This is a genomic window from Alistipes sp. AF48-12 (genome assembly GCF_003477565.1).
In the GTDB taxonomy this organism is placed as follows: Bacteria; Bacteroidota; Bacteroidia; order Bacteroidales; family Rikenellaceae; genus Alistipes_A; species Alistipes_A hominis.
In genome coordinates this window covers 1-115,343 of sequence record NZ_QUDJ01000006.1, presented here as the reverse complement: position 1 = coordinate 115,343, position 115,343 = coordinate 1, and the positions used below count along the sequence as shown (strand labels likewise).

General features: G+C 54.2%; 98 protein-coding genes, 1 tRNA gene, 1 other RNA gene and 6 pseudogenes (1 of these 106 running past the window's edge). 40 read left to right on the top strand and 66 right to left on the bottom strand.

Annotated features, from left to right (window positions below):
* The 5 genes from rsmG to DW082_RS05365 form a co-directional block, all read left to right on the top strand.
* Positions 1-25 carry the end of a 16S rRNA (guanine(527)-N(7))-methyltransferase RsmG gene (rsmG, locus tag DW082_RS05385; protein ID WP_118457717.1) on the top strand. The gene continues 599 nt to the left of window position 1, outside the view, so 25 of the gene's 624 nt are visible here — the last part of the coding sequence; its start codon lies beyond the left edge, outside the window; it ends in the stop codon at positions 23-25.
* Positions 26-185: 160 nt separating this feature from the next.
* Entirely contained in the window at positions 186-341 is a 156-nt protein-coding gene (rpmH, locus tag DW082_RS05380) for a 50S ribosomal protein L34 (protein WP_055202174.1), read from the top strand.
* 76 nt (positions 342-417) lie between these two features.
* Positions 418-1,419, top strand: coding sequence for a CofH family radical SAM protein (locus DW082_RS05375; protein ID WP_259335525.1), 1,002 nt, complete (start codon positions 418-420; stop codon positions 1,417-1,419).
* A gap of 137 nt (positions 1,420-1,556) precedes the next feature.
* Entirely contained in the window at positions 1,557-2,441 is an 885-nt protein-coding gene (locus DW082_RS05370; RefSeq protein ID WP_118457715.1) for a PASTA domain-containing protein, read from the top strand.
* A gap of 14 nt (positions 2,442-2,455) precedes the next feature.
* On the top strand, positions 2,456-3,529 hold the full coding sequence (locus DW082_RS05365) for an RluA family pseudouridine synthase (RefSeq protein ID WP_118457713.1): 1,074 nt from the start codon (positions 2,456-2,458) through the stop codon (positions 3,527-3,529).
* Between the two features lie 60 nt (positions 3,530-3,589).
* Here the strand turns inward: DW082_RS05365 and DW082_RS05360 are convergent, their stop codons facing one another.
* The 6 genes and pseudogenes from DW082_RS05360 to ffs form a co-directional block, all read right to left on the bottom strand.
* Positions 3,590-4,828 (bottom strand): hypothetical protein, encoded by a 1,239-nt coding sequence (locus tag DW082_RS05360; protein ID WP_118457712.1) that lies wholly within the window; start codon positions 4,826-4,828, stop codon positions 3,590-3,592.
* A gap of 14 nt (positions 4,829-4,842) precedes the next feature.
* Positions 4,843-5,310 (bottom strand): DUF4293 domain-containing protein, encoded by a 468-nt coding sequence (locus DW082_RS05355; protein WP_118457710.1) that lies wholly within the window; start codon positions 5,308-5,310, stop codon positions 4,843-4,845.
* Positions 5,307-6,290: a glycosyltransferase family 2 protein gene (locus DW082_RS05350; protein ID WP_055202162.1), complete on the bottom strand. Its 984-nt coding sequence runs from the start codon at positions 6,288-6,290 to the stop codon at positions 5,307-5,309. Before DW082_RS05350 ends, DW082_RS05355 begins: the two co-directional genes overlap by 4 nt.
* Before the next feature lie 13 nt (positions 6,291-6,303).
* Positions 6,304-6,633, bottom strand: a complete 330-nt coding sequence (locus DW082_RS14475) for a DUF4199 domain-containing protein (protein WP_182424098.1) — start codon at positions 6,631-6,633, stop codon at positions 6,304-6,306.
* A gap of 272 nt (positions 6,634-6,905) precedes the next feature.
* A pseudogene (locus DW082_RS05340) lies at positions 6,906-7,507 on the bottom strand (L-threonylcarbamoyladenylate synthase).
* A gap of 37 nt (positions 7,508-7,544) precedes the next feature.
* Positions 7,545-7,643, bottom strand: an RNA gene (gene ffs / locus DW082_RS05335) — signal recognition particle sRNA small type.
* 49 nt (positions 7,644-7,692) lie between these two features.
* Here ffs and mltG point away from each other — a divergent pair.
* A complete protein-coding gene (mltG, locus tag DW082_RS05330) occupies positions 7,693-8,718 on the top strand; it encodes an endolytic transglycosylase MltG (RefSeq protein WP_101571421.1) in 1,026 nt (341 codons plus the stop codon).
* Between the two features lie 33 nt (positions 8,719-8,751).
* Here the strand turns inward: mltG and DW082_RS05325 are convergent, their stop codons facing one another.
* Positions 8,752-9,831 (bottom strand): glycosylase, encoded by a 1,080-nt coding sequence (locus tag DW082_RS05325; protein WP_101571419.1) that lies wholly within the window; start codon positions 9,829-9,831, stop codon positions 8,752-8,754.
* Positions 9,832-10,368: 537 nt separating this feature from the next.
* On the opposite strand from DW082_RS05325, the gene DW082_RS05320 reads away from it, so the two are divergent.
* The 14 genes from DW082_RS05320 (at position 10,369) to DW082_RS05255 (ending at position 24,320) form a co-directional block, all read left to right on the top strand.
* Positions 10,369-10,899 (top strand): UpxY family transcription antiterminator, encoded by a 531-nt coding sequence (locus tag DW082_RS05320; RefSeq protein ID WP_055202152.1) that lies wholly within the window; start codon positions 10,369-10,371, stop codon positions 10,897-10,899.
* Between the two features lie 150 nt (positions 10,900-11,049).
* Positions 11,050-11,670, top strand: coding sequence for a lipopolysaccharide biosynthesis protein (locus tag DW082_RS14275; protein WP_147386972.1), 621 nt, complete (start codon positions 11,050-11,052; stop codon positions 11,668-11,670).
* A 37-nt stretch (positions 11,671-11,707) separates the two neighbouring features.
* The gene (locus DW082_RS05315; protein WP_147386971.1) at positions 11,708-12,589 is read left to right on the top strand and encodes a lipopolysaccharide biosynthesis protein; all 882 of its coding nucleotides are present in this window, start codon (positions 11,708-11,710) and stop codon (positions 12,587-12,589) included.
* Between the two features lie 307 nt (positions 12,590-12,896).
* Positions 12,897-13,334, top strand: a complete 438-nt coding sequence (locus DW082_RS05310; RefSeq protein ID WP_147386970.1) for a hypothetical protein — start codon at positions 12,897-12,899, stop codon at positions 13,332-13,334.
* A gap of 105 nt (positions 13,335-13,439) precedes the next feature.
* On the top strand, positions 13,440-14,144 hold the full coding sequence (locus DW082_RS05305) for a CatB-related O-acetyltransferase (RefSeq protein WP_118457705.1): 705 nt from the start codon (positions 13,440-13,442) through the stop codon (positions 14,142-14,144).
* A 215-nt stretch (positions 14,145-14,359) separates the two neighbouring features.
* Positions 14,360-15,493, top strand: coding sequence for an NAD-dependent epimerase/dehydratase family protein (locus DW082_RS05300; protein ID WP_055202144.1), 1,134 nt, complete (start codon positions 14,360-14,362; stop codon positions 15,491-15,493).
* Positions 15,494-15,501: 8 nt separating this feature from the next.
* Complete coding sequence (locus DW082_RS05295; RefSeq protein WP_055202142.1) at positions 15,502-16,407, top strand: glycosyltransferase family 2 protein; 906 nt, start codon at positions 15,502-15,504, stop codon at positions 16,405-16,407.
* 27 nt (positions 16,408-16,434) lie between these two features.
* A complete protein-coding gene (locus DW082_RS15440; RefSeq protein WP_118457703.1) occupies positions 16,435-17,298 on the top strand; it encodes an EpsG family protein in 864 nt (287 codons plus the stop codon).
* Positions 17,299-17,833: 535 nt separating this feature from the next.
* A complete protein-coding gene (locus DW082_RS05280; RefSeq protein WP_180951513.1) occupies positions 17,834-18,685 on the top strand; it encodes a glycosyltransferase in 852 nt (283 codons plus the stop codon).
* The gene (locus DW082_RS05275; protein ID WP_101571411.1) at positions 18,682-19,782 is read left to right on the top strand and encodes a glycosyltransferase; all 1,101 of its coding nucleotides are present in this window, start codon (positions 18,682-18,684) and stop codon (positions 19,780-19,782) included. Before DW082_RS05280 ends, DW082_RS05275 begins: the two co-directional genes overlap by 4 nt.
* Positions 19,783-19,799: 17 nt before the next feature.
* Positions 19,800-20,828: a dehydrogenase gene (locus tag DW082_RS05270; protein ID WP_118457699.1), complete on the top strand. Its 1,029-nt coding sequence runs from the start codon at positions 19,800-19,802 to the stop codon at positions 20,826-20,828.
* 13 nt (positions 20,829-20,841) lie between these two features.
* Positions 20,842-21,441, top strand: coding sequence for an SIS domain-containing protein (locus DW082_RS05265; RefSeq protein ID WP_101571405.1), 600 nt, complete (start codon positions 20,842-20,844; stop codon positions 21,439-21,441).
* A complete protein-coding gene (locus DW082_RS05260; protein WP_101571641.1) occupies positions 21,441-22,253 on the top strand; it encodes a glycosyltransferase family 2 protein in 813 nt (270 codons plus the stop codon). Before DW082_RS05265 ends, DW082_RS05260 begins: the two co-directional genes overlap by 1 nt.
* A 1,875-nt stretch (positions 22,254-24,128) precedes the next feature.
* Positions 24,129-24,320: a helix-turn-helix domain-containing protein gene (locus tag DW082_RS05255; protein WP_180951512.1), complete on the top strand. Its 192-nt coding sequence runs from the start codon at positions 24,129-24,131 to the stop codon at positions 24,318-24,320.
* 450 nt (positions 24,321-24,770) lie between these two features.
* Here the strand turns inward: DW082_RS05255 and DW082_RS05250 are convergent, their stop codons facing one another.
* The 17 genes and pseudogenes from DW082_RS05250 to DW082_RS05170 all read right to left on the bottom strand — a co-directional run bounded on the left by DW082_RS05250 (position 24,771) and on the right by DW082_RS05170 (position 43,883).
* Positions 24,771-25,763: a lipopolysaccharide biosynthesis protein gene (locus DW082_RS05250; protein ID WP_118457697.1), complete on the bottom strand. Its 993-nt coding sequence runs from the start codon at positions 25,761-25,763 to the stop codon at positions 24,771-24,773.
* Positions 25,764-26,151: 388 nt separating this feature from the next.
* Positions 26,152-27,288, bottom strand: coding sequence for an NAD-dependent epimerase/dehydratase family protein (locus DW082_RS05245; RefSeq protein ID WP_118457695.1), 1,137 nt, complete (start codon positions 27,286-27,288; stop codon positions 26,152-26,154).
* A gap of 23 nt (positions 27,289-27,311) precedes the next feature.
* Positions 27,312-27,884, bottom strand: coding sequence for a DapH/DapD/GlmU-related protein (locus tag DW082_RS05240; protein WP_118457693.1), 573 nt, complete (start codon positions 27,882-27,884; stop codon positions 27,312-27,314).
* Between the two features lie 46 nt (positions 27,885-27,930).
* Complete coding sequence (locus tag DW082_RS05235) at positions 27,931-29,037, bottom strand: glycosyltransferase (RefSeq protein ID WP_118457692.1); 1,107 nt, start codon at positions 29,035-29,037, stop codon at positions 27,931-27,933.
* Positions 29,003-30,106 carry a hypothetical protein gene (locus tag DW082_RS05230; protein ID WP_147386969.1) on the bottom strand — a complete coding sequence of 368 codons (1,104 nt, stop codon included), beginning with the start codon at positions 30,104-30,106 and terminating at the stop codon, positions 29,003-29,005. Before DW082_RS05230 ends, DW082_RS05235 begins: the two co-directional genes overlap by 35 nt.
* 167 nt (positions 30,107-30,273) lie before the next feature.
* Positions 30,274-31,185 carry a glycosyltransferase family 2 protein gene (locus DW082_RS05225; RefSeq protein WP_182424095.1) on the bottom strand — a complete coding sequence of 304 codons (912 nt, stop codon included), beginning with the start codon at positions 31,183-31,185 and terminating at the stop codon, positions 30,274-30,276.
* 127 nt (positions 31,186-31,312) lie between these two features.
* Positions 31,313-31,936, bottom strand: coding sequence for a CatB-related O-acetyltransferase (locus DW082_RS15435; protein WP_118457686.1), 624 nt, complete (start codon positions 31,934-31,936; stop codon positions 31,313-31,315).
* Between the two features lie 5 nt (positions 31,937-31,941).
* Positions 31,942-34,347: a Coenzyme F420 hydrogenase/dehydrogenase, beta subunit C-terminal domain gene (locus DW082_RS05215; RefSeq protein WP_118457684.1), complete on the bottom strand. Its 2,406-nt coding sequence runs from the start codon at positions 34,345-34,347 to the stop codon at positions 31,942-31,944.
* Positions 34,334-35,512 (bottom strand): glycosyltransferase family A protein, encoded by a 1,179-nt coding sequence (locus tag DW082_RS05210; protein WP_118457682.1) that lies wholly within the window; start codon positions 35,510-35,512, stop codon positions 34,334-34,336. Before DW082_RS05210 ends, DW082_RS05215 begins: the two co-directional genes overlap by 14 nt.
* A 127-nt stretch (positions 35,513-35,639) precedes the next feature.
* Positions 35,640-36,770 (bottom strand): glycosyltransferase family A protein, encoded by a 1,131-nt coding sequence (locus DW082_RS05205; protein ID WP_118457680.1) that lies wholly within the window; start codon positions 36,768-36,770, stop codon positions 35,640-35,642.
* A 37-nt stretch (positions 36,771-36,807) separates the two neighbouring features.
* Positions 36,808-38,207, bottom strand: a pseudogene (locus DW082_RS05200) (lipopolysaccharide biosynthesis protein).
* 9 nt (positions 38,208-38,216) lie between these two features.
* Positions 38,217-39,326 carry a dTDP-glucose 4,6-dehydratase gene (rfbB, locus tag DW082_RS05195; RefSeq protein ID WP_118457678.1) on the bottom strand — a complete coding sequence of 370 codons (1,110 nt, stop codon included), beginning with the start codon at positions 39,324-39,326 and terminating at the stop codon, positions 38,217-38,219.
* Between the two features lie 410 nt (positions 39,327-39,736).
* Entirely contained in the window at positions 39,737-40,132 is a 396-nt protein-coding gene (locus DW082_RS05190) for a hypothetical protein (protein WP_101571639.1), read from the bottom strand.
* Positions 40,133-40,297: 165 nt separating this feature from the next.
* Positions 40,298-41,350 (bottom strand): transcriptional regulator, encoded by a 1,053-nt coding sequence (locus DW082_RS05185; protein WP_118457756.1) that lies wholly within the window; start codon positions 41,348-41,350, stop codon positions 40,298-40,300.
* Between the two features lie 1,213 nt (positions 41,351-42,563).
* Positions 42,564-42,866 (bottom strand): helix-turn-helix domain-containing protein, encoded by a 303-nt coding sequence (locus DW082_RS05180; RefSeq protein WP_118457676.1) that lies wholly within the window; start codon positions 42,864-42,866, stop codon positions 42,564-42,566.
* Between the two features lie 3 nt (positions 42,867-42,869).
* On the bottom strand, positions 42,870-43,037 hold the full coding sequence (locus DW082_RS05175; protein WP_118457754.1) for a helix-turn-helix domain-containing protein: 168 nt from the start codon (positions 43,035-43,037) through the stop codon (positions 42,870-42,872).
* A 528-nt stretch (positions 43,038-43,565) separates the two neighbouring features.
* Positions 43,566-43,883 carry a hypothetical protein gene (locus tag DW082_RS05170; protein WP_147386968.1) on the bottom strand — a complete coding sequence of 106 codons (318 nt, stop codon included), beginning with the start codon at positions 43,881-43,883 and terminating at the stop codon, positions 43,566-43,568.
* 967 nt (positions 43,884-44,850) lie between these two features.
* Between DW082_RS05170 and DW082_RS05155 the strand changes: the two genes are divergently transcribed.
* The 4 genes from DW082_RS05155 (at position 44,851) to DW082_RS14690 (ending at position 49,004) form a co-directional block, all read left to right on the top strand.
* Positions 44,851-45,447, top strand: coding sequence for a DUF3945 domain-containing protein (locus DW082_RS05155; RefSeq protein WP_118457668.1), 597 nt, complete (start codon positions 44,851-44,853; stop codon positions 45,445-45,447).
* Between the two features lie 460 nt (positions 45,448-45,907).
* A complete protein-coding gene (locus DW082_RS05150; protein WP_147386967.1) occupies positions 45,908-46,609 on the top strand; it encodes a hypothetical protein in 702 nt (233 codons plus the stop codon).
* A complete protein-coding gene (locus DW082_RS14695) occupies positions 46,603-47,703 on the top strand; it encodes a DEAD/DEAH box helicase (protein WP_220452642.1) in 1,101 nt (366 codons plus the stop codon). Before DW082_RS05150 ends, DW082_RS14695 begins: the two co-directional genes overlap by 7 nt.
* A 35-nt stretch (positions 47,704-47,738) precedes the next feature.
* Positions 47,739-49,004: a hypothetical protein gene (locus DW082_RS14690; protein ID WP_220452641.1), complete on the top strand. Its 1,266-nt coding sequence runs from the start codon at positions 47,739-47,741 to the stop codon at positions 49,002-49,004.
* 296 nt (positions 49,005-49,300) lie between these two features.
* Here the strand turns inward: DW082_RS14690 and DW082_RS05140 are convergent.
* A pseudogene (locus tag DW082_RS05140) lies at positions 49,301-50,519 on the bottom strand (site-specific integrase).
* 249 nt (positions 50,520-50,768) lie between these two features.
* A tRNA-Gly gene (locus tag DW082_RS05135) sits at positions 50,769-50,841 on the bottom strand.
* Here DW082_RS05135 and DW082_RS14270 point away from each other — a divergent pair.
* Positions 50,815-51,036: a hypothetical protein gene (locus DW082_RS14270; RefSeq protein ID WP_145996507.1), complete on the top strand. Its 222-nt coding sequence runs from the start codon at positions 50,815-50,817 to the stop codon at positions 51,034-51,036. The two genes, DW082_RS05135 and DW082_RS14270, sit on opposite strands and share 27 nt — an antisense overlap.
* Positions 51,037-51,120: 84 nt before the next feature.
* Here DW082_RS14270 and rpiB read toward each other — a convergent pair whose 3' ends face one another.
* The 14 genes from rpiB to carA all read right to left on the bottom strand — a co-directional run bounded on the left by rpiB (position 51,121) and on the right by carA (position 68,352).
* On the bottom strand, positions 51,121-51,585 hold the full coding sequence (gene rpiB, locus DW082_RS05130; protein ID WP_101571382.1) for a ribose 5-phosphate isomerase B: 465 nt from the start codon (positions 51,583-51,585) through the stop codon (positions 51,121-51,123).
* A 59-nt stretch (positions 51,586-51,644) separates the two neighbouring features.
* On the bottom strand, positions 51,645-52,247 hold the full coding sequence (gene hisIE, locus DW082_RS05125) for a bifunctional phosphoribosyl-AMP cyclohydrolase/phosphoribosyl-ATP diphosphatase HisIE (RefSeq protein WP_118457664.1): 603 nt from the start codon (positions 52,245-52,247) through the stop codon (positions 51,645-51,647).
* Positions 52,244-52,999, bottom strand: coding sequence for an imidazole glycerol phosphate synthase subunit HisF (gene hisF / locus DW082_RS05120; RefSeq protein WP_055202127.1), 756 nt, complete (start codon positions 52,997-52,999; stop codon positions 52,244-52,246). Before hisF ends, hisIE begins: the two co-directional genes overlap by 4 nt.
* Positions 52,993-53,748 carry a 1-(5-phosphoribosyl)-5-[(5-phosphoribosylamino)methylideneamino]imidazole-4-carboxamide isomerase gene (hisA, locus tag DW082_RS05115; RefSeq protein WP_101571380.1) on the bottom strand — a complete coding sequence of 252 codons (756 nt, stop codon included), beginning with the start codon at positions 53,746-53,748 and terminating at the stop codon, positions 52,993-52,995. The genes hisF and hisA overlap by 7 nt, the downstream gene beginning before the upstream one ends.
* Complete coding sequence (hisH, locus tag DW082_RS05110; RefSeq protein ID WP_055202123.1) at positions 53,745-54,326, bottom strand: imidazole glycerol phosphate synthase subunit HisH; 582 nt, start codon at positions 54,324-54,326, stop codon at positions 53,745-53,747. Before hisH ends, hisA begins: the two co-directional genes overlap by 4 nt.
* Positions 54,323-55,447 (bottom strand): bifunctional histidinol-phosphatase/imidazoleglycerol-phosphate dehydratase HisB, encoded by a 1,125-nt coding sequence (hisB, locus tag DW082_RS05105; RefSeq protein ID WP_055202121.1) that lies wholly within the window; start codon positions 55,445-55,447, stop codon positions 54,323-54,325. Before hisB ends, hisH begins: the two co-directional genes overlap by 4 nt.
* A gap of 2 nt (positions 55,448-55,449) precedes the next feature.
* On the bottom strand, positions 55,450-56,472 hold the full coding sequence (gene hisC / locus DW082_RS05100; RefSeq protein ID WP_118457662.1) for a histidinol-phosphate transaminase: 1,023 nt from the start codon (positions 56,470-56,472) through the stop codon (positions 55,450-55,452).
* A gap of 92 nt (positions 56,473-56,564) precedes the next feature.
* A complete protein-coding gene (gene hisD, locus DW082_RS05095) occupies positions 56,565-57,848 on the bottom strand; it encodes a histidinol dehydrogenase (RefSeq protein WP_118457660.1) in 1,284 nt (427 codons plus the stop codon).
* Complete coding sequence (gene hisG, locus DW082_RS05090) at positions 57,848-58,699, bottom strand: ATP phosphoribosyltransferase (protein ID WP_055202117.1); 852 nt, start codon at positions 58,697-58,699, stop codon at positions 57,848-57,850. Before hisG ends, hisD begins: the two co-directional genes overlap by 1 nt.
* A gap of 260 nt (positions 58,700-58,959) precedes the next feature.
* Positions 58,960-60,810 carry a glycoside hydrolase family 36 protein gene (locus tag DW082_RS05085; protein ID WP_259335523.1) on the bottom strand — a complete coding sequence of 617 codons (1,851 nt, stop codon included), beginning with the start codon at positions 60,808-60,810 and terminating at the stop codon, positions 58,960-58,962.
* 290 nt (positions 60,811-61,100) lie between these two features.
* Positions 61,101-61,724: a 4'-phosphopantetheinyl transferase superfamily protein gene (locus DW082_RS05080; RefSeq protein ID WP_118457656.1), complete on the bottom strand. Its 624-nt coding sequence runs from the start codon at positions 61,722-61,724 to the stop codon at positions 61,101-61,103.
* A 966-nt stretch (positions 61,725-62,690) separates the two neighbouring features.
* Positions 62,691-63,803 carry a beta-galactosidase gene (locus tag DW082_RS14970; RefSeq protein WP_259335522.1) on the bottom strand — a complete coding sequence of 371 codons (1,113 nt, stop codon included), beginning with the start codon at positions 63,801-63,803 and terminating at the stop codon, positions 62,691-62,693.
* Between the two features lie 248 nt (positions 63,804-64,051).
* Positions 64,052-67,276: a carbamoyl-phosphate synthase (glutamine-hydrolyzing) large subunit gene (gene carB / locus DW082_RS05065; RefSeq protein ID WP_118457650.1), complete on the bottom strand. Its 3,225-nt coding sequence runs from the start codon at positions 67,274-67,276 to the stop codon at positions 64,052-64,054.
* Positions 67,264-68,352 carry a glutamine-hydrolyzing carbamoyl-phosphate synthase small subunit gene (gene carA / locus DW082_RS05060; protein WP_101571367.1) on the bottom strand — a complete coding sequence of 363 codons (1,089 nt, stop codon included), beginning with the start codon at positions 68,350-68,352 and terminating at the stop codon, positions 67,264-67,266. Before carA ends, carB begins: the two co-directional genes overlap by 13 nt.
* A gap of 278 nt (positions 68,353-68,630) precedes the next feature.
* Here carA and DW082_RS05055 point away from each other — a divergent pair, with 278 nt between their 5' ends.
* Complete coding sequence (locus DW082_RS05055; RefSeq protein ID WP_172970744.1) at positions 68,631-69,392, top strand: RNA methyltransferase; 762 nt, start codon at positions 68,631-68,633, stop codon at positions 69,390-69,392.
* Here DW082_RS05055 and DW082_RS05050 read toward each other — a convergent pair whose 3' ends face one another.
* Positions 69,393-70,736, bottom strand: a complete 1,344-nt coding sequence (locus tag DW082_RS05050) for a sodium-dependent transporter (RefSeq protein WP_055202105.1) — start codon at positions 70,734-70,736, stop codon at positions 69,393-69,395.
* Between the two features lie 151 nt (positions 70,737-70,887).
* Between DW082_RS05050 and DW082_RS05045 the strand changes: the two genes are divergently transcribed.
* Both DW082_RS05045 and DW082_RS05040 read left to right on the top strand, forming a co-directional pair.
* Positions 70,888-72,711 (top strand): U32 family peptidase, encoded by a 1,824-nt coding sequence (locus tag DW082_RS05045; RefSeq protein ID WP_118457752.1) that lies wholly within the window; start codon positions 70,888-70,890, stop codon positions 72,709-72,711.
* Between the two features lie 10 nt (positions 72,712-72,721).
* Positions 72,722-73,606, top strand: coding sequence for a class I SAM-dependent methyltransferase (locus DW082_RS05040; RefSeq protein WP_118457648.1), 885 nt, complete (start codon positions 72,722-72,724; stop codon positions 73,604-73,606).
* Here DW082_RS05040 and DW082_RS05035 read toward each other — a convergent pair.
* Positions 73,571-74,560, bottom strand: a complete 990-nt coding sequence (locus DW082_RS05035) for a bile acid:sodium symporter family protein (protein ID WP_259335521.1) — start codon at positions 74,558-74,560, stop codon at positions 73,571-73,573. The genes DW082_RS05040 and DW082_RS05035 overlap by 36 nt on opposite strands.
* A gap of 243 nt (positions 74,561-74,803) precedes the next feature.
* Between DW082_RS05035 and DW082_RS05030 the strand changes: the two genes are divergently transcribed.
* The gene (locus tag DW082_RS05030; RefSeq protein ID WP_055202100.1) at positions 74,804-75,397 is read left to right on the top strand and encodes a hypothetical protein; all 594 of its coding nucleotides are present in this window, start codon (positions 74,804-74,806) and stop codon (positions 75,395-75,397) included.
* Between the two features lie 150 nt (positions 75,398-75,547).
* On the opposite strand, the gene DW082_RS05020 is transcribed toward DW082_RS05030, so the two are convergent.
* Positions 75,548-80,005 (bottom strand): translocation/assembly module TamB domain-containing protein, encoded by a 4,458-nt coding sequence (locus DW082_RS05020; RefSeq protein ID WP_118457645.1) that lies wholly within the window; start codon positions 80,003-80,005, stop codon positions 75,548-75,550.
* A gap of 123 nt (positions 80,006-80,128) precedes the next feature.
* Between DW082_RS05020 and tsaD the strand changes: the two genes are divergently transcribed.
* From tsaD to DW082_RS05000, 4 genes are all read left to right on the top strand, one after another.
* Positions 80,129-81,151, top strand: coding sequence for a tRNA (adenosine(37)-N6)-threonylcarbamoyltransferase complex transferase subunit TsaD (tsaD, locus tag DW082_RS05015; RefSeq protein WP_101571361.1), 1,023 nt, complete (start codon positions 80,129-80,131; stop codon positions 81,149-81,151).
* 125 nt (positions 81,152-81,276) lie between these two features.
* The gene (locus DW082_RS05010; protein WP_147386966.1) at positions 81,277-81,534 is read left to right on the top strand and encodes an NVEALA domain-containing protein; all 258 of its coding nucleotides are present in this window, start codon (positions 81,277-81,279) and stop codon (positions 81,532-81,534) included.
* Between the two features lie 36 nt (positions 81,535-81,570).
* On the top strand, positions 81,571-82,455 hold the full coding sequence (locus tag DW082_RS05005) for a hypothetical protein (protein ID WP_118457641.1): 885 nt from the start codon (positions 81,571-81,573) through the stop codon (positions 82,453-82,455).
* 214 nt (positions 82,456-82,669) lie between these two features.
* Positions 82,670-82,936 carry an NVEALA domain-containing protein gene (locus DW082_RS05000; RefSeq protein ID WP_118457639.1) on the top strand — a complete coding sequence of 89 codons (267 nt, stop codon included), beginning with the start codon at positions 82,670-82,672 and terminating at the stop codon, positions 82,934-82,936.
* An 85-nt stretch (positions 82,937-83,021) separates the two neighbouring features.
* On the opposite strand, the pseudogene DW082_RS04995 reads toward DW082_RS05000, so the two are convergent.
* From DW082_RS04995 to DW082_RS04960, 9 genes and pseudogenes are all read right to left on the bottom strand, one after another.
* A pseudogene (locus DW082_RS04995) lies at positions 83,022-84,460 on the bottom strand (Gfo/Idh/MocA family oxidoreductase).
* Between the two features lie 35 nt (positions 84,461-84,495).
* Positions 84,496-87,210 carry a glycoside hydrolase family 78 protein gene (locus DW082_RS04990; protein ID WP_118457638.1) on the bottom strand — a complete coding sequence of 905 codons (2,715 nt, stop codon included), beginning with the start codon at positions 87,208-87,210 and terminating at the stop codon, positions 84,496-84,498.
* 148 nt (positions 87,211-87,358) lie between these two features.
* Entirely contained in the window at positions 87,359-89,776 is a 2,418-nt protein-coding gene (gene infB / locus DW082_RS04985; RefSeq protein ID WP_409049070.1) for a translation initiation factor IF-2, read from the bottom strand.
* Positions 89,773-90,240: a translation initiation factor IF-2 N-terminal domain-containing protein gene (locus DW082_RS15430; protein ID WP_409049069.1), complete on the bottom strand. Its 468-nt coding sequence runs from the start codon at positions 90,238-90,240 to the stop codon at positions 89,773-89,775. Before DW082_RS15430 ends, infB begins: the two co-directional genes overlap by 4 nt.
* A gap of 71 nt (positions 90,241-90,311) precedes the next feature.
* Complete coding sequence (locus tag DW082_RS04980; protein ID WP_118457636.1) at positions 90,312-90,629, bottom strand: hypothetical protein; 318 nt, start codon at positions 90,627-90,629, stop codon at positions 90,312-90,314.
* 251 nt (positions 90,630-90,880) lie between these two features.
* A pseudogene (gene nusA / locus DW082_RS04975) lies at positions 90,881-92,107 on the bottom strand (transcription termination factor NusA); the annotation flags it as partial.
* Between the two features lie 146 nt (positions 92,108-92,253).
* Positions 92,254-92,721, bottom strand: coding sequence for a ribosome assembly cofactor RimP (gene rimP, locus DW082_RS04970; protein ID WP_055202081.1), 468 nt, complete (start codon positions 92,719-92,721; stop codon positions 92,254-92,256).
* A gap of 213 nt (positions 92,722-92,934) precedes the next feature.
* Positions 92,935-93,738, bottom strand: coding sequence for an acyl-ACP--UDP-N-acetylglucosamine O-acyltransferase (gene lpxA, locus DW082_RS04965; RefSeq protein WP_055202079.1), 804 nt, complete (start codon positions 93,736-93,738; stop codon positions 92,935-92,937).
* Between the two features lie 32 nt (positions 93,739-93,770).
* Complete coding sequence (locus DW082_RS04960) at positions 93,771-95,162, bottom strand: bifunctional UDP-3-O-[3-hydroxymyristoyl] N-acetylglucosamine deacetylase/3-hydroxyacyl-ACP dehydratase (protein WP_118457632.1); 1,392 nt, start codon at positions 95,160-95,162, stop codon at positions 93,771-93,773.
* Between the two features lie 86 nt (positions 95,163-95,248).
* Here DW082_RS04960 and DW082_RS04955 point away from each other — a divergent pair, with 86 nt between their 5' ends.
* Positions 95,249-96,109 carry an energy transducer TonB gene (locus DW082_RS04955; protein WP_180951510.1) on the top strand — a complete coding sequence of 287 codons (861 nt, stop codon included), beginning with the start codon at positions 95,249-95,251 and terminating at the stop codon, positions 96,107-96,109.
* 59 nt (positions 96,110-96,168) lie between these two features.
* Entirely contained in the window at positions 96,169-97,017 is an 849-nt protein-coding gene (locus tag DW082_RS04950; RefSeq protein ID WP_101571347.1) for an enoyl-ACP reductase, read from the top strand.
* An 88-nt stretch (positions 97,018-97,105) separates the two neighbouring features.
* Here the strand turns inward: DW082_RS04950 and DW082_RS04945 are convergent, their stop codons facing one another.
* The 10 genes from DW082_RS04945 to DW082_RS04900 form a co-directional block, all read right to left on the bottom strand.
* On the bottom strand, positions 97,106-98,563 hold the full coding sequence (locus tag DW082_RS04945) for a sialate O-acetylesterase (protein WP_259335520.1): 1,458 nt from the start codon (positions 98,561-98,563) through the stop codon (positions 97,106-97,108).
* Between the two features lie 25 nt (positions 98,564-98,588).
* Entirely contained in the window at positions 98,589-100,082 is a 1,494-nt protein-coding gene (locus tag DW082_RS04940) for a family 43 glycosylhydrolase (RefSeq protein WP_118457631.1), read from the bottom strand.
* 90 nt (positions 100,083-100,172) lie between these two features.
* Positions 100,173-101,276: an AI-2E family transporter gene (locus DW082_RS04935; RefSeq protein ID WP_101571342.1), complete on the bottom strand. Its 1,104-nt coding sequence runs from the start codon at positions 101,274-101,276 to the stop codon at positions 100,173-100,175.
* Between the two features lie 80 nt (positions 101,277-101,356).
* Positions 101,357-102,013, bottom strand: a complete 657-nt coding sequence (locus DW082_RS04930; protein ID WP_101571340.1) for a phosphatidylserine decarboxylase family protein — start codon at positions 102,011-102,013, stop codon at positions 101,357-101,359.
* An 18-nt stretch (positions 102,014-102,031) separates the two neighbouring features.
* Complete coding sequence (locus DW082_RS04925) at positions 102,032-102,871, bottom strand: phosphatidate cytidylyltransferase (RefSeq protein ID WP_259335518.1); 840 nt, start codon at positions 102,869-102,871, stop codon at positions 102,032-102,034.
* Complete coding sequence (ftsH, locus tag DW082_RS04920; protein ID WP_055202059.1) at positions 102,852-104,816, bottom strand: ATP-dependent zinc metalloprotease FtsH; 1,965 nt, start codon at positions 104,814-104,816, stop codon at positions 102,852-102,854. Before ftsH ends, DW082_RS04925 begins: the two co-directional genes overlap by 20 nt.
* A gap of 58 nt (positions 104,817-104,874) precedes the next feature.
* Complete coding sequence (gene rsfS, locus DW082_RS04915) at positions 104,875-105,225, bottom strand: ribosome silencing factor (protein WP_055202057.1); 351 nt, start codon at positions 105,223-105,225, stop codon at positions 104,875-104,877.
* A gap of 145 nt (positions 105,226-105,370) precedes the next feature.
* Entirely contained in the window at positions 105,371-106,264 is an 894-nt protein-coding gene (locus DW082_RS04910; protein WP_055202055.1) for a hydrogen peroxide-inducible genes activator, read from the bottom strand.
* Positions 106,265-106,360: 96 nt separating this feature from the next.
* Positions 106,361-107,350 carry a TIGR01212 family radical SAM protein gene (locus tag DW082_RS04905; RefSeq protein ID WP_118457629.1) on the bottom strand — a complete coding sequence of 330 codons (990 nt, stop codon included), beginning with the start codon at positions 107,348-107,350 and terminating at the stop codon, positions 106,361-106,363.
* A gap of 119 nt (positions 107,351-107,469) precedes the next feature.
* On the bottom strand, positions 107,470-108,177 hold the full coding sequence (locus DW082_RS04900; protein WP_101571338.1) for a hypothetical protein: 708 nt from the start codon (positions 108,175-108,177) through the stop codon (positions 107,470-107,472).
* A gap of 309 nt (positions 108,178-108,486) precedes the next feature.
* On the opposite strand from DW082_RS04900, the gene DW082_RS04895 reads away from it, so the two are divergent.
* From DW082_RS04895 to DW082_RS04885, 5 genes and pseudogenes are all read left to right on the top strand, one after another.
* On the top strand, positions 108,487-109,413 hold the full coding sequence (locus tag DW082_RS04895) for an AraC family transcriptional regulator (protein ID WP_101571336.1): 927 nt from the start codon (positions 108,487-108,489) through the stop codon (positions 109,411-109,413).
* A gap of 46 nt (positions 109,414-109,459) precedes the next feature.
* Complete coding sequence (locus tag DW082_RS04890) at positions 109,460-110,281, top strand: ACT domain-containing protein (RefSeq protein ID WP_259335517.1); 822 nt, start codon at positions 109,460-109,462, stop codon at positions 110,279-110,281.
* A pseudogene (locus tag DW082_RS14965) lies at positions 110,188-110,505 on the top strand (haloacid dehalogenase-like hydrolase); the annotation flags it as partial. The gene DW082_RS04890 and the pseudogene DW082_RS14965, both read left to right, overlap by 94 nt.
* Positions 110,497-110,700 carry an HAD hydrolase family protein gene (locus DW082_RS14960; protein WP_259335529.1) on the top strand — a complete coding sequence of 68 codons (204 nt, stop codon included), beginning with the start codon at positions 110,497-110,499 and terminating at the stop codon, positions 110,698-110,700. The pseudogene DW082_RS14965 and the gene DW082_RS14960, both read left to right, overlap by 9 nt.
* A gap of 187 nt (positions 110,701-110,887) precedes the next feature.
* The gene (locus DW082_RS04885; RefSeq protein ID WP_118457627.1) at positions 110,888-111,532 is read left to right on the top strand and encodes a TetR/AcrR family transcriptional regulator; all 645 of its coding nucleotides are present in this window, start codon (positions 110,888-110,890) and stop codon (positions 111,530-111,532) included.
* Positions 111,533-111,579: 47 nt separating this feature from the next.
* On the opposite strand, the gene DW082_RS04880 is transcribed toward DW082_RS04885, so the two are convergent.
* The 4 genes from DW082_RS04880 to DW082_RS04870 all read right to left on the bottom strand — a co-directional run.
* Positions 111,580-112,287, bottom strand: coding sequence for an SAM-dependent methyltransferase (locus tag DW082_RS04880; RefSeq protein ID WP_055202043.1), 708 nt, complete (start codon positions 112,285-112,287; stop codon positions 111,580-111,582).
* A complete protein-coding gene (gene alr / locus DW082_RS04875) occupies positions 112,287-114,395 on the bottom strand; it encodes an alanine racemase (protein ID WP_310648301.1) in 2,109 nt (702 codons plus the stop codon). The genes DW082_RS04880 and alr overlap by 1 nt, the downstream gene beginning before the upstream one ends.
* Before the next feature lie 5 nt (positions 114,396-114,400).
* The gene (locus tag DW082_RS15300) at positions 114,401-114,667 is read right to left on the bottom strand and encodes a Mur ligase domain-containing protein (RefSeq protein ID WP_310648300.1); all 267 of its coding nucleotides are present in this window, start codon (positions 114,665-114,667) and stop codon (positions 114,401-114,403) included.
* Positions 114,668-114,837: 170 nt separating this feature from the next.
* The coding region (locus tag DW082_RS04870) for an outer membrane beta-barrel protein (RefSeq protein ID WP_118457625.1) at positions 114,838-115,343 on the bottom strand (506 nt) is incomplete at its 5' end.

The following is a 115,343-nucleotide window of genomic DNA, read 5'->3' as shown; positions in this document are numbered from 1 at the left end:
AAAGGTGGTTTACTTTCCGAAATAGGGGACGGACGGCGCATTTCCCGTATCGGCTATTTCGCTGGTATGCTTATTTTTCTCAAAAAGTTTTTGTATAAATCAAAAATGTTTTACCTTTGCACTCCGTTGCGTGCGAATCGGACGCAGGACAAGAGAAACGAAAATAGATAAAAACATAAAACGCGATGAAAAGGACTTTTCAACCCTCTCAGAGAAAAAAGATCAACAAGCACGGTTTCCGTGAAAGAATGTCTACTGCCAACGGTCGCAAGGTGCTTGCCGCCCGTCGCGCGAAAGGACGCAAGAAGTTGACCGTTTCCGACGACACCCGTTGGAAATAATCGTTCCTGACAGAGAAATGAAGGGGCTGCTAAGCATTTGGCAGCCTTTTTTCGTACCGTAAATATTTTAGGAATTATGTTTGGGTTATTCGGAAAGTATGAGTCGCTGGCCGAAAAGGTCGACCGTTCGCAGCGCCTGAGCCGCGACGAAGCGTCGGTGTTGGCCGGTGCGCCGCTGGCGCTACTGGGGTTGCTGGCCTCGCGGGTCAAGGAGCGTAAAAGCGGCCGCGAGGTCTATTATAACCGCAATTTCCACATTGAGCCGACCAATATCTGCGTTTTCAACTGCCGGTTTTGTTCGTACCGGCGACCGGCGGGAGCTTCCGACGCGTGGGATTATTCGGAAGAGGAGATCCTCGCGCAGGTGGAAGCGCACCGCGATAGCGGGGCTACCGAGATTCACATCGTCGGCGGAGTGCATCCGCAACACGACCTCTATTATTATGCCGATCTGATCCGGAAGGTAAAGCGGATTCTGCCGCAGGCTTCGGTCAAGGCGTTCACGGCGATCGAACTGGCCTATATGATCGACAAGGCGGGACTGACCCCGCACGACGGCCTCGCATTGCTCAAGGAAGCCGGCATGGAGGCGATTCCCGGCGGCGGCGCCGAGATTTTCGACGAAGCGATCCGTGCGCGGATCTGCCCGGAGAAGGGGAGTTCCGAAACGTGGCTTGCGATGCACCGCGAAGCGCACCGGATCGGGATTTCGACCAATGCGACGATCCTGTACGGGCATGTCGAAAACTGGGAACACCGCATCGACCACCTCGACCGGCTCCGCACGCTGCAAGACGAAACGGGCGGCTTCAACGCGTTCATTCCGCTGAAGTACCGCAGCCGGCACAACTCCATGTCCGAAGTAGGCGAAGTGAGTGTCGTCGAAGATATGCGGATGACGGCCCTGGCGCGTATTTACCTCGATAATTTTCCGCATATCAAAGCCTACTGGCCGATGTTCGGCAAGACGACGGCGCAGATCGCGCTGGCGTTCGGGGCCGACGATATGGACGGCACGATCGACGACAGCACGAAAATCTACTCGATGGCGGGAGCGAGGACCAGTCTCCGGCCATGACCGCCGCCGATATGGAGCGGCTGATCCGCGATGCGGGATATCTGCCCGTCGAACGCGATACGTTTTACAATCCGGTTAAAAAGTAGTATATTTAACCCGGAATTGACCGGCCGAACCGGTCGTCTTAACCGTACGATATGGACTTTCTGAGAAAACTGGCCCGGAAGATCAACGGCAATCCGATTTCGCGCAATCTGGTGCTGGCTGCCTGTGCGATCATCGTGTTTATGTGCGTTGTGAATTTGCTGCTGAATCTTTTTACTCGCCACGGGCAAGTGCGCGACGTTCCCGATTTCAGCGGGATGACCGTCGAGGAGGCCGTCAAGGCCGGAAAGGGGGCTTCGCTGAAGATCGAGGTCAACGATTCGTTGTATGTGCCGGCCTATCCGGGCGGCGTGATCCTGGAACAGAACCCGTCGGCCGGGGCCCGGGTGAAATCCGGCCGTCATATTTTCGTGACGATCAATTCGTTCCATCAGAAGATGGTGACCGTTCCCTATGTGACCGGATTCTCGTTGCGTCAGGCGAAAAACAACCTGGAGATGGCCGGTCTGGAAATCAAGGAGCTGATCTATAAAAGCGACATTGCGACCAATTACGTGCTGGAAGAGCGTTGCGCCGGTAAGGTGGTGCAGCCGGGCAGCAAGTTGCAGACCGAAATGGGGTCGGGCGTTACGCTGGTCGTAGGCATGGGCGAAGAAGGAAACGTGCAGCAGATCCCGCAGCTAGTCGGGTTTACGGCACGGGAGGCGAAAAGCCGCCTTTGGGAAGCCGGTTTCAACGTAGGCAAGATCACTCGCGACGAAGGGATTACGGCCCTGAACGAAGTGGACGCCCGGGTTCATGCGCAGTCGCCCGCCACGGGCAGCCGCCGGACGCTGGGAACGAAGGTGAATTTCTCGCTGACTCTCGACGATAAGAAGCTCGATGCAGGGCGCAAGCAGTCCGACCGGGATGCTCGAAAGGCCGTTCGGGAATTGGCCGACAGCCTGGCTGCGACGGAAAGCGAAGTCGAAGAATAAATATTCCAGTCCGGATGAACGAAGAGGATTTGCTGGGGGACGATCCCGAACTGACCGACGGGGCGGACCCGACGGAGGAGATGTACGAACACTACAGCGTGACGGTCGACAAAGGCCAGAATCTGTTGCGAATCGACAAGTTCCTGACTAACCGGATGGAAGGCGCTTCGCGGAACCGGATTCAGACGGCGGCGGACGCCGGTAATATCCTGGTGAACGGCGTGCCCGTCAAGTCGAGTTATAAAGTCAAACCGCTGGATCGGGTATCGATCGTGATGCCCTATCCGTTGCGGGAAGTGGAGATCATTCCTGAAAACATACCGTTGGACATCCGTTACGAAGACGACGACCTGATTATCGTCAACAAGCCGGCCGGCATGGTGGTGCATCCCGGTCACGGGAACTATTCGGGAACGCTGGTCAACGCGTTGACCTATCATCTGAAGGATCTGCCGCTGTTCCGCGACGGCGATATGCGGGCCGGTTTGGTGCACCGAATCGACAAGAATACGTCCGGTATCCTCGTAGTTGCCAAGAACGAACGGTCGCATGCGCGCCTGGCCAAACAGTTTTTCGATCATTCGATCCATCGGGTCTATCATGCGCTGGTGTGGGGCAATATGGAGGCCGACGAGGGCACGGTTGTCGGAAATATCGGCCGCAGCGTGCGCGACCGGCTGAAAATGGCTGTCTTCCCGGACGGCGACGGCGGCAAACACGCCGTAACCCATTACCGGGTGCTCGAACGGCTCGGTTACGTCAACCTGATCGAATGCCGGCTCGAAACCGGGCGCACGCACCAGATCCGGGTGCATATGGAATACATCGGTCATCCGTTGTTCAACGACGAACGTTACGGCGGCGATCGGATACTGAAAGGAACGACTTTCTCGAAGTACAAACAGTTTGTCGAAAATTGTTTCCGGACGATGCCGCGCCACGGATTGCATGCCCGTAGTCTCGGGTTCATCCATCCGGCGACCGGGAAGGAGGTTTTTTTCGAGAGCGAGATGCCGGACGATATGCGGACGGTGCTCGACCGGTGGCGGAATTACGTTTCGGCTCGCCCGGAGGAGGGCGGTTGTTGACGGCCGGTGAACGGGGCGAAATGAAACGGGCGGATTAAGAAAATCCGCCCGTTTCGTTTTTTATTCCGTGACGATCACCGGTATCTTGATGTTGGCCGCAATCGTCGGCTGCGGATCTGATGTTCTTGAATATAGCATATTCAGGCTGATGTAGTACGATCCGATATCCTCCGTGTCCAGCGGGGCGAAAAAGATCAGTTGAAGGTACATGGCTTCCGGGGAGGTCGTACCTTTGTCGTCCTTGTATTTGAGGCTCTGCATGAAAAAGGTTCTGGCCGACGTTCCGTCTTCGTGCATGAACTGTTTGGTCTGGGTAAATCCGAGCGGCGGACGAACCTGCTGGAACAACTCCGAAGTAACGCCTACGGCGGCCATGATCTCGCCCATTTCGATGTCGAGGGTTTTGTTGGCTTCGGTAATCTCGGCGTAATCGGAAACCTTCAGGGTAATGGCAGGCGCGATGCACCGTGTCTGGTAAACTTTCACGAGAGCCGTTTTCAGCACGTGGTTGGTCGTATCGTTCCGGTCCGTTAGGTAGATGTTTATATCGACCGGCACGAAGGCTTCGTCGGGTTTCGGGAAGTCGAGTCCGATCGGTTCCATCGTCCAGGTCGCGTTGCCTTTGTCGGTCAGGAAAAAATATCCGGCGAATTCGCCTCCGAGCTTGCAACTGTCGACGATCGCGTCCTCCATGTCGAATTTCGTAGCGCTGCCTTCCGAAATGGCGCACGGCAGCAATCGTACGGAAGTGGCGATCGGCGTGTTGTTCAGTTCGACGTAGGATACGGCCGGCGAAACGTCGATGTCTACCATGTCCCCGGTCAGTTTGATCCGCGTGTTCAGATTTCCGAAAGTCGCGGACGTCAGCGCCACGCGCCGGTTGTCCGCGTCGGTATAATTCAGCACCAGCGTGAAGTCGATGTCGCCGTAGTAGGCGCCGTCGAGAATTTCGATCTCGGCGATCCACTGTCCTTCGCAGGTCTCTCCGGCCTGGTTTTTATAAGGCGTTACGCCGACCAGCGAACATTCGGGAATGGTCGTGACGTACGAGGCTTTGGTGATCTGCGAACGGATGGCGTCCAGTCGGAGGTCTTCCGCCTGGACGATATAATTCGATGGGTTGACCCGGAAGGGCACTTTCAGCGTCGATCCGTTCAGGACGGTGATTTCGGACTGTAGCAGCGTGATGCCGGTCGGGTAGGGCCGTTTCAGCGTATCGATGTCGTCTTTCATCTCCTTGCATCCCGGAAGAACGGCGGTCAGCAGGGCTATTCCGCAATATAACAAAGCTTTTTTCATAGTGGTCAAATGAATTACCTGATGCGATCCAGGGATCGTACCAGTTTGTCGTCTTTAACGATTCCCCGGCGAGCGAGCAGGGTCAGGATCGCAGCGACGAGGGGAAAGGCCGCGGTCACCGACAGCGCTACGGGGCCGAAGCCTTCTTCGCCGAACGACTTCAGGTAGAGCGCCGTCACGCCGGCCGTCAGCAACAACAGTACGATTTGCGCCGTGCACAAGCGCTTTTGGAGCCTGCGTTTTTTGTAGCGGAAAACGGTGATTATCTCCAGCACGATCGTTGCGCCCAGCAGCGTCGTGGCTGCGAGAGTCAGCGAGTTGACGATCGGACTGCTGCTGGCCGTCGGGTCGTCGTATCCCCAGACCATGATCCGGAAAACCGAGTTTTCCGGGCCGATCGCATGGGCCAGCGGCAGGAAGAACATCAGCCCCAGCAGCAGCGCCGACAGGAGCAGGTATACGGTTTGAATGCGTTGTATCATTGTGAAACGGATTTGTTTTGAAGTTTTTCATCGATCAGGTAGCGGTTCCTGTCCCCGGAATTCCGGCTGATCAGTTCCCCGATGAAACCCGCCAGGAACAGTTGTACGCCGATGACGACGGCCCCCATCGCTATATAGAACAGCGGTTGATCGGTCGCGCCGCGCACCGGAATCAGGTGCGCCTGTTTATACAGTTTTTCGGCGATGACCCATACGGTCGTCGCGCCGCCGACCAGGAACATCAGCGTGCCCAATCCGCCGAAGAAGTACATCGGACTTTTGCCGAAGCGGGTCATGAACAGGACGGTGATCAGGTCGAGATATCCCTTGATCATCCGTTCCCATCCGAATTTCGACACCCCGTACTTCCGGGCCCGGTGATGCACGACCTTTTCGCCGATTCGTTTGAAACCGGCTTGCTTGGCCAGGAACGGGATGAACCGGTGCATTTCGCCGTAAACCTCGATGCTTTTGACCACCTGGTTGCGGTAGGCTTTCAGGCCGCAGTTGAAGTCGTGCAGCTTGATTCCGGAAGCCAGTCGCGCCGTGCCGTTGAAGAATTTACTCGGCAGCGTCTTCCCGACCGGATCGAACCGGCGCTTTTTCCATCCGCTGACCAGGTCGTATCCCTCTTCGGTAACCATCCGGTACAGTTCCGGGATTTCGTCCGGCGAGTCCTGCAGATCGGCGTCCATCGTGATCACGACGTCGCCCCGGGCCGCTTCGAAGCCGCAGTAGAGTCCGGCCGATTTCCCGTAATTGCGCCTGAACCGGATGGCCCGGACGCACGGATTGGCGTCGTGCAGCGAGCGGATCACTTCCCACGAGCGGTCGTTGCTGCCGTCGTCCACGAAGATGACTTCGTACGAGAAGCGGTTCTCCGCCATCACCCGCTCGATCCATGCGAGCAATTCGGGCAGCGATTCCTCCTCGTTGTACAGCGGGACGACTATCGAGATGTTCGGATTGTTTTCTGACATCGTGCTGTTGTTTTTATTCGGATTGCGGGGGCGTCGTGCCGTTTTGTCCGTTGTTCGCACCGGCGAACGGGTCGCCGTGGCGTTTGACGAACAACGATACGATCAGGCCGAGCAGTCCGCCGTAAATAATCATCGTACCCACGCCGCTGAACACGACGAAGAGCGGGTTCCCCATCATTCTCGCCGCGATCGTACCGGCCGACTCGACCGCTTTCTCGTCCCATCCGTTTTCCACGTAGGTCGCGATCGCCAGGTCCATCTGTTGCCGGAAAAATTCCGGGTCGATCCATTTGTAAAGCACGAACATGCCCAGTCCGCCGAGAATCCCGGCGAACAGCGACATCCGCAAGACGAGGCCATGCTTTGGCCGAACGAAAAGCCGGCGGCTCCGCGCAGGGCCGCCATCCGGCTCGAATAGAAATAGAGAAATCCGGCGATCGAAAAGAAGCCCAGCGCGCCCGCCAGCGATGCGACGCCCGTATGCGAGCGCATCAGGTGACCGGCGATCGCAAGGATCGCATAGGTCAGGCCCATGTAGAACCCGCCGGTCGCCGCCTCCCTCCATGCAATGCTATTGAATGATTTTTCCATCGTAACGATTTTCTGATTGTCGGTTTAAACGAGGTTGCCGATGCCTTCGCGCAGGATCGAGATGTCGTCCGGGTCGGTGCAGTCGACCACCGTCGTCGGGACGTGGTTGCCGTATCCGCCGTCGATCACCGCATCCACCAGTGTTCCGTAACGCTCGTAGATCAGCGACGGGTCGGTCGTGTACTCCTCTTCCCGGCTGTCTTTGACCGAGGCCGTGACCATCGGATTGCCCAGCGCTTCGACCAGCGCGATCGGAATGCCGTTATCCGGAATACGTATCCCCACCGTTTTTTTCTTTTCCAGGAATTTGTCCGGAATTTTTCCCGATGCGTTGAGGATGAAGGTAAACGGGCCGGGCAGGTTGCGTTTCAGCAGTTTGAAGACCGTGTTGTCCACCTTGGCGTATGCCGCGACTACGCTCAGGTCGGGGCAGATGATCGAAAAGTCGGGGCCCGTTTTACCGGTGATCGCGCGGATCCGCTCGATGGCTTGGTGCTTTTCAGCGAGCAGCCGAACGCGTAGACGCTGTCGGTCGGATAGATGATCACGCCGTCGCGCGCGAGGATGTCCGCCGCCTGCGCGACGGATTTCTCATTCGGGTTTTGCGGATAGATTTTGATGATCATAACCCTGTGTCGTTTTGTCGTGACGGTCGAAATAAAAAATGGGTAAGCTACTTATATCGCACCGCTACAACCGCCTACCCTTGCTGTCTTCCGACCCTGGGGGATTCAGCAGGAGCTGGTCGTATAAGACTTACCCAGGGACAAAATTAAACAATTTCGCTATATTTGCAAAAATATTTTTCCGGATGAAGCGAAAAGGAAAGTATTACCTGCTTGCCGCGTTTGCGGCGCTTGCGGTAACGGTTTGTGTCGGTGGTTATTCCGCATGGCAATACTTTTGGGGCGGGGCGGTGGCCCGCGACGCGGTCGTGCTGGTTCCTACCGGCAGCGATTTCGACCGGCTGACCGATTCGCTGCGGCGCAGCGGCGCGTTGCGCAACGTACGCAAATTCGTGCGGATAGCGCGTATACGCGGTCTGGACGAGACCGTTCGTCCGGGACGTTACAAGCTCGACGCGGGGATGACCTACGCCGCGCTGATCGACCGACTGAAGCAAGGGCTTCAGGCTCCGGTACGGGTTACTTTCAACAATGTCCGGACGCTCGACCGGTTGGCCGGCAGCGTCGGCCGGCGGCTGGAAACCGATTCGGCGACGCTTGCGCGGGCGCTGCTGAGCGATTCTACGGCCCGCGCATACGGATACGCGCCGCAGACCTTCATCGGGATGTTCATTCCGAATACTTACGAAATGTATTGGAACAGTTCGGCGGATGATTTTATTCGGCGAATGAAGAAAGAGTCCGACCGGTTCTGGAAAAACCGCGATGCGAAACTCGCCCGCACGGGCCTCTCCCGCGACGGGGCGATGACCCTCGCTTCGATCGTTTACGAGGAGACCAAGCGCAAGGACGAAATGCCCGTCGTGGCGGGGGTTTATATCAACCGGCTGAAGCGCGGTATGCCGCTGCAGGCCGATCCGACGGTCAAGTTCGCTGTCGGCGATTTCTCGATCAAACGCGTCCTGCATACCCACCTGGCCGTCGATTCCCCGTACAATACTTATAAATACCCGGGCTTGCCGCCGGGGCCGATCTGTATGCCGTCGATCGCCGCGATCGATGCCGTGCTCGACTACGCCGACCACGACTACCTCTATTTCTGCGCCAAGGACGACTTGTCCGGCGCCCATAATTTCGCAAAGACCCTGTCCGAGCACAACCGCAACGCGGCGGCCTATGTATGGGCGCTGAACAGGCTGAAAATCAAATAGATCGTTTAGCTGGCTCCGTTTTTCGGGGCGGGGCTAACGGAATTGCAGACTGCTCCGGCCCATGTCCCGCGACGTCGCCACGGCGATGCCGCGCCGATCGTGGCCGTTGACCGCGCAGTAGAAGTGGTATACCACTCCTTTATATTTCACTACGAACGATTTGTGGGCGAAAAGGTTGTCGTAGGATTCGGACGGGACGATCAGATCGTCGCCCGTCCAGTCCGTCCAGTGGGCCAGATCGTACGAACAGGCGAAACGATTGAAAGCCGCATACGGTTTCCCTTTCCAGAATGCGCCGAAGTAGAACATGACGTACAGGTCGCCCATCTTCTGGATCTGCGCGTCTCCGGTGATCCCTTCGGGATGTTCCAGCACCGGTCGGTCGGAGTAACGCCGCCAGGTTTTCAGGTCGTCCGACAACGCGATCCCGATACTTTCTTTGCCGTCCGCGCTTCCTTTGGCATTGTAATACATGACGAACGGGGCGCCGAGCAGCCGTTTCGGGGCCCGGATCACCGAACTTTTGTACAGCGTGTAGCGCTCCCATGGCCCGGCGTCCGGATCGGCGGGCGTCATGACCGGAGCGTCGAAGCCTTCCCATTCGTGGGGCCGGGCGATCTTCCCGCCGGTGCGGGCCATGCCTACGTTCAACATGCCGGCTTCGTATCCCTGCGTGGCTCCGCCGATGTAGGACAGCCAGTAGCGGCCGTCGTATTTTCCGGCTCGGTAGCTGCCGCCCCAGCGGTAGTCCTGCAACGCGAGGTATCCCCCGCGCTGGGCAGAATCCCAGCTTCCCCCGGCAAACGACAGGATCGGTCCGAGCGTGTTCCATTTCAGTAGGTCGTCGCTTTCGGCCAGCCAAGTCTCGTACCCCGTGCTGTCGAACAACACGTAGGTCATGTACCACTTGCCTTTTTCGCGGAACACGGTCGGGGAGTCCACCATGTCTTCGTCCCGTTCCGGAACCAGGACGAGTCCGTATTTGTAAGGCGTCTTTACCGTTTCGTAAACTTTTTTCATCGTTTCCTGCGGAACGCTTTGCTGCGCCGTCGCGGGTTGCAGGAACGACAGGGCGGCCGCTAATGCCAGCCCGGCGGGGATACGTCGTTTCATAGGTCGTAATATGGATGGATTTGCTGGTTTATCAAGTGCGGTACGGGGCAAGCCGTGTTCCGGTTCCGTAAAGTTAGCATATTTTTTATACCTTAATCAAATAAAAAGGACAGCTCGGCGCCGTTCTTTTATTTTTTCTTTGAAGTCTTATCGGGAATATCCTGATTGGCTATATTGTCAAAAAAATCCGGGATGTTTTGCTGCCTATCTGTCAGCGTTTTATGGGCAAAAATTATTGTCATTCGAATGTCGGACTTTATTTTGATGAAAATCAAAGTATTAATCGCGCGTCGAAAGTCGTCGGACAATAAAAATGTTTGGCCATTACATGAATAATTGTTATGTTTGCGCTGATAAAATACCGTTTCGTACGTTGAAAGCGGGTTTTTCGGGGTTTACGGCATTCGCACCTGGGTCAGGCGCAGAGCCGCGTTCCGGAATATCAAATCGATATTAAGCGGACAAAACTTATCTGACTGCGTGTAAAGACGATTTTCTGGCACGGGGGAATGGAAGGAATGTCCTTTTGTGAAACGGATGACAAGCGAAACCGCTTCGGAGCATTGGTACGCGCTCAAAGTTTTCTACAATAAAGTATTCGAGATCGAAGCTTATCTGAAAGATAAGGCTTTCGAAAGTTATATCCCCCTCAAAACGGTCGAGATGATGTGGCGCGGAGAGAAAAAAATCTGCCGCAAACCGGCCGTTTCTTCCCTGATGTTCGTTCGCGCGACGGAACATGCCGCGATCGGATTGCAGCGGCAGTTGAATAACCGCATTATCGTATACTGCGACCGGGATACGAAGCGCCCTGCCGCGATTCCGGAACGCGAAATGAATATCTTTAGGTTGGTGACCTCTTCGGGCGATCGGGAACTGGAGTATTTCGGCGGCGAAGATACGGTTTATCATACCGGCGACCGGGTACGCGTAACCGAAGGCATCTTCAAGGGCGCGGAAGGTTATATCCGGAGAATCAAAGGGAACAGGCGGCTGGTGGTCTCGATAGAGGGCATCGTAGCCGTTGCCACCTCCTATATTCCGGGGTGTTTTTTAGAAAAGATCTAACGCCGGATCGCCTTTTGCCGTATATTTTATCGTGTTCACTCATCGCATCACAGGTGCGGAACCATTGTTTTAACCGCACAAAAGAACCTTCCGGCCTGAATAAGAATTCGGCGGAGAACTTCTCTCTTTTTGGTAAAATACGTTTTACGGATGCAGCCTGGCAATAGAGTCATTTTAAATACAGCTATTTTATACGCTAAAATGGTTGTTTCCATTTTAGTGGGGTTGATTTCGACCCGTTTGGTTCTTAAGGCGTTAGGAGTAGAAGATTATGGTATTTATAATCTGGTGGCAGGCGTAGTGTCTATGCTGGCGTTTTTAAATACTTCATTGGCGGCGTCTACTCAACGTTTTTTATCTTTTTCTTTGGGAAAACAGGATGTTCGGCATCTTAAAAAAATATTTTACTATAGTTTAATTCTCCATATCGGCATCGGCGTATGTGTTATTTTATTAATAGAGACTGTCGGCATATACGGGATTAAACATGTCCTGACAATCGCGCCGGATAAAATAAGCAATACGCTGTCTATATTGCATTTACTGAGTTGTAGCGTTTTTTTTTTCCATCGTAGCCGTTCCGTATATAGCCGTTCTCATCAGCCGGGAGAACATGCTGTTGTTATCTCTGATCGAAATTGCGGAAACCGTTCTCAAATTGCTGGGAGCGGTATATCTATTGACATATCCGGGCAACAGGCTGATCATGTACTCTGCCATCATCGTTGCCGTCATGATCATTTCGCTATTGTTGAAAATGATTATCTGTAGGATGAAATACCCCGAAACTCGTATCGTATTTCAATCATTGAACGACAGAACGCTGTTGCGCGAGTTGACTTCGTTTGCCGGCTGGTATACTTTTGCATCGGTCGGCAGTATGGGGCGGGGACAGGGAATCCCGATGATATTGAATGTGTTTTTCGGAGTGGTCGTGAATGCTGCGTACGGAATTGCCAATCAGGTCAACGGGTTGATGCAGTTTTTTGCTACGGCCATTCTGCAATCCATCAGACCGCAGATCATCAAAAGCGAAGGGGCTCAGGATCGGATCAGGGTAAAGAAATTATCGCTTGTCGCATGTCGTTACATGTTTTTTCTCTGCGCCTTGTTTTCCATTCCGCTGATTATAGAAATGCCTTACGTTCTCCACTTGTGGCTCGGAAACCCGCCTGAGTACACGGTCGGTTTCTGTCGGTTGGTATTGCTGTCCACTTTGCTGTTTATGATTACATGCGGCTTGGGAACTGCCATCGACGCTACCGGCAACATTAAATGGATGTATATTTGGATGGGAAGTTTGCATTTTCTGAATTTGCCGGTAGGTTATTTCTTGCTTAAGGCCGGGATGTCCGCTTACAGCGTATTATGGGTCGTCGTCGGCGAAGAACTCATCTGTATGTGGGTGCGGATCTACTTGGCGAACCGTATTGTCGGGATATCCGTGCGCAAATTCGTCCGACGGGTTATCGTTCCGATTACGATCGTTACGGGGGCGACGGTTCTGGCCGGCATCGTAGCTATTTTTTATATGCATACCGGATTTTTGAGATTGGTCGTCACGTCACTGCTCTGTACCTGTACTTTTTTGATAACGGGTTGGTTTTGCGGAATCGAAAACGAAGAAAAAAGCCGGTTTAAAAATATCATGCACAATATCACCGCACAATTTAAATTGGTCAAACGATGAATGCAGCCCGTCTTGTTAACGGCATTTTATGGCGCATGGAAAAATTCTTTTCCCGTACGCGTATCCGGTGGTTCAAAACTTTGTATATCAATTTTAGAACTCTTCCGTTCAGTCAGGCAATCCGATTGCTATATACATTTACGGACATGTAAAATTCTATTGTTTATCCGGTAAAATCGTAATTTTCGGACCCATTTCAAGAGGGATGATTAAATTCGGATACCAACAAGGTTCGTTTTCCGCACCGACGAGAAGTGCTATGATTTTGTTGGATCAGGGAACCGAATTGATTTTTAACGGGCCTTGTATGTTCGATTTCGACTATGCTGTCAGATTGACGGGGAAAAGCAATGTAAATATCGGGGCTCATGTAGTATTCGGTCATGATGTGAAAATTTACAGTGAAGAATCGATCACCATAGGGGATTATTGCCGGGTCGCTTTTGGAAGTTGTTTTATAGATACCAATTATCACTATTCTATCGAATTGTCTAATGGCGCTGTCCGTAAAAAGAGCGCTCCTATCGAGATCGGTCGTTATAACTGGATCGGAAACACGTCTACGATCATGAAAGGTACAAGAACCCCGGAGGGAACTATTATCGCATCAAAAGGTTTCTTGAATAAAAATTATGTAAAGCTCGGAGAGGGTGGGACAAATATCGTTTTAGCGGGAAGTCCGGCTAATATTGTACAAAAAGGGTATGCTAGGATACTGTGTCTGGAAATGGAAAAAAAATATTAATGAATGGTTTGCGACTCATCCCGGCGAGAAAGAATGTTTGGCGGGCGACTTATCGCATGATTATCGGGTCAATGACGCGTATCGCGATTTATTCAACCGAATATAATGAATAAAAAGATTCGAATCATATTGAGTCGTATCAAATGGGGGCTCGTCAAATGGTATATCGGTCGGAAATACCATGTCTCTTTCGGCCGAAGAGTTGAGGCGTACGATTGCATCTATGAAGGATATCATTCCATCGGAACCGCCAGCTTCATTAGCAGGTCGTATTTAGGATCAGGAACTTACGTTTCGGGGCATTGTGTAATTGGAGATTCGTATATCGGACGGTACTGCAGCATTGCCGACGATGTCGCGATTGGACTTGCGAGTCATCCCTCTGCCGTTTGGGTGACTACTTATCCCGCCTTTTATATGAATTTTAATCGTTGCGTGAATTTTACCTTCCATGCCGGGCCGGAGAAGTATCATCCGTTCAAAAAAGCGTCCGGGCGGTACAACTGCAAGATCGGACACGACGTCTGGATTGGCCGGGGGGCAACAATCGTATCGGGAGTGACGGTCGGCGACGGCGCTATTATCGGAGCGGGCGCTGTCGTATTGAAAGATGTGGCTCCGTATGAAATCGTCGCAGGCGTGCCCGCGCGACATATTCGCTATCGATTTACGGATACTCAGATCAAGGCGCTGTTGCGGATCGAATGGTGGAATAAAGATATGGAATGGCTCAGGGAGCACTATGCGGATTTTGAAAACATAGATATATTTATTGAAAGTTATGCGGACGGCACGTTCTCTCAGAGGTAAAAGACGCTGTCGATTGAAATCTTTTTTACGATTTTTCCCGGAAAAAGTGGCGTCGAACGAACGCCGCAGGGGATTTTATCGAATCGCACGGATGATTCATCGTGTCGCTTAACGATCTGGATAAACAGGCGGATTCTGAGCATACGGACGGCCTGATACGCTGCCGGCAGGAGGCGTAAGGTCGTTGCATATTTTCCGACAATAATCCATACATCATGAAAAACATACTTATTACCGGAGGCGCAGGCTTTATCGGTTCGAATCTCGCGCTCAAACTTTTAAAACGCGGCTATCAAGTCACGGTGCTCGATAGCCTCGCTGCTCAGATTCACGGGGACGATCCGGACAGATCTCCCCTTTACGGCAGTATTAAAAATAAGGTCAGATTCGTTCACGGGGACGTGACCGTCAGGGAAGATTGGGAAAAAGCCTTGAAGGATCAGGATGCGATCGTCCATTTGGCGGCGGAAACCGGGACGGGACAAAGTATGTACGAAATTCAGAAATATACCGAGACCAATATCGGCGGGACCTCGTTGATGTTGGATATATTGACCAATTCGAAACATCGGGTACGAAAAGTGGTCGTCGCTTCGTCGCGCGCCATTTACGGGGAGGGCAGATACCTCAGCCGAACCTACGGTTATGTTTACCCGCTGTCCCGTACGGAGGAATACATGTCGCAGGGCGATTTCGAATGTAAATATCCCGGTGAACCGGCCCCGTTGACCTTGGTCGGAACTACCGAAGATTCGCTGATACATCCGACGTCCGTGTACGGAATCACCAAACATGTCCAGGAACAACTGGTAATGACCGTATGTCCGACGCTCGGCATCGCGCCCGTCGCTTTCCGGTATCAGAACGTTTATGGGCCGGGGCAGTCGCTCAGCAACCCGTACACGGGGATTCTCTCTATTTTTTCGACCCGGATTAAAAACAAAAACGGAATCAATGTTTTCGAGGACGGAAAAGAGAGCCGGGACTTCGTGTACATAGAAGATGTCGTAGACGCAACGATAGCGGGACTCGAAAAGGAACAGGCCGACGGAGAATCCTTCAACGTAGGTACGGGCGTCGCGACGGACGTGCTGACCGTCGCCGAGACGCTGATCGAAAAATACGGGATCGAAGTCCCTGTGACGGTCAGCGGGAACTATCGTCTCGGGGATATCCGCCACAATTACGCCGATCTGACGAAAATCAAAACGAAACTCGGTTTCGAACCCCGGTGGAGTTTCGACAGGGGGATTCGGCAATTTACCGATTGGGTGAATACCCAGGATATCCAGAAAGACCGGTACGAAGACTCCATCGAAGAGATGAAAACGAAAGGACTTTATAAATAGGCGGAACGATGACTCCCAGAATTGGCATAGTGACTGTTTTGTACAACAGCGCCGGCGTATTGCCCGAGTTTTTCGAGACGCTGGGGACGCAGAGATACACCAATTTTATCCTGTATATCGTCGATAATAAATCCCCGGACGATTCGCTTGCCGTCGCGCGGAAACTTTGTGCCTCCGCCCGGTTCGAAACCGTCGTGATCGAGAATGAAGAGAATTACGGAGTAGCCAAAGGAAACAATATCGGCATTAAAGCCGCATTGAGGGACGGCTGCGATAGGGTGTTGTTGTCCAACAACGATATCGTGTTGGTTCCGGATACCATAGAGTGTCTGGTGCGTGCGATGGAGAGCGGGAAGGCATGGATGGCGGTACCCAAAATTCATTTTCACGGGACGAATAAAATTTGGTATGCCGGAGGGTGTTACACTTATTTCGCCTGTTCGTCGCTTCATTACGGCATTTACCAGGAAGATAAAGGACAGTTCGACAAAAGCAGGTTCGTAGACTATGCGCCTACCTGTTTTATGCTTATCCGGAAAGAATTATTCGAAGAGATCGGATATATGGACGAGGCTTACTTCGTTTACTACGACGATACGGATTTCGTGTATAGGGCCCTTCGGCGCGGACACAACGTATTGTATGTGCCGGAGTCTTTCCTTCAACATAAGGAAAGCACTTCTACGGGCGGAAAGAAAAGCGATTTTACGCTCTATTACGACACGCGTAACAGGATCTACTTCACGCTTAAGCATTATACCGGGATACATTTTTTTCTGAGTAAATTGTATTATTTACTCATACCTTGCATTAAATCCGTTTACCGTTCCACGCCCCACGAAAAAGAAATAAAACGAAAAGCGATCAGAGACGGTTATCGGCTGTACGATGCGGTCCGGCCCGAAAGATCATAGAACGACCGTCCGGCTTACTCCCCGAGAATGCTTTACAGCTATACTTATTCCGTTCCGTACCTTCTCTTATTGTCGTTGTTTATTCTACTGACAGTCGTAGAGTATAACTATGACAATAACCGGAAGATTCGACAATGTGTTCGGATCTGTTGTTGCGCGCTGTTCGTTCTGTTTTTCGGTTTCAGGGGATTCGTCGGTTGGGATTGGGTGAATTATTATCCGGCGTATCAGGAAATCGTTCCTCTTTTTAGCAGGGGCTATCTGAATAATTACGATATCGGGACATTCGAGGGCGGGTTTGTAACGTTCATGTCTGTCGTAAAACTCATATCGTCGAATTATCATTTTTTTATACTCGTATGCGTTGTCATAGACGTCTCCATTTTACACGTTTTTTTCAAACGGCATTCCTCGAATTACGCATTCAGTTTCTTGATTTTTATTGCTTTGTATTTAGGGGCGGAGTTGGATATTTTGAGAAATATGAAAAGTATCGGGCTTTTCCTGCTTTCCGTAAAGTACATTCAGCAAAGGCGGTTTCTCCCTTATTTGCTTTTAATGACGCTGGCTTTCATGTTCCATTCCAGCACCCTGTTTTTGTTCCCGCTGTATTTTGTGCCCCGGACATTGCCCCGGCAGTGTTTCATCGTCGTATTTGTCGTCGGCAATCTCCTTTACCTTTCGCAGATCGCTTACATGGCCCCTTTGATTTCGGAAGGCGGGAGGCTTCTCGGGGGAAAATACGCGGCGTTGACCGGGGCTTATCTCAATTCGGATTTGTACGCGCAGGCAAGAGGCATTTCGATCGGTTACCTCGAGAGGACGCTGACCTTCGTACTGGTCGTTCTTTTTATAAAAAACTCAATACCCGCGAACATGCCGTTTTCTTGAACATGTTCCTGGTTTATTTGTTTATAAACTTATGGATGAGCGAAATAACGATCCTCGTGGATCGGATAGGTCTCTTGTTTTTACTCTCCTACCTGGTGCTGTGGCCGGCCGTTGCGCGGTGTTTTACATTAAAATCGAACAGGATGCTGTTCGTCGGAGGAATCATGATCTACTCTTTGATCCGGGTATCGATCTGTTCGAACAATATTTTGTATCGATACGACAATGTCCTTCTGACGGGAAGCAATTATCCGGAACGCATGTATATAATGGATAGATACAAAGACCAACTCCTAAATTCAAATTGATGAACGGGAAAAAATGCTTATTGATCAGTCCGGTGGCAGAAAATAACTTCGGAGGCGGAATCGGTTTGAATAAGAGCCGGATTCTTTTGACCGAATTATTCCGGGATAACTTGTACTGTGTAGATTTCCGAATGGGTGTCCTGTCCAATGTGCAGAAATTGCGCTGGACATTGCAAGGTTATACCGTAGGGTTGACCCGGTCCGTGAAAACGGAAGCTTTGGCCGTAATGGCACGCGAAGCCCCCGATTACGTTTTTATAAATAGCTCGAATTACGGATTGCTGGCCAAAGCTATTAAAAAGCGTTATCCCGGTTGCAAAATCGTTACTTTTTTTCATAACGTCGAAATCAAATACAGTTACGACGTGGTGCGCCGGCTGAAAAAAATAGGAAACGTACTCTCTTTTTTCGCATTTGCCTACAACGAATGGATGGCGATTCGATACAGCGATACGATTATCGCCCTGAGCGAAAGGGACAGCGCCCTGTTGCATAAGATATATAAACGATCCGCCGATTTTTTGGTGCCGGTGACATTCGATGACAAGCTGGATTACAACAAACTTACCGAACGCCGGGATCAAAAGCCTCGCGGAATTTTTGCCGGCAGTCTTTTTTTTCCGAATGAGTACGGTGTCCGGTGGTTCGTTCAGCATGTCGCTCCTCATGTAAACGCAGAGATCTTGATTATAGGCAAAGGGTTCGAAACGCTGAAAAACGATTTGGAATGCGATAACGTCAAAGTGATAGGAACCGTGGAAGATGTTTCCGAATATTTTTATCGCGCGGATTTCGTAATCGCCCCCATTTTCGAAGGTTCGGGGATGAAACTCAAAACGGCGGAGGCGCTGATGTACGGGAAAACGATCTTCGGCACCACCGAAGCCTTTTCCGGATACGCGTTGGATTTCGATCGGGTGGGAGGGCTGTGCAATACGGCTCGGGAATTCATCGATAAGATCAACGGTTATCCGTATCCGCAGAGGCGGTTCAACGAGGAAAGCCGAAAAATCTACGAACAAAATTACAGCATGGAACATTCGAGGCATTTATTCAGAATGATCTTTGAGAAAATATGAAAAAAATCTTGCTGATTTCCGCATTTGTTCCCAGCCGCAAGACCGCGGGCCAGAATTATACGCGGCAATTAATCGAGGATTTGAGTGGTCGGTACGAGGTCGATCTGATCTGTTTCAGGAACAGAAGCGAGGCGGAAGGGATAGCCGTTCCCGATACGAATATGCTGAAGTGTATCGTTGTCGACAAAAAGGATAAGTTGTTCAATGCTTTAAAATTACCATTTCTGCATCCGATCTTTACGGCTCGTTTTCAATGGTCGGTCGTCCGTTACATCCGTAAAAACAAGCATCGGTACGACGCGTTGATTTTCAATTTCGGACAGGTATTCGCCTATGCGCTATTTGCCGGACACTCCCGAAAAATAGTCATTACGCACGACGTGATGATCCAGAAATTTTCCAGGCAGAAAAACATATTCGGTTATCTTGAGAATAGGTTCGTAAAATTCAGCGAGAGACTATTATACAAAACCGCGACGCTGATATTTTGCCACAGCCCCAAGGACGAAACGCTCATTCGGAATATTTACGGCGTGAAGGCGCATCACATATCGTTGTATTTCGACGAATTGTTGCTGCGCACCGATTACAAGACGATCGTTCCCAAGGACTATTTTGTAATGTACGGCGCCTGGGGCCGAAAAGAAAACACAGAGGGTCTGACGTGGTTTCTCGACGAGGTGTTTCCCCGTACGCCCCGCCTGAATATAAAAATTATCGGCGGCAACATGCCTTCCGACGTCAGGCGAAAAATAGACGAAACCGACCGGGTCGAATATTTGGGGTTCGTAGAGAATCCGTACGGATATATCGCTGAAGCGCAAGGGCTGATCGCGCCTTTGTTTCACGGAGCCGGCATCAAAGTCAAAGTGGTCGAAGCGTTGGCGCTCGGCACTCCCGTATTGGGAAGCGCGGTCGCATGGGAGGGGATCGATCTCTACCTGCCGCTCGGGGAACATACCCGCATCGTCGACACGCCGGAAGAGTACGTGCGGATTTTAGAAAACCGGCGTCTGGTGACGATTGCCGACAAAATACGTTTAGCACAATCGTTTCGTGCCAAATATCAGACGAAATCCATTTTAAATTATCTGTAACCTAATTAAGGTTTCCTATGATCATTCGAAGTAAAGCGCCTCTGCGGTTGGGTTTAGCCGGCGGCGGCAGCGACGTATCGCCGTATAGCGATCTCTACGGAGGATTGATTCTTAACGCGACGATCAATCTTTATGCTCATTGTACGATCGAAGAGACGCAGAACGGCAAAATCGAGATTATTGCAACCGACATCGGGCAGGCGGCAATTTTCGAATCTTTGCCGGTACTTCCCGTCGACGGAACGCTGAACCTGCATAAGGGGGTCTATAACCGCATTGTGAAAGATTTCCGCGTTCCGGTGCCGTCGTGCCGTATCACTACTTATTCGGATGCGCCTCCCGGAAGCGGACTCGGTTCTTCGTCCACAATGGTAGTCGCCATTGTCAAAGCTTTTGTCGAGTGGCTCAATCTACCCCTGGGCGATTATGAAATAGCCCGGTTGGCCTATGAGATCGAACGGAAAGATCTTGCATTGAGCGGAGGAAAACAGGATCAATATGCTGCTACCTTCGGAGGTTTTAACTTTATGGAGTTTCTCAAAGACGACCACGTTATCGTGAATCCGTTACGCATCAAGAAATGGGTCGTCGATGAACTGGAAGCCAGTATATTGCTCTATTATACCGGAGCTTCCCGCAGTTCCGCGGAGATTATCGACGAACAGAAAAAAAACACGTCGCAAGGTAATAATCGGGCTGTCGAAGCCATGCACCGCATTAAACAAAATGCCATAAACATGAAGGAAGCATTGCTTAAGGGGGACATCTCTTCCTTCGCCAGAATCCTCGGACAAGGCTGGGAAGACAAAAAAGCAATGGCGTCGGCCATCAGTAATCCGGTCATCGAAGAGGCGATGGAGCGGGCCGTTCAAGCGGGAGCCATTACCGGTAAAGTCTCGGGCGCCGGCGGCGGCGGATTTATAATCTTTGCGGTGGAACCTACAAAAAGGTTGCAGGTGAAACGGGCATTGAATCAGCTCGATGGCAATATCGTCGAGTTTCAATTCAGCGAAGGGGGAACGCACGGGTGGAAAATTTTTCATTGATAAATAGCGGATTATGAATGTTGAACAGTGTATTGCGGATCAGATTCGGGCGTCGATATCGACCAAGCAGGCCATTTTATCGGACAAGGGGCTGATGCGGAACATTGCGGCCGCTGCCCAAATGATCGTGGATGCGTACGAACAAGGGAAAAAAACGCTCTTGGCCGGTAACGGCGGAAGCGCCGCCGATGCACAGCATATCGCAGGAGAGTTTGTCAGCAAATTCTATTTTGACCGGCCCGGTATTGCTTCCATTGCGTTGACGACCGACACGTCGATCATCACCGCCATCGGGAACGATTACGGCTACGATAAATTATTCTCCCGTCAAATACAAGCTCAGGGATCTGCCGGAGACGTGTTCATCGGCATTTCGACATCCGGAAATTCGGCAAATCTCGTGGAGGCTCTGCGCATGTGCGGGCAAAAAGGAATAAAAACGATAGGACTTACGGGATTTACGGGCGGCGAAATGGATTCGATGTGCGATTTATGTATAAAAGTGCCGTCCGGCGAGACTCCCCGGATACAGGAATCGCATATTCTTATCGGACATATCATCTGTTGCATCGTCGAAGAAAAACTTTTCGGCGACTTAAAGCCGAATCAATGATGCTTACCGCTTCGGTTGTCACATATCATACCTCGCTTCCGGAGGCGGGAGCCGTGCTGGATTGCGTCCTTCGTAGTTCTATCGATAAACTTTACATTATCGACAACTCCCGCAACGATGCCCTGCGCATTTTGGAAAAACGGTCTTCGAAAATCCGGTATATCCACAACGCCAATATCGGTTACGGCGGAGCTCACAATCTCGCTATCCGGGAAGCGATGGAACTCGGTGCGAAATACCACGTCGTTCTGAATCCGGACATTCGGTTTGCGCCGGAAACAATCGAATCCCTCGCCTGCTATATGGATGCTCACGAAGACGTGGGACAAATCATGCCCAAGGTTTTCTATCCGGACGGACGGTTGCAGTATCTTTGCAAACTGTTGCCCACCCCGGCCGATCTGATATTCCGCAGATTTTTGCCGACCGGTTGGGCTAAAAAGAGTCGGGAACGTTTCGAATTACGTTTCTCCGATTACGATAAAGAGAAGAATATTCCTTTTCTGTCCGGTTGTTTTATGTTCTTGCGCGTAGAAGCGCTCTGCAAAGTCGGGTTGTTCGATGAACGTTTTTTTATGTATGGCGAGGATATCGATTTGTCGCGCAGGATGCACCTTCAGTACCGTACGATGTATTACCCCGGAGCATCCATCGTGCATCTGCATGAAGCGGCTTCGTATAAAAACCGGAGAATGCTGCTCATTCACATACGTAATATAATCCGGTATTTCAACAAATGGGGGTGGTTTTTCGATGCCCAGCGTAGAAAGATCAATAGACGGTTGTTGAAAGATCTGAATTATAATCGCTGATATTATATCGGTTGACGGTACGTACCTTGTAATACCCGATTGCCGGAACTGTTTTCAGAACGTGCTATTCATAGCGAGGACGAACGGTTCGGTCGTTCTTTTCGGTGATACGGAAAGCGCTGGCATATTCGCTGCCGATGTCCTTGTCTTTTATCGCGATGCGGGCGTCGGCGGTGTAATCGGCTCGAAGCGAGGGGGCAGGAGGCGGTGCGATCGCTCTTACCGGCCTTGTCGTTGTTTATAGGTTGAATAACAAAAAATCGGATGGTTTCCATCCGGATTTTTTGTTGACATTGCCGGAGAAGCAAATGACTGGCGGAGCAGACCCTTCGACGGGGGAATAACGTATGCTGGCAGAAATAGCAATATCCCGCGTCTATCATGTGATTCCTCGGGAATGAGTGTCTGATAATTAGGGTTTGATGTCTGTATAACAGCAAGGGTAATAGTTGTTTAAAAGCCGTTCCTGATTTGGGACGGATAGGGTCGCAGGAAGGTTATGCGCCCCTGCTTTTTACCGTTTTTCCTTTCAGGGCCTAAAAAGAAAAAATCCTTACATATCATGGATACATAAGGATTTTTCTATCTTTTTCAGCCTCTTTATCAGAGCTTTAAGAGCGGAAAACGAAAACCGAACCTTCGGTTTCAATCCATTATGGATCAATATATTCAGGCTCTTTGTTTGTTCTCAGGTCACTTATAAGCAGTGCTGATCTTACAGCCTATTGTATTCCTTATGCTTGTACAAAAATAGCAAATAAATCGATTATACAAGCAAAACAATCATCAAAATCAACCGAATAAAGTTAATGGAATACATTTACAGAATTTGCGGTTTCTGTGGACGTATAATCATTTCGGGCACAAATACACTATTATTTATAAGATGTGTGATATCGTGAGTTATGTAGAATTTTATGGCATTGTCTCCACATGGATTTACGCGAAGCGCCAACGACAAGATCAAGCGAGATATGGATCATTTACGGAGCCGGATCGGCGACAAATTCCGTTTAGCGCAGTAAATCGATATATTTTCACTAAAATTATGTCATTTCCGGATTCAGGTTGGCTTGGATGAATCTTAACCCGGGTGGAAGTTGCCCCGGTTTTAATTCGGTTTGTTATCGTTGTCCCTGAAATTCGTTGCCTTTGCGAGCTTATCCCGTTCAAGGATTGACGGTACACCAGCAGACTTCTTCCGAATGCCGGACAAAGAGGTCCCTAAAAAATCAACCTGCCTCGGCGATAAGTCTGCAATCGGATTCCCTCTCCGGCCGGATGATTTAGGCCCGTCGCATCGACTCGGCTCCGGAAATCCTTATCGTCTGCCCCCTTTCTGAGCTCTCTCTCTGTGAACTCGCAAAAATGTCCAGCCATATCGGACCGAAGCGCCCGAATGTAAAGTCATGTCAGGACAAGTCGTCTTCCCTGACGTTACTTCACTGCAAGCGTAGCCGGCAGGGGCGCAAACGGGGCAGATTTGTCCATTCGGTGCAGACAGTTGTAGCCGTATATTCGTGCCAGCCTTTTTCCCGGGCACCGCGGGGTTTTCCCTATAAAAAACTCGATAAGGCCCTTTTCTCCTTGAAAAACGGTTTAACAAAATCACCAACGGGTTGCACATGCGCCCAGCAAAGTTAGGTTTTCGTTTAACGAAAACATTTCGGTTTAACGAGTTAAACCGAAACTCGAAATGCTTCGGTGTCGCATTTCTTAACAGACACGACCTTGAATCGGGAGCAGTGTGGATTTGTAGCCAACCAAAACTACGTGCGATTATCCAACGACGGCATATCTGTTAATCCGCCATCCGGACTACTCCAGACTTTTTAAGACTATTCGTGACACCGGGCAGGGAAACATCCCTCGGTTATGAATGAACGATACCTCACGGGAGAAGCAATATCTGCCTACCTGCATATCTCGCTCCGCACGTTGCAGAATTTGCGCGACAGTCGGCAGATACCTTTCACCGTTATCGGCGACCGAAACATCATCTATTCCGAATCCGGTATCCGCGAAACACTTCTCAACAATATGCGGCACATTGAGAAGCCATGCTAATGCAGGCAAAGTACTGACCATTAAATAGGCTAATATAACAAATTGAAAATATGAGCACCCCGGTAGGTCGGGGGATTGCGTTATGCTAATTAACCCTTATTTCTATCTGTATTCGGCCGGGCATATTGGGCGAAAGGCTCTCCTTCCGTTTTCTCAATCGCTGCTTCGTATACTGCCTCGACACTAACAAATTCTCTGCAGTGGCGGGATAACTCACCATCTATGCCGACGTCGAATCTCAGGCCGAATATCTGTGTCGTAGTCTGGAAATAGTTCGAGTTGGTTTTAACAGAGTCCTCAAAGTATTCCGTGAAGTTACGATACCGTACCGTAGGCCTTGTTTGCCCTATGGAAGATTGTCAGAAAGACGAGAGGGATTGTCTGCATTTGCAGACAGCCCCTCTCGTGCGGAAAGTTCGTCCTTCGTCAAAATGTCGGATCCGGCCGGAACTACGATTTGAGAATCGTTTCGAGCCAGCGGTCGATCCGATAGCAGTCGTATACCTCGGCAGGTATGTCCCGGTAGGGAGATGTCGTGAAGCCGGGCGGCACGACGGGATTCTGCCGGTCCACGATCAGAATATTGTTCGAGTCGTAGAAGTCGTATTCGGCGATATGTCCGTTCGTGGTTATGAGTTTTCTTTTGGCGCCCATCGTTTCGATGCACCGCATCGTGAGGCCCGTTTGCCGGGGATGCTGGATATCGATTACTGCCCGCGATTTGCGGTAGAGATCGAGCAAGCCGGCTTTCGGCAGCGGGGCGAAGCGGAAATCCCTGACCGACGTGCCGCGCAGGCTCTTGTTCTGCAGCTTCATTTTCCAGTACAGGATCCGGCTCTGGAAAAACATGTAGGCGAAGCAGCGTCCGCCGGCCCGCTCGATCTGCCCGGTCACGCGGCGCAGCAGCCCGTACCGGTCGCTGTGAACCGTGCCGACGAACATCAGATCGTAGCGGTAGTCAGGCTCCTGCCGGCCGATTTCCTCGTAATCTCTCAGGTAGAACAGCGGCAGGAAGCGGATGCCGAGCTTCTCGCAGTCGGGTTTGTCGAACGAGAAGGCCCGGTCGAACACGGGCAGGATACGCAGCGCGTTGCGGTTGTTGGCAATCGAGTCCCAATGGTAGATAATCAGCTTCGCCTCGGGATGCAGTTCTTTGATTTTATCGAGATTCTCGACGGAAATGGACTCGCCCTTGATGAAAAAGACGTAGTCGTACTTCCGGTTTTTGGTGCGCTCGATGATCCGGGCATGGTAGCGGTCGATGTAGCGGGCCAGCAGATTCCGGTTGATCCGGATTGCGGCTTTGATCGCGAACGAGTTGGCCGGGCGCTCGTCGAAATAGTCCACACGGGCTCCCATGCGCTCCATCTCCGCGCGGATTTCGTTCTGATAGCCGAACGCTTGCGCGGAGAAGAACAGAATGCTTTTGTTTTCTAAAAACATGATCGTTTATAACTAAAATGGTGCAATAGACGGTTTGCGCGCGGACGCGTTCCGGGAGTCGGTCCGTTTCTCCGGGAAAGGAAATTGCTTTAAGAAGACGAGTCGAAAATTGCTCCGTAGGCGTTACGAGGCGTATCGTTACCGTATCGTTTATGGTACGCCGCGGAATGGAGCCGGAAGGACGGCTTCGTATCGATCGGGACGACTCGTATCGCGGCCCCGACTCGCCGGTCGACAGGATTATGACCAGAAGGGCGGAGGGATTTCGATGCGCCGGAGAACTGCCCGGGACAAAGTCTGCCGCCGATGCGGGGCGGAGCAGAATCTTGCCGGGACGTCCGCCGCTTGTACGGGTAAGTCCGGATTCGTCGGGGGCGACGGGGACGGACTATTTGTACAATCCTTTTCGTTTCATTTCCTCGATCGAGTCTTCGTACCGGTCTGCCTGCACCTGCTGGCCGTCTACCCACCGGGCGAACCGCTCGATGCCGGCGTCGAACGACCAGCGGGGAGAGAATCCGAGCAGCCGCCGGGCTTTCGAGATATCGGCAAAATTGTGGCGGATGTCGCCCAGCCGGTAGTTCCCGCTGACCGTGAGAGGTGCCTCGGTGCCGTATTTGTCGATCAGCGTGCGCGCGACCGTCATGACGTCGGTCGCCACGCCCGTGCCGACATTGAATGCCTCGCCGTCGGCCGAGGTCTTTTCCAGACCGAGGATCGTCGCGTCGGCCACATCGTCGATATAGACGAAATCGCGCGTCTCGCGGCCGTCCTCGAAGATATTGATTCCGTTTCCGTTTTTAATCCGGGTCGAGAAGATGGACAGGATGCCCGTGTAAGGGTTCGACAGCGACTGGCCGGGTCCGTAGACGTTCTGATAGCGGAAGGCAACCGGGGCGATGCCAATCGCGGGACAGACGGTCATCACGAGCTGTTCCTGCACCTGCTTGGTGATGCCGTAGACGGACGTAGGGTGAATCGCCGAGTCTTCGGTCGTCCCGACCAGCCGTAGCGGCTTCGTGCAGCCGGGGTACTTGCACTCGAAGTCTCCCCGTCTCATGTCCTCGTCGGCGCGCGAGAGCGGATAGACGTATCCCATCTCCTCGCTCAGATAGCGTCCCTCGCCGTAGATCGCGCGCGATGCGGCGACAACAACCTTAGATACCGAATGCTTTGTATTCGTGAGTATATCCAGCATCAGCGAAGTTCCGCCGATGTTGACGGCAGTGTATTTCTCGATCTCGTACATCGATTGTCCGGTTCCGGTCTCGGCGGCCAAATGGATCACGGCATGCTGTCCGTCGAGGGCCCGCAGCCAGTCGTCCCGGTCGGTTACGCTGCCGCGCAGGAAGCGCACGCGGTCGCGGATGCTGCGGTATAACGGGGAGGTGTTTTGGGGGTACTTACCGTGAATCTGCGGCGACAGATTATCGAGCACGGTGACTTCGTATCCTTTGTCGGCGAGCTTGAGCGCGACGTGCGAGCCGATAAAGCCCGCGCCGCCCGTGATCAGAATGTTTTTCATGACGTATCCTTGATAAACAAATTTTATGAGACGAATTCTCCCCGAGGATCGGTCCTGTACCACCCCTTTCGTACCAGGTCGTACCGCTTGACGATCCGGGCCGGAGCGCCCACGATTACGCAGTAGTCCGGAAAGACGCCCCGGACGACCGAGTTGGCTCCGACGACCGATCCGCGTCCGATCCGCGTCCCGGGTAGAATGCATGCATTGTCGCCGATCCATGTCTTATCGCCGATAAAAACGGGTTCGATCTGATAAGAGCGTTCGAGTGGCGGGGTTTCCGGATCCGAATTGCCCTTCGAGGCGTCGTATTGGCCGTGACTGTTGTCGGATATGTAGATCTTGCTGGCCATCAGTACGTGATTGCCGATCTCGATTTTTTGCATGGCGCAAATATGTACGTGATCGTTCAGTTGTACGTTCTGCCCGAAACGGAGAACGCACGGTCCGTCGGAATAGGCTTCCAACCGGCATCCGACGCCGGTCGTCAACCCTATACCCGAGTCGATATATTTCTTCCCCCGCAGATCGAACGGGAAACGGATGAGCCGTGCCCGCCTCCAAATTATCTTGGTTCGCAGGAGCCAGCATAGCATTTGTAATTTTCGGAATGTCCCGTACTGATTGTGCGTGACAGCGAATTTATTCGAGCAGAATGTCGAAAAGCTCTTGATAGTTCTTGGCATAAGGTTCTTGTATCGGAATCCGACATACCGGTGTAAAGTCCTTGAAATCTCCTTCGATAGCATTTTGCATCAAAGAGGAGAGACGGTTAGGGTCGTCCGGAGTGAAAAAAGCAACCCGCGCGCAGCCTTCGGCAGCTTCGCGGGCATAATCCTTGTCGGCGAGAATCATCGGACGGGCATACCGGGCGAATTCCGAAATGGGTAACCCCCATGTCTCAAGCCGTGACGGGAAAAGCAGACAATCGGTCGCAGCGTAGTATTCGTTCATCTGTTTTTTGTCGAGCAGGCCCGTAAATTCGATATGTCGCACATGTTTGTATCGGTTGTAAACCCATGTAGAGTATTTCGATTCGGTCCCGTCTATAGTCAGAACGACTTTGAAATCCTTTGCTGTTCGACCATTAAGAATCTCTACCGCTTGGCAGACGACTTCGAAATTTTTGAAAGGTCTGCTTAGCGAAGGGAAGAAAAATGTCCGGCAAGGCCGGCATATCGGCGGTGCGGCGGAGAGATTCGTTTGCGAGCGGTTAACCGGTCTCGCTACGACGATTTTATCGGGGTCGATTCGGAACATCCGGCCGATCGATTCCTTGAACCAGTTTTGCTGGACGATGTAAAAATCGTTCTTACGGATGTTGATCCGATACAGATACTTATAAAACAGCGTGAAAAGAATGTATGTCTTGTCGAATTTCCAGTTACGGAGCCTGACCGAATTGAAAATGATCGGATTGTGCATGTATACCGCTCTTCGATGAGCCCGGACATTCGGAGTCGTGTCGTGCAATGAGAGCCACAGATACGGTTTGAGTCGATGCGAGAGCCGGCGGAAGTAAACGTATTCGTAGTACAACCTGTTGATCCAGTGTTTTTTGCTGCTCGGTAATTCGATGTAGCGGATATGCGGAAAATCGGCCAACTTTCGGTCGTGTACCAGTGCGATCACTTCATAGGTCGCAAGCAGGGGACTTGAGTTGAGATAACTGAGGCATTCCTGCAATATAGTCAGAGGCCCTCCGGATGTCAGGTTAACGGCCGATATGACGATCGTGCGAGAATTCATAGGCTCGATTTGTTTTATGAGTCCAATAGTACATAAAGAAGAAAAAGACGGTTCCGTTCAACGTATAATGTCCCCCTCGGAGCATGAATGAAACGATCAGGAAAACGATGCTCGAGTTGATGAGACTGTTGCGATTGTAATTTCTCCCGACGAAAAGAAAAAACAGCGATAGACCGATCAATCCCGTTTCCGAGTAGAGCCGGATCAAAAGCGAGTAACCGTCGTATTTGTTCAGTCCGTAAGACGGGTGATCCGACACGTATACTTTCTCGTAGTTGTACGGGTGATTTCCCAATCCGGTGCCGGTCAGTCGGTTAGGGGCATGATGCGCGACGTATAGGTTCATCAGGGTCGCGTACGAACTCAGATTGAGCATTTCGATATATTCGGGCTGCAACTGACGAATGCCGTCGAAACTGTCCCCGATTTTCGTTGTGATCTCGGAAAAAACGCTTTTCTCGTCGGAGTTGCCGGTATCGGTTCTGCCTACGAACAGCACCGTCAGCAGGAATACGGCCGGCCATAGGATTAACCGGACACGACGGCTGCTACGAAAGAGCAATTTATCGGCTAAGATCAAACCGGACACGACATATCCTATCGTACTGAATGTAAGAAACATGGCAAACAGGAGCAACAGCGTGTGTCGTTTGTTGCAGTTTTTAAAGGCCAGTATGTGGTAAGCAACGGCCGGTGTCAGCAGAGTGGCTAAGAGCCCTGTTTCCATGACAATTCCGTTGACACGTAAGAAAATTCCGCCGACTGTAGGCGAAGTCGTCCCGAGATCTTTGGCTGTGAATATCTGGAAGAGGTTGAATGAGAAAACCAGATAGACGAAAAACTGCAGGACGGCCAGCCCGCTCACAACGAGGGACAGTTTCAGATATTTCTGAAACAGTTCGGGAATATCGTTTCTGCTGTATTGGAAAAGGACATAATAGAACGAGCAGAAAAGAAACAGCATGATGTACTGATTGACGAACCGGTCTGCAGGATAGTGTATCCATGCGATCAGAACCAATTCGTAAAACAGTAAGAAAAGAAATGCGCACAGCAAATTCCTGCTCACAGGAAGTTTCCCATATGTTCTTGCCAGCAGAACGACACCGACCAGTAATGCCCCGAATTCGAGGACTGTCGGGAAAATCCGGGAAAGGAAAGCTGTCGGAAGGAATACGCCTGCCACAGTCAGCCATTGAATCGTCTGTCGCAGGTCGAATGTTAACGGTTTGAATGTCACGGCTTAGGTCCGACTCGGTTGATTTCGTCGAACAGGTTCTTACGCTGTCGGAATTTCTCTGTTTTCGCTTTGTTGCCAACGATACGGTAAAGTAACCAAGTTGCTTTTGTCAGTACTTGGTAATTAAAATCGACTATGCGAGCATAGCGTTGCGAACAGGTCTTGTGAAAATAGATTCTGCGTGAAATCAGAGCCCTGCGTTCCCGGTCTGCGCTATTTACGAAACTTTTCCCTTCGAGATGGATGATTTTGGCCTTGGGAACGCTAACGATCCGGTACGCGGCTTTCGCTATCCGTCGGCAAAGCTCGGTTTCTTCGTAATACATGAAAAAGTCCGGATCAAACGCACCTACGGAATCCAACACCTGACGAGGAATCATCAGGTCGGCGCCTACGATGAAACCGACTTCAATCGTATGTTCCGTATAGTTGAACAGTCCGTTTCGGCCGAAGCGCAATCGGGACAGCAAACGGTGCATTGCCTGATCCGTTTCGTCGAAAATCGAGGGACGGACACGGTTGAACGAAACGTTGGGCTGCATGTCGGCCGTATACAGATTGCCCCCGACAGCTCCCGTGTCGGGATGGCTGTCGAGATAGTCGCTCAGGATGCGGACGGCGTTGTTTACCAGAATCGTGTCGGGATTCAGGAACAGGATGTTCCGGCCCCGGGCGATCCGGAGCCCTTCATTGTTCGCCCGGCCGAAACCGACGTTCTCAGCAAGCGGCAGATACGTCACCCGGTTGCCGTAATGCTCGTGGACAACGCGTTCGGAGTCGTCCTGCGAGTGGTTGTCGACGACGATGATTTCGTAGACGATGTCTTCGGTTTTGTCGAGGATCGAATCGATCGCTGGCACGAGTAGCTGCGAGGTCTTGTAATTGACGATGATAACGGAAACATCCATATGATTGTACTTTCTGTTCGTGCCGGATGCGAGGGATGCCGGTCGGTATTCGGACTGCGGTCGTTCGCGCCGGCTTTCGGCCATGCTTGCCGAGCGAGCGGGAAACTCGTCGCGCCACCGATAGTTTCTATTTCGGATTTTCGGGACTTTGAAGTAACGCATCGAGTTCTCCGATCCGGTCGGCCAATTCGTGTCGGTCCAGTTCCCACCAGCGGCAGTTTTCCAGCGCGGTGATCTGCCGCTCGTCGAAACGCTTGCGGATCGTGCGGGCCGGATTGCCGGCGACAATTTCGTACGGGCCGACGTCTTTCGTGACGACACTGCCTGCTCCGATCACGGCTCCGTTACCAATCCGCGATACGCCGGGAAGGATGATCGCGTTCGCTCCAATCCAAACGTCGTGGCCGATTTCGAGAGGCGGCCTTTCCAGCATGTCCTTTTCGACATATCCCATGACGGGATTGTACAGAATCGGATGAGTGGTGAAACGTCCGGACGGGTGATTGGCCCTGAAAATTCGCACGCCGCTGGCGATCGAACAATAATTGCCGAATGATACATCTGGCGGAATGTTTTCCGTGTCGAAACAGCCACCGTAGGTTCCGTATCCGATTCGGATGCGGTGTACTTCGGCATACAGCTTTCGGACTTCGGACGAAAACGCAAGACCTCCGCCGCTACGGGCGATGATCCGAAGCAGTATTCGGTGTGCATGCCTGTTTTTCAGGCATCTATATAAAAAAGAAAACATGATTGCTATCTTCGGTAATAGCGATAGACAGTACCCAAGGCGGTTCGGAGACCTTTTCTTGTCGGGAAACGTGGAAGTCCGAGATGACGGATTTTCAGAAGACCTCCGGTGACTATCCATGCCGGAGCCAGTTTGTAGAAGGCGTTGCGCAGCCGTTGGTACTGATAAGGTTGCATCTGCTCCAGACCGCGTATGTCGAGCGGGCTCAGCGAGAGAATTCCGGCATCTCTTGCTTTTTCGGCGAGTTCCGCGCCCCGCGCGTTGCGGGCAAGCAGGAAACTCCGTCCCTCTTGCTCGGTAAAGTCCGGATATCCGTCTTTCGTATGCCATGCGTCTCCGACAACCAGGTCTGCGTATTGGCCGATGCCGTCCGGACAGATCTTGCACCGGAAACGGACGTCGCGTCCGAGCACTTGTCCCCAGCTTTCGTTATAGGAGCAGCGGAAAATTTTACCGTCTTCAAAGCTGACTTTGAAATCGCCCGGCCAGCCGTCGCCCCGGTATCTGAGCGAGACGACAGGAGTCGGATCGGCCGCCCGCGCGATTAATTTTCGGGTAGCGTTATAGCTCGGCATGCCGGCACAGACTAGCGAAATCCAGTATTCGATCCGGGACTTATGTTCTGGGTGGAACTTCGTATATTCGCGCAACGCCATGACGTCGCACGGTTTGCCGATGAACAGATACCGTTCCTCCGAACTGTTCAGCAGCTCGTCGATCCGGTCGAACATGAGGGCCGGAGCGTAACGTGACGAGGCACATGCGCGAACCTCCTCCTCCGTGCGAGACAATTTCAGACCGTTGTACAGATAATGTCCGTCACGGGTCCCTACTTGCAATACCCCGGTCGCCTGTTTCGTACGGAGCAGGTGGAGCGCCAACGCGGTGACGACTCCGCCCGACGAACCGGTCCGGCGGATATGCGGATCGCAGGCCCAGCCTTCGTATGCCGCTTTGACCGGACCGCAAAACGTCTCTCGCGTGTCGATGCAGTCGAGGCGGATGCCCGGACAGAGTTTTTTCAATTCGGTCTGTGTCGCTTTGGCGATTCGATTTTTGGAGGCCGGTTCGTAGAATCCGTTTTCCGCCAATCTCATGCGCACTCCGTCGCGCCGGGCGAGCGCCTCGCACAGCCCGCAACCCAAACACAGCGACGAGCCGACGATTTTCCGCAGTTTAAAACTCATTCCGCAGGTGTATTCCGATAACTTACCGATCATTCTTTCCTTTTCCGGTTCGACGATTTGCCGATCGATCTGCTCGATCCGTTTTTTCAGGTCGCTTCTTTTTCCGAAAGCGGCGAGCAGGCCGGCCGTGATTTCGTCCGAGTCCATAACCGTCAGGTCTCCCATTTCCGGATAGCCGAGCGTCTCGACGAACAGCCCGTTGAACTTGCGGCTGTAGGCTAACGGATAGACCGGAACGCCGGACGAGACGGCCGCGATGCACGCATGCATCCGCGCGCCGGCGAAAAAGTCCATGCCGGCGATGTAGGACTTGGCTTCGACGGGAGTCCGGAATGCCGGCGCGACAATGGCCCGGGGATACCGGGCCTGGAGTTCCCCGACGACGTGCGTGTCCTCGTCGACGAAGTCCGGTCGTCCGATCACATGGGAAATCAGATGCAGCTCCACGTCCTGACGGGACGAAAAGGCATCGAGTATGCCGAGCATTGTCCGGGAGTAATCCGACCGGAGGCCGAACTGGTTGTTCTGTGTGTAGCCGCCATGCCACAGCAGACCCGATATATTGATCCCTACTTTGGTCTTCTCTCCGTCGAACGCTGTCTTTTCGTAGGGCAGGAAAAATGCCGCGTCGATCGTTCTCTCGACGGGCTTTTGGGGCAGCAGTTCGCGGGCGCAGTCGAAGCTCATTCGGTCTCGGGCGAAAATCAGCCCGGCTGCGCTCATCGACCGGGCGGCTTTCCGACGGGCTTCCTCGCTGGCGTAAGGCCCGATCGTCTGCGGCAGCAGAATGTATTGCCTGCGCAGCCGTCGCGCCCACGATTTAGTGAAGTCCATATTCCGGAAGCGGGTGATGCCGTAAATGTCCGAATAACTGTCGCCGGCCCCGATGTCGGCGACCAGATCGTACCGCAGAAAATCGAGTGCGAACAGCGGCGTCCCGACCCGGAGCGGGTTGGCAAGACATCCCTTTGCGAATGCGGGAAGATCGCCGCCCAGAAACGGTCGTACGGTCTGGACTGGAATCCGTTCCCGTCCCGTGTCGAGCATGCCGCGACCGCAGCGGCTCGCTCCCCACAGCGTGTAGTCGAACCGGATGCCGGTCCGGTGCGATACCTCCTCGAACAGAATGATCGTCGAATAGGAGAGCGCCGCGACGCCCAGATTGCCGCAATAGGGATCGGCCCAGAGAATGCCGAGACGGAGATTTCGTTTATTGTTTTTCATCGTTCGAACGGGTGTGAAGAATTCGACCTATTTCGGGTAGGGATCGTTCGGGCAGGGATCGTTGTTCCCGTCTCCAGAAAAGGCAATACCATGGTCTCATCCATCGTCTCAGAGGCGAATGATTTTCAAGACTGAAAAAATCGTCTTGTTTCCCGAATAGCGGGAGAGTGCGATTCGCATATTTTTCCCGTTTGGCCGTAAAATCCGGTTCTTTGAGCGGTGCGGTATGGTACCACAGAAATCCGCCGTACAGCAGTTTGTGACTGAATATATATTTGAATCGTTTCAGCGACCGGTCCAAGGAAAATGATTCGATCAGGCAGTTGCCGTATTTTGCATGTTCGGATCGAATGGGCTGCGGTGTATAATAGGACATCGGAGATATTTTAAACAGTAAATGATCGTGTATCCCGTTGAATGAGGGAAACAGACCGTTGGCATAGCTGCCCGTCGGCAGCATCCATTTGCCCGAACGCTCGTACAGGTTGATTCCGGAAAAAGAGACCGGATATTTTTTATTCGCCGCTTTTTTCAGCGTATAGCGGCTGTATCGCGTCACCTGCTTGTCCGACGGAATGAGGAATCGGAACCTTCGTGAAAGCAGTTCGGGGAATACGTTCGTCAGGTCTGCGAAAAAATGAATCTGTCGGGCCGCCACATTTTCCGTGAAAGTTATCCGCTTTTTTTCGGTCGTGCGGAATGCGTCGCAGAACTCTTTCAGCTTGTCTGTGAAATAGATCTGGTCGGCGTCTATTTTCAAGGCGTATCGGTACGATGCTTTCGACAGCGTGTAGTTGTAATAGTTCGACAGCAGGTGGATCGATGTCTCGGGCAATGCGGACGCGTAGCGGAATTCTTCTTCTGTCAGATGATGCGACAGCACGACGGGACGATAAAAATACGTACGTATCTTATCGGGGTATTGCCGCCTTTTGCTTTCGATGATTCGGGGCGAGTCGTCGTCGCACGGCTGATAGACGATAACCAGTTCGTCGAGCGCTTCGATGCACGAGTCGATACAAAGAGCCAAAAACTCCGCATCGTTCTTAACTCTCAGCAGCCCTGTCACGCCGACGGGTCTCGGACGGGACAGGTACGATCGGTCGACGAAATATTCCGAGTTGTCGTAGTCGATGTCCCGGCAATATTCACACGTACATCTCATAGCTTGAAAATAAGAAATGACAAGTCAAACGGATTTAGCCGACAAGAGGCGGACACGGAAAATATGATGACGAAAAACGTTCCGGTGCAGAATCGGTTCATCCGATTGGGAATTCATTATTTATCGTTCAGCGTGCGCAGTAGGTTTCAAAGTCAGGCAACTTTTTCGGAAACTTCGACTTGTCGCTTTCGAAAAAGGCTGCGAAATAAGGTTTCATAACAGGTAGCAGACCGCGCTTGTCCAACGCAGGAAACGTGCTGTGCAGAAATTGTCTCCACGGAATCGTATGGCTTCGATAAAGTTGCTTGTTTTTAGTTCGTATCGATTCTCTCATCGCGGCGAGATGATACCATAAAAATCCGCCGTATAGCATACGTTGCGCTGGTTTGCGCATGATCTCGATGTAACTCGACGCGTAGCGATTGTCAGCTCCTGCATGAGGGAGTTCAAAAGGAACGAAATAGGTTTGAGGCGATATTTCGAAAAAAACGGTATCACCCACTCCGTTGAAAGGAGGCAATATGCCGTCTCGGTCTCCCAGACAAACGCTCCATTCGTTACCATCATGAAAAAGATTGATGCCCGAAACGGTCAACATCGGCTTTTCGTTGGACAACAGATGGAATACGTATCGTTCATAGGCCCGCACGATTTTTTTTGAAAGGTTGTGTATCCAGAACGCGGTGGGGAATAGTTTGGGGAAACGTGCCGAGAGCCGGTTATATGTTTGTAGCGCGTAGCTGGCGGCCGCGTCGGAGAACCGGCCGTGTTCTTTTTGTTCATTCCGGTACGCGTCGCAAATACACTGAAGTTTTTCGGGAAAATATATTTGATCGGCGTCGATTTTCACGGCGTATCGATACGACGCTTTCGAGAGCGTGTAGTTGTAATAGTTGGCGAGCAGATGGATTGAGTCGGACGGCAATTTCTTGGCGTATTCGAGTTCTTCGACGGAAAGATTGTGGGATAGAACCCGTGGCCGGTAAGAATACGCCCTGATCTTGTCCGGATATTGTCTGCGTTTGGTTTCAACGATCTGCTGGGTCCGGTCATCGCTCGGTTGGCATACGATGATTAGTTCATCAAGCGGTCCGATACATGAATCGATACATGCCGACAGAAAGTCTTCATCATTTTTTACCCGAAGCAGTCCGCTTACGCCTATTGGCCTTTCTTTACTCAGATTTGCGGTCAGATCAATGAAAAAGTCGGAACTGTCATAATCTGCGCCGCTGCAATATTCGCAGGTGCACTTCATTGGGCTGATTTTCTTTTTATCCAGTTTTTTGCTTTGTTTACTTCATGGAACCGGAACAATGTGGCTCCTCCGAGGTAACATATAAGGCCGGCGTCGTACATAAAATCAATTGAGCCCATGCGCTTGATACGATAATTTTGCAACTTAGCATGGCCAAGGCGGTTCCTGCAGAAAGCGAAATGACGGGTGTCAAATGACGAAGTTGCTGCATGTATCCGATAGGCATTACTTTTTTTACGTAATGGATCATCACCACCAAGTCGATCACTCCAGAGGCGACCATACCCCAGCAGATAGCGATCAACCCCCATGGCAGTGTCGTGACCAGAATGACGAACGCGATTGATTTGCCCCATAATTCCGATTTCAGTGCCAGACCGCTTCTCCCTTTTACATTGACCAGTTGCCAGTTCAGAGCCATAAGCGGGTAAGGAAGATAAGCTATGCAAAGAATCGAAAGGATTTTTACCGAATCTATCCACTTCTCGGTCAGCACGATCCGAATCAGCGGTTCCGCCAATATGCTCAGGCCGACCATTAGCGGAAATATAACGAGGCCGATGTGCGCAACGAGTCCAGAAACGATTGTTTTAGCGTTTCTTCGTCGTCCTGAATGGAACATTGGGCCGGATAAAGGGCGCGAGTGATGATGGAAGATATATTTACGGATGGAAACATCGCCAATGTCTGCGCCCTGTTGAAATACCCTACGTCCGAGGCGCTGAACTTTTTGCCGATGATCAGCGTGTAGACATTGCTGTAAAGAACGTGCAGTATGCCGACCGCCAACAGCTTCGATCCGAACGAAAAAAGCGAACGGAAAGAGGTCCATGAAAAAACCGGCCGCAACCTCCATCGGACGAAAGTCCATAACAATAGGGAGTTCAGAAAGTTGTTCGCAAGCGTCTGAACGACCAGCGCCCAAACTCCGTAGCCTTGCCATGCGAGCATGACACCGCACAGGCCGCTTGCCGTGACCGATACGAGCGACAACTTGGCCTGTGTCTTGAAGTCGAGTTCGATGGTGAGTTTCGCCCGCTGGACGATCGAGAAAGCCATCAGTACGACCGTCAGGCCGATCCAGCGGGTAACGGGCGTCAGCTTGGGCTCCGAATAGAAATCGGCTATCCACGGGGCGGCGGCATAAAGCGCCGCATACACTACAGCTGCAATAGCGAGGTTCGAGTAGAAAACCGTCGAGAAATCGACGTCGCTCCGATCCTTCTTCTGTACCAGCGCGTTCGAAAACCCGCTGTCGATAAATTGCTGCGCAACAGCCAGAAAAATGCCGAGCATGGCGATCAGACCGTAATCCGACGGCGAAATCAGCCGGGCAATGACGATGCTCAGCAGAAACTGTACGCCCTGTACGGAAAATCGTTCGACAGCGCTCCATATAATTCCGTTGGCGACTCGGTTCTGTTGCGGTTTCGTCATGAAGCAGCGTTACCTGTTTTGGTACATATCCTCGTAGTATTTTACATACTCTCCCGAGGTCACGTTGTCGATCCACTTTTGGTTGTCGAGGTACCAGCGGACGGTTTTTTCGATGCCTTCCTCGAATTGCAGCGAAGGTTCCCAGCCCAGTTCGCATTTGAGTTTCGAGGAGTCGATCGCGTAACGCAGGTCGTGTCCGGCTCTGTCTGTGACGTAGGTAATAAGTGCTTCGCCGGTACCTTCCGGCCTGCCCAGAAGGCGGTCGACGGTCTTGATGATTACACGGATCAGATCGATGTTCTTCCATTCGTTGAAGCCTCCGATGTTGTACGTTTCGGCGGTCTTCCCTTCGTGGAAGATCAGGTCGATCGCCCGAGCGTGGTCCTCGACATACAGCCAGTCGCGTACGTTCTCTCCCCTGCCGTACACGGGCAGGAGCCTGTTGTGCCGGATGTTGTTTATGAACAACGGGATCAGTTTCTCTGGAAACTGGTTGGGTCCGTAATTGTTCGAGCAGTTGGTGACGATCGTGGGCATCCCGTAGGTGTCGTGGTAAGCCCTCACGAAATGGTCCGAGGAAGCCTTGCTGGCCGAGTAGGGGCTGTGCGGGGCGTATTTGGTCGTTTCGGTGAAGAAGCCGTCCCCGTAGGGTACTCCCCCGCATTCGTTGCCGTTGGGGTCTCTGTCGGGTTTCGTGAGTTCCAGGGCCCCGTACACCTCGTCGGTGGATATGTGGTAGAACCGTTTCCCCTCGTAGTTTCCGTTCCAGTACTCTTTGGCCGCCTGAAGCAGCGAAAGCGTTCCCATCACGTTGGTCCCGGCGAACGTGAACGGGTCTTTGATCGACCGGTCCACATGGCTTTCGGCGGCGAGGTGGATCACTCCGTCGATGTCGTAGTTGCGGAATACCTCCCGCATCTTTTCGTAATCGCAGATGTCCGCTTTGACGAACGTGTAGTTCGGCGCACGCTCGATGTCCGAGATGTTGGCCAGATTGCCCGCATAGGTCAGTTTGTCGAGGTTGACGATGCGGTAGCCGGGGTATTTGTTTACGAACAGGCGGACCACGTGGCTTCCGATGAAGCCGGCACCGCCGGTAATCAGGATGTTGTGGCTCATAAGTAGAATAAATAATCGATTCGACCGTTGTTGCGATCTATAATATAGATCTTGCTTAGAGAAGTCGGATTGCCGGCCAGCAAGCATCGTTCGGGAGGCGATACATAGTTTTTGTTTCCGCAATGCAACGATTCGGCATTCTCATTTCTTAGAGCGCGTGCTTTTTATGGCGAATCAATTCTTGTTACAGATTTGAGGTTCGTGTTTATTGTGTTTGGTAGATTGAATGTGGCATGTGTACGCCCGCATACTTTGTCATAAGGCTCTACTTAAATTTTACAGCACAAGCCGACCAATTATCATCCCCAGGCTATGACGGAACGGGCAAATCATTCGCTCTCCGAACAACCGATTTTCCGCGATATCTCGTGGACGAGCAATGCCGTTCGTGAAATGAGCAAAGTATCTCGTTACGCGAATTCTTCTATTTTTTCGCCACGCCATCGTTTGTACGCCTCGGGCGCGAGTACCGGAACCGTCAGCACTTTATGATCCGGATCAACGGTCCGCAGTATATGTCTCCGAGAGTAGGCCCGCAGCTCGCCGTCCGCAATAGATGCCATGACGACGGGGAAAGGATAAGTCGCGAAATGGAAAATCGCGGTTTCGTTTCGGGGAAACAACCGGCATAGCTGGTAGGCGGATCGTTCGAAAGCCGCCCAGTACCCGCCTGTGCCATACAAGTGGATGAATCGCTCGTTACTTTGTTCCCGAGCGAGCACTTCCGTTCGGTGAGCTGCCAGGAAGGCCATCAGACGTACTCCCGATGGTTCGGCTTCGGTATTTCGTTGCGGTCTTCCTGCCATGATTTCTGCGTTTTCCATAGGTTGTCGCATACTGGCTTCCCAGACTTAAAGTGATGTTTCGATCGAGTCCGGCTACCGGTTTATTCCGTATCTGTTTTCTATACAAGTCCGAGAACTATACCTGAAGCAGGGACTCGGAAAATTAAGTGTATAAGAGCGTAGCATTCAGTGTCCCAGCCAGCGGTCGTAATCGTCCAGCCAGCGGATCAGGCGCGCCTTGTTTTTCTTGGGAGATTCTTCCTTTTTCCATCGGTCGACGATCTCGTGGGCCCGTTCGTGATCGAGACTGTTGTCCGTGCATCCGTACAATATGACGAGCAAATTCGCACGAGCCTGTTCTGCCTTGACGAGCGGAAGCAGGTGTCGGATCGTCCCGATCTGTTTTTCGCACTCTTTCCTATCCCCGAGCAGCGTGTAGGCCGGAAGCAGCATGGAGTAGAGTTTGCTGCGCAATACATCGCTGTCCACTTGCAGTTGACCGTATTGTTTGATTGTTTCGGCCGCCAAGGCGCGATCTTCGTCCGTCGCGCCTCCCGGGGAGAGGTAACGTCCCACGGCTTCATGCAGTTCGGATAGCAACCGGTCGTTATCCAGCCGGGTATATACGTGTTTCCCGCTCTCATGCAGAGCGATGATTTCGTACTCTCCCGGACGGACATGCAGCAACGGAACCCACATCCAGTTCTCTACGCATACGACAACCTCTTTGCGTCCTGCACCTGGCTGAATCATCACGCGCGCCTCTGCCCCCTTGAATCTCCCTGCAATAATACGGATGCGGTCGCCTTTGGCGAGTCTCTCCGTTTCGGGCATATAGACAGGAAGCTCGTCGGAGTAGGAGCGTGCAATCCATTGCAGGTTGCGCATTGCCTCGTCGGATAGGTAAGGATAGTAGCCGTGTAACCCTTCCCGTACTCGCGGCAGGAAGTTGTATTGAGGCAATTCCTGCTTCATCCGATATATCTCGCTTTCCGACGAACGAATGAAAACATAGTTGTAAAGTAACGGACGGCGGGTATTGACGAAATGTCCGTCCTCGTTCTTCACTTCTACATACGAGGGGGCGAAGAATTCGAACCTCGGCTCTCCGCAACGGATGCGACGATCCAACTCCTTTTGCAGACCGACGGCCGGCCCCCGATGACAAGAAGGAAGCGTCAGCACGTACCACCTTACAGCTTGACTGTTTCTTTTGCTTTTGAATTGCTCCGCTAAGATGGGAGGATAGTCCCTAACATTTTCTTCCGGAGATCCATATCTGCTTCCCAAGAAACGATTGTTTTTTTCAGTTATAGACATTTCTATGCCATACCACTGCTATTATATAAAGCATTGGATAATAATGCATTACGTGTAATAAAGGAGATAAACCTGAAAATTTCAATTCCTCCCTTTATTTCCGTCCTGTTCCATACAAGTCCGAATTATTTTATGCGAACAATTTTTATACGCACAACCTAATCAGACAATTATGATGGTCGTCTCTACACAAGAAACCATACAAATGTATATTAATAAATGTTAACAGCCAAATTACCGGATAAATTTTAAAGTTAAGAACTCCTTTTGTATAAATATAACATACTGATAAATAGAAATATAATAGTCCATTACCCGATTATTTACGTCAGAGTATAATTATTCATCATTCAGTTTCTGCATTCCTTGAAATATCTGAGTTTTCGTTTTCAAATAATGACATAGCCAAACACATCATAAAATATGTGCGTTCATTATCAATCATTTAACAGCTTGTATGGTTTCTTGTGTAGAGACACATTTAGTCAGAATAGTTGTAATTCTTTGATTAGCAGTGTCGATCTTCTGAATTTTCCAACGCAGCCATATAGATTTGAGTCGTTCGCCCGGAAGCGTGGCCCATTCCGGCATTAATGACTGCCGCCGACAGCCTGTTTTCGGGAGCGATTTGCATGTGTGTAGCAATCCGACGTATTTTTCGACGATGGGTGCTGATAGTAGATCGTGCCGGCTTTACCTTGTGCGCCGGAATTACGCCATTTCACTTTGATGGTTGTCAGGGTTTGATTTCTTAAGATTCCACCCGAAATTTCGGATACGATACATAAACGAAGTCGATGACTATCGGAATGAAAAGTTCATTTCAACTTTTCAGTTTAGACAAGTTGCAATAACGGATTTTTATAGATGAACCAATATATTTATTTCCGGGAGTGAAGAAAGCCCATACGATATTAACATCATTGAAAATGATAGTGCAAAGTGAACAATCGGAATAAATAACAGAAGAGTTGGAGCTATTCATAGTGATGTGATGACGGCTGCCGCTGCTGATTCGGCCATCATGTAATTTAATAGCCGTGTTCCCCGTAGAAGGTTGGTGGAAATTAAGAAGTAATTTGCTATTTTATATTAGCGGGGACAGTTTGAGAACTGTCCCCGCTTTCGGAAATTACCGGTACTCGGCCGGTCTGAGGTTTCGGATCAATACTTTCCTTATCCCCGCTTCGGGATAGAGGAATACCCTGTCGCTGACAGCCGTGTAGGGGATCTGCCGGGTATCGCGCAGAGTTTGGAGCGTCCGGGGCGAGATATGCAGGTAGTCGCATACGTCGCGTCCGGTCAGGTAGCGTTCCTCCCGGATCGGCGGCACGTAGTTCTCCGCCGCCCGGCACAGGGCCCGTTCGATCTGTCCGAGCCTGACGAAAGCCTGTTTGACCTCGCCGCTTTCGGGAGTCAGATAATCCATCGACATGCCTTATCTCCTTTCAGGTTCGGTTCTCGATTCGAGAAACGCCGCGACATCGCTTTCCCGGTAGAAATACTTTCCTCCTACGCTGGAGAACGGGATCAGTCCCCTTTCCCGGTAGGATTGCAGCGTCCGCTTGCTGACTCCCAGCGCAAGACATACGTCCTGCGAGTCGATTCAACTGCTGTCCGTCCTCGGCTCGTACCGGTGTTCCAGCAGCCGGGCCCGTTCGGCCAGCGTTTCCAATCTTCCGACGAAGGCCTGCCAGACCTTTTCGTCGATACAGAGAACTGCCATAGGCTTTGAAAATTTTAAGTGAGTAAATCGGATAAATGATAACAGGCGTGCACTCCTGCCGTAAAAGTAAGTACGGAGGACGCAGGTTGTACCCCATGTCCGTTCCAGGCCATGTATGGCCGTCCGCCGTGCAAGATACGTCGTTCCGGCCGGGAAAAACGCTCTTTTGACGCCCGAGCGGGCCCAAGTCGCATGGCATCGTCGTTTCTGCCGGCATCGGCCGTCCGTTTCCCGCAACGTTTTGCGGGGCAAAAGAAAAACCGGGGCGGGAATCGTTGCCGCCCGTCCCGCACTCGCCGTCCCCCGCGCCTGCCGACACATTCCGGCAGGGCTTCGGGGTTCGCTTCGGCGTACTGCGTTCGGGGCTGCTGCCCCGGCATCGTCCGTTCTCGAAAACAAAGGTTGTAATTACCGCCTTTCTGATTGCAGACTGAGATAAAACAGGTTTCCGTTCCATAAATTATGATCGGTTAAAAGAATGCCGTTTCTTTCTCCGGCAGTGCAATCCATACCGGACATACCGTCGATCGTATCACAGCCATCCGTGCCGGAAACAGCAGATATGCGAATGATACCATCCATACCGGATACGCCGTTTATGCCGGAGGTGCTGTTGCTGCCATCCATAGCATCTATGCCACCCATACCATATCCGGCATAGACGCCTTCGGTGCCATGTATTCCATGACCGCACTGCATACCATGCACACCATGAATACCATGCATGCCATGACTGGCAGTTATGGCATGCATGCCATGCTCGAAGAAAACGGAAATCCCGAAAGGTGCTTCGCAGGGGCCGTTGCAGGCCGTCTATGGCCGGATCGGAATCCTTGTTTGGTTCCGATAATCTGCCTAACATTGCATGGGTCGAACCTACTGCCGCTTTCGCGGAAGCGAGACTGCCGGTCTCGCGCGGGCAAATCCGCCGGATGGCGGATTTTATCGGCGCCTGCCGATAGCAAGGTGTGTTTCGGTATGCCGGAAAATCCGGCCCCCGAAACCTCCGCCCTTTCTGCGAAGGCCGCAGTGGGTTCGACTCCGAAGTCGTCAAACCTCAAAATCAAAAATGCGATGGCAAAGAAGATCAAAGGACGGCCCCGCAGTGCCGATCCATGCGGTACCACCAGTATTCGAACGCCGGCTGTCGAAATACGACATGCCGCCGGGTACTTAGCTTACATCCTCTGTAACTGGGTGAAGTATGATGCGAAGTTGGTACGGACCATAACCAGAGAATCCGGAGCACGGCCGTATGCAAGACCGTGAAACGAAAACACGGGCAGACATTCTCCGAGGGCAAAGAGAATGTCAGGGCAGGGAAGCTGCACGGACCGGATCAAGTGAAGTATGCCGCTTATGAGGCTGTACAAACCGTGCTGAAAGGTCGTACGTTTTTGAGGAAACTGGCCGGGAGACTAAAGGAGAGAGGCGTAACGACGAGGTTTATTCACCGAGGCGGCAATCCGGCAGAGGAAGTACAGGGATCGATATTTACGATGTCAAAGCCTCGAAGGTAGACCGGAAATTCAGTTATGCGAACTTGTGTAGAACTATCGAAAGAAGTCGGGTCGTTGCAAATACGGCTAAAAAGGTTATGGAACGGACTGAGATCGACGGACGCAAAATAAGCGAATATTTAACGGCAGGCGAAACGAGTCGAACAGGAAGGGGAAAAATCGTCGGGTAAGCTTTGCCAATCCCATCGCAAACGGAACGACAGAAATGTACCCCGTCTACACCCGCTCCGGAACCGACTACCGAGATACGGGTCAGGAAACTGACGCCCGAACAGCAGCGGCAGTTATATTCGCCGCAAAGACTGACGTACCGCTACGAGGAAAACGGCTGCCGCAACACGTCCCGGTTCCGGGTGAACCGCACGCCCCAATGGGACGTACTGACCGAAGAAAGGCTATCGACAGAAAAAATAAACCGGAACCCGATTATGTTCGGCATACGGCTTACGGACGAACAGGTAGAACAAATCAGGGATGGACAACCCGTTTATATCGAAGGGATGCGGTACGAAAACCGCATTTTCGACGGCTATTTAGTCATGGACGATAAACTGACACGCGGATTGGCCTATACGGACAAAGACCCGAACGAATGGGTGAAATATGGGAAATACACCATGCGACGCATGGACCGGGATTTGATAGAGAGAGGTTATACGGTGCGTGCGCTCGTGCAATGGTGGGGAGGTTACGGACAGACCGTAAGACCCTACCTATGGAAAGAGAAGCCGGAAGATTCCGGATATAAGGAGAGCTGGGGAGACCCGTGAAAGTCCCGGAAAGATTTGCGGCAGGACAGGGCGCAGTAATGGATCGAAATACCCGATATCAAAAGATCGAAGGGACGCGGATTGTAAGGGCGCCCGTTTCACCCGTACGCGAAGATATGACCCGGCACAATAGCTGTCAAGGCTATACGAGCGCCCTACGGGCGGCCTTGACAGCTATCGCACCGGGCCTTTTGCTAGTCGCTAACGGGTGAAGCGGGAGGGGGTCTGTGCTTCGGCAGACACGGCGAAAAAAACGCTCCTCGACCCGAAAAAAACGGTGGCTCGCTTGCTTTTTTTTGTATTATTTAACTATCTTTACATCAGTTATTTGATGTGGTGAAAATCGAAGCACCGAACGGAAAATAGAACCGGTGCCTATTCGTTACCTTATCCCCTGTTTGTTCGTGCAAAAAACAACTTATCAAGATATTGCACGAAAGTAGCGTTAAATATTTTGATTATGGAAGTAACATCATCAATAGTTAATCTTTCTGAATACGATAAACAAGGGAGTGCAATTGTTCATCGACTGCATGTACATATAACAGATCCAGAAGCACGAATTGCTGATATGATAAGGAATATTAGTGATATGACGTGGGTATCAAAACTAGATATTTATGCCCAAACGTCTTATCAAGCAGCATTAGATGAGACTATTCCATTGATACTGACTGTGCTGAAATCTTATGTCATTGAGAATGAAATAACTAAAGATATTGGAGAGTACCTCGTATCTGATTCTGCTTGCGAATCGCTTCATCAATCTTATAATCACATACGTCTACCTTTGAGTGAATTATGGAAAGAAAAAAAGTCTGGTAATCCAGGATTTGATTTCCACACAGTGTCCATTCAAAATCATGTTATTTTTGGAGAAGCGAAATATAGGACTAACAGCAACCCTCATACAGAAGCATTGAGGCAGACGTCTCGTTTTTTTAATGATAAAAAGCATGAGAAAGATGTTATTCACATAAAAGCTATTGCGGGAGAAGAACCTGCAAATAAAATTATTAGTGGAGAATTTGGATGCGCTGTTGCTTTTTCTGTTCATGGAGACAACATAGATAATATTATTGATTTTGCTCTTAGATGTGAGCATATAGACTCATTATTGAATTACAAAGAGGTTTATGTAATTGGGGTAGAGATATGTTAACAATAGCAGATATTATTCCTAAAGATGGGGAGTTGCCGTTTATGCCACATAACGCCCTTCACGAGTTAAGGCGCATTGCCAGTCAACTATATTATGAAGGGCCTATCTGTAGTGCAGATTTGGAAAAACTATCCTATATAAAAGTATTTCATCCTGCTATATTCCAAGAATATGAAAGACATCTGATGTATTCATTGGGGTTGTTTTATAAAACATCTGATCCTGAGACAGTTTTGGACTTGGTATTTAATACGACAGCCAAAGCTATTAAGTTAGAAATGGGGGATTCGTTTACTCCCGTTCAAGCGAGTGCTTATCGTCAGATAAATGGGAATAAGTATTTTTCCTTTTCGGCTCCTACGAGTGCAGGCAAATCGCATCTTTTTCGCAAATTGATTGAAGATGAGACAGGGGATATTGTAATAGTACTACCGTCTAGGGCATTAATCGCGGAATATCTTTATTCGGTTAGAGAAATGCTAAAGGATAAGCACGACATTCTGGTACTGCAGTTTATTGAAAATATCAATCAAGCCAAAACTACACGGCGAGTTTATGTGGTAACCCCGGAAAGATGTAAGGATTTGTTTAGGGAGTTGCGAAATGGAATCAATGTTTCGTTAATCTTGTTTGATGAAGCTCAGATATCAGAAGATTTAATCAGAGGAATTAGATTTGACTCTTTGGTGCGGCGTATTGATAAAGCAGTTCCCCAAGCAAAAATAGTATTTACACACCCTTTCATAAGTAATCCAGAGGCTCAGCTTCAGAAACATGGAACAATTTTCCACGGGAATTCCAATGCATTGGCATATCAACAAAATGTAGTGGGAAAGATATTCGTTTTTCGAGATGAAAATACATTCTATTATTTCTCTCCTCATGAAACTATAAAACGGAAACAATTTCCTATTGTCCGTGGAGATATTGTTTCAAATATTCTTCAAAGAGGTGGTGCAGTTTTGATCTACGTATCAAAAAATAGCATATATACACGAACTTTTAAAGAAACATATCAGACATATATTAGCCAATGTCCATATGTTACAGACGCAAATGCTCTTGCAATTATTGACGACCTTAAAGATTATTAGGAGTCTCAACCTCTAATGATGCGGAAAAATATTCTTTGTTAGTAGACCTAATGAGGCGAGGTGTAGTTATTCATCACGGGTCTATTCCTTTAAGGGCTAGATTACTTATCGAGAATTTCGTAAAATCTGGATATTCACATATTTGTTTTGCTACATCGACTTTATTGCAAGGAATAAATATGCCATTCGATGTAGTTTGGATTGACAACTTTAGATTTGATGGTGGAAATTCAAATATTATTGACAAAGAAAATTTTAAAGCATTGGCTCTGAAAAATCTAATAGGAAGGGCCGGACGGACATCGCGTCAACAGAATAATTTTGAATATGGATATGTAATTATTGAAAAAAGGAATTTAGTAAAATTTACTCAAAGATTTGGCATTACTCCAATCATTAGTAATCGATCGCGACTAGACGACGAAGTTGACACGATTCCAGAAGATTACAAAGACCTTGTTGAAGCGATAAAAAATAATAGTTTTAACGATGAGGCTAATCTAGCTGATTCACAATTGGAACGATTATCCTCAGAGGAGGTTATGAATAACGTTGAGTATATTCTTAATAATCTATTCTCTGAAAATAATATAATATCTGGGGATGAATATTACCAATTGACCGAATATCGGAGAAAACTAATCCGCAATGCGTTCAAAGATATTTTTATTGCTCATATGAGAAGAAATGAATTGACCTCTGCCGAACAGTCGGTTTTATCTACTGCAATCCCTATTTTATTGTGGCAAATTAGAGGTAAATCATTTAAGGAAATTATATCTTTGAGATATCGATTTTTTTCAAAAAAAGTGCAACAGAAAGAAATTGAAAAACTAAAAAATAATGGCCTAATCTCCACAGTAGAAGCAGAAGCCCGTCTTAATTCTTTAATGATTAGGTTTACGGCCGTTGCGAGTCCAATCCCTAATGTAAATCTTAGACGCAGTTATTTATTTTATGGTACAAAGGTACAAGACATAGATTATGACAGAATAGTTTTTGACACCTATGATTATATTGACAAAGTAATTTCCTTATCATTAGCAGATCCTTTATGTGCAGCATGCTCCATATATTATGACCGAACTCAAGATATACGAGCAAAAAATATGTGTAATTATTTGAGATATGGGACAAATGATGAGAAAGAGATATGGTTACTTAAATATGGATTTACTTTTGAAGATATGGAATGGCTAAAGGATTTAGTATTATTTGTTGATGAGAAACAGATTGTCTTCGCTCCTGAAATCATGTATTTAGAACCCTCGAAACGAGATTTAGTTAGAAGATATGAATAGTTTCATTTGTAGGTAATAATTCTGAGGGAAAAGAGTTCAAAAATCCATTTTGAAAATTTGGTAAATAAATACCGATCTTATCATGTTAAATTAAATCTTAAATTGAAGATGATCAATCTATAACATAGTGGACGTGTCATAGAACCGTTGTCTTTTCGTTACCTTGTCCTATCTGAAAAGGTAATAGTCCAACTTTTAGACTATTGCAATTCTTTATGAAATATACATAATAAGAGGATGCAAAGCCGGTTCAGGATTTTGACGCTCCCGAAGACTGGTTTTAGCCTGATACATCACTATCTATTCAATATACTCCCGATTTTCTGCATTTCGCGGCTAATATTCGCTTCGGATACTTTTGCATAATGGCGGGTCATGTTGACGTTGGTGTGGCCGAGTATCTTGGCGATGATGTCGATCGGCATCCCGTATTCGATGGCAAGGCAGGCGAACGTGTGACGTGCTACATGTGTCGTCAGGTTTTTACCGATGTTACAGATTGCGGCGATTTCTTTGAGGTGACTGTTCATCTTCTGGTTGCTCGGCACGGGCAATAGTTTGCCTTTGACCTGAAGCTCCGGATCGTTCGCATACTTGTCGAGCAGCTTGATCGGATACGGTAATAGCGGAATCCGACTCATTACGGCTGTTTTCTCGCGGGGCTTGTGTATCCACTGCGTACCCTGTTCGTCGGTCGAGAGATGCTCGCGGCGCAAATGATCGGCATCGGTGAAGGCCAATCCTGCCAGGCAGCAAAAGACAAACACGTCACGGATGCGGTCGAGCCGATCGTTGGGCATTTGTTTACGGATCAACAGATCGAGCTCCGATTTAGTCAAAGGCGTTTTTACGTTGGTTTTATCGATCTTCATTTTGTAATGCCGGAACGGATTCTTTTCGATCCATTCGTTGCGGATGGCGTAGAGGATTAAAGTTTTTCAGACAGCAAAGCAGGTTCACTGCATCATTGTTATTGCAGTTATGCGCCGTTTGCAGGAAGGTATTGAAACCGTCGATATATTCATAATCCACGAGCGATAGCGGTAAGTCGTCCTTCTCGTACTGTACCCGTGTATACTCCCGCAAGTACCTGAGCAAGCGGTGGTATTTGCTTGCGGTCAGTTGGGTAATGCGGACGCCGACTTCCTTCTGCCGCTTGTCGTAATATTTGGCGAGCTCGGTAAGAAAGGGGCGGGAATCCGCACCGGGACGAAACAGCCGTTCCTTCATGGCAAAGCAGGTCGGCTCTTTGTTTTCTCAGATAAGCTGATCGTATGCCGCGAGGATATTGGCTCGATAGCTGGCAACGATCTGGTTGATCCGCATCGATACCTTGTCGCGGAACGGGATGCGTTCCAGCCGTTGATTCCATTTTTTCGGCTCTACCTGACATTGGGTATAAATCTCGGTGGACTGTCCGTTGGCGGTGATCCGGACGTAGATCGGGGCGACGCCCTTGCGTGTTACCTTGGTTTTCTTGCAGAAGAAAACCACGCTGAAAGTCTTTCTTTCCATGACTGCTCGGCTTTAATAGTTATACGTTTGCAGCACAGAAATGTTACTGGTTAAGATGCAGCAATACAGCGAAATAACCCTCAAATCGTGACCTTTTTCCGCTCACGGCCGAGAGGTCGCGAACAAGGTCACGCGAAGCTGCTTTCCATTGCTTTTTCTCTCAGCGGCCCCCCAAATAAAAAATCCTTACATATCATTGATACATAAGGATTTTTCTGTCTTTTGCAGCCTCTTTATCAAGGCTTTAAGAGCGGAAAACGAGACTCGAACTCGCGACCCCAACCTTGGCAAGGTTGTGCTCTACCAACTGAGCTATTTCCGCAAAATAATAAAACGAACTCTTCTCCTTTCTATCTCTGCAAATCTCTTTCTTCGTGCTCCCTCTTCCCCTTTCTCTGCTGGTGAAGCGCTTCGTTTTGGTGATGCAAAAGTACGATTAAAATTTAATTTTACAAATTATTACGAAAAAAAAATTGCGGTTTTTACCGATTTTATGCCGAAAATTTTTGAGGGATGAAATGAAAGGCAGGGTTTTGTGCCCTGCCTTCGCGCATTCGGTCGTCGTGCGGAAATCCGCCGGCGTTCGTCTTCGGTTCGAAAATTATTTTTTCTCTCCGCAGCCGCAGTTTTTCAACGGAATCTTATCGATACGAGCCTGATGGCGGCCTCCTTCGAATTCGGTGTTCAGGAAAATATCGACGATTTCGCGGGCCGTGTCGGTGCTGATGAACCGCGCCGGCATGGTGCAGACGTTGGCGTTGTTGTGGCGGCGTGCCAACGATGCGATTTCGGGTTCCCAGCAAAGGGCGGCTCGGATTCCCTGATGTTTGTTCAGCGTCATCGTGATGCCGTTGGCGCTACCGCACATCGCGATACCGCGCGGCAGTTCCCCTTTTTCGATGGCCTCGGCCAGCGGGTGGGCATAGTCCGGATAATCGCAGCTCTCTTCCGAGTTGGTGCCGAAATCGTACACGTCGTAGCCTTTCGAGTCGAGGTAACCGATTACGAATTCTTTGAGTTGGTAGCCGGCATGGTCGCTGGCTATTCCGATTTTTTTATTGTCCATAGTTTTAGTTTTAGCGTTTCGGTTTGTAAAGATAATGAAAAGCCCCGCATTTTCTATGCCTACTTGTGTCGTTCGGCCAGTTCTTCTTCCAGGTCGGCGATCGACAGGCCTTGGTTTTCGAGCAGTACGAGCAGGTGGTAGATCAGGTCGGATGCTTCGTAAACCACGTCCGTATTGTTGTTCGCTACTGCCTCGATGACGGTTTCGACCGCTTCTTCGCCTACTTTCTGTGCGATCTTCTTAACGCCTTTGGTGAACAGTTTCGTGGTGTACGAACCTTCCGGCATTTCGCGGTGGCGCTGCTGGATTACGCTTTGCAGCTCGCCGATGAATCCTTCGTTTTCGCGTCCGCCGAAACAGGTTTTCGTTCCCTTGTGACAAACCGGGCCGACCGGTACGACGCGGATCAACAGCGTGTCGTCGTCGCAGTCTTTGACGATGCTTTTGACGTTCAGGAAGTTACCGCTGGTTTCGCCTTTCGTCCACAGACGGTTTTTCGCGCGGCTGAAAAAGGTCACGCGACCTTCGGCCACGGTTTTGTCGTAGGCTTCCTCATTCATGTAGCCCAGCATCAGGACTTGGCGCGTATTGTCGTCCTGGATGATTGCGGGAACCAGTCCCTCACAACGCTTGGTTGTGTTCAATTCACTGAATTTTATCATAATCTGACAGGTATATGCAGTTTGTTCAACTCCTGTTTCAGGCGGGGGATCGGGATCTCCCCATAATGGAAAATACTGGCGGCAAGGGCGGCGTCGGCACGCCCTTCGGTCAATACGTCGGCGATGTGCTGCGCGGTTCCGGCTCCGCCCGAAGCGATCACCGGGATCGACAGCATTTGTGATAGCCGAGCGTAGGTTTCGCACGGGTAGCCGTTTTTCGTGCCGTCGTGGTCCATTGACGTGAATAAAATCTCGCCGGCCCCGCGCCGCTGCGCTTCGGCGGCCCACGAAAACAGTTCCTTGTCCGACAGCCGGTGTCCGCCGTGCGTGGTCACGCGCCACCGGCCGTCGATCTGTTTGGCGTCGATCGCCACGACGACGAACTGGTTGCCGTATTTCGACGCGATATCGCTGATCAGATCGGGGTTATTGACGGCCGCGCTGTTGACGGTCACTTTGTCGGCCCCGGCGGTCAGCAGCCGTCCGGCGTCTTCGACCGACGCGATGCCGCCGCCGACCGTGAACGGGATGTTGATGTTCGCGGCGATGCGCGTCACCAGTTCGGCAAAAGTCCTGCGCCCTTCCATCGACGCGCTGATGTCGAGGTAAACCAGTTCGTCGGCTCCCTCTTCGGCATACCTGCGTCCCAGTTCGACCGGGTCGCCGACGCCGCGCAGTTCGAGGAAATTGATTCCCTTGACCGTCTGCCCGTCCTTGATATCCAGGCAGGGGATGATTCTCTTCGCTAACACCGTTGTTGTTTTTTGTCGGTTCGTACTGTAAGCATGTATTTTTCGAGCTGTTCGAAACGGATCCGTCCTTCGTAGATCGCCTTGCCGACGACGACGCTGCGCAGTCCGTTCCGATCGAGTTCTTCGATGTCTTCCCATGAGCTGATGCCGCCGCTGACCGTAATGTCGATCTCCGGAAACGTTTTTTGGAGTTGCAGATACAGCGGGACGGACGGGCCTGAAAGCATACCGTCCTTGGCGATGTCGGTGCAGATCACCTGTGACAGTCCTGCGTCGCGGAACGATCCGATCAGTTCTTCGACTCCCACCGTAGCGGCTTCGAGCCAGCCGTTGATCGCGATCCGTCCGTCGCGGGTATCTGCGCCGAGGATCATCTTCGCGGAGCCGAATTCGGCCAGCCACTCGCGGAACGCATCGGGCTGCGTGACGGCGATGCTGCCGCAGATCGCGCGGGCGGCCCCACTGCCGAATACGTCGCGCAGGGCTTCGGCGTTTTTGATGCCGCCGCCGTATTGCACTTGCAGCGAGGTCGAAACGGTGATCCGTTCGAGCACGTTCAGGTTGACCGGGTGCGCGGCCTTGGCCCCGTCCAGATCGACCAGGTGCAGCCGCCGGATGCCGCAGTCCTCGTAGCGTCGAGCCGCGTCGAGCGGGTCTTTGTAATAGGTGGTACGGCGGTCGTAGTCGCCCTGCGTCAGCCGGACGCACTGGCCGCCGATCAAGTCTATTGCCGGGATAATCTCAATCATAGCGTTAAAAAGTTTTGTAGGATGCGTTCGCCGACCGAGGCGCTTTTTTCCGGATGAAACTGCGTCCCGAAGAAGTTGCCGCGGTTGATCGCGCCGCTGAACGTTTCGCCGTAAACGGTCGTGGCGATCGTGTCGCCGTTGACGGTCGGGGCGTACGAGTGCACGTAGTAGACGTACGAACCTTCGGCGATACCGTCCAGCAGCGGCGAACGCAGGTTCCCGATGCTGTTCCATCCCATGTGCGGTACTTTGAGCCCTTCGGCCGTGAATTTACGCACTTCGTTGTCGAAAATCCCGATGCACTCGGCGTCGCCCTCCTCGCTGCGGCGGCACAGCAACTGTACGCCGATGCAGATACCCAGTACGGGCTGCGTGAGCGAACGGATCGTCTCGACCAGTCCGCGTTCGCGCAGTTTTTCCATCGCGGTCGAAGCTTCGCCGACGCCGGGCAGCAATACCCGTTCGGCCGAACGGATCTCGTCCGGCGACGCGGTGATCCGGTATTCGGCTCCCAGTCGTCCGAGCGCGTTGGCGACGGAACGCAGGTTGCCGGTGTCGTAGTCGATTACTGCTATCATAATACTCCTTTACTGCTTGGCAATTCGAATTTGAAGCCGTTGCGGGCGATGGCCATCCGCAGCGCGCGAGAGAAGGCCTTGAACACGCCCTCGATTTTGTGGTGCTCGTTTTCGCCTTCGGCCGCGATGTGCAGGTTGCAGCGTGCGGCGTCGGCGAAGCTCTTGAAGAAATGGCGGAACATTTCGGTCGGCACGTCGCCGATGCGCTCGCGGCGGAACGGGACGTTCCAGTCGAAGTCGATCCGGCCGCCGAAGTCGATCAGCACGCTGGCCCGGCATTCATCCATCGGCAGGCAGAAACCGTAGCGTTCGATGCCGAGTTTCGATCCGAGCGCCTGGTAAACCGCTTCGCCGAGCACGATGGCCGTATCTTCGATCGTGTGGTGTTCGTCCACTTCAAGGTCGCCTTTGACCTCGACGATCAGCGATACTCCGGCATGGTGCACGATCTGTTCGAGCATGTGATCGAAAAATTTCAGTCCGGTGTCGATGTGCGACGACCCGCTGCCGTCCAGGTCGATCGCCACGCGGATATCCGTCTCGCGCGTCTTGCGGGCGATTTCGGCGGTGCGTTCGCCGGCGCGCAGGAATTGCCAGACGCGGTTCCAGTCGTCGGTGATCAGCACGCAGTGTTCCGCAAGGCCCCTTTCGGCCAATATCGCGCGTCCCGCTTCGACGGGCTGCAATAAGATTCCCTTTGCGCCGAGATTTCGGGCCAATTCGATGTCGGTCGTGCGGTCGCCGATGACCAGCGAATTTTTCAGGTCGTAGTCTCCGCCGAGGTATTTGCCGAACATCCCGGTCAGCGGTTTGCGCGTCGGGGCGTTGTCGGCGGGCATCGAACGGTCGATCAGGATGTCGTCGAAGCGAACGCCCTCGCCTTCGAACGTTTTGAGCATCAGGTTGTGCGCCGGCCAGAACGTCGCTTCGGGGAAACTCGCCGTTCCCAATCCGTCCTGGTTCGTGGCCATCGCCAGCTCGTAACCGAGCGTAGCGATGCGGCTCATGGCCGTGATCGCTCCGGGCATAAATTCCAGTTTTTCGAACGAATCGACCTGGTAATCGACCGGCGGTTCCTTGATTAGGGTTCCGTCGCGGTCTATGAAAAGTACGCGTTTCATCGTTACAGTTTTTTCAGGGTTTCGAGCAGCCGGTCGTTCTCTTTCGGCGTGCCGATCGTGATCCGCAGGCAGCCTTCGCATCCTTTGATTCGCGAGCGGTCGCGAACGATGATGCCCGCCCCGATCAGGCGGTCGTATATTGTGCGCGGTTCGTCCACTTCGACCAGTACGAAGTTGGCGTCCGTCGGGTGGATTTTCCGGATGACGGGGTTTTTCGCGAGTCCTTCCAGCACGCGTCCGCGTTCCGAAACGATTTCGGCGATCTGCGCGTCGGGGGATTTCCGCAACTGTTCGAGGACGATTTTTTGCGTCACGACGTTGATGTTGTACGGATATTTCACGCGGCTCAGCGTATCGACGATCAGCGGTTGTGCGAAAGCCAACCCGAGCCGGAGGCCCGCCATGCCCCATGCTTTCGACAGCGTTTGCAGGATGACGAGGTTCGGGTATTCGTCTAGTTCGGACAGGAAGCCCGGCTGGCCGGCGAAGTCGATATACGCTTCGTCGAGGATCACGATGCCGTTGAAACGGCGGATGACCTTTTCGATCTCTTTTTTCGGAAAACAGTTGCCCGACGGGTTGTTCGGCGAGCAGAGGAACAGCAGTCGGGTGTTCTCGTCGGCCGCCGCCAACAACTTTTCCGCATCCAGCGTGAAACCGGGCTCCAACTGCACCTCGCGCATCTGCACGTCGTTGATCGCCGCCGCCACCTTGTACATGCCGTAAGTCGGGGCGATCGACACCGCATTGTGCCGCCGGGGTTCGCAGAACAACCGGAACACCAGGTCGATCGGTTCGTCCGAACCGTTGCCGATGAAGATCTTTTCGACCGGCACGCCCTTGATTTCCGCCAGCCTCCGTTTCAGGTTTTTCTGATGCGGGTCAGGGTAGCGGTTGTAGTTGTTGTCGTACGGGTTTTCGTTGGCGTCGAGGTAGATGCCCAATTCGCCCTGGTATTCGTCCCGCGCGGTCGAGTAGGGGGCCAGCGTGCGTATGTTTTCTCTGAGTAGTTCGCGGATATCCATCGTTTGTGTCTTTGTCTTGTTTTCGCTACTGTGTGTTCGGCAGGCGTTTCCGCAACCGGTCGCGGCCTGCCGGGCGTTTTTCGCGGCGTCGTTTACCCGAGGCTTTTCAGCCGGATCGTCACCGCATTTTTGTGCGCGTCGAGCCCTTCGGCCCCCGCCATCGTTTCGATGACGTTCCCTATGCCGCGGAGTCCGTCGGTCGTGATCTCCTGGTAGGTGATCTTGCGTAGGAAGCTGTCGAGGTTCACGCCGCTGTAAGCGTGCGCCCAGCCGTAGGTCGGCAGCGTATGGTTTGTGCCCGATGCGTAGTCGCCCGCGCTTTCGGGAGTATAGTTTCCGATGAAGACGCTTCCGGCTGCGGTGATTCTTTCGGCGATTTCCCACGGATTTTCCATCGAGATGATCAGGTGTTCCGGGCCGTAGGCGTTGCTGAATGCGATCAGGTCGTCCTCGCTGTCCATTACGACGATGCGGCTGTTGTCCAGCGCCCGGGTCGCGATGTCGCGGCGCGGCAGTTCGGCCAGTTGTCGTTCCACTTCGCGGACCACCTGTTCGGCAAAACCGCGCGACGGCGTCAGCAGAATCGCCTGCGAGTCGCTCCCGTGCTCGGCCTGCGACAGCAGATCGGAAGCCACGAAAGCGGGCACGGCGCCCGAATCGGCCATTACCAGCACTTCGGACGGGCCGGCCGGCATGTCGATCGCCACGGTCGAGGTGCTGACCTGCTGTTTGGCGACGGTGACGTACTGGTTGCCCGGGCCGAAGATCTTATCCGTTTTCGGGATGCTTTCGGTGCCGTAAGCCATCGCCGCGATCGCCTGCGCCCCCCCCGCTTTGAAAATACGGTCTACGCCGGCCAGCGAGGCGGCATAGAGGATCGCCGGGGCGATGTCGCCGTTTTTATCGGGCGGGGTGCAGAGAACGATTTCTTTGCAGTCGGCTACGCGCGCCGGGATCGCCAGCATCAACACGGTCGAGAATAACGGGGCGGAACCTCCGGGGATATAGAGCCCGACGCGCTGGATCGGCACGGCGCGCTGTATGCACTTGACGCCCGGCATCGTTTCCAGTTCGACCGGTTGCGGACGCTGCGCCGCGTGGAACGCTTCGATGTTGCGGGCGGCAGTCGCGATGGCGGCTTTCAGTTCCGGAGAAACGTTCTCCGTTGCCTGTTCGATCTCGTCCGGCGTGACGATGACCGATTTCAGTTCGATCCCGTCGATCTGCCGCGTCAGTTCGAACAGCGCTTTGTCGCCTCCGGCTTTCACCGAGGCGAGGATATCGGCTACCCGTTGTCCGATCACCGAACGGTCGATCTGCGGGCGGCTGAGCAGCGGCCCCCATTCGCGCGGGTCGGGATTTACCAGGATTTCCATTACAAGATCATTTTTTCGAGTGAGAGAACGAGGATGTCTTCTGCGCCGATCGTCTTGAGCTGTTCGATTTTGCTCCACAACTCGCGTTCGTTAATCACGACATGGATCGAACTCCAGCCTTCCTGAGCCAGCGGAAGGATCGTCGGACTCTTCATGCCCGGCAGGATGCGGATCGCCTCGTCGATTTTTTCGTGCGGCAGGTTCAGCAGCACGTACTTCATGCCGCGGCTGCGCTCGACCGATTCGATGCGGAACAGCAATTGCGACAGGATCTGACGTTTCTCTTCCGACAACGATTGGTTGGAGATCATCACCGCTTCCGAGAAGAGCACTTTTTCGACCTCCTTCAGCCCGTTGGTCACCAGCGTGCCGCCGGAGCTGACGATATCGAAGATGGCGTCGGCCATCCCGACCGACGGAGCAATCTCGACCGAGCCGGCGATTTCGTGGATCTCCGCGTTGATCCCGTTTTCCTTGAAAAAACGCGACAGGATGACGGGGTAGGACGTCGCCACCCGTTTGCCGTTGAAATAGCCGATCCCGTCGTACGCGTCGGCTTTCGGGATGGCGAGCGAAATGCGGCATTTGCCGAATCCGAGCTTGTGGGCGATTTTTACGTCGAACCCTTTCTCTTCCACTTCGTTGAGACCGACGATCCCGACGTCGGCGACGCCCATCGAAACGGCCTGCGGAATGTCGTCGTCGCGCAGGTACAGCACTTCGAGCGGAAAATCGTCGCAGCGCGTCAGCAGCTTGCGTTTGCTTTCTTCGATCGATACGCCCGCTTCGGCGAGCAGTTCCACGCTCTCTTCGTTGAGTCGGCCTTTGGCCTGAATGGCAATTCGTAACATATTTTCGTTTTTTAGTTGTTTCGTACCGGATTGAACGATATAAAAAAGAGGCTTCCGTAATCGGGTAAGCCTCTTTCGTGTGATTGAATATCGGTTTCAGTTCATACAAACACGCTGTTGCCTACCGTGACGGACGTAGGTGATGATGATGCACGTGAATGTGGTTAAACTGTGACATATTCCGTTCTTTTATGCCGCAAAGTTAGCTTAAAATTTTAAGAAACAAAACATTTTTCGAAGATTTCGCTGTCGGCAAAGCTCTATTTTTCCGCAGGGCCGTATTTCAGCAGCAGCGATCCCGGCGCTTCGCCGATTTCGAGCGTCAGTCCGTCGGCGAGTTCTTTTCCTGTTTTTTCGGCGATTTTGCCGTCGTTGCCGTTCTGCACGCTGTAAACCTGTTGCGGGTCGAGTCCCCTCAGTTTCACGACGGTCGAATCTTGCGGGTTGTCCTTGCGCCGGAACGCAACGACGATGCCCGTGCCGTCCGACGGTTTGTTCAGTTGATAGGCCAGCCATACGTCGTCGCCGGTCAGGTCGCCGAGTCCGGTCAGCGGATAATAATCTTCGTAGAAGTAGGGACGCAGTTCCTTGTATTCGGCGATCACCCGCTGCATGTCGGGAATCGAGCCGCGGATGCTGGTGATCTCCCAGTTGATGACCATCGCGCTGCTGAGGCTCGACCGGAAATTGTAGTCGTCGGTGCCGTAAATGCCGGTGCCGTGCAGCGGCAGGAAGAAGTTCAGCCCGTAAGTGTGGCACTGGTAGCCGTTTACCTCGCCGTACCGGTAGTCGGTGCGCCACAGCGGCGCGCTGCGGCTCATCGTTTCGAGGTCGAGCCGCCGGCCGCCGGCCGCGCAGTTGTCGATCATCAGGCAGGGGAAGCGGTCGAGCAGGTAATCCCAGAATTTATAAAGCCCTTCGACGTGACGGATCTCCTTCATACCGGTGCGGCCCGGTTCGTCGTTGGCTTCCCAGTACGGGCTGATGCCCATGTTGAAGTCCTGCCGGTAGTAGTCGATCCCGTTCTGTTCGAGCAGGTCGCCGATGTATTTGCTCAGCCAGGCGCAGGCTTCCCGGTTGCCGAGGTCGAACAATTGCACCGGATTTTTATCGGAGGACGAGAGCATCCATTCGGGGTGCGTCTTTGCGAGCCAACTGTTGACGATCGCGCGTTCCGGTTCGAACCAGACCATGAACTTCGCCCCGACCCGGTGCGCCGCGTCGGACAGCGGTTTGAGTCCGCGCGGGAAACGGGTGCTGTCGATAATCCAGTTGCCGACGCAGGTCGACCAGTTGCCGCCGGAGAAATCCGGCCCGCCAGAACCTTCGTACCAGCCCGCATCGAGCCAGAACACTTCCGGCACGATGCCGAACTGTTTATAGCGGTTGATCAGCGCGACGGCGAACTCTTCGGTCAGGCAGCCGTACTCGTTGCACGGGGCCGGATCGCCCCAGTCGAATCCCGCCGAAAGCGGGTATTCGGCGAATTTGCCGTCGATTTTGCGGGTGTGGTGCGTCAGCATGAAGCGGCGGAAACGGTTGTTGCCGTCCATCGGGTCGTCGCCCTGCCAGAACAGCATACAGATCCGCGGCGTGCGGATCGATTCGCCGGGCAGCAGGTACAGTTTCATTTTTTCCATGCCGGAATTCAGCGTGGCGGCTTTGCCTCCGTGTGACAGCGCTGCGTACCAACTGCCCGTCCAGCCGATGCCTACGACCACTCCTTTTTTGTCCGGCGATCCGAGGTTGAAAAACGGAAAGGCGGTTCGGTCGGACGACCGGCCGTTTTCCGGGACCATCCGGATCGAATCCCCTGCGCCGAGTTCGGTTAGGATCGGACGGAAATCGGCCCGCGATCCGTAGCTGCCTTCGGCGTGCAACAACTTGAAATCCCCGTCTGCTGCGGCTTCCATCGTATAATCTACTACTTTTACCTGTTCCAGCGTATCGCTGTTTTCAGCGGACGTGTTCGTGAAATTCATTACCCACTCCACTGCATTGAATTCGCGGAACCCGGTCACGTGGCAGTCGGCCCGCAGTCCGGTCGCCGGGTCGAGGTACGAGATCCGGTATTTGACCACCTGCGGATCGTCGCTTTGCTCTTTTTGCATCGTATGCTTCCATTTGCGGATGAATTCGGCCGACGGTTTTCCTCCGTAAACGAACGAGAACGGCGGAACTTTTCCTTTGGCAAACGCAGTCGTAATCCACCGGCCGGCGTCTTCCGGAACGGCGATCCGTTGTTTGACCTGCGCCTGTATGCAAGGAGCGTTGCCAGTAGTACGGCTGTCAAAGCCGGTAGCAGGACGGCGGTCCTAATCAGCGTAGAGATAGTCATGTTTTATCGTTTGAAGTTAGAGTGCGGCGTTCGCAGCGCGAAGATAGAAAAAAACGGCGGTTTTTACCTGTTTTCTCTTTCCGGAATGCGGTTTCCGAAACAATAGATCATAAAAAGGGTTTCATTCGAACAGTCTTGCAATGTGACGCCGTATTCCCGGATCGTTCCCCGCAGCGTACCGTAGACCGGATCGACAGCGTCGATCCGGATGTCCCGTAAGAAGTCGGTTTCGGGGATTCGGGCCCATTTGTAAAGCGTTTCTTTGGCGCACCAGATTTTACCCGGCAGGTCGCCCTCCGTGCCGAACCGTTGCCGTTCGTCCGGGGAAAGGTATTTCGGAGCGGCTTTCAAAAAGTTCCGGTTACGCAGTTCGATGTCTACCGCGCAGGGAGTCTTTGCGATGATGACCGCAGCGTAACCTTTCGTGTGACTTACGCCGATGTATTCTCCGCTTTTCAGCACCGGCGCTCCGTTCGGATCGTAGCCGGTTTCGGCCTGAGACGTCGTTTCGTGCAGCAGCGCGTGCCATGCCAGCCACTCTTTGCGACGGTTCCCGGTCGTGAGGCGCTCAGAGGCGTAAATGCGCTCTTGCGGGGTGCACAGCGATCTCAATTCGGTTTCGCTTTCGTCGATTTTCCACAGCGCGATCAGCCCGTTCGGCAATTCGGATCGGTAAATCAGAGGCATGGGCGGACGGTTATTCGGGTTCGACGGTGAACAGGTCGCAAAAACCGGCCGGAACGGAAATTTCTCTGCCGCCCTCGATCTCCAGTCCGGAGAACAGGCCGCGCGCGCGGCCTTCGAAGCCGAGCGAAACGGGGCGGGCTTCCGCGCCGGGATTGCGTAGGGCGATGAAATTCAGACGATCCCGTTCGTATAGCGCATCGGCGCGAACGCCTCCCCGGGCGCCCAGCGTCGGCGCGGCATTTCCGGTGCGCAGCACTTCGCCGAGCAGCGCGTCGAAAGCCGCCTTGTTTTTGAAACTGCCTTCGCCGACGTTGGTTCCGCAGTAATACAGGGTTCCGTCGCCGATTTTTTTGCGGACGATGCAGGCCGTTCCGGGGCGGAAAGCCCCGAGCGTGTCGGCATCCGGAGCGTCCAGTTCGGCATAGCGCAGCGCGCCCCAGAGGATGTCCCCGTTTCGCATCGCGACGGGGACGTAGGGCCCTCCCGATACGCCGAAGTCGCGCAATGCTTTGGCGGCGTCTTCGCTCAGGCGGACGTTGACCCCTTCCTGCGTGTCGAGCTTGAGCCGGAACGTGGAGGTGGTATTTTTTTCGCGCAGGTTCCATTTGTCGTCCAGCCCCAGACCGGGCAGCGTGCGGCTGTGCCGGCCCGTGTCGTCGTTATAGCCTCCTGCGTGCGCTTCGACCAGTAGCGTGCCCCCTTTTCGCACCCAGGCGTCGATGGCTTCGGCTTCGCGTTGGGAAAGGTAGTAGCAGTCGGGGAGGATCAGCACGCGGATGCCGTCCAGTCGTTCCAGTCCTTCCGAATTGACGAAGCGGTAACCGTAACTGTTGCGATAGCAGTATTCCGCATAGGCGTTTACGCCGGCGGCCAGCCCGTCGAAATTGCGGAACATGCAGTAGTGGAAAATTTCGTTGTCGGCGCTTTTCCAGATGCCTATTTGCGGGGCTTGCGGGAAAGAGCGCATCAGTTTATCGGAGACGGGGGCCAGTGTCCGGACGAACCGCGAAGCGGCTCGGGTGATCTCGCGGTCGGTTCCGTCGAGCTGCGTGAGACCCCACGCCGGCGCTTCGATGCCCAGCACCTCGGGTCGGTACTGCCAGAAGAGGAATCCTTTGATGCCCAGTCCGATTTGCGGAATGAAGTCGTGCAGCAGATCGTCCATGCCCAGCATGGCCTGATGCGTCGTAATTCCCCCGCCGTTGATATGGCTTTCGACGTTGTAACATATCTTACCCCGGCCGCCGATAGCACTTGCGGCGTGAAAAACGGCCCGTTGTTCATCGTGGCGGCGAAAACGTCGCACATTTCGGCTACTGCGAAATCGTCCGTGCAGGTGCTTACCGCATTGAACGGTTGCATCGTGTTGGGGACTACGTGCAGGTAGGCCGCTTGTTCGGGCGCAAGCTCGCGCACCATTTCCAACCGCCATTGAGCTTCGCGGGTCATCGTGTAGCTGTGGAAAAGCCGCCAGTCGATGAAGTCCTTGATCGTTTCCGTGTTGCGGGGCAGTTCGACTTCTTCCCAGTCGTTGTAGCAACGGCCCCAGATCCGGTTGAGGGTTTCGATGTCGCGGTATTTCCGTTGCAGCCAGCCGATGAATTCCGCCCGGCAGTGGTCGCAGTAGCAGACCAGGCGGTCGAGCTGCGCGTCGCGCTGCGGGAACGAAAGTTCCGGTTCGTTCCAGACGTCCCAGAAACGGACTCCTTTGCGGTCGCGGAAATGCAGGATCGCCTGTCGCATGAACGCTTTGCGGGCTTCGAGCGCTCCGGGATGGTTGTAACAGGGGCCCGGGTGGCCGCCGCCCTGACGATGCCCCACCGTATAGGGTTCGATCCTCCGTCCGTCGTTGGCGAGCTGTTTCGCGTCGGGGTATTTTTCATAAAGCCAGACGGGGGCCACGTCGAAAATGGTGTTGAACGTTACTCGCAGTCCGTTTTTTTCGGCGAGGTCTGTCAGACGATCCAGGTCGCCGAAATCGTATTCGTTTTCTCTGCGGTTGTTCCAGCGCCATTGCACCCAGAATTTAACGTCGGTGAATCCCAGTCTTTCATGCGACTCAGATCCGTTTCCCAGCACTCCGTTTCGGGCGTCGGGGCGCGGTAGTATTGGGCCCCGAACAGGAACGGGTAGCTGTCCGGTACGGCCGCAGCGTTCGGGTGCGAGCGGGCGGACAACGCGCCGGTAAAAAGGTGTGGCAAAAGTAGTAAAAGTGCGAATAGCGGGCGCATGGTTTTTCGGGTTTAGGGTAGGAACACAAAAATAAGTAAAAACGCCGGAATTACAATTGTTCCGGCGTTTGGAGAGGTATTCCGGAAGGTTCCCGGCTAATATTCGTTCCAGCTTTTGATCCGCACGTCTTCTTTGCTCAGCCGGCAGAACGCATTGATGAATGCGCTGGCGAGCCGGGCGTTGGTAATCAGCGGAATGTTGAAGTCGATCGCGCTGCGTCGGATCGTGTAGTCGTTGTTCAGTTCGTCTTTCGACAGGTTTTTCGGGATATTGACCACCAGGTCGATCTTCTTTTCCTTGATATAAGTCAGCGTGTTGGGTTGTTCGTCTTGATCGGGCCAGTGCAGCACCGTGGCGTGTACGCCGTTCGTTTCGAGGAAGACGGCCGTTCCGCGCGTAGCGAAAATGTCGTATCCTTTGGCTTGTAGTGCCTTGGCTGCCGACAGCATGTCCATTTTCGACCGCGAATCGCCGGTCGACAGCAGGATGTTTTTTTTCGGAATCGTATAGCCGACCGACAGCATCGCTTTGAGGATCGCCTCGTGGAAATCTTCGCCGAGGCAGCCCACCTCGCCGGTCGACGCCATCTCGACGCCGAGCACCGGATCGGCTTTCTGCAACCGCGAGAACGAGAACTGCGGCGCCTTGATACCGACGTAGTCGAGTTCGAACGCCGATTTATGCGGCACTTCGGGATCGACGCCGAGCATCACTTTGGTCGCGATATCGATGAAATTCACCTTCAGCACCTTCGATACGAACGGGAAGCTCCGCGACGCGCGCAGATTGCATTCGATCACCTTGATCTCGTTGTCCTTGGCCATCAACTGCATGTTGAACGGCCCGGATATGTTCAGCATCCGCGCCACTTCGCGGGCGATCTTCTTGATCCGCCGCATCGTTTCGACGTACATTTTCTGCGGTGGGAAAACCATCGTCGCGTCGCCCGAATGCACGCCGGCGAATTCGACGTGCTCGGAGATCGCGTAGATCAGCACTTCGCCGTTTTTCGCCACCGCGTCGATTTCGATTTCCTTGGCATGTTCGATGAATTCGGTCACCACCACCGGGTATTGTTTCGACACGTTGGTCGCCAGGGTCAAAAAGTGTTCGAGTTCTTCGCGGTTCGACACGACGTTCATCGCGGCGCCGGAGAGCACGTAGCTCGGCCGGATCAGCACCGGGAAGCCCACTTCGTCGACGAAACGGTAGATGTCGTCCATCGTGGTCAGTTCCCTCCATCGCGGCTGGTCGACGCCGATCCTGTCGAGCATCGCCGAAAATTTGTGGCGGTCTTCGGCGTGGTCGATGTCTTCGGCCGAAGTGCCGAGGATCGGGACGTGCTCATTCTGCAACCGCAGGGCCAGGTTGTTCGGGATCTGTCCGCCGGTCGAGACGATCACGCCTTTGGGCGTTTCGAGGTCGGTGATGTCGAGCACCCGTTCGAGCGTCAGCTCGTCGAAGTAGAGGCGGTCGCAGGTATCGTAGTCGGTCGAAACGGTTTCGGGATTGTAGTTGATCATTACCGAACGCAGCCCCTGCCGGCGGATCGTGTTCAGCGCATTGACGCTACACCAGTCGAATTCCACCGAGCTGCCGATCCGGTAGGCCCCCGATCCGAGCACGATCACAGAACGCTTGTCGTGCGCGAATTCGATGTCGTGCGACGTGCCGTTGTACGTGACGTACAGGTAGTTGGTCATCGCCGGGTATTCGGCCGCCAGCGTGTCGATCTGCTTGACGTACGGCGTGATGCCGCGCATTTTCCTGTATTTGCGGATCGTCAACATATCGGCCTCGATGTTTTTTGTGATACTTTTGCTCACCATGCGCGCTAACTGAAAGTCCGAAAAACCGCGCTGCTTAGCCTCCAGCAATAGGTCGTCCGGCACGTTGGCGATGTTATTGTGCTGCTCCAGTTCGTTTTCGATCCGGATGATGTTTTCGAGTTTTTCGAGAAACCAGCGGTCGATCCGGGTCAGTTCGTGTATGCGTTCGACGGTGTATCCCTTTTTCAGCGCATGAGCGATCACGAAGATCCGTTTGTCGGTCGGATGGCTCAGCGCGGCGTCGATGTCGTTCACTTCGAACTCTTTGTTCGCGACGAAACCGTGCATACCTTGTCCGATCATCCGCAACCCTTTCTGGATTACTTCTTCGAAGTTGCGGCCGATGGCCATCACTTCGCCGACCGATTTCATGCTCGAACCCAACTCGCGCGAAACGCCTTTGAACTTGCCGAGGTCCCAGCGCGGGATTTTGCAAACGATGTAGTCGAGCGCCGGTTCGAAGCAGGCGGTCGTGCTCTTGGTGACGTTGTTTTTCAGCTCGTGCAGGCCGTATCCGAGGCCCAGTTTCGCCGCGATGAAGGCCAGCGGATAACCGGTCGCTTTGGACGCCAGCGCCGACGAACGGCTCAGCCGGGCGTTCACCTCGATCACGCGGTAGTCTTCCGAGTGCGGGTCGAGGGCGTATTGCACATTGCATTCGCCGACGATCCCGATGTGCCGGATGATTTGGATCGCCAGTTTTCGCAGTTTATGGTATTCCGCATTGGAAAGCGTCTGCGACGGGGCCACAACGATGCTTTCGCCGGTATGGATGCCCAGCGGGTCGAAGTTCTCCATATTGCAGACCGTGATGCAGTTGTCGTAGCGGTCGCGCACGACCTCGTATTCGACCTCTTTCCAGCCTTTCAGCGATTTTTCGACCAGAATTTGCGGCGAGTACGAAAACGCTTTGTTCGCCAACGCGTCCAGTTCCTCGTCGTTGTCGCAGAAACCCGATCCGAGGCCGCCGAGCGTATAGGCCGCGCGGATAATCACCGGATAACCCAACTCGTGCGCCACCCGTTTGGCTTCGGAAACGGATGTTACCGCTTCGCTTTTGATCGTCCGGACGTCGATTTCGTCGAGTTTTTCGACGAATTTCTCGCGGTCTTCGGTGTCGATGATCGCCTGCACGGGAGTGCCCAGCACGCGTACGCCGTATTTTTCCAATACGCCGCTTTGGTAGAGCTTGACGCCGCAGTTCAGCGCCGTCTGGCCGCCGAAGGCGAGCAGGATGCCCTGCGGCCGCTCCTTTTTGATAACCTCTTCGACGTATTCGGGCGTCACCGGTAGCAAGTACACCTTGTCGGCGATGTTTTCCGACGTCTGGATCGTCGCGATGTTCGGGTTGATCAGCACCGTGTAAACTCCCTCCTCTTTGAGCGCTTTGAGCGCCTGCGAACCCGAATAGTCGAACTCTCCGGCTTCTCCGATCTTGAGTGCTCCCGAACCCAGCAGGATCACTTTTTCCACTTTATCTATCGTTTGCATTTTTCGATGTTTTGGATGAACTGGTCGAACAGAAATTCGGTGTCTACCGGCCCTCCGGAGGCTTCCGGATGGAACTGTACCGAGAAGAACGGCTTGCTTTTGTGGCGGATGCCTTCGCTGGTGCCGTCGTTGAGGTTTACGAAATAGGGTTCCCATTCGGGATCGAGCGTGGCGGTGTCCACGGCGTAACCGTGGTTCTGCGACGTGATGACGGCACGGTTCGTACCGACCATCAGCGCCGGCTGGTTATGGCTGCGGTGTCCGTATTTCAGTTTGAAGGTGGTCGCTCCGGCGGCGATCGACAGCAGTTGGTTGCCCAGGCAGATGCCGAAGATCGGCTTGCCGAGCGCAATCGCCTTTTTGATGTTGGCGACCGTGGCCCCGCATTGCTGCGGGTCTCCGGGGCCGTTCGACAGCATCACCCCGTCGTATTCGAGTTGCGTGAAATCGTAGTCCCACGGTACGCGGATCACCGTCGCGTCGCGGTCGCACAGGCAGCGGATGATGTTGTACTTGCAACCGCAGTCGACCAGTACGATCCGGTGCCGACCGTTACCGTAAGTCTGCGCCTGTTTCGTGCTGACCTGCGCGACGAGATTTTCGCGGTTCGGATCGACGAACTGCTCCGGCTCGGGCGTTCCTTCTACGAGCACCTTGCCGAGCATCACGCCGCGTTCGCGGATGATCTTGGTGATCTGCCGCGTATCGACGCCGCAAACGGCCGGAACGTCGTTGTCGGCGAGCCATTTGCCGAGGCTTTCGACCGCGTTCCAATGGCTGTACTCGAACGAGTAGTCGGAGATGACCAGACCCCGGATGTGGATACGGTTCGATTCGAAGAATCGGAGCATCCCGTTTTCTTCGGTAAACTGCGGAACGCCGTAATTGCCCACCAGCGGGTAGGTAATCACCAGAATCTGGCCGCTGTACGAAGGATCTGTTAAACTTTCGGGATATCCGGTCATCGCGGTATTGAAAACGACTTCTCCGGGAACGGAGGTTGCGGCGCCGAACGAGTACCCTTTGAATAGGGTTCCGTCTTCCAGAACGAGACGGGCGGTTTTTTTGTCAGACATTCTATATCAGTAAGTTATGAATTTTCGTAAACTTGCTGAAACGGTCTTCTCTTCAGAATAGTTTCTGAACTGCAAAAGTACGGATAGATTTTCGATTGTGCAAACCGATGCGGAAAAAGTTTTTCGGGAAGAGGTCGTTTTTTTTGTCGTGCCGGATTTTTTATCGTGACCGGGGTATTCCGGAGCGAGTATGAAACGTTTCGGTGCAATCCGGTAAAATAATCGTATCTTTGCAGACGCGTCCCGAAGTCCGAAAATGTAAATTCAATCGCCGTAAGATGTTGACCAAAGCCGAAATCGCTTTTATTCGTTCGCTGTCTTCACGCAGGGAGCGCGCCGCCTCGGGGCTGTTCGTGGCCGAAGGGGAGAAATCGGTGCGCGAAATGCTCGCCTCTTCTTTTCCGGTGCGTCGGGTTCTTGCCGTCGGGGACGGTGCGGAATGGTTGCCGTTGCGGGCCGATACCGAACTGGTGCGGGTCTCCCCGAAAGAGATGGAGCGTATCAGTATGCTGAAAACGCCTGCCGGCGTGCTCGCCCTGGTCGAAATTCCGCATTACGCGCAGCCGGAACGTTTCGGGGACGGTGCGCTCGTGCTGGCTCTGGACGACGTGCAGGATCCGGGTAATATGGGGACGATCGTCCGGCTGGCCGACTGGTTCGGTATCCGAGATATCGTCTGTTCGGAAGCGACGGCCGATTGTTTCAATCCGAAGGTAGTGCAGGCGACGATGGGCGCGATTACGCGCGTGCGGGTGCATTACCTGCCGCTGTCCGGTCTGCTGGAGAAGGCGCTGTCGGACGGCATTCCGGTCTACGGCACTTTCCTGGACGGGGACGACATCTACGGCGCGGAGCTCTCTGCGGACGGGATTCTGGTGATGGGAAACGAGGGGAAAGGAATCGGTCCGGATGTGGAAAAATGCGTGTCCCGCCGCCTGTACATTCCGTCTTATCCCGGCGGAACGGCTACTTCCGAGTCGTTGAACGTCGCCGTGGCTACGGCCGTGGCCTGCGCCGAATTCCGCCGCAGGCTGCGTTGATCAGAGCAGTCCGATCCTGTTCAGGAACAGGATGGCGATCACGACCGGAATTACGAATTTTATTAGGAAACGGATCAGCGGAAAAATCTTTACGCCGTATTGCAGGTTGCTGGTAAATTCGTTCCTGAATTTTACGGGGGAAAATACCCAGCCGGTGAACAGGACGATCAGCAGGCCGCCCAGCGGCATCAGCACGTTCGACGACAGTTGGTCGCATAGATCGAAAAGATTCATGCCTGCGACCGAGAGTTTCGAACCGGGCATCATCGACAGCGCGCACAGCGATCCGGTGACCGTGATGGCCGATGCGGTGTAGAAAATAGCCCGCTTGCGGCTGAGGCGCAACTCTTCGGTCATGTATAGCACGATGACTTCCAACAGCGAAATCGACGAGGTGATGGCTGCGACGAACAACAGGAAAAAGAAGACGACGGAGATGATATAGCCGCCGGTCATCTGGGCGAAGACGTTCGGCAGCGTCAGGAAAACCAGCTCCGGTCCGGAAGTGGGGCTGATGCCGAACGAGAAGACGGCCGGGAAGATGGCCAGTCCCGACAGGATCGCCACCGTGATATCCGAAAAGGCCACCATGGCTCCCACGCGGGGCATATTCTCATTTTTGCGTAGGTACGATCCGTAGGTGATCATCGCGCCCATGCCGAGGCTCATCGAGAAAAACGACTGTCCGAGCGCCTGTAAGACGGTCGTGCCGGTGATTTTCGAAAAGTCGGGCTTCAGCAGGAATTCGATGCCGGCCTGCGCGCCGTCGAGGGTCAGCGAGTTGACGGCCATGCCGAGCAGCAGTACGAACAGCATCGGCATCAGGATTTTCGTATAGCGTTCGATCCCTTTTTCGACTCCGGACAGAACGATTCCCGCCGATGCGACCGTAAACAGAAAGGTCCAGATCACCGGCTTCCATCCGCTGGCGACGAATCCGTTGAAGCTGTCGCGGATTTGGTCGGCGCTCCGCCCGTTGAACTGGTTGAAAACGGATTCCTTCAGGAATTCGAACGCCCAGCCGGCGATTACGCAGTAGAACGACAGGATCACGAAGGCCGTGAGGATTCCCATGTAACCGACCAGTTTCCATTTCGATCCGGGAGCCAGTTTGTTGAAAGCCCGCATCGGGTTGCGGCGGGTCGAACGGCCGATGCTGAATTCGGACAGCATGATCGGAATCGAGATTAGAAAGCTGGTTGCCAGGTAGATCAGAATGAATGCGGCGCCACCGTTCTCGCCGGCCACATACGGGAATCGCCAGATGTTTCCGAGCCCGATGACCGAACCTCCGACCGCTGCGACGGTTCCGAACCTGCTGCCGAATGATCCTCTTTTTGCCATGCCGAATAGTTGTCGTTTTGAAAATGATTAAACAAAGTTATTATTTTTAACGGAATTCGCGTAAAAATATTCGGTGTATTCGTACGCGGTCGGGGCGGCGGCAAAATTCCGATTGTTTGTTACCTTTGCGGCAAATATCCGTCCAAAAGCGATGAGAACGATCGAACTGTTGGCTCCGGCCAAAAATTACGAATACGGATGCGCCGCCGTCGATTGCGGCGCCGACGCGCTGTACGTCGGTGCGCCCGGTTTCGGCGCGCGGGTCGATGCGGCCGTTCCGGTCGGCGACATCGCGCGGTTGTGCGACTATGCGCACCGTTTCGGCGTGCGGGTGTTCGTGACGATGAATACGTTGGTTTTTGCCGACGAACTGCGCGAGGCCGAACGCATCGCCCGCGAAGTATGCCGCGCGGGCGCCGATGCGCTGATCGTGCAGGATACGGCTTTTCTGCGGATGGATCTTCCGCCGGTCGAGTTGCACGCCTCGACGCAGATGTGTACGATGACTCCCGACCGGGCGCGGTTTTGGAGCGACGCCGGTTTTTCGAGGATCATTCTCGAGCGCGCTGCGACCCTGGCGGAGATACGCGGGATTGCCGACGCGGTTCCGGATACCGGGATCGAGGCGTTCGTGCACGGGGCGATTTGCGTCGCGTACAGCGGGCAGTGCTACCTGAGCCGTTCGATGTCGCCGCGCAGCGGCAACCGCGGAGCCTGCTTGCAGGCGTGCCGGCTGCCGTACGATCTGGTGGACGAGAACGGAAAGCGACTGATGAGCGGGAAGCACCTGCTGTCGCTGCGCGACCTGAATCTTTCGCAGCATCTGGACGACATGGCGAACGCGGGCGTTTCGTCGTTCAAGATCGAAGGACGGTTGAAGGATATCAACTATGTGCGTAATGTCGTCGGCTGGTATCGCAACCGGCTGGACGGACTGATCGCCGGACGCAGCGACTTGCGGAGGGCGTCGCAGGGGGTGAGCGCGCTGGATTTTTCGCCCGACCCCCGGAAGAGTTTTTCGCGCGGCGCGACTTCTTACTATATAAACGGCGCGTCGCGCGGCGCGGCGTCGTTCGATACGCCCAAATCGTTCGGCGAGCCGGTCGGGAAGGCGACCCGCGTTGCGCGGGATTTTGTGGAAGGCGCCGGTCTCGGGGTGCTGGCGGCGGGCGACGGCGTTTGCTTTGCGGGGCCGGACGGCGGTCTGGTCGGAACCCGTGTCAACCGCGTGGAAGGCGACCGGATTTTTTTGAACCGTCCGGGCGGTATCCGGGCGGGAACCGCTTTGTTCCGTAATTACGACCGCCGGTTCGTCGCGGCTCTGAACCGGGCCCGGACGCGGCGGCGGATTCAGGTTGCGGCATACGTGTCGGTCGGGCCGCAGCGGTTGGCGCTGACGTTGGACGACGGCCGGGTGTCGGCCGGGTGCTCCGTCGACGGCGATTTTGCCGCAGCGCACAACCCGTCGCAGGCAGAAGAGACGATACGGACGCAGATTTCGAAGACGGGGGACACGATCTATGCGGTTTCCGGCGTAGAGATTCGTTGCGACGAGCCGCGTTTCGTGCCGGTCGCCGTGTTGAATGCCCTGCGTCGGACATGCATCGAAAAGTTGGACGGAAACCGGAGCGCCGCATATCCGGGACCGGTTCGCCGGCCGGAGAACCGGCAGGCCGTTTTCCCGCAAACGGCGCTGACGGGCGCGGACAACGTGACCAATCCGCTGGCCGAACGTTTTTACCGCGAGCACGGCGTCGAGACCGTCGAAGCGGGATACGATCTGAACGACCGTTTCGACGGCGTGCGGGTGATGCGGATGCGTTACTGCCTGCGCCGCGAGATCGGGCAGTGCCTGTGCGAACGTCCGGATTACCGCGGCCGGCTTTTTATCGAAACCGGGCGTAACCGTTATGAATTGATGTTTGACTGCAAGCGTTGCGAGATGAGCGTTGTCTGCTGCAACCGAACCGAATAATCCGAAAATTATGCTGAAATCTGATTTGCTGACCCCTGCCTGCTGGAACGATTACGAGTTGCTCGACAGCGGAAATTTCGAAAAACTGGAGCGTTTCGGCCGCTACGTAGTGGCCCGGCCGGAGCCGCAGGCGTTGTGGAACCGTTCGCTGAGCGATGCCGAATGGCGGCAGCGCGCCGACGCCGTGTTCCGCAAGGACAGGCGCAGCGAAGATCGCGGCGAGTGGGTGTGCAAACCGGGGATGCCGGGACAGTGGTTCGTCGAATATGGCGGCGAAGCGATGCGGTTGCGGATGCGGCTCGGGCTCACGTCGTTCAAACATGTGGGAATTTTTCCCGAACAGGCCGAAAATTGGGATTATATATACCGGCAGGTGCGGCGCGTCGGGACTGGGGCGCGGGTACTGAACCTGTTCGCCTATACCGGCGGAGCCTCGCTGGCCGCGCGGGCGGCCGGAGCCGAGGTGACGCATGTCGATTCGGTGAAACCGGTGGTCGGGTGGGCGCGCGAGAACATGGAGGCGTCCGGGTTGGACGGCGTCCGCTGGATCGTCGACGATGCGCTGAAATTCGTGCGCCGCGAAGTGAAGCGAGGCAAAACCTACCACGGCATCGTTCTCGATCCGCCGGCTTACGGGCGCGGCGCGGACGGGGAAAAGTGGGTGCTCGAAGAACATATCAACGAAATGCTTTCGCTGTGCGGGGAGTTGCTCGAACCGCAGAACGGCTTTCTGGTGTTGAATCTCTATTCGATGGGGTTGTCGGCGTTGCTGGCCCGCAGCGCGGTGCGTCAGTTGGTCGGGGCGTGCTCTGCGGAGCAGTTCGGCGAACTCTATTTCACCGATCCGTTCGGCAAGGCGTTACCGCTGGGGGTGTATTACCGGTGTGCCCGGTAGACCGATCGGGGTTTTGACCGGCTCTTTTTTCGGAAGTCCTTGCTCCCGGTGCCGTTTAGCCCAGAGCTGGTACGAATTGATGAGGTTCTGCCAGATGACATATGCGGCCGGGCCGACCGAAGCGATCGGCGTCAGGTAAGTCTGTGCCATCCAGATCGCCAGGATCGTATTCTTCTGTCCGAGGCCCTGTGCGCCGGCGATCTTGTTGCGATAGCGGCGTCCGATGCGGCGTCCGGCCAGGAACTGGGCGCAGCAGACCGCGAGCGCCAGCAGCGCCATCCAGATTTCATTGACATAGTTCGACGCATCCTGTTTCATGAGAAAGGCGACCGTGTTGCCCATCACGATGGTCAGCGCTACGGCCCACAGGTAGAACGAGATCTGCTGGCGTTCGCGCAGTTGCCGGTGTATGCGGGGCGCGAAGCGTTTCAGCAGCACGGCGATTACGAACGGCAGGATCAGCAGCGGGATCATTTGCCGGCAGACGATCCCGAACGACTCGAAGAACGGCAGCGCGGTCTGCGAGCCGATCAGCGAGAAGACCAGCGGCGATAGCGTGGCGACCGTCAGGTTGCTCAGCAGCGTGTAAGTCGCCAGCACGGCGATGTTTCCGCCGAGCATACCGGTGATTACGGCCGCCGAAGTGGCGGTCGGAGCCATCACGCAGATGAAAGTGCCCTGGGCCAGCAGCGGATCGAACAGCGCGATGATCCCGAACAGCGCGAGACTCCCGAGTATCTGAATCCCCAGCAGGATCACGTGCAGCCGCGTGATGCGCATGTCGTCGAACGACAGCTTGCAATAGGGCACCAGCAACATCAGGAAAATCAGGTAGGGGGTCAGGAAAGAGAGCGACGAGACGAACGGATAGAATACGCCGCCTACGATCATGGCGATCGGAAGCATCCAGTTTTTGAATTGCTGCAGGATTACGTGATTCAGATAGTCGACCATACGCCCGGATTTATCATTCCCTCCGGTGCAAAGTAACGGAGTATTGTCGTGAAATCAAAGGCTTTTTTTAATTTTTTAACAATGTCTCCGGGGGCGGTTTCGGTCGGATTTATGACACGGATGGTACGGAATTTGTATTATATATGAGGTTTCGGGGAAATGCGATTCGGAGTTTCGGGACAAGTTTGATTCCCAAAAGACCTTTCCGTCCGTGCGCGCTTTTCTACCTTTGAACCGATGATTATGGAAGCAAAGCGCAATATCGTATTTTCGGCAGCGGTCTGGGTCGCTTATGTGCTGGTATTCGCCGTGCAGAAGCCGTTTTTTCTATTTTACAACCGCGACGTGTGGACGGAGATGTCCGCCTTCGATTGGGGTCAGGCATTCGTGTCGGGGCTGTTGTTCGACGTGTTGTTGGCGGCCTGTTTCGCGCTCTTTCCGGTGCTGCTGACTTTCTTGCGTTCGAGACTGTCGGAACGAGCGGCCGAAGGCGTGTTGCGTGTCTATTTTCTCGGGACGGCATTGTATATAGCCGCCGTTTTCGCTTTTTCGGGAGTGCTTTTCGAATCGACGATTCTGAAAACGGTGCTTTTCATAGGCTATGCCGCCGCGATCGTCGGGTTGTGTTGGGAGAAGGTCGTTCCGTTGTTCGGCCGCATCGGGGCGCGTCGCCGGACGGAACGCCGCGTATCGCTGCTGCTGGCCGGTATGCTGCTGTTCTTTTTCGGAGGAGTCGCATTCGGAAACCGGAGTCTTTCGGAGCATTACGCTTCCCGGCCCGGTCTGTATCACCTGCACATCAATCCTTACTACCAGCAGATCGCTTTTTGGGATTAATTCCGTCCGCTCCGGAAACGTTTCGCGGGATGGCCGCTACTTTCCGGATTCGCCGGCCGGTTCCGCAGAAGCGTTTTTTTTTCGATTTCTGTTGTCTTTTCAAAGCTTTTCGTTCGCGGATCCGCTCGATCCGGTTGCGCATGTTGCGGATCAGATCGGCGAACGTGTCGAAGCTTTGCCGGTACGAGATGCCGATCCCGCTTTCCTGAGGCCCTGGTTCTCGTCGAACCGGTCGATCGTGCGCGTGAAGGCCTTGACCTTGAAATTACCGGCCTCGTCGAGCAGCAGGCTCAGCGTTACGTCGCCCGTCAGGCTGTTGGCGGTACGCTTGTTCATCTGTACGCCGTTGCCGGTGTCGTAACTGACGTCGCCTTCGACGATCAGCTTGTCTTTGATCAGTTCCCCGTAAAATTCGGTGCCGAATTCGTCCGAAGTTTCCTCGCTTTTCGGGCGGTATTTCGGCGCCAGTCGGAAACGGTCGGTCGAGAGCAGGCTGCTCAATTGGTTCGACAGGAAGTCGATGCCGGTCACGGTCGCGCCCATGGCGCCGATGTTCAGGTTCTGGTTCGTGTACGAATTGTCGGCATAGAAACTCTGCGTGGCCAGCAGCCACAGGAATTGGGTCGACATCATCTCCTGCGTATTCATCGAGTTCAGGATAACGCTTTGGGTTTCCGGGTCGGCGTTCGGGACGGTCACATCGAACGTGATAGCCGGTTGCGTCAGCCGTTCGGACAGCCGGATGATGCAGTCCACCGGGACGTTGCGCCGAGAGTTCTGCTCCCCGGCCCCGAGCAGCGGGGCCAGCGAGGCCTTCAGCTTGTAGACGGCCGTGATGTCGACCAGCGCGTTGACCGGATCGCCCGTCCACTGGATGTGGCTGCCGTCTTCGATGGCAAACGTGCGCGTAGCGAAATTCTTCAGCGAAAAACGGTAGCTGCCGTCCGTGATGTCGTAGTCGCCGTAGATCGTGAAATCTTTGTTCCGCGGATTGACGTGTAGGTTGATCGTGCCGTTGCCGCGTCCTTTGAGCAGGTTGTCGCCGGCTTGGTCGAGGGTTAGTTGCATTTCGACGTTCGGCTTGACGTTCAGCGCCATCTTGATGTCCATGTTCGACGGCAGGCTGTCCATCCGGCGCATCCTGCGCGCGAGGGCCTGCCGCAACCGGTTCGTGCTGTTCGCTTTTTCCAGACTGTCCCGGATGGCTTTTTGACGCGGGTCTTCGAAGACGATGAAGTCGGCGGCGGAGATATCCGCGCTGTTGCCCAGGGGCATGTAAAAATGCGAGTTGTCGGCGGTCGTCGCGACGATGTTCATGTTGACGCCGTTTTTATTGCCTTGGATCGTGGCGTTGCCCGACGCGAAGATCGTTCCGTAGAAAAGGTCGTTCTGCTGTTCGGTCGTTTGCAGTACGAGCGTGTTCTGCGGCCGCACGTGTATGTCGTAGGCCAGATTGCGCAGGTTCCGGAAGTCGAATTTCATGTCGAATCCGGCGCGGTTTCCCCGGGGATCGGTCAGTTCGGCCGGCTGCAGGGTCATCACGTTGTCGGCTACGTCGATCGTGCCGCCGGTCAGGGCGTAGGGAACGTTCGTATAATCGACCGTCGTTTCGAAACGTTCGACGCGGATGGCGCCGTTCAGAACGGGTTGGAGGTTTCTGCTGCTCAGCGTCAGCCGGGCGCTGGCCTCTCCCTGCGTTTCGCGCAGCACGCCTTTCAGCACCGGAGCGAGCAGTGCCATGTCGATTTTCCGGATGTTCATTTCCGCGCCGTAACGGCGTTCGGTCGGGGAGTAGAAACCGGCCACGATGTTGTCGCCCAGTTTGCGGTCGGACAGCCTGAAACGGGCCCGTTTCGACTGAAAATCCCAGAGGCAGTTGAACTTCGTGTCTCGCCACGGGATTTGGTTGACGCGGATGCTGTCGAAATCGATGTCTGCGTTCAGCACTCCTTCGCCGTATGCAGCGATCAGGTCTGCAGAGCCGTTGGTGTATCCTTCGAACAGGTAGCCCCGGCTCGAAGTGATCTGCGACAACGGCTTCAGGTCGAAGTGTTGCAGGCTCAGCCGAAGGGTGTCCTGGTTACTGCGGGAGGCCGTGCCGTTGACCGAGAGGCGTTGCGGGCCGTTTTCGATCCGGAAGTTGTCTACGACGACCCGCGTGGAGTCGTAGACGATCTGCCGGGCGCCGATTCGCCAGGTCTGGTTGCCGGTCGTGAGCGTGGAAGGATAAAAGTTGATTTTGATCTGCGGAACGCCCGTTTCCGGATTGACCGACAGCGCGGAAGTGGTGCTGAGCATCGCGTAGGTGCCGTTTGCGGTGTTGTTGAACCGCATGGCCAGGTTGACCCGGTTCTCTTTGGCCCCGCCGATGACCGAAAAGTTGGGCATGTACAGGTTTTTGGCCAGCAGGTCGTTCGCCGTTACGAACATCGAGATCGAGTCGCCCTGGTTACGGGCGGACGCCTTCAGGTTCGAGACGAAGAACTGTTCGTTCTCGATGAGTTCCGAGTTCAGCGTCAGCGAGAAGACGTCGCTTTCGGGGTTGAACAGAAAGGCCAGCGTGGTTCCCTGGGCGACTTGCAGGCCAGGAATGAAGATGCCCGCCACGTTGTTGGCTTCTTTTACATTGACGTTCAGCAGGTAGTAGTTGTCGATGCTGGAAGCCCCGTCGGCCGGCGGAATCGTTTCCCGCTCCTGCCCGTCGTGTTCCGAGATGGACGGAAGGTAGGATATCAGCGTGTTTTTGAAGTAAGAAAACATTTTGTTGTAGCTGAGCCTGCCTTTCAGTTCCGCATCGGCGAACGACGAATAGAAACCCAGCAGTTTCCGGTTGCCGTGGTTGTCGGCCAGCATACGGATCCGTCCGGTTTTGACGGTGTCGATGTGGTTGATGTAGGTCATGTCGTCGATCTCGATCGTGCCGTTCAACTCGTCGAGCCCTATGCCCGAGCCTTGCGCCGTCAGATTGCCCCGCACCACCGAAACTGTGTCCCGCCGGTTGAAATTCAGTTTGTACAGGTCGGCGTTATGCAGGGCCAGATTGAAATTGTAGGCCGGCAGCGAATCGTTGAAGTTCAGTTTGCCATCGAAATCGAACGCGATGTTCGGGTCGGTCGAGACGATGGCGCCGGTGTACTCCTTGTTCTCGAATTCCCCGTTCAGGACGATGTCGTTGTACGCGTATCCGTTGTATTCGAGCAGCGGAATCTGCGCCTGCGCTTTCATCCGCAGCGCGCTGCCGAGCTGTCCCGTCACGTCGGCTTTCAGCGCGATGCGGTCGAGTTTCGGGATGCCGAGCAGCGAGCCGATCCGGAAATCGTTCGTATTCAGCGTCCCGTTGAAACCGGTCGCGCGTTGCGTGGACTGAAGCGGCTTGATATTCAGTTTCAGGTCGGCGCTTCCCAGTTCGCATTGCAGCCGGCCGTCGGCTGCGAAGTCGCTGAATAGACCGTCGAAATGGCCCGTAAATGCGATTCGCCCCATTTTTTCGAGCGTGGCGTAATTCTTTTCGACCGATTTCCGGGCGATGTCCTGCACAATGTCGGCGATGTCGGCGGCCTCGGTACGCAGTTCCTGCACGTCGAACGAGAAATGGGTGCGGTTCACGTCCGGCAGCCCGGTCATGCGGAATTTTACGTCGACCCGCGTGTTTCTCGTTTCGACCGGCCCCACGCTCCCTCTCATGTTCGAGACCGGCCCTTCCACTTGTCCCGAAGCATTGCGGAAGACGGTTTGCCAGTTGCGCAGTCCCTGGGCGAAGTAGGCGATGGTCTGAAAGCTAACGGTCGAGGCGGTAAATTCGGAACGGATATTCACTTTATTCAGGAAATCGTTATACCCTTTCCACGTGTCGTAGTCGAAATAGAGATAGGCCATCCGTACGTCCGATTCGGCGGTCTTTAGCCGGAAATCGTCGAAGTGCATACCCGATCCGGAGATCCGGAAATGCCGCGTCGACAGGTTTTCGATGTGCAGCCCGCAGCGCTCCCGCAGCGTCAGCGAGTCGATCGCGAGGTTCACGCTGTCGTCTGCGACCGATACGTCCCGTACGAGAAGTTTGAAATTCCGAACGTCCAGATCCGTAAAGTTGACGCCGTACTCTTTCGGGCGGACGTCGAATTTCCGGTGGCGGAAATTCATGTCCCGGATCGTTGCCGAAGACGCCGTCAGCCGAAATCCTTTTTTCTTTTGTTTCTTCTCTTTCTTGAATTTCAGCAGGATCTGTTTCAGGTTGCTCGTCCGCGAACTGTCCTGCATCAAGTTGAACCGCACTCCGTCCAGTTCGACGTCCCCGAGCCGCACGGCTCCCGTGAAAACGTTCAGACTGCCCAGCGGGACGACGACGTTGCGCGCATAGAACAGCGTGTCTCCGTGGTAGTCCTCTACGTAAAGGCCTTCCAGCGACAGCCGGTTGAACAGCCGGAAACGCACCTTTTCGACCGAGAACTCGGTTTGGGCTTTTTCGCTGAGCATTTTCAGGCCCTGACCGACGATCAGGTTCTGCACCGATTGCATGTGCAGCAGCAGCGTGACGGCGACCGGCAAAAATATCACAAGCAGGATCACCGCCGACACGAAAGATCGTATTATTTTTATAACTTTGCCCATTCGGAAGCTGCGTGCGGTATTCTGTTGGTTTTCAATCGGAGCCGCTCTGCGTTACGGCGCTTCGCATGTCTCTCTGAAAAGAACTACAAGTTTACTAAATTTATTATAAATAATAAAGCCAAAATGGATATTACGATCTTGGGTATCGAATCTTCGTGCGACGATACTTCCGCCGCGGTGATTCGGGGCCGGACGCTGTTGTCGAACGTTATTGCCAGTCAGGACGTTCACCGCAAGTACGGCGGCGTGATCCCGGAGCTGGCGTCGCGGGCGCATCAGCAGAACATCATTCCGGTGGTCGATACGGCGATCAGGGAGGCCGGCATCGACCTGAAGGATTTGGACGGGATCGCTTTTACCCGCGGGCCGGGATTGCTCGGCTCGTTGATGGTCGGGGTTTCGTTCGCCAAGGGGCTGTCGCTGTCGCTGGATATTCCGATGATGGACGTCAATCACCTGCAAGGGCACATTTCGTCCCATTTCATCGATCTGCCCGACCGGCAGTTGGCACATCCGCGATTCCCGTTCCTGTGTCTGCTGGTGTCGGGCGGTCATTCGCAGATCGTGTTGGTAAAGGATTACGGCGAGATGGAGATCGTCGGCACGACGATCGACGATGCCGCCGGGGAAGCTTTCGACAAATGCGCCAAGGTGATGGGACTGCCGTATCCGGGCGGCCCGGTAATCGACAAACTGGCTAAGGAAGGAGACCCGAAACGGTTCAAATTCGCGAAGCCGTCGGTAGACGGGTTCAATTACAGCTTCAGCGGGCTGAAAACGTCGTTCCTCTATTTTCTGCGCGACGAGATGCGCGAGAACCCGAATTTTATCGGGGAGAACAAAGCCGATCTGTGCGCTTCGCTGCAATCGACGATCATCGAGATTCTGTTGAACAAGCTGGTACGGGCGGCCAGGCATTACGACATACGCGACATCGCGATCGCCGGCGGCGTTTCGGCCAATTCGGGCCTGCGCCGTGCGATTGTCGAGGAGGGCGTCCGTCGCGGCTGGAATACGTTTCTTCCCGAGTTCAAATTTACGACCGACAACGCGGCGATGATCGCCGTCACCGGGTATTTCAAATACCAGCGCGGCGAGTTCGCCCCGATGGACGTTGTCCCCGTGGCGCGGATCAGCCGGATGTGACGGGATCGATTCATTCCGGAGTCCATACGAAAGGGTCGGTATTTTTGCCGATTCTTTTTTTATTTATTTTTCACTTCTTTTGTGTAAAAGAATACGTGTGTTATGTATATATATATCAAAAACCGATGAAAAGTAAAAGAATTATTAAAATCAGTTTGGCTTTGGCCATTGTAGTAGGAGCATATATTTATATCGATCGGAGTCAGTGTAAATCTATGGATTTGTTATTTCAGTCCAATCTTGAAGCATTGGCAGGGGATGAATCGGCGGAACCTGTACAAATTCCTTGTAGTGCCAAAAAAAAGAGTAAATGCAGTTTTTCTGCTAAAGATGCGGATGGAAATACGCATTCTGATACGTGGAAAGATTCTAAACAGATCTAATTTCCAGTTATGTCGTGTTGCCGATATATTCTTAGTATGGGGAAATTAACGGTCATTTTGATCGGGATGTGTGTGCTATGCGGTTGCGAAGGGCGAAAAAACTGGGGCGAAGAAAAGTGGCAAGGTTTGGAGTACCCCTTGACGGCGACTTCTGTGAATGTGGACCGGATTATTTTCACGGAATCCGATTTGATATTTATCGATGACTATGTCATTTTCGAAAATTGGAATAAAGATAAATATTATTCTGTTTTCAGGATATCGCAGGACAGTTTGAAATTTATAGGTTCTTTTTTGACAAAAGGGAACGGGCCTTTCGAGGTGAACGCTTCGAGCATACATTTTTTGAATCGAGACAGCGTCTTGATGATCGTTGCGTATAATCCCCGAGGAAAGTCGTTTGTCATACCCGTGAACAATTTGAAAAACGTATTCGATTTTTCTGCATGGAGCGTGGTCGATTATCCTTATGTAGAATCTTTTGCCTATAATCTTTTACCGGTTACGGATTCGACTTATTTGATGCAGGGGTTCGGCGACAGCGACGATTTGTTTACATTACTGAATACCGGTAGTGAGCGGGTGTCGAGTCTGGGGGTTCGCTATCCGGATAGCGGTAACGAGGTTACTTGTTACAATAAATCTCAAATTTATTCCGGAGACTTGCGCAAACGCCTTCGGCCAGACAGTTCGTTTATTCCTGTTCTAATTCGAAATTTGTCGAGATTTTTACGCTTGGAGATAGTACGGTGTCGAACAGGGTCAGATTATTCGATCGGTTGCCGATATGCACGCAACGAACCGATGGAACTTATAAAATTGTCGATCATTATGAATCGGGGTATCAATTATCGGTTACAGATGCGTTTATCTACTGTGCCGATCCTAAAATCGATTATTCGGAACGGGAGAGGTCTATAAAGAGAAACGGTTATTCTCCCGGGTATGTAAAAGAGGTATATCTTTGCGACTGGAATGGGAATCCGGTGCATAAATATTTATTGGACAGACCGGTATGTTATATTCAGCCGGATACGGACGATGAGTGGTTGTATGCTTTTTATTTGAATCCCGAGTCGTTCGAACCCGAAATGGTGAGATTTAAATTGCCTGATATTCATTAAATGTAGATTCTATGAAAAAAACAGTTATTTTTTCCGGTTCGGTCGTGTTAGCCGTAGCGGCTTTAGGAGCTTTTGTGCAGTATGATTGTAAAAACAGGTCGGCTGATGATCTGTTGCTTGAAAACGTCGAAGCATTGGCCGGTTCGGAGGGGGATGGCGGTGAGGAAGTTCAGATTCCCTGTGCTCAGGAAAAACGCAGAAGTTGTACTTTCAAATCCGTAGATGCGGACGGTAACGAGTATGTGAATACGTGGAATGATTACGTCAAAGCCGGTTGATTCTTTCGGCTGGTCGTTTATATGCCGGATGTAGGATTCGGTAATAAAAAATGCCGGACAGATTTTAAAATCTGTCCGGCATTTTTTACAGTTTGTAGAACTCTTCCCAGCCTTCGCGCGGCGGCAGGTCTTTCAGCAGCTTGTTGGCCCGTTCGTTGTTGGTGATCACTTTTTTCTTCGGGTCGAACAGCAGTTTCGCGTTCAGGCGCTGCGCCAGCACGCCGAGGTTGAACACTTGGCAAAGCGGCCCGGCGACGTCGAACGGCGACCGTGCTTGTTCCTGTCCCTTGCAGGCCAACAGGAAATTTTTGTAGTGATTCGACGAGCTCTGGGGGACTTCCGGCAACTGTGACGCCATCTCCCTGGCCTTTTCTTCCGGGATGATCGACAGCAGGCTGCCGTGCGAACCGCCCTTGAAGGTCAGTTCCTTGCTATAAATGATTTTGCCCGGATTCAGCTTGGCCGGCTGGATTTGCCCGGTACTCGGGGCCGGAATGTTCGGATCCAGCTCGGATACGCCGTAGCCTTCCGGCACTGGCGGGATGTTCTTCTGTCCTTCGTACCAGGTGACGTCCACCGGCGGCATGTTGCCGCGCGCTCCGAACTTGAACACCAGCGTCGAGGCCTGCGGGAAGAAGAAGTCGTTGTGCCCGTCGATCCGCACCGGGTCGATCTCGTAGGGCAGTCCCAATTCGAGGAATTGGTGGGCGGTATCCAGAATGTGAGCACCCCAGTCGCCGAGGGCGCCCATGCCGAATCGTACCAGCAGCGCCATTGTCCGTTGACGTAGTCCTTGTTGTAATCGTGGAAACGGGCCGTCATCAGCCAGGTGTTCCAGTCGAGCGTCTGCGGGACCGGCTGTCCCGGAGGGAAACTTTTGATGTTCGTATCCCAGCCGTGCCAGCGACGCGGCGCGTTCATGTGGGCGGTGATCGCCGTAACGTCCTTGATGATTCCGGCGTCTTTCCATGCCTTGAACTGGAAATAATTCCCTTCGGAGTGGCCCTGGTTGCCCATCTGGTTGACTACCTTGTACTTTTTTGCCGCTTTCATCATCAGCTCGACCTCGTAGAACGTGCGTGCCATCGGCTTCTCGGTATAGACGTGCTTGCCGAGCGACATCGCCAGCATACAGATCGGGAAGTGCGAGAAGTCCGGAACCCCGACCGAAACGGCGTCGATCTGGTCGCCCATCTTGTCGAACATCTGCCGGAAATCCTGGAAGCGCGGCACGTTCGGGAATTGCTTCAGCGACTGTTCGGTGTGCGGGGCCCCCATGTCTACGTCGCACAGCGCGACGATGTTGGCCTCGCCCGTTTTAGCGAACTCGCGGAGAATTTCGCCGCCCCGGTTGCCGATCCCGCAGACGGCCAGGTTGACCCGTTCGTTCGGGCCGACGATCCGCGGTTTGGGCCGGGCCGCCGACAACGTGTTTTTCGTCAGGATGGTCGGCAGGGCCGCTGCCGCCGACAGCGCGAGAACTCTTTTCAGAAATTCCCGCCTCGAAAATTCATTGGAATCCATATTTCAGTTGTTTGTATCGGTTATGATTGGGTTTTTCAGTTTATCGTACAGGTAAAACGGTAGGCTCCGCTACCGATCCGGTAAGCGACTCCGGACGACTTTTTGTCCGTGATTTTCCGGATGTTTTTCGCATTTCCTTTGCAGCCGACTGCTTCGACGGCGGCGGACGGCAGCGATACGGTGGCCGTCATGTTGGCAGGGATCTGCACGTTCAGCGTTACCCGGTCGCCGTTGCGCTCCCAGGCGCTGCGGATCTCGCCGCGCTGCGAATCGTAAGACGCCTTCGCCCAGTTCAATCCGTCGACGAAAGCCGGGCGGATCAGCACGTGCCGGAATGCCGGTTGTTCCGGATCGACCTGGATGCCGGCCAGCGTTTTGTACATCCAGGCACTGACGGCGCCCATTGATGGGTGGTTGCGCGATGCGTCGCCGATGTTCCGCAGGACGTCCCACGTTTCGAACAGCGAGGTCGCTCCGCACTGTTCGATCCAGTAGCCCCATGAGGGTAGCGTGGTTTTGGTGACCATCCGGTAGACGGCGTCGGCATATCCGTAGTCGGACAACACGGCCGGTACGACCAGACTGCCGATGAAGCCGAAATCGAGGCTGTAATCGTTGTCCGCAATGCAACAGTTCAGGTTTTCGGCCAATCGTTTCTCGTATTGTTCCGGGACGATACCGACATAGAGCGGCAGCGCGTACGACAGTTGCGTGCCGTTCGAATAGCAGACCTTTTCGGGATCGAAAAACAGTTCGTTGATCAGGACTTTCAGCTTTTCGGCTTTCGCTTCGTAAGGGGCGGCTTCCGGTTCGCGGCCGGTCAGCCGGGCCATCTGCGCCATCAGCACGTTATCCCAGTAATAGAAACACGTGGCCATGAAATCGACCGGCGTCTGCGCTTTGTAGAACAGCCAGTCCCCGAGTCCGTGGTTGATCGTGCCGTTCGCTTCCTCGCGCGTTTGCAAGTACTCCAGGTAACGTTTGGCCGCCGGGTAGATCGTTTCGATCGCCCGCGTATCGCCGCTGTATTGGTACAGCAGGTGCGGCGTGATGAAGATCGCGGCGTCCCACATCGGGCCGGCCCAGTTCGAATCCCAGTGCCACGAAGTCGGGACGATACCCGGCACGTTGCCGTCGGCCTCCTGCGCGTCGATCATATCGTTCACCCATTTGGCGTAGATGTTCCGGCTGTCGAAATTGATCATGCCGGCTTCCTGCACCATGTAGCCGTCGGCCATCCAGCCGTTCTTTTCGCGGTGCGGGCAGTCGGTCGGGATGCCGAACAGGTTGCTCAGGTACGAGCGTTTCGAAATGTCGAATATTTGGTTGATCAGTTTGTTCGAACAACTGAAATCGCCGGTCGGTCGCACGTCGCTGTGCATGACTATGCCTTCGAGGTTCTCGGCCGTCAGTTGCAGCGGTACGCTGGTCGTTACCTCGACGTACTGGAAACCGTGATACGTGAACGGAGGCATAAAGGTTTCGGCGCCTTCGCCTTTGAGAATATAGGTGTCGAACTGGCTGATCTCCGATGCGTTCGTCGGGCGCAGGTGCATGTTGATGTTCCTCTGATCGACCCGTCCGGCCGAATCGAGCAATTCGCCGTGCCGCATCGTTACGACGGTTCCGCGCGGCCCCTTCACGCGCAGTCGGCATACTCCGGCGAAGTTTTTCCCCAGGTTGTAGACGTATACCGTGTCGTTGATCTTCTCGACCGATACCGGTTTTACCGATCCGGATGCGGCGACGGCCGCCATTTTCTGCGCTTCGATCAGCGGCGCGGGCGATTGGACGGTCACGGCGGGCTGCCAGGCGCCGTCGTCGAATCCGGGACGGTTCCATCCCGGCTGTTCGAGCCGGGCGTCGTACGTTACGCCGGTGTACAGGTTGTCGTACAGCAACGGGCCGGTCGCCGTTTTCCACGAAGCGTCGCTGCCGATCGTTTCGGTCGATCCGTCCCGGTAGGTGACATGCAGTTCGCACAGTAGCCGCGGGCGGTTGCGCCACGGAGCCAGATGGAAGTTCCACACGGCCGGAGTTTGTTCGTTATACCAGCCGTTACCGAGCACGACCCCGATGCAATTTTTACCTTCGCCGAGTTGAGCGGTGATATCGTAAGTTACGTAGAGCACCCGTTTCGAGAAATCGGTATAGCCCGGATCGAGCAGATGGTCGCCCACGCGCTCCCCGTTCAGGTAAAGTTCGTAGTAACCCAGTCCGCAGATATAGGCGCGGGCCGAAGCAATCTGCTTTCCGGTCGCGAATTCGCGGCGGAACATTGGGGCGGGCTTATACTGTTTGTCGTGCGAGTCGGTGATCCATTGCGCCTTCCATTCGCCGGGCGTCATCTTGCCGGTTTCGAACCACGATACCGGCGTAGTGACCGGCATACGGCCGTTGTCGTCCCACGTTTCGACTTTCCAAAAGTAACGGGTATGCGACTTCAGCGGAGCGGCGGGGCTGCATACGACCGTCTGGTCGCCGGATTTGATCCGCCCCGAGTTCCATACGTCGGCGTTCCCGGCTTCGAGCTGCTCGGGCGAGGTCGCCACGACGACCCGGTAGGCGCTCTGGGAGACTCCTCCGACCGGAGATTGCAATTTCCACATCAGGCGGGGTTCGGCGACGTCGATCCCCAGCGGCGTAGTCAGGTACTCGCACTGCAGGTCGACGGCCTGCATCGGGGAAAATCTGGCGCCCTGTACCGCCAGGCCGGACAGCATCAGTGCGAAGCTTAACAAAAGTTTCATAGGCTAATTTTGGGTTATTCGGTTCGGTTTCTGCCAAAATTAATCATTTTATCGGAAATTCGTGCCGGATGACCGGCATAAAATCGAAGCGGGCCGCCCCGGATTCGTGAGGACGGCCCGCAAAACGACGGGTTCGGCGTCGGCGAGGTTATTTTTTAACTTCGACCTGTTCGTAACCTTCGATGATATCGCCTACGTGGATATCGTTGTAATTCTCGATGTTCAGTCCGCATTCGAGCCCGTTGTTCACCTCTTTGACGTCATCCTTGAAACGCTTCAGCGAACCGAGCTTGCCGGTGTAGACCACGATGCCGTCGCGGATTACGCGGATGTTCGTATGCCGCGTAATCTTGCCTTCGCGCACCAGACAGCCGGCGACCGTGCCGACCTTCGTGATCTTGAACACTTCCATCACTTCGACCGAACATACGATTTCCTCCTTCATCACCGGGGCGAGCATACCCTCGATGGCGTCTTTGATATCGTTGATCGCGTCGTAAATGATCGAGTAGAGTCGGATTTCGATCTCTTCCTTCTCTGCCAGTTTCCGGGCCGCGGCGGAAGGCCGCACCTGGAATCCGACGATCACGGCGTTCGAAGCGGCGGCCAGGATCACGTCCGATTCGGAGATCGGGCCTACGGCCTTGTGAATCACGTTGACCTGAACCTCTTCTTTCGACAGTTTGATCAGCGAGTCGGCCATCGCTTCGATCGAACCGTCCACGTCGCCCTTGATGATGATGTTCAGCTCCTTGAAATTGCCGATCGCGATGCGGCGTCCGATTTCGTCGAGCGTGATGTGCTTCTGGGTGCGCAGGCCCTGCATCCGCTGCAACTGTTCGCGCTTGTTGGCGATGTCGCGCGCCGAACGTTCGTCGTCCATCACGTTGAACGAGTCCCCGGCTTGCGGAGCGCCGTTCAGCCCGAGCACCAGCACCGGCGTGGACGGGGGCGCTTCGGTGATCCGCGTGCCGCGTTCGTTGAACATCGCCTTCACGCGGCCGGTGTAGATGCCCGACAGCAGCATGTCGCCGACCCGCAGCGTGCCGTTCTGTACCAGCACTGTCGCAACGTAACCGCGCCCTTTATCCAGCGTGGATTCGATCACCGCGCCTTGGGCTTTCCGGTCGGGATTGGCTTTCAGGTCGAGGAATTCGGCTTCGAGCAGCACCTTTTCGAGCAACTTGTCGAGGTTGATGCCCTGCTTGGCCGAGATCTCCTGGCACTGGTATTTACCGCCCCAATCTTCAACCAGGTAGTTCATGGCCGACAGTTCCTCTTTGATCTTTTCCGGGTTGGCTCCCGGCTTGTCGATCTTGTTGATCGCGAAAACGATCGGAACCTGTGCGGCGGCCGCATGGTTGATCGCCTCGACGGTTTGCGGCATCACGTTGTCGTCCGCGGCTACGATGATGATCGCCACGTCGGTCACTTTCGCCCCGCGGGCACGCATGGCCGTAAACGCTTCGTGACCCGGCGTATCGAGGAACGTGATGCGCCGGCCGTCGTCGAGTTTCACGCTGTATGCCCCGATGTGTTGCGTGATACCGCCCGCTTCGCCGGCGATTACGTTCGCCTTGCGGATGTTATCCAACAACGACGTTTTACCGTGGTCGACGTGCCCCATCACCGTAACGATCGGCGGCCGCGGAACGGCGTCTTCGTCCGTTTCGTCCTCCGTGTCGATTGCTTCCTGAATCTCAACCGCAACGAACTCGACTTTGAAACCGAACTCTTCGGCCACCACGACCAACGCTTCGGCGTCGAGGCGCTGGTTGATCGAAACCATCAGCCCCAGGTTCATGCAGGCCGTGATGACGTCGGTTACGCTGACGTCCATCATGGTCGCCAGTTCGCTGACCGTTACGAATTCGGTCACCTTCAGTACGCTTTTTTCTTTTTCCTGGCGTTCCAGCTCTTCGTTCATACGGGCCGATACCGCTTCCCGCTTGTCGCGGCGGTGCTTCGACGTTTTGAACTTCGGACCTTTGGCCGTCAGACGGGCCAGGGTATCTTTGATTTGTTTCTGTACTTCTTCTTCGCTGATTTCCGCTTTTACCACCGGTTTTACCGCTTTCCCTTTCCGCCTGTCCTTGAAGGAGCTTTTGCCGGAACCCGCCGCGCCCGGAGCGCCGTTCGGCGCAGCCTTCGGCCGGTTGTCCTTGCCGGTCGGCTGGTTTTGCTTCTGCGTAATGTCTACTTTGTCTTTCGAAATCCGCTTGCGTTTCTCCCGTTTGCGGTGGCTGTCCTCGCCCTTCTTCTTCTCGAAGGATTTCACGTCGATTTTCCCCAAAACCTTCGGCCCCGACAGTTTAGTGCCTTCACCCGGACGGAATAGGTTGCTTTCGTCGGCGGCCATCCGCTGGTCGTAGGTCTGGTTCTGGATTACGACTTCCGTCTTATCGGCCGTTGTTTCCGCAACGGTTTCGGAGGGCTTGGGCGCAGCGGCCGGTGCTGCATGGGGGACGGAGGCGGCAACCGGGGCGGCCGCTGCCGGCGTAGCAGGGGCAGCCGGAGCGCTGACGACCGGCTCGACAGCCGGTTTGGGCGTTTCCTGTTTCTTCACGGGGGTCGCGACGGGAGCGGCCTCGGAGCTTCAGGTTTTTTCTCCGCAGCCGGTTCCGTCGTATTTTTCTTCTTGTGGTTGTTCGATAGATCGATCTTACCCAATATTTTAGGAGTGGCCATTCTCGCCACTTCGTCCTTGACATTGATCACGCCGCTTTTGATAATTACCTCGTTCTTGAAATCGGCGCCGTCGTCGGAGCCGTTTTGCTCGTTCTCCTTGCGGTCGTCCAGCGAAACGGATTCATGCTTCAGGTTTATCTTTTCACGGATATTCACCTTCTCGATGTGCTTGTTTCCGCCGAACTCTTTATCCAGGATGGCATACGCAGCCGGTTCGATGATCGAACTGGGCGAATTGTCCACCTTGATTCCCTTTTTTTCAAGAAATTCAATAATTGTTGTTTGTCCCACTTTTAACTCTCTTGCAACCTGATGGAGTCTAAGTCTTCTTTCATTTGACATATTGCTTCGTTTTTCGGGTTCGGATCTATATCGACTCTTATTTGTTCTTATCTAAGTTGTTTGCCGGACGGTCACCGTAGCAGGTGACCCGCTATCCCGACCAGCGTTCCCAGTACGACGGCGTTCGCCGCGATGACGGGCAACGGCTTGCGGTCGGCGTGCCCCGCCTGAATCGGCATCGGGATCGTCAGCGCGAGGCCTACCACGCCTCCCTCGATCCACCAGGGGATGTGCGGCAAATCCATGTTCACGATCACGATCGAAACGAAAAAGTAGTGCAGGAAAACGGATACCGTCGAGTGCGCCGGCAGTTTCTGCGCGATCATCGGGACGATGTCCGCAATGCCTGCGCCCAGGCCGATGCACATGGATAAAGCGAATGTATTCATTCCTCTTTCGTAACGTTCTGCGATCGTTCGCGGCCGGCTTCCTTCGTCCGGCCCGTTTCCGCGCGCTATTCGAATTCCGATTTCAAAATATTCAGTACCTCCTGCAGGGTTTCGGCGTCGATCCCCGTGCGCTTGGCCAGTTCTTCGGCCGAAAGTTCCAGTACGCTTTTGGCCGTGTCGCGGCCGATGCTCTTGAACTTATCGATGATCGCTTCGTCGATCTCATCCTTAAATTCGTCCAGGCTCACGTCCTCTTCTTCCGATTTCAGGATGTCGATGATCTCCTGCGCGGTCTCTTCCTCCAGGTCGGAACGCTGGGCCAGTTCCGCGACGGAGAGTTCCAGCACGCTCTTGACCGTGTCGCAGCCGATGCTTTTCAGCTTGTCGATAATCCAGCCGTCGATCCGGTCTTTGAACGTATCCAGGGCGATGTCTTCCTCTTCCAGTTCGCGGTAGACGTCGATATCGTATCCGGTCAGCATACTCGCGAGCCGGATATTCAGGCCGCCTTTGCCGATCGCCAGCGAAACTTCTTCCGGTTTCAGGTAGATTGCCGCGGTCTTGGTTTGCTCGTTGAGGTTGATCGACGAGATCTTGGCCGGGTTCAGCGCCCGCTGGATGAACAACTGCGTGTTGGTCGTATAGTTCACCACGTCGATGTTCTCGTTGCGCAGCTCCTTGACGATCGAGTAGATGCGCGATCCCTTCATGCCGACGCAGGCGCCTACCGGGTCGATGCGGTCGTCGTAGGATTCTACGGCGACTTTGGCGCGTTCGCCGGGGATGCGGACGATCTTCTTGATCGTGATCAGGCCGTCGTAAATTTCAGGGACCTCCATCTCGAAAAGCCGTTCGAGGAATTCCGGGGCGGTACGCGACAGAACGATGTAGGGGTTGTTGTTCTTCATCTCCACTTTCGAAACGATCGCCTTGATGCTGTCACCCTTGCGGAAGAAGTCGTTCGGGATCTGTTCCGCTTTCGGCAGCACCAGTTCGTTCTCTTCGTCGTCCAGCACGAGTATTTCCTTTTTCCATACCTGGTAGACCTCTCCGGTAATGATTTCGCCCACTTTTTCGGTGTATTTATTGAACAGATTGGCCTTTTCCAGGTCGAGTATCCGCGAGGCGAGATTCTGCCGCAGCGACAGCACGGCGCGCCTTCCGAAGTCGGCCAGCTTGATCTCTTCGGCCACCTCTTCGCCCATTTCGTAGGTCGGGTCGATTTTGCGGGCGTCGGTCAGCGAGATCTGCTGGTTCGGGTTTTCCACCGTTCCGTCCTCCACGATCGTCCGGTTGCGCCATATTTCGAGGTCTCCCTTTTCCGGGTTGATGATCACGTCGAAATTTTCGTCCGTTTCGTAAGTCTTGATCAGCAAGTGACGAAACACATCTTCCAGAACACCGATCATGGTGCTCTTATCGATGTTCTTAAGCTCTTTGAACTCCGCGAACGTGTTTACGAGATTGAGATTGTCCATATCTGTAATGTAAAATTTTAACAGGCAATACGGCCTTACGGTTTTCCGACCATTGCCCCCGGTACGTTTTGGTTAACTTTACTTTAGCTTTTTTTGTGTATGTTTTATATCCGGTTGCGGCCCTCGCCGGGCCGGCTGCCGTTTCGTTACTTGAATCGCAGGTGTTCGCGGGTCGTCTTGATCTCCGCGAGCGGGATCGTCCGTTCGCGTTCGACCGATACCCGGCGTTTTTTACCTTCTACGGCTACTTTTTCGCTGTAACTCAGCGTAAGCGCCTCTGCGGACGCGTCTTTCAGAACGGCGGTCAGTTTCGATCCGTCTTTCAGCACCGCCTCGACTTCCCGGCCGATCAGCTTGCGGTACTGCCGCAGCATCGTGAGCGGCTGACCTATGCCGGCCGACATGACCGTTAGTTCGAAATCCTCTGCATCCCGGTCGAACGCCTCTTCGACCGCCCGGCTCAGTTCCGCGCAGCGGTCGATTCCCACCGACGTGTCGCTGTCGATCGTAATTTCGATCTCGTTGGACGGCGACTGCCGGATACCGACCAGGAACAGATCCGTTCCGGCCAGTTTTTCGTCGATGATTTCACGTATCCGTTCGGTATCTATCATGGATGTATGATTTGTCGAAAGTTCCGGGGTAGGGTTAATAAAACGGGGGACTCCCGTCCCCCATCTTTCCGCTACGCTGCAAATGTAGCTTTATTTATTGAAAAAAACAACAAATTTCCGTTAATTTTCGTGTCGCGGCGACCAGCGAATACAACGGCCGGACCGGGATCCGGATCAGTCGTATGCACCGGGACGGTCGTTCGGCGCCTGTCGTTATTCGATTTCGTCGTCGCTTTTTTTCGGGTTGTACGGCTTCAGGATGCCCCGTTTGGAGCTTCGGATGAAGTCGAGCACCAGATCCCGTTCGGCAGATTGCGGCACCTGGTTTTCGACCATTTCGCAGGCGCGCGAATAGTTGTAGCCCGATTGGAAAAGGATGCGGAACATCTCCTGGATCTCGTTGATTTTTTCCGGCGAGAATCCCCTGCGACGCAAACCGATGAAGTTGGCTCCGACGAACGACAGCGGGTTGTGGGCCGCTTTCACGAACGGCGGGATATCTTTGCTGACCAACGATCCTCCGCTGAGCATCACGTGGGCCCCGATCCGGCAGAACTGGTGAACCGCCGAGTGTCCGCCGAGGATCGCCCAGTCCTGGACTTCGACTTCTCCGGCCAGCGAAACGCCGTTGACGATCACGCAGTTGTCTCCTACGGTGCAATCGTGTCCGACATGCGCGTAAGCCATGATCAGCGTGTTGCTTCCCACTTTGGTCACTCCTTTGGCCGCCGTACCGCGGTTGATGGTGGCGCATTCGCGGATCGACGTGTTGTCGCCGATCTCCACGGTCGAGTATTCGCCGCGGAATTTCAGATCCTGCGGTACGCCGGCGATTACGGCCGAGGTGTGTATTTTGCAGTTGTTTCCCAGCCGTGCGCCGTCCAGGATCACGGCTCCCGGGCCGATCCAGCAACCGTCGCCGATCACGACATCGGCTGCAATGTATGCAAAAGGTTCGACGGTTACGCCTTCTCCCAATTTTGCATTTTCGGAAACATGGGCTGATTTACTTATCATTATACTCGGATTATGGATTTCTGTTCGGGTTGTCAGTCTTTGTTGCGGGCGATCTGCGCCATCAGCGTCGCTTCGGTCGTAAAACGGTTGCCCACGTAGGCTTTCGCTTCCATGGTGACGATTCCGCGCCGGATCGGTTCGGCCAGTTTCAGTTCGAACTGCAACGTGTCGCCGGGAACCACTTTGTCCCGGAACTTCACGCCGTCGATCTTGAGAAAATAGGTCGAGTAGTTTTCCGGGTCGGGAACGCTGCTGAGCGCCAGAATCCCGCCGCACTGGGCCATCGCCTCGATGATCAGCACGCCCGGCATGACCGGCTCGTTCGGGAAGTGTCCCACGAAAAACGGCTCGTTCATCGTTACGTTCTTAATCCCGACCACGTTCTCGCTGTCCAGGTGCATTACCTTATCTACCAGCAGGAACGGAGGACGGTGGGGTAACATGCCCTTGATCTGTTTGATGTCGTATACGGGAGTCGAGTCCGGCTCGAAATGGAAACGGGGCTTAGCCGCGTCCCGCTTGATGTTCCTGCGGATTATTTTGGCCAGTTCGGTATTGGCGGCATGGCCCGGGCGGTAGGCGACTACGCGTCCGCGGATGCGCATACCGATCAGCGCCAGATCGCCGACCATGTCCAGCAGCTTGTGGCGAGACGGTTCGTTCGGAAAGCGGAGTTGGATGTTGTTCAGGTAGCCTTCGTCGACCTGAACGTCCTTTTTGTTGAAAAGTTCCGACAGCCGGGCGAGTTCTTCGTCCGGGATCTTGTTTTCGACGATCACGATGGCGTTGTCCAGGTCGCCTCCTTTGATCAGGTTGTTCTTGATCAGCGGTTCCAGTTCGTGCAGAAAGACGAACGTGCGGCACGGGGCGATCTGTTCCGCGAAATCCCCGATACGGTCGAGGCGCGCATACTGGTTGCCTATGATTTTGGAGTTGAAATCGATGTTGACGTTGATTGAAAATTCGTCGTCCGGGTATACCGCCAGCTCGACGCCGCGTTCGGGCGCTTCGAAAAGCGTTTTTTCACTCACCGAATAATATTTGCGTTCCTCGTCCTGCTCTTTGAGTCCGGTTCGCGCGATGGCTTCGACGTATTCCCGCGCCGAGCCGTCCATGATCGGGGTTTCCGGAGCGTCGATGTCGATCAGGGCGTTGTCTACGCCGCAGCCCCACAGAGCCGCCATAACGTGCTCGATCGTGCTGACGCGGACGCCGCGTTTTTCGATGGTCGTTCCGCGCGATGTATCCACCACGAAATCGGCCAAGGCTTCGATCGTCGGTTGGGCCTCGAGATCGATCCTTCTGAATTTGATGCCGTGCCCCGCTTCGGCCGGGTTGACGGTCATAGTAACATGAAGCCCCGTGTGCAAGCCTTTTCCCTGAAAAGTGATCGGAGCGTTCAATGTCTGCTGTTTCGGTGACATAACTTTTGAAAAAACATTATTTTGCGCGCAAAGGTATGAATTTTTTGAAAGAAATCGTACTTTTGTTCGGTTTTTATAGGGAAACGATGCAGGAAACAAGCAAACCGGCGCCCCCTGCGCGTCCGGTACCGCCGAATGTCCGGCCGCCGCGGCCGAGGCTGCCTTTCGAAAAAGGCCCCACCGATCTGGGCTCATGGGCTTATGAGCACCGGGTGGGACTGTGTTGCATGATTATCGCTTACCTGGCTTTCGGGATCGTATTCGTTTCGGTAAAAATCGCGATGAACCAGGAGCGCGTCGAGGGAGCGATGTACATCGACCTGACCGATATGCAGCAGGCGCTCGAAACGCTTCAGCAGCAGGTGCCCGAGCAGCAGGACGAGGGGGACGATTTCAGCAATGTCAAAAACCGGATCTCCGATGAGAACGGCCGTTCGGAGTCGGTCGGCCGTACGACGGCGTCGACTGCGGGCGGGGGCGCTTCCTCGTCGAAATCGATCGCCGATTTTATGGAGGGGCTCGACGAAGAGGCTGCGGCCGTAGCCGGACGCGTGAAGGCTTCGCAGGACGCTTTTGCGAAGGGCCGCCGCGAAGAACAGGAGATGATCGCCCGCAGCAAGGCCCAGCGCGAAGCGAAGGAGGGCGAAAAGGAGAGCGGCGTCAAGCAGAAAGGCAGCGTATTGATATCCTACTGGCTGCCGGGCCGCCGCGACGTTTCGCTGTACATGCCGGCCTACCAGTGCGAGGGCGGCGGCGAAGTGACCGTGAACATCACCGTGAACCGCAACGGCAAGGTCGTCTCGGCATCTATGAAAGAGAGCTCGACCAACAGCAGTTGCATCAACGACATGGCCATTCTGGCGGCCCGCAATTCCCGTTTCAACGTGGAGGATACGGGTTCCGATAAGCAGAGCGGCACCATCACCTACATTTTCGTGCCGCAGTAATCCCCTTTTTGGAGTTCGACATATTTGACTACCTTTGCGCCGATCAAAAGTGAATAAAGATGTCGTATAATTTGTTGAAAGGAAAGAAGGGGCTGATTTTCGGAGCCCTGAACGAAGACTCGATCGCGTGGAAAGTGGCCGAGCGCGCCGTGGAAGAGGGAGCGGAGATCGTGCTGACCAATACTCCCGTGTCGATCCGCATGGGAACCATCAATCAACTGGCCGAGGCGTGCGGCGCCATCGTCGTACCGGCCGACGCCACCAGCGTACCCGATCTGGAGAACCTGATCGAGAAGACCATGGAGCATTTCGGCGGCAAGTTCGATTTCATCCTGCATTCGATCGGGATGTCCCCGAACGTCCGCAAAGGACGCACTTATGACGATCTGGATTATGATTTTCTGACCAAAACGCTCGATATATCGGCAATTTCGTTCCATAAGGTGATTCAGGTAGCCCGTAAAAAGGATGCGCTGAACGACTGGGCTTCGATCGTGGCGCTGTCGTATATTGCCGCGCAGCGGACGCTGTACGGTTATAACGACATGGCCGACGCCAAGGCGCTGCTCGAGTCGATCGCCCGCAGTTTCGGGTACATCTACGGCCGCGAAAAATTCGTTCGGATCAATACCGTGTCGCAGTCGCCGACGCCGACGACCGCCGGCAAGGGCGTGCTGGGGATGGGCGACCTGATGGATTACGCCGACCGGAACTCTCCGCTGGGCAATGCGACGGCCGACGATTGCGCGGGCTATGTGCTGACGCTTTTTTCCGACCTGACGCGTAAAGTGACCATGCAGAATCTGTTCCACGACGGCGGATTCTCGAGCATGGGTATGAGCCGCCGCGCGATGACGCTGTACGAAAAAGGGCTCGAAGTCGAATACCAGGATATTTCGAAACGGTAAGATTCGTTTCCGGAGTCTGTAAATAAAAAGTGCACCGTCCAAGGGACGGTGCACTTTTTTATTTTTATTATTGCTGTCGGCCGGCCGGTTACGCTTGCCGGCTGCGCGGAACAGCCGTTTTACTGCGCATCGTTCCAGTCGTCCGTGCGGAACGGGAACGCGGGCAGTCCTCCGGTATTGTACAGTGTCGTCTGGTCGGGTACGTTGCGGAACGCGTAGCGCACGGCGACCGGATTCTCGACAATCGTCGAGCTGACGGCGATCTCCGGTTGTCCGACGATGTATTCGGCCCGTGCCGGAACGAAAATCTTGTCGGCTCCGGCGATCTCGAAGCCTTTGATCCGTCCCGAATAATCCGGGCCCAGCGTACCTCGGTCTTGAAACGCACGATCGCCTTGCCGTCTTCGAAACGCACCGATTCGAAGCGCGGGCTTTCGCAGATCAGGCCCTTCTTGCCATAGGTTTTGCTCAGCGCCAGCAGGGCGAGACGTTCGCCTACGGGGATTTTTTGAGACGGGTGAATGCAGGGGCCGCTGCCGATATCGGTCGTCGAGGCCATACCCGAATAGGGGATTTTGTCCATTGCGGCGAGCTGCTGTTCGACGATCAGCGGTACGCTGGTTTTGTCGTCGCCTTCGTAAACGAACGGCGCGATCTGGACGTAGTAGAACGGCATCTGCTGGTTGCCCCACTCGTTTCTCCACAGCGAGACGAGCTGCTGCATATACTGGCTGTACAGGTGCGCGTTTCCGGTGTGGATGTTCGATTCGCCCTGATACCAGATGAATCCCTGGGCCGTGTAGTTGACCAACGGATGGATCATCGCGTTGTACAGTTGTGCGGTCTTATTCGGGGCCTGATGGTTTTTGTCTTTTTCAACTTGGTTTTGTTCTACTTTTTGGGCGGTTTCCATGTCCATCCAGGTTTCGATGCGGGTTCCGCCCCAGTCCGTTTCGATCAGGCCGATCGGAATGCCGAGCACTTTGTATAGGTTCAGGCCGAAGAAATAGCCGACGGCGGTGAATCCGGCGACGCTTTCGGTCGTAGCTTCCTGCCATCCGGTGTCGGTGTTGCAATCGTCCAGCGGCCGGTCGCTCACTTCGCGGCGTACTACGAACATCCGGATGTCGCTGTTCGTCCCGTTCAGAATCGCCTCGTTCGAACCGACTACCGGCTGTCCGGGGAAGCCCGTGACCGGCATCTGCATGTTCGACTGCCCGGAGCAGATCCAGACTTCGCCGATCATCACGTTGTCGAGTACGGTCGCTTCGCCGTCGCTGATCCGGATCGAGTAAGGTCCTCCGGCGGCAGGCGTGGCGACCGCCGTCTTCCAGGTGCTGTCGGCGGCAGCCTGGACGGTGTATTTGCGGTTGTCCCACGAAGTGGTGACCGTTACTTTTTTCGACGGGGCGGCTTTGCCCCACAGGTTGGCGTTGCACTGCTGTTGCAGCACCATGTTGCTGCCCAGTACGGACGGCAGCGTCACTTTGGCCGACATCCCGGCGGCCGTCAGCAACGACAAGCTCAGAAAGAGGATTTTTTTCATTCCGTTTGATTTGTTTGTGTTTGTTTTATAATGTTTTGTACTTGAAATTCCTGAAAACGACTTCGCCATAGCCCGCCGCGTAGATTCCCGGCCGCAGGCTCAGGAACTCTCCGGCCATGTTGTGGTGATAGCCCGAGGTTTCGCAGCTTTTGTCTGCCTTCGTCCAATTCCGTCCGTCGGGACTGTACCAGAACGAGACGACGTGCCGGTCGTTCCGCAACCGGAACCAGACGTGCCGGGGAAGCTGCACGTCGAACGACTCGGCCCTGCCGAGCACGTGGATTGCCAGGCGTCCTTTGTCCAGGCCGATTCCGGTATAGAGTTTCGGATTGTAAAAGAGCACCAGTCCGGCGACTGCTTCCGGCGCGCATTGCGCTTCGACCTCCATTTCATAGGCATGATCTCCGGTAACGAACAGCATCGGACAGGCGTCGGACGGGTCGTTTCCGCGGGCCTGCATCACGAGGGTACGGTTCTCTCGGCGCGCCCGCTGCGGGTCGTATTCCCCGGCGAACTGCCATTGCGTTCCGGTCCGGTCGGTCGAGAAATCGTCCGAGAAAGAAGCGGCGGTTTCCTGTTTCGCCGGCTGTTTTTTCGCAGGACGGGCAACCGCGGCGGGCCAGCCGTCTTCGGTCATGGCGACGGGTTCGATCAGCGTTTGCCTACCCAACGTGTAGAATCCCCGTTCATAGGCGTGGTAAACGACGTACCACTGTCCGTCGGGGGTGTCGATCAGCGTCCCGTGTCCTTTCGAACACCAGCGCTCGTCCGGGGAGTAGGTATGTACCAGCGGATTGTACGGGCTGTTTTCCCACGGGCCGGTCAGGCGCTCGGCCCGCGCGACGACGACCATGTGGCTGGTCGGCGGCCCGGCCGTTCCGCCCTCGGCCGTCAGCATATAGTAGTATTTTCCTATTTTTCGGATTTTGGGCCCTTCGAGGCAGAATCCTTCTACGTCCCACTCCTTCGGAAATTCCCATCCGTCGTAAACTTTTCGTGCGGGGCCGGTCGCCGAAAGCCCGTCGGCGGCCAGCGGAACCAGGTAGCCGTTGCTCATCAGCAGGTAGCGGTTTCCCTCCGCATCGACCGCGTGTCCCGGGTCGATCCCGCCGATCTGCAAGTCGACCGGTTCGCTCCACGGCCCTTCCGGGGAGTCGGCCCATACGACCATGTTGGTCGTATGGGCCGGAGTGACCACCGGAAAATAGATGTACCACCGGCCGTTGTGTTTGACGATATCCGGGGCGTATACCGATCCCACGTACCGGTGCAACGCATTGACCAGCGGTTCCCAGCGCACCAGGTCTTTCGATCGGTAGATCAGCAGGCCCGGCGCGTATTCGAACGAAGAATGCACCATATAATAGGTATCTCCGTCTCGGGTGATCGAAGGGTCGGGGCGGTCTCCCGCCAGCATCAGCCGTTCGGAATTTACGCCGCGTTCGGCCGCTTTTTCGGCGACGGCGGCGTTCGAAGACAGCAGCAGACTCAGGACGAGCAGCGGGAACAGTTTGCGCATGAGCGTAAAATTTTAGGGAAAAGCGACTTCTTTTTTACGGGCCGCCCGCAAAAAAGACAAACAAATTTAATAAAATTTGTCCGGAATCCGTCAGATTTTTTCGGTAAGTTTCTGGACGACGCGGAAATTGTTGAAAAATTCCTTGGCGAAGACGCGGATCACATTGTAGGCCGGGATAGCCAGTAACATACCCAGCACGCCGGCCAGCGATCCGGCGATCAGGATTACCAGGAAGATCTCCAGCGGGTGCGCTTTGGCCCGGTTCGAATAGAGTACCGGCTGGAGGACGAAGTTGTCCACGCCCTGCGCGAACAGGATCGTCCCGGCGATCCGCAGCGCCATCCCGCCGGTCGAGACGTCGCCTTGCATACCGGTAACGCCGATGAAAATGCCGATCGCGATACCGATCGTGGGACCGACGTACGGGATCACGTTCAGCACGCCGACGATCAGCCCGATCACCAACGCGTTGTGCGGCGAAAGGCCCCAGATCAGCAGGCCGATCGAGACGATCACGGTCATCAGCGCCGATTCGGTAACGATTCCGGTGAAGTAGCGCACCAACAGGTTGGTTACCGAGTCGAGCGCTCGAGAAATGTTCGCTTCGTATTTTTTCGGGAACATGATGATGACCATGTCGTAAAACAGACTGCTTTCCTTCAGGAAAAAGAAAGTAATGAACGAGATCGAGAAGGCCGCGATGACCGCGTTGCCGACCGTATTGACGATCGATGCGAGCAGGTTGTTGATCAGGTTGATGTTCAGCAGCGGCTTGATCTGCTCGGTGATGGCCTGGATGATCGAGAATTCGTCGTCCCGGATGGCGAACGTTTGTTTGATGAAGTGTTCGAGCGACATCAGCGGCTCGTGGAAATAGCCGATGAGCTGCGGGATGTCGAGCGATGAAAATTCATTGATCTTCTGAAAAACGATCGGGACGAACAGCCCGAACAGTCCGACGATGACGATCCAGATCATGAGCAGCGTGCACAGGGCGGCCAGCCAGCGGGGAACGCGCAGCCGCCGCGTCTTGCCGATGTGCAGCCTGCTGAGCAGGTCGGTCAGCGGCTTGCCGATCATCGCCAGCACCGCCGCCGTCAGGATATACGCGACCACGTTGCTGAAGTACCACACGAGGAACAGAACCACTGCCGTGATGACCCCTGCAACGATATACCGGTATATTTTAGACATCTTTATAAATTAGGTCTCAAGAGTAGGAATGTCTTTATCTCTTTTTTGGGGGAGCGGATTCCGGCATAACCCGGCCGAAACTACTGCTTTTTCAGCCGTGCGATCAGCGTTTGCGTACCGACCACCTTGTCGCCGAGCTTGACCCGGATGTCGGCGTCCAGCGGCAGAAACAGATCGACCCGCGAGCCGAACTTGATGAATCCGCACTGCGAATTTTGTTCGACGCGGTGCCCTACGCGGGCGTAAGAGACGATCCGTCGGGCCACCATACCGGCGATCTGGCGGAACATGATTTTTTGTCCTCCCATGTCCACGACCGTCGTCGTCCGTTCGTTGTCTTCCGACGATTTCGGGTGCCATGCCACCAGGAACAGCCCGTGGTGGTGTCGGAAGTAATCGACCGTTCCCGAAACCGGGAACCAGTTGATGTGCACGTTCCAGATCGACATGAAGACCGATACCACGATCCGGTTGTCCTTGAAATATTCCTTTTCTTCGACCTCCTCGAGCGCGACGATCGTTCCGTCCGCCGGCGAATACACGGCTCCGTCGTCCTGCAACAGCGGCCGCGACGGGCTTCGGAAAAAGGAGGTGATGAACAGTACGCCGATCCATGCCGCCACGGATACGATCCATGCCGCTGCTGTCGGCAGCAACCAAAAAGAAAGTACGGCAAGAACGATTGCCAGAGCCGCGGCGCACAGGATGATCGGAGCTCCCTCCTTATGGATTTTCATACTATCTCAGATTGGGTTTCAGAGCGTAAATATAATGCTAAAATAGGTGTAAACAAAAGGCAATGCCAAAATCAGCGCGTCGAAGCGATCCAGGAAGCCTCCGTGTCCCGGAAGAATGTTCCCGGAGTCTTTGATTCCGACCGAACGTTTGAACATGGATTCGACCAGGTCGCCGAAAACCCCGGTAACGGCGACGATTCCCCCGGCCCCGGCCCATGCCGGAACCGAAGCGTCCTGCCACAGCGCGACCAGCATACCCACGCCCACGGCGCAGGCTACCCCGCCGAAGAATCCTTCCCACGATTTGTTCGGGGAGATGCGCTCGAACAGTTTGCGCCGTCCGAACGCCACGCCGAACAGATAAGCGCCCACGTCGTTGGCCCAGACGATAAACAGGATGCTCAGCAGGACGGCCGGCGAATAGTCGATCTCCGCGCCGCGGACGGCGACCGGAAGGGTCACGAACAGCGCCATCGGTACCGCCGCATAGACGATCCCTGCGATTTCCCATGCGATGTTCGTCAACGGCGACGGCTGTTTGCGATAGAGTTCGGCGATGAACAGGACGAAGACCGCCGGAAGCGCCGCTGCGAGGCAGACCGGCGCAAGCGTGCCCGTTTTTATCAGGAAAGCGAGAACGACGATCGCCGCTCCGACGACGATCGGATATGTCGTGAGCGGCCGCGCGCCGGTAAGCCGCCCGATTCGGTAAAATTCACGCATGATTCCGGCCGTGAGAAATACGCCCAATGCAAGCATACTGTACGGCGACCACAGCACCGTTCCCAGTACGACAATCAGCAGCGCGATGCCGCTCAGCGTCCGGACATACAGCGTTTTATTCAGCAGACGGCTCACTGTTCAACGGTTCTTCGATTTTGACTTCCAGTTCTTTGCGGATTTCGCCTTTGCGCTTGCCGAATATCTTTTCGAGGTCTTCTGCGAAAATGACTTCCCGTTCGAGCAGCAGTTCGGCCAACTGGGTCAGCCCGGCGCGGTGTTTTTCGAGCGTTTCCAGCGAACGCTGGAAGGCTCCGTCGATCAGCTTCTTCACTTCGGCGTCGATCTCCTGCGCCGTCCGTTCGCTGTACGGTTTGGTCAGCGCCATGTCGTTCTGTCCGGTCGAATCGTAGAAGCTCAGGTTCCCCACTTCGCTGCTCATTCCGTAGTAAGCGACCATTGCGTAAGCCTGTTTGGTCACGCGTTCGAGGTCGTTCAGCGCCCCGGTGGATACTTTGCCGAAGTTCAGCAGCTCCGATGCGCGCCCGCCGAGGATGGCGGCCATCTCGTCGAGCATTTGCTCCTTCGTGGTGATCTGGCGCTCTTCGGGCAGATACCAAGCCGCGCCCAGCGCTTTGCCGCGCGGGATGATCGTTACCTTGATCAGCGGGTTGGCGTGTTCGAGTACCCAGCTTACTGTGGCGTGCCCCGCTTCGTGATAGGCGATCGTCCGTTTTTCGGACGGGATGATGATCTTGTTCTTGCGTTCCAAGCCGCCGATGATCCGGTCGATGGCGCTGAGGAAATCCTCCTTCTCGACCTGTTTCTTATTGTTGCGGGCGGCGATCAGGGCCGCCTCGTTGCAGACGTTGGCGATGTCGGCGCCCGAGAATCCCGGAGTTTGGCGGGCCAGGAAGTCGCGGTCGAGCTTCGGATCGAGCTTCAGGTTTTTCAGGTGCACGTCGAAAATTTCACGGCGCTCTTTCAGGTCGGGCAGTTCGACGTTGATCTGGCGGTCGAAGCGTCCGGCCCGCAGCAGCGCTTTGTCGAGGATGTCGGCCCGGTTCGTGGCGGCCAGCACGATCACGCCGGCGTTCGTTCCGAAACCGTCCATCTCGGTCAGCAACTGGTTCAGCGTATTTTCTCGCTCGTCGTTCGACGAATAGCCGACGTTCTTGCTGCGCGCCCGCCCGATCGCGTCGATCTCGTCGATGAAGACGATGCAGGGCGCTTTTTCTTTTGCCTGCCGGAACAGGTCGCGCACCCGCGACGCGCCGACGCCGACGAACATCTCGACGAAGTCGGAACCGCTGATCGAAAAGAACGGCACGTTCGCCTCTCCGGCCACGGCTTTCGCCAACAGCGTCTTACCGGTTCCCGGAGGGCCTACGAGCAGGGCGCCTTTCGGAATTTTGCCGCCCAAGTCGCTGTACTTGCCCGGGTTTTTCAGGAAATCGACGATTTCCATGATTTCCACTTTAGCTTCTTCGAGTCCGGCGACGTCCTTGAACGTGATGTTGACGTTCGCATCCTTGTCGAACATCTGCGCTTTGGCCTTGCCGACGCTGAAGATCCCGCCGCCGCCGCCATTGTTGCCGCGCGACATGCCCCGCCACAGGAACCACCAGATTCCGACGAGGATCAGGATCGGGAAGATCAGCGTAAATGCATCTCCCCAGATGTTGCGGCGCGTTTCGAAACTGAGCGGAACTTCTTGATCGTATTCGGTTTGCGCGTTTTCCAGGTTGTGTTGGAAATAGTCGAGCGACCCGATATTGAACGAGAACTGGGGCCCTTGTTCGGTGATCCCTTTGTACTCTTTCCGGTCGGAGTAGGACGCGACCTTGTCGGGTTTCAGGTAGACCTCGGCCGTCTCTTTGTTCACGACGACGATTTTTTGCAGGTCTCCCTTTTCGATCATCTCCTTCACGCCGTCCCATGTGGTCGTGTGCGTCACTTTCTCGTTACCCAGCAGTCCCCACGAGAGGATCACCACGGCCAGGATCATCCAAACCCAGTAGATGTTGAATTTCGGACGTTTGCCCCCCAACTGGGGCATATTGTTGTTATGATTCGGTTTCATGTTTGTTATGTGATGCTTTTATCCAAAAAATCAACGGTCGGCCCGTTGCGATATTGTCTTACGCTTCGGATTCGTAGCGGGTCGCCGGAGCGTCGGCCCAGAGTTGTTCGAGTTTGTAAAAATCGCGCAACTCGGTCTGAAAAATGTGCACCAGCACGTCCCCGTAATCCATTACGACCCATACGCTGTTGGTGATTCCTTCGACGCGCCATACTTTTTCGCCCAGATCGGCCAGCGTTTTCTCTTCGATTCCCCGGGCGATGGCCTCGACCTGCGTAGTCGAGTCGGCGTTGCAGATAACGAAAGCGGGACATACAGCCCCGTCGAAACCGCTCAGATCCAGCGATATGATGTTTTTTCCTTTTTTGTCCTGTATAGCCTCTGCGATTGTATCGATCAGTTTACTCATAGGTTTTTACTTCATTTTAAGGAGGTAAAGATACGAAAAAGTTATAAATTCAAAATTTTTTGCCCGTAGTTATACGGATAACTTCGGAGGGGCGTTCAGGCGCCCTTCCGGAAAACTGCAAATATCCTGCAAAAGATAAAACGGATCAGTTCCGCGCGACGTTCATGACCGATTCTTTCAGCGCGTCGATCAGCGACCGTTTGACGTAGGTGCGGCGAACCGCAATCGTGATTTTGCGCGATGCGGCCCCTTTGGCCAGCGTTTTGACCTGTGGACGGTGTTTTTCGTCGATGTAGTCGGCGACCATTTCCGGAATGATCGTTATCAGGTTCGGGGTGTTGTCCACGATCCGCATCAGGGTTTCGAGCGATCCGCTTTCGAAAGAGTACTGCCGGGCGATGTTTTTCTGGGCTTGGCACAGTTCGATCACCTGGTCGCGCAGGCAGTTCCCTTCCGACAGCAGCAGCAGGTGGCGCACGTCGATATCTTCGATACGGATGTTGCTGCGCTGGCAGAGCGGGTGGTCGGTCGACACGTAGGCGAAGAAACGGTCGTTGAAAAGTTCTTCTTCGCGGATGCCTTCGGGCGAAGTGCCCCCGGCCATGATTGCGGCGTCGAGCATGTCGCGGTCGAGCGCGCGGATGATGTCGCCGGTCATCATTTCCCGGATCTGCAGTTCGACCTTCGGGCATTTGCGGACGAAATCCGGAATGAAACGGTGCAGTAGATAAGGAGCGATCGTCGGAATGACCCCGAGCCGCAGCGTTCCCGAAATTTCGTTTTGCAGGTCGGATACGACTTCCCGCACCATGGCGAAAGCCTGTACCGCCTCTTTTGCCTGGCGGATGACCGCCAGGCCCGCGTCCGTCGGCAATACCGGTTTTTTGCTGCGGTCGAGCACGATGACGCCCAGTTCTTCCTCGAGGTTTTTCACCTGCATACTCAGCGAAGGCTGCGTCACGAAACATTTTTCGGCCGCCAGCGAGAAACTGCCGTAGTTGGCTACGGCCAGCAGGTATTCCAGTTGGATGATGGTCATATCAGCAGTGTTGATGTCGGACTGCAAATATTATAAAAAAAAATGATAACTTCCAACTTTCCGGATTTTTTTAACGGCGGTCGGCCGGTTTGATTATTAGATCGTTCTGGCGTACGATTTTCCCTGCCAACTGTCCCGTTCCTCGAGGCGGCGTTCCAGTTCGGCCCACAGTTGTTCATTACGGATCAGTCCCCAGGCCGGGCCTGCATGGAAGCGCGGCGGCGCCTCGCCGGCGAAACGTTCGACGACCAGGTCGGGACGCAGCCGTTCGAGGATGCCGATGAAAAAGTCGATATACTCCTCTTTGCCGAAAAAGCGGAAATCCTCCGGGTGCCGTGCGTACTGCTCGGCCATCGGCGTCTCTTTGAATAACTGCAACTGGTGGAATTTGACGGTGTCGAGCGGCAGCGCGTTGATCCGTTCGGTCTGTTCGGTCATCATCCCCCGGGTTTCGCCGGGCAGTCCGAGGATGAAATGCGCTCCGGTATGGATGCCGCGCGCCGCCGTCGCTTCCACGGCCCGCTGCGCGCAGGCGAAGTCGTGTCCGCGGTTGATGGCCTGCAGCGTGCGGTCGTAGCACGACTCGATGCCGTATTCGATCACGACGTAGTGGGATTCGGCGAGCCGGGCGAAGTAGTCGAGTTTGCGTTCGTCGATGCAGTCCGGGCGCGTGCCGACGATGATCCCGGCTACCTGCGGCACTTCGAATGCCTGCGAAAAAACGGTTTCGAGCCTCTCCAGAGACGCATACGTATTCGAAAAGGACTGGAAGTAGGCCAGGTATTTTTCCGCGGTGCGGTAGCGGCGGCGGTGGAATTCGATTCCCTCTTCCAACTGCTGCCGGACGTTTTTCTGCGGCGTGCAATAGGACGGAGAGAAAGCCGAGTTGTTGCAGAACGTGCATCCGCCGGTCGAGACCGTGCCGTCGCGGTTCGGGCAGGAGAATCCGGCGTTGACCGACAATTTTTGCACGCGGGTGCCGAACAGCCGCCGGAAGTATCCGGAATAGCTGTTGTAACGTCTCGCATCCCCCCAGGGATAGGTGCTGCCGGTACCGGAGGCCGGTTTTGTTTCAGGGCGTTTCATGGATTCTAAGAGTTTGCTGCGGGGCGGCCGAAAACGGTCGGTAGCACTCCGCGAAGCGCGGCGGACGCGAATTCCCCATTGTCGAACGGCGGTCCGCGACCGGTTTACCCTTCGGCCGTTCAGTGGTTGCGCAGCGCTTCGATAAAGCCGGGAAACTGCGTCCAGAGGTGTTCGGTCTGTAGCCACAGTTCGCGGGCGAGAGTCTGGCGCAGCGGCTTTTCGCTCTCGATGTCGGCCAAGTATTCCGGAGTCACTTCGTGGACGTTCGACGTGAACTCGGCGTAAAATACCGGAAAACTTTTTTTGAAGTGAATCAATTCGCCGGCGGGGAGGCTGCCCGTCTGCCGGAATTCGCTCCAGAGCTTCAGGATCTCTTTTTCCGGATATTTGTCGCTGATGTCGTTGACGATTTCGTCGAAAAGTTCGTAGTCTTCGAGCGCCAGGTAGCAAAATGCCAGCGGCTTGGTAGTTTCGAGGTGGTCTTCCGGGTCCATGTCGAGCAGCATCTCCATCATTCCCGCCGCCATTTCGAAGTCGCCGACCAGGAAATGGTCGATCGCCGACCGTTTCAGCAGTTCCAGCACGGATTGGTTCTCCTCTTCTTCCCAGTCCAGCTGCACTTCGTCTTCGTCGGGGATCAGATCCATCAGCTTCTTGACGCCTTCGTACCGCAGGTTGCAGGCCTGTTCCACGTCGCCCTGCCGTTCACAGGTTCTGGACCTGGCCAGAATGGCCGCGAAATCGTAAGCGGCGTCCGTTCCGTGAATCGGATATGAGATGACGTAAGTGTTTTCGGCCGTCGGGACAAACTGGGGTGTATTAGCCATTTAGATAAAGATTAAACGAAAGGGTCTGCACTGTAAACCGCTGCAAAGGTACGATTTTTTGGAAAACGGCAACAAAGTCCCGAACATTATTTGACGGAAAACGGCATTTGCCGCCGCCGTTTTTTGCCGTTTGATGCGTCCGTCCGATTTAATGCATGTTAATATGTTGATAATTAATATACTGTCATCGAAAAGTCCGGCGCTTTGCAATATGGATAAGGGATCGGTTGTTCATCGTACCGGAAAAAATCTTATTTTTGCATACGCATAGCGGTCTGCCGTACAGACCGCCGACCGAACCGCCGCGCCATGAGTCTTACCGACATCAACAACGAATCCAGGTACCTGATCTCGACCGAAGAGGACGAGCTCTGGGGGCTCGTCGTGACCAGCGTGGGTAGCCAGACGATCTCCGCGAAAGAGAATTACCCTCCGTCGAGCCATCCGCAGGGCTATTTTTTCAATGTGGACGAAGGCCGGGTGCTGAGCGAATACCAATTGTTGTATATCACCGACGGCCAAGGTATTTTTACGTACGGCGATTCGCGCGAGTCGCAGCTGATTACCGAAGGAAAGGTGTTTTTTCTTTTCCCCGGCGTATGGCATACATACCGGCCTTTCGCCAATACCGGTTGGAAAGAGTACTGGATCGGGTTCAAAGGGGAGGTGATCGACCGGATCGTCGGCGAAGGCTTCTTCGTGAACCAGGCCCCGGTGTTCAATATCGGACTTAACGAGCGTATTGTCGACCTGTATATCAAGGCTTTCGATATCGCGAACGAGGAACGTTCCGGGTTTCAGCAAGCGTTGGGCGGGATCGTGATGCACCTGCTCGGGTTGATGTATTACCGTCACCGCACCCGCGATTTCGTCGACGAGAACATGATCAACAAAATGAACAAGGCGAAGGTGATCATGCGCGAGGGCGTTTACGAAAACCTGTCGGCCAAGGAAGTGGCCGACAGGTTGCATATCGGCTATTCGGGTTTCCGCAAAGCGTTCAAGGAGTTTACCGGAACCTCGCCGGCCCAATATATGCAGGAGTTGAAACTGAACGAGGCGAAGCTGCTGCTCACCACGACCACGCGTCCGGTGAAGGAAATCTCGTACAGTCTGAAGTACGAGAATCCGGAATATTTTTCGATGTTCTTCAAACGGCGGACTTCGATGACGCCCGTCGAGTACCGCAACATCGGGAGCCCGGCGAAGGACGAGGAGGAGCGCATGCCGGAATAATTCGAGTACTAAAGGATTAAAGGAGAGTAAGCAATTTTACGAATCTATGGAAAACAGGAACGAAAAGGTAGAAATCATACAGATTAATATTTCCGGGGAGGACAAGCCGGGGCTGACTTCTTCGCTGACCGATATTTTGGCGCGCTACGATGCGACGATCCTGGATATCGGGCAGGCCAATATCCACCAGACCCTGTCGATGGGCATCCTGTTCAAGACCGATTCCCAGCGGGCCGGCGACATCATGAAGGACTTGCTGTTCAAGGCCTACGAATTGGGCATTCAGGTGCGTTTCAAGCCGATTACCGCCGAACAGTACGAAAACTGGGTGGGAATGCAGGGGAAAAACCGTTACATCATCACGGTGCTCGGCCGTAAGTTGAGCGCGCAGCAGATCGCGGCGGTCACGAACGTGGTGGCCGGGCAGGGATTGAACATCGACTCGATCCTGCGGCTCACGGGGCGTATCCCGTTGGATGTCGATGCGCGCGCTCCAAAATCGTGCATCGAACTGTCGGTGCGCGGTACGCCGCGCGACCGCGAGGGGATGCAGTCCGAATTCATGCGGCTTTCGACCGAAATGGGGATGGATATTTCGTTTCAGGCCGATAATATGTTCCGCCGGACGCGCCGGCTGATCTGTTTCGATATGGATTCGACGTTGATCGAAACCGAAGTGATCGACGAATTGGCCGAGCGCGCCGGGGTCGGAGAGCAGGTACGCGCGATCACCGAAAGCGCGATGCGCGGCGAGATCGATTTCACGGAGAGTTTCCGGCGCCGGGTGGCCATGCTCAAAGGGCTGGACGAGTCGGTGCTCGCCGACATTGCGGACCACCTGCCTATACCGAGGGGCTCGACCGGTTGATGCATATCCTCAAGCGCATCGGGTTCAAAACGGCGATTCTGTCCGGCGGGTTCACCTATTTCGGCAATTATTTGCGGCAGAAATTCGGGTTCGATTACGTGTACGCCAACGAACTGGAGATCATTGACGGCAAGTTGACCGGCCGTTACCTCGGCGACATCGTCGATGGCAAGCGCAAAGCCGAATTGCTGAAACTGATCTCGCAAGTCGAAAACGTGGACATTGAGCAGACGATCGCCGTCGGCGACGGAGCCAACGACCTGCCGATGCTCAGCGTGGCCGGGCTCGGTATCGCATTCCACGCGAAACCGAAAGTAAAAGCCACGGCCGGACAGTCGCTGTCGACGATCGGGCTGGACGGCATTCTCTATTTCCTCGGTTACAAAGATTCTTATCTGGACGACAAACGGTTTGTGTGACGGGTTCCCGACAGGGGGAAACGTTCCGTTGTTTTCGACGGGTCGCGTGGCCGGATCGGCGACGGGAAGATGCGCTGTGCGTGGCCGGGCGGAGCCTTATCCGGCGCAAAACTTTGTAAACTTGAAAACTTTTTTTGTTTATTAGTTTTATTTCGTATCTTTGGAACCGGATTGTTAAGGTATTGCCATGTTGCTAAAAGATAGAATCGTAGCGGAGTCGACGAATCTGTTTGTCCGTAACGGCGTGAAGTCGGTCCGGATGGACGATATCGCGTCCCGCCTGGGCGTCTCTAAGCGGACGATTTACGAATTGTTCGGCGACCGGGAGTCGCTGATCGTCGAATGCGTGCGGCATTTTTATGCGTCGCAGGACGAAAAACACGACCGGCGCGTCGCATCGGCCCGTAACGTCATCGAGGAGTTTATCCTGCTGCTGGAAGATTGGGAAAACATGATGATGACCAACATCAATTTCAAGAGCGATCTGAAACGGTTCTATCCCGCCGTTTTCGAGCGGGTCTATTCCGAGATTCGCCAGCGCGGGCAGGAGCGACTGAAAGGATCCCTGAAAAAGGGGATCGACGAAGGATTGTTTTTCCCGGAGCTCAACCTCGACTTTACGGCCGTCGCGCTGATGGCCTCGATCAATACCATTTTCGCTTCGCCTTCGGTGTACGACGAGGTGCACGTGTCGGTGTCCGATGCCTTTAAGTATATCACGATGTGTTTTTTCAGAGGCATCTCGACCAAAGAGGGGATTCACATCATCGACGATACGTTCCGGAAGCATTTTCCCGGCGGCCTTTTCGGGCAGAACAAAGTTCGGGCGTAAGACGGAATCGACCTCGATTGTATATAATCCGGGGGAGGGCGGTCCGCTCAGACGCCGAGGATGAAAATCGCGGGGCGTTTGTGGATATCGGGCGTTTTCGCCTTCCAGTCGCGGATCTGCGCGGTGCGGATAAGTTGGTCGGGTTGCAGGATATCCGCCGCGACCGTCAGCAGCGTATTCCCGTTGCATTCCTTCAGAAAATCTTCGAAAAGTTTCAGGTTGCGGTAAGGCGTTTCGATAAAGATCTGCGACTGGCGCTCGGTTTGCGCCCGTTTTTCGAAATGCCGGATCGCCCGGCCGCGTTCGGGTTGTTTGACCGGCAGGTAGCCGTTGAAAGCGAACGACTGCCCGTTCAGCCCGGAGGCCATCAGCGCCAGCAGGATCGACGACGGGCCGACCAGCGGAACCACTTCCACGCCGTGCAGGTGTGCAAGCGCCGCCAGGTCCGCGCCCGGGTCGGCTACGCCGGGCAGGCCCGCTTCCGAGATCACGCCGGCGTCCGTTCCGGCGAGCACCGGGGTCAGCAGTTCGGCCACCGCTTCCGGCGTCGAGTGTTCGTTCAGTTCGGCGAAACGCAGCGAGTCGATCGGCCGTTGTATGCCGGCGCGGCTCAGAAAACGGCGGGCCGAACGGGTGTTTTCGACGATGAAGTATTCCAGGCGGTCGATTACGGTTCGATTGTATTGCGGCAGCACATCCCATACCGGCGTATCGCCGATCGGGGTCGGCAGCATGTAGATTTTCCCCTTTCCCATTACTCTTTGGTGTAGATTCGTTTGACGCGGGTCGAAATACCCGTCATGATTTCGTAGGGGATGGTTCCCAGTACGTCGGCCATTTCGCCGACCGGCGCTCCTTCGCCGAAGACCGTGACCGTGTCGCCCTCGTGCGCGTCGATGCCGGTGATGTCGATCATGCAGGTGTCCATGCAGATATTTCCGATGATCGGGGCTTTCCGGCCGTTGACGATGAAGCTCCATCTTCCGCAGCTGAGCCGACGGTTCAGGCCGTCGGCATAGCCGATCGGGACGGTCGCCGTACGCACGGGGTGCTCTGCGACGATTCCGTGGCGGCCGTAGCCGACCGTATCGCCGACCGGAACCTCTTTGATCTGGACGATGCGGCTTTTGAGCGCGCTGACCGGCAGCAGGTGCTCCTGGTGGGCGACGCTGATACCGTACAGTCCGATGCCGAGCCGTACCATGTCGAACTGCGCTTCCGGGAAACGCTCGATCCCGGCGCTGTTGTCGACGTGCCGCAGGATGTGCCGCTGCGGGAAGGCGGCGACCAGCCGGTCGCTCAATTCGCGGAACAGGGCGATCTGGCCGCGTGTGAAGTCGTCGTGCCGGGCTTCGTCGCTACCGGCCAAGTGCGTGAAGATCGTGCGGATGTAGAGTTCCGGGATTGTTTTCAGCGCGTCGATCAGCGGGTCGATGTCCTGCCGTTCGAATCCGAGGCGGTGCATGCCGGTGTCGAGCTTGACGTGGATCGGATAGTCGGTTTCTCCGTTCCGGCGTACCGTTTCGGCGAACGACTGCAACGACGATCGGCTGTAAATCTCCGGTTCGAGCCGGTAGTCGAGCATCAAGTCGAAGCTGTCCGAATCGGCGTTCAGCACGACGATCGGCATCGTGATGCCGGCCTCGCGCAGTGCGACGCCTTCGTCGGCGAACGCGACGGCCAGGAAGCCGACGCCCTGCTGTTCGAGCATGTTGGCGACTTCGAAAGTGCCGTTGCCGTAGCCGGACGCCTTGACCATCGCCATCACTTGTTCTCCTTCGCGCAACAGGCTGCGGAAGTAGTTCAGGTTGTGGATCATGTGGTCGAGGTTGACTTCCAGTACGGTCGTATGTATCTTGTCTTCGAGGATGCGGCCGATCCGTTCGAACTGGAAGCGGCGTCCTCCTTTTAGCAGGATGCTTTTTTTCGAAAAGCGCGACCGGTTGACGCCCCGCAGGAAATTTTCGGTGGTCAGGTAGAATTCCTTGCGGCAGTCGAATGCCCCCGCATGTTTGAAAATCTCTTCGCCGATACCGATCAGTTCGGTCACTCCGTTCGCCTTCAGCAGTTCGGCCACCCCGGCGTACAGCCGGTCGGGTTTCAGACCGCTCTGGTCGATGTCGGACAGGATCAGCGTTTTTTCGCGGTGGCCGGCTACCGACGACAGGTATTCCAGCGCGATGCCCAGCGAGTTGATGTCCGAATTGTAGCTGTCGTTGACGATTTTGCAGCTGTTGATGCCGTCTTTGAGTTCCAGCCGCATCGCTACGTTTTGCAGCGAGCGGAGTCCGCCCCGGACTTGCGACATGTCGTACCCCATTACTCCGTACAGGGTCAGCGCTTCGGCCGCGTTTTCGCGCGAGGCGGCGTCAGGGTAGGGCAGTCCGTTCAGGTCGCAGCGGCTCGCGTCGACGGCGATCAACTGCCGGTCGGGATAGCGGGCCGGAACGAGGCGCCGCAACAGCGGGTCGCCGGCATTGTAGATAATCGTCGGCGTGTGGGCGAATAGGTTCAGTTTCTCTTCGGCTTTTTCTTCCGGCGTATCGAAATTCTCCTGATGGGCGTCGCCGATGTTCGTGATGATGCCGATGTCGGGACGGACGATCCGTTCGAGCGACTGCATCTCGCCCTTGCGGGAGATACCCGCTTCGATCACGGCGATCTGCTCGTCGCCCGCGGTCATCAGCAGCGACAGCGGTACGCCGATCTGCGAGTTGTAGCTTTTCGGACTGCGGAACAGTTTTACGCCCGGCGGGCAGAGCTGGGCGATCCATTCTTTGGTGACAGTCTTGCCGTTGCTGCCGGTGATGGCCACCACTTTGCCGCGGATGCGGTCGCGGAAGCAGGCGGCAAGCCGCTGCAACGCCGCTACCGAATCGTCGCAGCGGACGAATCCGGCTTCCGGGTAGCGCCGGGCGCGACGGCGGCGTCGACGATGAAGGCGCGCACTCCCTTGCGGTATAACGGTTCGATGTAGTCGTGTCCGTCTCGGTTCGTTCCGCGGATCGCGACGAAAAGGGTTCCTTCCGGGAGGTTGGCTCGCCGGCTGTCGGTCGTCACGCGGACGACGGTCGTGTCCGTCCCTTCGAATGCGCCCCCGACGCAAGCGGCGATATGTGTCAGTAGATCGTTCATGTTCCGAATGAATTGAAGCGACACAAAAGTACGCCATTTTCCGCAAAAAGTTTTGAACCGTGCGGAATTTTACCGGAATTACCGGCTCGTTGCCTGCGGTTCTCCGATAAAAAAGCCGGAAAAAACGGATCGTCCGTTTTTCCCGGCGTATGCGAACCGGCCGGATGCCTTTAGAAAACGTATCCGAACCCGATGTTCAGGTAGACGTTGTACATGTTGAACCCGATGCTTTTGAATCCTTTTTTGAAGATCGAGTTCGCCGCCCAGGTCAGCTCTCCGTATACCGACAGGTGGCGGTAAGCCATCCATTCGGCTCCGAATTCGCCGCCCCAATTGAACCGCCGGATGTCGTTATCGAAATTGTACGTGGCCGACTCGACGCCGATCTTGGTTCCGGTCGGATCTCCGTCGCGGATGTATCCGTCGTAGGCGTTTCCGCTGAAGCCGCCCCGCAACAGGTACGAGAAGAAGAACCCCAGTTTCAGTTCCCAACGCGGGGAGACCTGGCGCATCGCCATCACCGGCACGGTCAGGTATTCGTTCTGCACCCGGGTTTTGACCTGTCCGGTGAATACTCCGGAGATCAGCCCCTGTTCGTCGCCGTTGTCCACGTTCATCGTCAGTTGGTAATTCTTTACCTGGGCGCCGGCCGACATCCCCTTCGTTTCGAAACGAA

Excerpts from the sequence above, each read along its gene's own strand:
- DW082_RS15440 (WP_118457703.1), top strand. The coding sequence starts at position 16,435 with ATGCTTTACAGCTATACTTATTCCGTTCCGTACCTTCTCTTATTGTCG.
- DW082_RS05190 (WP_101571639.1), bottom strand. The coding sequence starts at position 40,132 with ATGGCAGGAAGACCGCAACGAAATACCGAAGCCGAACCATCGGGAGTA.
- DW082_RS05275 (WP_101571411.1), top strand. The coding sequence starts at position 18,682 with ATGAAAAAAATCTTGCTGATTTCCGCATTTGTTCCCAGCCGCAAGACC.
- DW082_RS04955 (WP_180951510.1), top strand. The coding sequence starts at position 95,249 with ATGCAGGAAACAAGCAAACCGGCGCCCCCTGCGCGTCCGGTACCGCCG.
- DW082_RS04940 (WP_118457631.1), bottom strand. The coding sequence starts at position 100,082 with ATGCGCAAACTGTTCCCGCTGCTCGTCCTGAGTCTGCTGCTGTCTTCG.
- DW082_RS05355 (WP_118457710.1), bottom strand. The coding sequence starts at position 5,310 with ATGATACAACGCATTCAAACCGTATACCTGCTCCTGTCGGCGCTGCTG.
- DW082_RS15430 (WP_409049069.1), bottom strand. The coding sequence starts at position 90,240 with ATGTCAAATGAAAGAAGACTTAGACTCCATCAGGTTGCAAGAGAGTTA.
- DW082_RS05365 (WP_118457713.1), top strand. The coding sequence starts at position 2,456 with ATGAACGAAGAGGATTTGCTGGGGGACGATCCCGAACTGACCGACGGG.
- DW082_RS05300 (WP_055202144.1), top strand. The coding sequence starts at position 14,360 with ATGAAAAACATACTTATTACCGGAGGCGCAGGCTTTATCGGTTCGAAT.
- hisA (WP_101571380.1), bottom strand. The coding sequence starts at position 53,748 with ATGATTGAGATTATCCCGGCAATAGACTTGATCGGCGGCCAGTGCGTC.
- DW082_RS14275 (WP_147386972.1), top strand. The coding sequence starts at position 11,050 with ATGCAGCCTGGCAATAGAGTCATTTTAAATACAGCTATTTTATACGCT.
- DW082_RS05295 (WP_055202142.1), top strand. The coding sequence starts at position 15,502 with ATGACTCCCAGAATTGGCATAGTGACTGTTTTGTACAACAGCGCCGGC.
- hisH (WP_055202123.1), bottom strand. The coding sequence starts at position 54,326 with ATGATAGCAGTAATCGACTACGACACCGGCAACCTGCGTTCCGTCGCC.
- DW082_RS04980 (WP_118457636.1), bottom strand. The coding sequence starts at position 90,629 with ATGAATACATTCGCTTTATCCATGTGCATCGGCCTGGGCGCAGGCATT.
- DW082_RS05310 (WP_147386970.1), top strand. The coding sequence starts at position 12,897 with ATGTTCGATTTCGACTATGCTGTCAGATTGACGGGGAAAAGCAATGTA.
- DW082_RS05240 (WP_118457693.1), bottom strand. The coding sequence starts at position 27,884 with ATGCTATGCTGGCTCCTGCGAACCAAGATAATTTGGAGGCGGGCACGG.
- carA (WP_101571367.1), bottom strand. The coding sequence starts at position 68,352 with ATGTCTGACAAAAAAACCGCCCGTCTCGTTCTGGAAGACGGAACCCTA.
- hisB (WP_055202121.1), bottom strand. The coding sequence starts at position 55,447 with ATGAAACGCGTACTTTTCATAGACCGCGACGGAACCCTAATCAAGGAA.
- DW082_RS05085 (WP_259335523.1), bottom strand. The coding sequence starts at position 60,810 with ATGCAAAAAGAGCAAAGCGACGATCCGCAGGTGGTCAAATACCGGATC.
- DW082_RS05265 (WP_101571405.1), top strand. The coding sequence starts at position 20,842 with ATGAATGTTGAACAGTGTATTGCGGATCAGATTCGGGCGTCGATATCG.
- hisD (WP_118457660.1), bottom strand. The coding sequence starts at position 57,848 with ATGGAAATCCTGGTAAATCCCGACCCGCGCGAATGGGGGCCGCTGCTC.
- DW082_RS04910 (WP_055202055.1), bottom strand. The coding sequence starts at position 106,264 with ATGACCATCATCCAACTGGAATACCTGCTGGCCGTAGCCAACTACGGC.
- DW082_RS15300 (WP_310648300.1), bottom strand. The coding sequence starts at position 114,667 with ATGAACGATCTACTGACACATATCGCCGCTTGCGTCGGGGGCGCATTC.
- DW082_RS05250 (WP_118457697.1), bottom strand. The coding sequence starts at position 25,763 with ATGTTTTTAGAAAACAAAAGCATTCTGTTCTTCTCCGCGCAAGCGTTC.
- rfbB (WP_118457678.1), bottom strand. The coding sequence starts at position 39,326 with ATGAGCCACAACATCCTGATTACCGGCGGTGCCGGCTTCATCGGAAGC.
- DW082_RS04900 (WP_101571338.1), bottom strand. The coding sequence starts at position 108,177 with ATGGCTAATACACCCCAGTTTGTCCCGACGGCCGAAAACACTTACGTC.
- DW082_RS05170 (WP_147386968.1), bottom strand. The coding sequence starts at position 43,883 with ATGCATGGTATTCATGGTGTGCATGGTATGCAGTGCGGTCATGGAATA.
- DW082_RS05360 (WP_118457712.1), bottom strand. The coding sequence starts at position 4,828 with ATGAAAAAAGCTTTGTTATATTGCGGAATAGCCCTGCTGACCGCCGTT.
- rpiB (WP_101571382.1), bottom strand. The coding sequence starts at position 51,585 with ATGGACAATAAAAAAATCGGAATAGCCAGCGACCATGCCGGCTACCAA.
- mltG (WP_101571421.1), top strand. The coding sequence starts at position 7,693 with ATGAAGCGAAAAGGAAAGTATTACCTGCTTGCCGCGTTTGCGGCGCTT.
- carB (WP_118457650.1), bottom strand. The coding sequence starts at position 67,276 with ATGCAAACGATAGATAAAGTGGAAAAAGTGATCCTGCTGGGTTCGGGA.
- DW082_RS04885 (WP_118457627.1), top strand. The coding sequence starts at position 110,888 with ATGTTGCTAAAAGATAGAATCGTAGCGGAGTCGACGAATCTGTTTGTC.
- DW082_RS05305 (WP_118457705.1), top strand. The coding sequence starts at position 13,440 with ATGAATAAAAAGATTCGAATCATATTGAGTCGTATCAAATGGGGGCTC.
- DW082_RS05235 (WP_118457692.1), bottom strand. The coding sequence starts at position 29,037 with ATGAATTCTCGCACGATCGTCATATCGGCCGTTAACCTGACATCCGGA.
- DW082_RS04895 (WP_101571336.1), top strand. The coding sequence starts at position 108,487 with ATGAGTCTTACCGACATCAACAACGAATCCAGGTACCTGATCTCGACC.
- DW082_RS05035 (WP_259335521.1), bottom strand. The coding sequence starts at position 74,560 with ATGGTCGACTATCTGAATCACGTAATCCTGCAGCAATTCAAAAACTGG.
- DW082_RS05040 (WP_118457648.1), top strand. The coding sequence starts at position 72,722 with ATGCTGAAATCTGATTTGCTGACCCCTGCCTGCTGGAACGATTACGAG.
- DW082_RS04890 (WP_259335517.1), top strand. The coding sequence starts at position 109,460 with ATGGAAAACAGGAACGAAAAGGTAGAAATCATACAGATTAATATTTCC.
- rimP (WP_055202081.1), bottom strand. The coding sequence starts at position 92,721 with ATGATAGATACCGAACGGATACGTGAAATCATCGACGAAAAACTGGCC.
- DW082_RS05000 (WP_118457639.1), top strand. The coding sequence starts at position 82,670 with ATGAAAAAAACAGTTATTTTTTCCGGTTCGGTCGTGTTAGCCGTAGCG.
- DW082_RS14695 (WP_220452642.1), top strand. The coding sequence starts at position 46,603 with ATGTTAACAATAGCAGATATTATTCCTAAAGATGGGGAGTTGCCGTTT.
- DW082_RS04990 (WP_118457638.1), bottom strand. The coding sequence starts at position 87,210 with ATGAAACTTTTGTTAAGCTTCGCACTGATGCTGTCCGGCCTGGCGGTA.
- DW082_RS05055 (WP_172970744.1), top strand. The coding sequence starts at position 68,631 with ATGTTGACCAAAGCCGAAATCGCTTTTATTCGTTCGCTGTCTTCACGC.
- DW082_RS05050 (WP_055202105.1), bottom strand. The coding sequence starts at position 70,736 with ATGGCAAAAAGAGGATCATTCGGCAGCAGGTTCGGAACCGTCGCAGCG.
- rpmH (WP_055202174.1), top strand. The coding sequence starts at position 186 with ATGAAAAGGACTTTTCAACCCTCTCAGAGAAAAAAGATCAACAAGCAC.
- DW082_RS04905 (WP_118457629.1), bottom strand. The coding sequence starts at position 107,350 with ATGAAACGCCCTGAAACAAAACCGGCCTCCGGTACCGGCAGCACCTAT.
- DW082_RS05370 (WP_118457715.1), top strand. The coding sequence starts at position 1,557 with ATGGACTTTCTGAGAAAACTGGCCCGGAAGATCAACGGCAATCCGATT.
- DW082_RS05080 (WP_118457656.1), bottom strand. The coding sequence starts at position 61,724 with ATGCCTCTGATTTACCGATCCGAATTGCCGAACGGGCTGATCGCGCTG.
- DW082_RS14475 (WP_182424098.1), bottom strand. The coding sequence starts at position 6,633 with ATGTCGCTGTTCGCCGGGATTCTCGGCGGACTGGGCATGTTCGTGCTT.
- DW082_RS05280 (WP_180951513.1), top strand. The coding sequence starts at position 17,834 with ATGGCACGCGAAGCCCCCGATTACGTTTTTATAAATAGCTCGAATTAC.
- DW082_RS05350 (WP_055202162.1), bottom strand. The coding sequence starts at position 6,290 with ATGTCAGAAAACAATCCGAACATCTCGATAGTCGTCCCGCTGTACAAC.
- DW082_RS05270 (WP_118457699.1), top strand. The coding sequence starts at position 19,800 with ATGATCATTCGAAGTAAAGCGCCTCTGCGGTTGGGTTTAGCCGGCGGC.
- DW082_RS05020 (WP_118457645.1), bottom strand. The coding sequence starts at position 80,005 with ATGGGCAAAGTTATAAAAATAATACGATCTTTCGTGTCGGCGGTGATC.
- DW082_RS04880 (WP_055202043.1), bottom strand. The coding sequence starts at position 112,287 with ATGGGAAAGGGGAAAATCTACATGCTGCCGACCCCGATCGGCGATACG.
- rsfS (WP_055202057.1), bottom strand. The coding sequence starts at position 105,225 with ATGAGTAAACTGATCGATACAATCGCAGAGGCTATACAGGACAAAAAA.
- DW082_RS05320 (WP_055202152.1), top strand. The coding sequence starts at position 10,369 with ATGACAAGCGAAACCGCTTCGGAGCATTGGTACGCGCTCAAAGTTTTC.
- DW082_RS05260 (WP_101571641.1), top strand. The coding sequence starts at position 21,441 with ATGCTTACCGCTTCGGTTGTCACATATCATACCTCGCTTCCGGAGGCG.
- DW082_RS05150 (WP_147386967.1), top strand. The coding sequence starts at position 45,908 with ATGGAAGTAACATCATCAATAGTTAATCTTTCTGAATACGATAAACAA.
- ftsH (WP_055202059.1), bottom strand. The coding sequence starts at position 104,816 with ATGAAACCGAATCATAACAACAATATGCCCCAGTTGGGGGGCAAACGT.
- DW082_RS05210 (WP_118457682.1), bottom strand. The coding sequence starts at position 35,512 with ATGAGATGTACGTGTGAATATTGCCGGGACATCGACTACGACAACTCG.
- DW082_RS05010 (WP_147386966.1), top strand. The coding sequence starts at position 81,277 with ATGAAAAGTAAAAGAATTATTAAAATCAGTTTGGCTTTGGCCATTGTA.
- hisC (WP_118457662.1), bottom strand. The coding sequence starts at position 56,472 with ATGGATATCCGCGAACTACTCAGAGAAAACATACGCACGCTGGCCCCC.
- DW082_RS05375 (WP_259335525.1), top strand. The coding sequence starts at position 418 with ATGTTTGGGTTATTCGGAAAGTATGAGTCGCTGGCCGAAAAGGTCGAC.
- lpxA (WP_055202079.1), bottom strand. The coding sequence starts at position 93,738 with ATGATAAGTAAATCAGCCCATGTTTCCGAAAATGCAAAATTGGGAGAA.
- DW082_RS05215 (WP_118457684.1), bottom strand. The coding sequence starts at position 34,347 with ATGAAAAACAATAAACGAAATCTCCGTCTCGGCATTCTCTGGGCCGAT.
- DW082_RS04930 (WP_101571340.1), bottom strand. The coding sequence starts at position 102,013 with ATGAAAATCCATAAGGAGGGAGCTCCGATCATCCTGTGCGCCGCGGCT.
- DW082_RS05180 (WP_118457676.1), bottom strand. The coding sequence starts at position 42,866 with ATGTCGATGGATTATCTGACTCCCGAAAGCGGCGAGGTCAAACAGGCT.
- DW082_RS05245 (WP_118457695.1), bottom strand. The coding sequence starts at position 27,288 with ATGAAAAACATTCTGATCACGGGCGGCGCGGGCTTTATCGGCTCGCAC.
- hisIE (WP_118457664.1), bottom strand. The coding sequence starts at position 52,247 with ATGATAAAATTCAGTGAATTGAACACAACCAAGCGTTGTGAGGGACTG.
- DW082_RS04950 (WP_101571347.1), top strand. The coding sequence starts at position 96,169 with ATGTCGTATAATTTGTTGAAAGGAAAGAAGGGGCTGATTTTCGGAGCC.
- DW082_RS05325 (WP_101571419.1), bottom strand. The coding sequence starts at position 9,831 with ATGAAACGACGTATCCCCGCCGGGCTGGCATTAGCGGCCGCCCTGTCG.
- DW082_RS15435 (WP_118457686.1), bottom strand. The coding sequence starts at position 31,936 with ATGTTTTCTTTTTTATATAGATGCCTGAAAAACAGGCATGCACACCGA.
- tsaD (WP_101571361.1), top strand. The coding sequence starts at position 80,129 with ATGGATATTACGATCTTGGGTATCGAATCTTCGTGCGACGATACTTCC.
- DW082_RS04960 (WP_118457632.1), bottom strand. The coding sequence starts at position 95,162 with ATGTCACCGAAACAGCAGACATTGAACGCTCCGATCACTTTTCAGGGA.
- DW082_RS05255 (WP_180951512.1), top strand. The coding sequence starts at position 24,129 with ATGAATGAACGATACCTCACGGGAGAAGCAATATCTGCCTACCTGCAT.
- DW082_RS05030 (WP_055202100.1), top strand. The coding sequence starts at position 74,804 with ATGGAAGCAAAGCGCAATATCGTATTTTCGGCAGCGGTCTGGGTCGCT.
- hisG (WP_055202117.1), bottom strand. The coding sequence starts at position 58,699 with ATGTTACGAATTGCCATTCAGGCCAAAGGCCGACTCAACGAAGAGAGC.
- DW082_RS04945 (WP_259335520.1), bottom strand. The coding sequence starts at position 98,563 with ATGAAAAAAATCCTCTTTCTGAGCTTGTCGTTGCTGACGGCCGCCGGG.
- DW082_RS05205 (WP_118457680.1), bottom strand. The coding sequence starts at position 36,770 with ATGAAGTGCACCTGCGAATATTGCAGCGGCGCAGATTATGACAGTTCC.
- DW082_RS05045 (WP_118457752.1), top strand. The coding sequence starts at position 70,888 with ATGAGAACGATCGAACTGTTGGCTCCGGCCAAAAATTACGAATACGGA.
- DW082_RS04935 (WP_101571342.1), bottom strand. The coding sequence starts at position 101,276 with ATGTCTAAAATATACCGGTATATCGTTGCAGGGGTCATCACGGCAGTG.
- DW082_RS05225 (WP_182424095.1), bottom strand. The coding sequence starts at position 31,185 with ATGGATGTTTCCGTTATCATCGTCAATTACAAGACCTCGCAGCTACTC.
- DW082_RS05005 (WP_118457641.1), top strand. The coding sequence starts at position 81,571 with ATGGGGAAATTAACGGTCATTTTGATCGGGATGTGTGTGCTATGCGGT.